Source organism: Cyanobium sp. Copco_Reservoir_LC18 (assembly GCF_009834675.1).
GTDB lineage: Bacteria > Cyanobacteriota > Cyanobacteriia > PCC-6307 > Cyanobiaceae > Cyanobium > Cyanobium minutissimum.
This window is the reverse complement of the sequence record NZ_ASAC01000015.1, coordinates 1-113574: the sequence shown is the minus strand read 5'-3', so window position 1 is coordinate 113574 and position 113574 is coordinate 1. Positions and strand designations below refer to the sequence as shown.

The following is a 113574-nucleotide window of genomic DNA, read 5'->3' as shown; positions in this document are numbered from 1 at the left end:
GATCAGGGCATCGGTCTCGGCGACGGGCACCTCACCGCGCCGGCAGGAGCGCCGCAGGGGGTTGTGGCAACGCCGCTTCCACAGCTCCACCCGGTTGGGGAACAGGCCGCCGTAGCCCAGCTGCTCACTCAGCCAGACCATCGCCTCGCCGCCGTTGAGGTCGAGCGCCTCCATGCAGAGCAGCATCAGATCGAGACGCTCCAGACCCCTGCGGGGCAGGGGGCGGGAGGAGCGGTCCTGGATCGCCGCTTCCGAAGTGTCCTTGGCCATGACTGCGATGATGCCAGCGGCGCCGTCCATCCGTCACGTCGCCGGTACCGGTCCCTTCACCAGCACGACCCTGCAGCACGATGGCCAGCAGCCCTTCTTCGATCGATCTGCGCACCTGGGTCCGGGACATTCCCGACTTTCCGAAGCCGGGCATCCTCTTCCGTGATCTCACGCCCCTGATGCGGGATCCCGAGGGCTGGGGCGAAGCCATCCGCCTGCTGGGCCTGCTCTGTGAGCGGGTGCGGCCGGATCTGATCGTGGGCATCGAATCCCGTGGCTTCATCGTCGGCACGGCCCTGGCCACGATCACCGGCGTGGGCTTCGTCCCGGTGCGCAAGCCGGGCAAGCTTCCCGGAGCGGTGATCGGCGTGGATTACAGCCTGGAGTACGGCACCGACCGCCTGGAGATCCACAGCGATGCCCTCGAGGGCGGCCAAAGGGTGCTGATCGTCGACGACCTGCTCGCCACCGGCGGCACCGCCGCGGCCTGCAGTGAGCTGGTGCAGGCCGCGGGGGGGCAACTCTGCGGCTTCGGCTTCCTGGCGGAACTGGCGGCACTGGAGGGGCGCAGCCGGCTGCCCCAGGAGCATCCGATCGAGTCCCTGATCATCTACAGCTGAGCCTCAGCTCTGCTGGTCCTGCCAGGCCAGGACGCTGTCGAACTGCTCGAGGCTGATCAGGCCGAACCGCCAGAGCACGGCGGGCAGCGGCGCCTGCTCCAGCTGGGACTGGCGGATGCCCAGCTGGAGCGCGTTTTCACTCAGGCCGAGCTGATGGCGCAGGAAGCGCACCATGGCCGGAGAGGGCAGGGGCTGGGGAGAGCTGCTGATCACCATCCCCCCATGCTGCAAGCGGCCGGCGCAGCCGACAAGGTCCCTGGGTCATGGCCCGCAGGGCCAGGGCCCGGGTGCCATCGACGCGGGCCAGGCAGGCCAGGGCCAGCCGGCGCAGGGGCAGCAGCCAGCGGTGGCGGTTGGAGAAGGTCCGCACCAGCAGGTCGGTGGCCAGCAGGGTGAGCAGCAGATCGGGCCAGCGGCGGCGCCCGTAGGCGGCTCCGATGCGGCGGGGCGACAGCGTGCCCCGGGCCGCCCGTTCGGCCAGCCGCTGCAGCACCGCCACATCCCGCCAGCAGAGATTCAACCCCTGGCCCCCCACCGGATGGCAGCGGTGGGCACTCTCCCCCACCAGCACCGTGCGGCCCCGATGCAGACGCCGGGCCAGCTGCAGGGCCACCGGAAAGGCGCGGGGAGGGGTCAGCAGGGCATCGGGCTGCAGCCGGTCCGGCAGGGCCCCCGCCAGCCGGTCGAGGAAGGCCGGGGCGTCGAGGGCCTCCAGCTGGCGGCAGCGGGCCGCCGGCGCGCTCCAGACCAGCTGGAAGCGGCGCCCGCCGAGGGGGAGCACGGCGAAGGGGCCTTCCGGACGCAGCAGTTCCCAGGCTTCGTCGTCGGCACAGCCGCGCATCTCCACCTGCACCGTCAGGCAGGCCTGGCGGTAGGGATGGCTCCACTGGTGGATGCCCGCGGCCTGGCGGGTGGGCGAGTCGGGGCCATCGGCGGCCACCAGCAGGTCGGCATCGTCCGGGTCGTTCGCGGCGGCGGACGGCGTTGCGCCGCCGAGCTCCAGCCGGACGGCGGGATGCTGGCCGAGGCGCCGCAGCAGCAGCGCCATCAGGGGCCGGTGGGATCCGATCCAGCCCACCGCGTCGGCCTGGCCCAGGTCGGTGGGCGCGAAGCGCACATCACGCCCCGCCGCCACGTCGCGCAGGTGCAGGCGGCGGAAGGGCACCAGGGTGGGCCGCAGGTCACCCCAGAGCCCCAGGCGCTGCAGCAGCTCCCGGCTGGAGTGGGTGAAGGCGTAGGCCCGCTCCCGGGCCTGCAGCGCCTCCGGGGCCAGGGGGTCGTGGAGGCTGACCCGCCAGCCGGCCTGGGCCAGGGCCAGGGCCGCCAGGGCGCCGGTGGGGCCGGCGCCCCGGATCCGGGCATGGAGCGAAGCGGGCATGGCCACAGAAAAGCCGCAGCAGAAAGTCTGCTGCGGCGAAGGGGTCCACCGTGAACGGCGGACCGGAGAGAGGCTGTCCCCCGAAGGGGAGCTGGGATCAGCCGATGCCGAGCAGACCGCGGGTGAAGGCCTCGCCGCCGAGGGCGAACTCGGTGGCCAGCAGGGCGATGAAGCCGAGCATGGCCATGCGGCCGTTGAGCTTCTCGGCGCGCTCGTGGAAGCCCCAGCCGCTCTCGGCGCTCACCACTTCCATGCGGGGTTCGGTGGCGAAGGCGTTGAGGCGGCCGCCGTCCTCGGTGGTGACGGTGGCGCCGCGGATGGCGGAGCGGTCGAGGGCGGTGGGGGTGGCGGCGGTCATGGGAGAACTCCTTGAGAAGTGTTGCGAGAATTGTAACGCATTGTTTCGAAAACGTCCAGCGTCCTCACCCCAGCCGCCGCAGGCAGAGCTCCTCGAAGGCCGGCCGCAGCAGATAGGGGTAGTCGCCCACCCACTGCTTCAGCTGGGGCAGCCAGCCATCGGAGAGGGCGCCGATGCGGGAGAAATCCTTGCGCTCACTGAGCACCAGGCAGCGGATCACCATGCCGCGCCGGATCTTGTCGTGCTTCTTCTCCAGGGGGAAGCGGATCTGGCCCAGGTAGCCGTCCTCATCCTCCAGTTCCAGACAGAGCCAGGTGCGGCGGTTCTCCACCAGCTCCAGACGCCCCTGGCGGTTGGCCTGCTCCCGTCGGTTCTCCACCACCTCCCGCCGAAACTGGTCGGCCACCACCCCCTCGAAGATGGCGGCCGCCGGGTAGCGCCGCAGCACCGCATTGCGGCGTCCCGCCTCCAGGATCGGCCCCCACAGCACATAGAGAAGGAACACGAAGCCCACCACCAGGAACACGGGCCCGGCCTGGCTGCGGAACAGCAGGGTCTGGCTGATCAGCAGGGCGATCACCCCGCCGATCACCGAGATCAGCACCCGCTGCAGCAGCTTGCGCGGGTCGCCGCTGCAGGCGGTGAACTGCGGGCCGGTGGCCACCGCCGGAATCAGGCGCAGCAGTTCGCCGGGTTTGAGGGGGATCAGCATCGGTCCACGGGGCGGTGGCTCACAGCAGCCTCTCGAGGCCGTACACCAGGCCGCCCAGGCGGCGCACCTTGCGCACCGTGAGCAGCACGCCGGGCATGTAGGCGCTGCGGTCGATCGTGTCGTGGCGCAGGGTGTAGGTCTCGCCGGGCGATCCGAACATCACCTCCTGGTGGGCCACCAGACCGGGCAGCCGCACGGAGTGAAGCCGCAGGCCGCTCTCCCGCAGGCCCCCCCGGCAGCCCGCCAGGCTCTCGTGCTCCGCCACCTGCTGGGGGTTGAAGGTCTTGCCCAGCTCCTCCATCAGCTCGGCGGTCTTGAGGCAGGTGCCGCTGGGGGCATCGGCCTTGCGGTTGTGGTGCAGCTCGGTGAGCTCGGCGTAGTCGTAGAAGCGGGCCGCCGCCGCCGCCGCCTGCTGCAGCAGCACCATGCCCACGCAGAAGTTGGGCACCACCGCCCCCCCCATCGAGGCCTTCTCGGCGAAGGCCGCCAGATCCGCCAGCTGGTCGGGGCGCAGGCCGGTGGTGCCGATCACCGGATGGACGCCGTAGGCGAAGGCGCCGCGGCAATGCTCATAGACGACGCCGGGGTGGGTGAAGTCCACCAGCACCGCGCCGCCGCCCGGTCCGGACTGCCGCACCGCCTGGCCCGCCTGGCAGAGACTGCCCTCGAAGTCGGCGCTGATCGCCACCTCCAGTTCCCCCAGCCCCAGGGCCAGCCCGACGTCCTCCCCTTCCCGGCCCGGGGTGGTGTCGATCGCCCCCACCAGGGTGCAGTCGGGGGCCGCCACCACTGCCTTGATCACCTCGGCGCCCATGCGGCCCAGGGCCCCGGCCACCACCACCGGGATCGGCGCCGGCTCTTCTGGGGACGGGGGGATCGCGCTCATCGGGCTGTTACCACTCCAGGGGAGCCTATGTGGCCCGGCCCACCGCGAGGGCTGCAGCCTGTAACGCTGCGCTGCAACCGATCGCGTCCCCGCCGTGAGCTCCGTAGGCTGCTTCACATTGCTCAACGCATCCGCCGCATGTTCACGCAGGTCCGTTCCGCCAGCCGCCGGGTCAGCCCTGCCCCCACCGATGGCGCCAACGACCGGGTGGTGATGAAGGCCGTCTACGTGGTGCTCGAACCCCAGTACCAGAACGCCCTCACCACCGCCGCCACCGGCCTCAACGACCAGAACGGTCCCCTGGCGGTGGAGCTGAGCGGCTATCTGATCGAGGAGCTGCGCGACCCGGCCAACTACGCCGACTTCTGCGCCGACGTGGCGGCGGCCGATGTGTTCATCGCCTCGCTGATCTTCATCGAGGACCTGGCCCAGAAGGTGGTGGACGCCGTGGCCCCGCACCGCGACCGGCTCAAGGCGGTGGTGGTGTTCCCGTCGATGCCGGAGGTGATGCGCCTCAACAAGCTGGGCACCTTCTCGATGGCCCAGCTGGGCCAGAGCAAGAGCGCCATCGCCCAGTTCATGCGCAAGCGCAAGGAAGCCAATGGGGCCGGCTTCCAGGACGCCATGCTCAAGCTGCTGAACACCCTGCCGACGGTGCTCAAGTACCTGCCGGTGGAGAAGGCGCAGGATGCCCGCTCCTTCATGCTCAGCTTCCAGTACTGGCTGGGGGGGACGCCGGACAACCTGCGCAACTTCCTGCTGATGCTGGCCGACCGCTATGTGTTCGGCAAAGCGGAGCTGGGCCGTCCCCAGCTGACGGTGGCCGACCCGGTGGTGTTCCCGGACCTGGGCATCTGGCACCCGCTGGCCCCGGGGATGTTCGAGGACCTCAAGGAGTACCTCAACTGGAGCGCCAGCCGCGCCGACCTCAGCGAGCGGGCCCGCCGGGGCCCGGTGATCGGCCTGGTGCTGCAGCGCAGCCACATCGTCACCGGCGATGAGGCCCACTACGTGGCCGTGATCCAGGAGCTCGAGTACCGCGGCGCCACGGTGATTCCCGTGTTCTGCGGCGGCCTCGACTTCTCCCGGCCCGTCTCCTCCTTCTTCTACGACCCCCTCAACCCGGACCAGCCGCTGGTGGATGGGGTGGTGAGCCTCACCGGCTTCGCCCTGGTGGGCGGTCCGGCCCGCCAGGACCATCCCAAGGCCATCGAGACCCTCAAGCGGCTCAACCGGCCCTACATGGTGGCCCTGCCCCTGGTCTTCCAGACCACCCAGGAATGGGAGGAAAGCGACCTGGGGCTGCACCCGGTGCAGGTGGCGCTGCAGATCGCCATTCCCGAGCTCGACGGCGCCATCGAGCCGATCGTGCTGTCGGGGCGCGACGACGCCACCGGCAAGGCCCACACCCTGCAGGACCGGGTGGATGCGATCGCCGAGCGGGCCATCCGCTGGGCATCCCTGCGGATCAAGCCCCGGGCCGAGAAGAAGCTGGCGATCACCGTGTTCAGCTTCCCCCCCGACAAGGGCAACGTGGGCACCGCGGCCTACCTCGATGTGTTCGGCTCGATCTTCCGGGTGCTGGAGGAGATGAAGGCCAAGGGCTACACGGTGGACGCCATGCCCCGCACCCCCAAGGAGCTGATGGAGGCGGTGCTCAGCGACCCGGAGGCCCTCGAAGGGGCCCCCGAGCTGGCGATCGCCCACCGCATGAGCGTCGAGGAGTACGAGCGGCTCACCCCCTATTCCGAGCGTCTTGAAGAGAACTGGGGCAAGCCCCCCGGCAACCTCAATTCCGACGGCACCAACCTGCTCATCTACGGCCGCCACTTCGGCAACGTGTTCGTGGGGGTGCAGCCCACCTTCGGCTACGAGGGCGATCCGATGCGCCTGCTCTATTCCCGCAGCGCCAGCCCCCACCACGGCTTCGCCGCCTATTACACCTATCTGGAGAAGGTGTGGGGCGCCGACGCCGTGCTGCACTTCGGCACCCACGGCTCCCTGGAGTTCATGCCCGGCAAGCAGATGGGCATGAGCGAAACCTGCTACCCCGATTCCCTGATCGGCGCCCTGCCCAACCTCTACTACTACGCCGCCAACAACCCGTCGGAGGCCACCATCGCCAAGCGGCGGGGCTACGCCTCCACGATCAGCTACCTCACCCCGCCGGCGGAGAACGCCGGCCTCTACAAGGGCCTCAAGGAGCTGGGCGAGCTGGTGGGCTCCTACCAGCAGCTGCGGGAGAGCTCCCGGGGTGTGCAGATCGTCAACGCCATCATCGAGACGGCCCGCCAGTGCAACCTCGACAAGGACGTGGTCCTGCCCGAGGCCGACGCCGCGGAGCTGGATGGTGACGCCCGTGACGGCGTCGTCGGGGCGGTGTACCGCCAGCTGATGGAGATCGAAAGCCGGCTGCTGCCCTGCGGCCTGCACACCATCGGCAAGCCCCCCACCGCCGAGGAGGCGATCGCCACCCTGGTGAGCATCGCCGCCCTGGAGCGGGAGGAGGACGGCCTGCGCTCCCTGCCGGGGCTGCTGGCCGAGAGCCGGGGCCGCACCATCGCCGAGGTGTACCGGGGCAACGATGAAGGGGTCCTGGCGGATGTGGAGCTCAACCGGGTGATCACCGAAACCTGCCGCGCCGCCGTCGGTGCCATGGTCAAGGAGGTCACCGGCGCCGATGGCCGTGTCACCCTGCGCCGCAACTTCGGCTGGTTCTTCGAACTGCTGGAGCGCTTCGGCTACCGGCTGCCCTCCCCCTGGCTGAGCGCCTGCCGCCAGGCCGGCTTCCCGGATGTGGATGTCCCCGAACTCGACCGCACCTTCGCCTATCTGCGTTTCTGCCTGGAGCAGATCTGCGCCGACATGGAGATGGAGAGCCTGCTGCGGGCCCTCGATGGGGAGTACGTCCTGCCGGGACCCGGTGGTGACCCGATCCGCAATCCCGGTGTGCTGCCCAGCGGCAAGAACATCCACGCCCTCGATCCCCAGGCCATCCCCACCCGGGCGGCCATCGCCGCCGCCAAGGTGGTCGTCGACCGGCTGATCGAACGCCAGAGGGCCGAGCAGGGCGCCTGGCCGGAAACGATCGCCTGCGTCCTCTGGGGCACCGACAACATCAAGACCTACGGCGAATCCCTGGCCCAGATCCTCTGGTTCATCGGTGTGCGCCCCATGGCCGATTCCCTCGGCCGGGTGAACAAGCTGGAGCTCATCTCCCTCGAGGAGCTGGGCCGGCCCCGGATCGATGTGGTGGTGAACTGCTCCGGGGTGTTCCGCGATTTGTTCATCAACCAGATGGCCCTGATCGACCAGGGGGTGAAGATGGCCGCCGAGGCCGACGAGCCCCTGGAGATGAACTTCGTGCGCAAGCACAGCCAGGAGCAGGCCGCCGCCCAGGGCATCTCCCTGCGGGAGGCTGCCACCCGGGTGTTCTCCAATGCCAGCGGCAGCTACTCCTCGAACGTCAACCTGGCGGTGGAGAACAGCACCTGGGAGGAGGAGGGTGAACTGCAGGAGATGTACCTCTCCCGCAAGACCTTCGCCTTCAATGCCGACAACCCCGGCGAGATGAACCAGAACCGGGAGGTGTTCGAATCGGCGATGAAGACCGCCGACGTCACCTTCCAGAACCTGGATTCGGCCGAGATCTCCCTCACCGACGTCAGCCACTACTTCGACTCCGATCCCACCAAGCTGATCGCCGGCCTTCGGGACGACGGCAAGACCCCCACCAGCTACATCGCCGACACCACCACGGCCAATGCCCAGGTGCGCTCCCTGAGCGAAACCATCCGCCTCGATTCGCGCACCAAGCTGCTCAACCCCAAGTGGTACGAGGGCATGCTGGATTCCGGCTACGAGGGGGTGCGGGAAGTGGCCAAGCGGCTCAACTTCACCCTGGGCTGGAGCGCCACCAGCGGGGCCGTCGACAACTTCGTCTATGAGGAGGCCAACGAGACCTTCATCAACGATCCGGAGATGCGCAAACGGCTGATGGACCTCAACCCCCATAGCTTCCGCCGCATCGTCGGCACCCTGCTGGAGGTGAACGGCCGCGGCTACTGGGAAACCTCCGACGAGAACATCGCCCAGCTCCAGGAGATCTACCAGGAGATCGAGGATCGCATCGAAGGGGTGAGCCCGTAGGACTGGTCCCGTCACCCCCGTGGTCTCTGAACCGGTGGCGATCCCTGCCGAGCCCAACCCAACGGCCATCGGTTGGGAGGTCCGTGATTGTTCAGGCACTGCAGCACACTGCAGTGCTTGGGCTGCGTGATTGTTCAGTCTGGCCGAATACTGGAAAGTCTTAAGACTGTCCCGATCGACCTGGGTCGCTGGGATTTTTCCCCCTGACCAGGGCTGTCGCCCACCTGCTGGGGCGATGAAGCTTCTGCCGGACAGATTTCTGCGTAGGACTAGGGGGTGCCACGGCACGGATCATGAGCGTCAGTGTCGGCCTTCAGGCTCAGTTCTTCCTGGGCTTGTGCCCTGGCCATGGCCGAGACGATCGATCCAGCTCCATGTCCTATCTCTCAGAGAACCATGTCTAACAAATTCGATGCCGCCGCCAAAGAAGCGGAAGGCAAGATCCAGTCCGCCGTCGGCTCACTGACCGGCGATAAGGGTCAACAGATCAAAGGAGAGGCCAAGCAAGTTCAGGCCGAGGCCATGAAGGCGGAAGCCAAGCTCAAGGAGGAAGCGCAGAAAGCCGCCCAGAAACTCAAGGATTCCGTGGACTAGTTGTTGAGGGCGCTGCCCCGTTGGGACGGCCGGCCGCGGGTCGACAAATGAAAAGGGGGCCGAAGCCCCCCGGAACATCACCTGCGGTCTGAAGCGGCGCCAGGATCAGCGGCCGATCTTGGCCACTTCGGCCCGGGCCCGGGCCAGGACGGCACCGGTGAGGGGCACGTAATCCAGCGACTTGGCGATGGCCTGGCCCTTGGGCGAGAGGCCCCAGTTCAGGAACTGACGCAGCGTGCCCGCCTTGTCGCCGTTGCCACGTTGGTAGGCCAGGATCCAGGTGAAGGAGGCGATCGGGAAGGCATTGGCGCCGGCCGGGTTGCAGTCTTCACCGCCGAGGCGCGCATCCAGCTTGATGGCATTGAGGGCGGCGGCCCCGGTGACGTCGTTGGCCATCACGAACCGGCCGGCCTTGTTCTGGACGGCCGCCGGGGTGATCCGACCCTTCACGAAGGCCTGGTTGAGGTAACCGATCGAGCCGGGGGTGTTCTGGATCAGACCAGCCACACCTTCATTGCCTTTGCCACCCACACCCACGGGCCACTTGACGGCCTTGCCGGTACCCACTCTCGATTTCCACTCGGGCGAGAAGCAGGAGAGGGAGTTGGTGAACACATAGGTGGTGCCGGAGCCATCAGAGCGGTGGACCACGTTGATCGGCCCCCTGCCGCACCTCAGCTGGTCCCAGGTGCGGATCTTGCCCAGGAAGATGTCAGCCACCTGGCGCTGGGTGAGCCTGAGGTTCTTGCAGCTGGGGTTGTTGTAGGCCGGGGTGACGGTGCCGCCCATCATCGGAATCTGCAGGGCGCCGCGCTGGGCGGTCACGCCCTTGGTGAACTCCCCTTTGGACGCATTCAGTTCTTCATCGGTGGCGCCGAAATCAACACTGCCGGCGTGGAACTGGCGCACACCGGCGCCGGAGCCCACCGACTGGTAGTTCACCTGCCGCCTGGTTTCCCTGGCGAATTCGGCGGCCCAGCGCTGATAGGCCGGTGCGGGGAAGGTGGCCCCGGCACCGCTGATCGAATTGCTCTGGGCGATCACCGGAACCGCCAGGCCAGCCGTGAGCATGCCGGCAGCGGAGAGGATCAGGGCCTTCTTCGCGAAGGTCATCAGAATGGTCAATTTGTGGGCAAGTTATGAATAGCAACCCGTTCTGACCATTTGTGTTATGGAGAGGTTAACGGGTGTTCAAGGATTGAACACTCCACCGAACCTCCGGCGAAACGTCCCGTGGAACGCCCCATGGCATGCCCCGTGGAACGCCCCCGGAGCGCCCGCCCGTGGCTGTCCCGGCCGGCCCAGGGCGGCCCTGCATCGGCTGGAGCCGCGGCGGGCCGTGAAGGTCCAGAATGAGAACCGTTATCAGCCATGCCCTTGGCGGTGTGGTTGCCCCTCCCGACCCCCATGGCCCCGATCCCCGTCACCGTGATCACCGGTTTCCTCGGCGCCGGCAAGACCACCCTGCTCAACCGGATCCTCTCCGGCCAGCAGGGGATGCGCACCGCCGTGCTGGTGAACGAGTTCGGCGAGATCGGCATCGACAACGAGCTGGTGGTGGCCACCAGCGACGCCATGGTGGAGCTCAGCAACGGCTGCATCTGCTGCTCGATCAACGGCGAGCTCAGGCAGGCGGTCCATCGGGTGCTGGAGCGCCCCGACCCGATCGACTTCATCGTGGTGGAGACCACCGGCCTGGCCGATCCCCTGCCCGTGGCCATGACCTTCCTGTCCGGGGACTTCCGCGAGCGGCTGCGGCTCGATTCGATCATCACCCTGATTGACGCCGAACACTTCGAAGCCACCGCCTTCACCAGCCCGATCGCCCGGGCCCAGGTGGTCTACGGCGACATCCTGGTGGTCAACAAGCGCGATCGGGTGGACGAGGCGCGGCTGGCCGCCGTGGAGGCCAGCCTGCGGGCGATCAAGGCCGACGCCCGTCTGCTGCGTGCCGATCATGCCGGGGTGCCGCTGTCCATGCTGCTGAGCGTGGGCCTGTTCGAAACCGATCGGCTGGTGGCCCTGCAGGCCGCGGAGGACGCCCACGAGCAGGCCCAGGGACACGACGAGCACCATCACGAGCACCACCACCACGAGCACGGGCACACCCACCACCAAGCCCATACCCCGGAGCTGGAGGGCTTCCGTTCGGTGTCCCTGGCGGTGGAGGCGCCGTTCGATCTGCGCCGGTTCCAGCACTTCCTCGACAACCAGCTTCCCGCCACCGTCTTCCGGGCCAAGGGGGTGCTGTGGTTCCGGGAGAGCGAGCGCCGTCACCTGTTCCACCTCTGCGGCAAGCGCTTCACCATTGACGATTCCGACTGGCCCGCTGGCGGTGCGCGCCACTGCCGGGTGGTGGCGATCGGCCGGGATCTGGACCCACCCAGCCTGCGGGCCCAGCTGGAAGCCTGCGTGGTGGCGCCATGAGCGGGGTGGTTCTCGTCTCAGGACCGCCGGGCTGCGGCAAGACCAGCTGGATCCTGAGCCGTCTGCAGGAGCACCGGGGTCCCCGCGCCTATGGGCGCCTGGACGGCGTCGATCCCGAGGGGCGTCCCCTGGCCCTGGATGGGGGTCTCGATCAGGCCTTTCTCCAGGACCAGATCCCTGATCTGCGCGAGCTGGCTGGCACCACCCAGGACCCCGCAGCGGACGGTGAGGACCTGCTGGCCCTGATCGAGCTGCCCCTCTTCGGGCCCGAGATTCCCCAGACGCTCGCCCCGGGCCTGCGGCCGGATCGCCACCTCCATTTCGGCCGCGACAGCGAGCTGCCGCGTGAGGACACCCTGGTGTTCGGGGCCCTGGACTCCTGGAGCCTGGATCTGGCGACGGAGGTCTGGGATCCCGCCAGCTTGAACAGTTTCTGGTTCGAGCTGGTCAACGGGGCCTACGGGGATGTCTACCGCGCCAAGGCCCTGGTGAACCTGCCCGATGGCCGGGGCTTCCTTTTCAACTGGATGGTGAGCTGCAGCGGCACCCAGTTTCTGCCGCTGCGGAGCGTTGCACCGCCCCACGGACGGCCCATGCGCCTCTCAAGGCTGGTGGTGCAGGGCAAGGGCCTGGACACGGTCGACCTCCAGAGCACGGTCGCCGACTGCCTGCTCAGTGATGCCGTTCTGGAGCTGCAGCAGGCCCCCCGGCGACCCCAGGGGGAGCCGCTTCCCGCCACCGGCTGACGGAACCGACGCCTGCCATCCGATCCCGCCCTTCCCGCTTCCCCATGGCCCACGCCGTTCTCTCCTGCCTGCACGCCAACCTGGCCGCCGTCGAAGCCGTTCTGGACGACATCGACCGGCTCGGCGTCGACACGATCACCTGCCTCGGGGATCTGGTGGGCTACGGCCCCCAGCCCAACGAGGTGGTCGAGCTGGTCCGCTCCCGCGGCATCCCCACCTGCCAGGGCTGCTGGGACGAGGACATCATCGAGGGGCTCAATGCCTGCGAGTGCAGCTATCCCTCCCAGCTGGCGGAGCGGCGGGGCCAGCTGGCCCACCACTGGACCGCGGCGCAGCTGAGCCAGGACAACAAGGCGTTCCTGGCCAGCCTGCCGATGTCCCTGCGCCGGGACCGGCTGGTGTTCGTCCATGGCAGCCCCAACAGCCAGCACGAGTACCTGCTGCCCGACATGGAGGCCTTCGCCGCCCTCGAGCGGGTCGTCTCGGCCGGGGCCGACACGCTCTTCTGCGGCCACACCCACCGTCCCTACGTGCGCGAGTTCCGTGAGGGCTCGATCGAGCTGCGCCTGCGCCGGCCCGACGGCGAGCCCGGACCTGAAGCGGAGCGCCGAGTGGATCTTCCCGTTCGCCGCATCGTCAACGCCGGCTCGGTGGGCGAGCCGAGGCACGGGGGCACAGAGGCCACCTATGTGATCCACGACATGGACCGCGACACGGTGGAGATCCGCCGGGTCCCCTACGACGTCGAGCGCACCTGCCGGGCGATCCTGGCGGTGGGCCTGCCGCCGCCGTTCGCCTGGCGCCTGCGCCACGGGTTCGAGTATGCCGAGCGGGCCGACGATGCCAGCCACGTGTGTGAGCGCTGATGGCACGGTGGGCATTGCTGAGCGGCCTGGGCGGCGACCTGGACGTCTATGAGGCGGTGCTGGCGGACCTGCGGCGCCAGCGGGTGGAGACCCTCTTTCTGCTGGGGGACCTGATCGGCCCGGAGCGGGATTGCCGGGCGCTGCTGGAGCGTCTGCAGCATCCCCGCCGGGGGGAGCTGCGGCCGCACTGCATCTATGGCTGGTGGGAAGAGCAGCTGCTGGCGGAACGGGGCTACCGCGGTGAGCGTCGGGCCGAGGCCCTGCGGCGGGAATCTGGAGAGGACGCCGTGCAGGCCCTGCTTCGGGCCGTGGATCCCGGCTTCATGGACTGGCTGGCCGCCCTCCGGTTCGGCTTCGTCGAGCTCGACTGCGCCCTGCTCCATGGCAGCTCCGCCGACGTGGGGGACAGCCTCGGCAGCGCCACGGATCCCCTGTGCCTGCTCGATCGCCTCACCCGCATGGACGTGAACCGGCTGTTCACGGCCCGCAGTGGCGAACAGTTCAGCGTTGCGCTCTGCGGCGGGGGGATCACCGCCCAGGTGCGGGACCTGGAGGGGGAGCGGCAGCTGCGCCAGAGTGTGCCCCGTCGCCAGGTGATCGGCGTGGGCCGCGGGTTGCGGTACACCCTTTACGACCCGGGAACCGACCACCTCGATTTCCGCACGGCGCCTGGTCCGGCCCGCCCGCGCCGCAGGGGGTTCGCATGACGGCGGCGTTCGGCGGCGTGCTGGGAACGCTGGAGCTCCAGCGGGCGGCCGACGGCTGCCGGTCGTCACGGCTGTGCGGGACCGGGTCCGGGTGGTCAGTTTCGACGGGCCGGGCTTCGGCGACAGTGACCGTCCGGCGCTCGGCGAAGACGCCGCCCTGCGGCGCACCAGCCTGGAGGGGGTCCTCACCGACCTGGACGCCCGCCAGCATGGCCCCGCCCCGCTCCACCCGGGAGATGGAGTTTCTGGCCCAGACCCGCGGCGGTGAGCCATCTCCCCTGCCGACTCGGCCTGCACCAGGAGTTCGGCTCCCCGCTGGGGCGGCGGTTGCTGGCAGCTCTGGATCCGCAGCCCTGTGAGCCGTCGTCGTGCCCTGTGCGGGCTTCCGCTCCACGGGGACCGACCCAGGACATCGCCCCGCGACCGGCGATCAGACCGCCGCACCCCTCAGCCGGCGTCCCTCTCGATGCGCACCCACAGACTGCGGCGGGCATCCAGGGTCACCAGCAGCTCCAGGTGCTCGGCCGTGATCGCCCTGGCCTCCTCCATGCGGCCATCCAGAGTCAGCTGGGACAGGCGCTCCATGCACCAGTCCCGTTGGAGGGTGAGGGCGAGGACGCGTTGCAGCTGGGCTTCATCCTCGGAAGAGGGAACACTGGTCATGGCTGGCCTGCCCATGGATGCCGTCAATCTGTCGATCTCTGGCGGGTCGATGTAGGCGAAGCGCACAAAAGACGGTGCCTTTGCTGACTCTGGATGGAGACGGTGACCAATGTCACATCAGAGTGTGAGATCGGGGCGGCTCCACCGCCATGGCCTGGCTAGGGGTAGGAAGGACATCCCTGCCCTGCCTGTGAAAGAGCTCACCTCCGCGATCAATCAACACCTGGCCGCAGAGTTTCAGGCCGGCCACACCTATCTGGCCATGTCGATCTGGCTGCGGGAAAAGGATCTGGCCGGATTTTCCACCTACATGCTCGAGAAGAGCCAGGAGGAGCGCAACCATGCGGCCCGCATGATTGCCTACCTGGTCGACAGCGACGAACAGGTGGAGCTGCCCACCATCGAAGCGCCTGAACGCAGCTGGCCGTCGGTGCAGGGGCTGTTCGATCGGGTCTACGACATGGAGAAGGGGGTCACCGCTTCCATCAACCGTCTCTACGCCATGGCGGAGGATGTGGGCGAGCGCAGCGCCACCGCGATGCTCGACTGGTTCGTGGCCGAACAGCTTCAGGAGGAGGCCGAGGCCCGGTTCGTGCGCAAGCGCCTGCGGCTGGCCGGTGACAACAGTGCCGCCCTGCTGCTGCTGGACCAGCAGTTCCTGGAGGGGACGGCCCTGGCCCACGTCAAGGGCGGCCTCAGTGGCGCCACCGGTGCCTGAGCCTTGATGGCCCCATCCCACGACCGTTCTGTCCCGTTTCCGCTGAATCCGCCCGCCCGTTGTGTCCATGCCCGCTCCTGAGGGCACTGCCCCTGTGCGTGCCGAGTCCTGTCCCTCCTGCGGCGATCGCCCGGAGGATCGACCGCCGCGACGGGCGGGCTGGCGCTGGGGGGCCAGCGGCTCCTGCCATGGTCCCGGGGGAGCCGGGCGCCGGGGCTCGGGGTGGCAGGTCGCCCTGCTGGGCATGCCCAACACCGGCAAGTCGACGCTCTACAACCGCCTCACGGGCGGCCATGCGCAGATTGCCAACTGGCCCGGCCTGACGGTGGAGCTGCTGCGGGGGCCGATGCCGCCGGACCGCAACGGCACCACCTACGAGCTGGTGGATCTGCCGGGGATCCACGACCTGAGCGGCAGCAGCGAAGACGAGGCCGTGGTGCAGCGCTTCCTGCGCCACACGCCTCCCGATCTCGTGCTGGTGGTGCTCAATGCCAGCCAGATCACCAGCCAGCTGCGCCTGCTGCTGCAGCTCCAGCAGCTGGGACTGCCGGTCGTGGCGGCGCTGAACATGAGCGATGAAGCCCGCGGCTTCGGCCTTGGCATCGATCACCGGGGGTTGTCGCAGGACCTCGGCCTGCCCGTGCTGCCCGTGAGCGCCAAGCACAACCAGGGCATCGCCGCGCTCATCAAGCGGTTGCATCAGTGGGGCGAGAGCTCCAGCGCGGCTGGCTGGGCGCCGCCGGCCGGCCAGGGCGAGCTCCAGGCTGGGGAGGATCGGCTGCGGGATCTGGTGGCCCGTCACGTGACGCTGCCGGAGCGGTTGCTGAACCGCCGCACCCGTCTGGTGGATCGCGTGCTGCTCCATCCCCTGGTTGGCCTGGTGCTGTTCCTGGGCCTCGTCCTGGCGGTGTTCGAGGTGTTGTACGCGGTCACCGCTCCGCTGCAGGAGCTGCTGGGAACGGGGCTCGACTGGATCCAGGCCAGCGGGCTGGAGCCCGTTCTGCGGGGGTTGGGAACGCCTGACTGGTTGCGGCGCTTCCTGCTGGACGGCCTCTGGCTGGGGGTGAGCACGGTGGCCACCTTCCTGCCCCTGATCTTCGTGTTCTACGTCCTGATGGCCATCATCGAGGACTCGGGCTATCTGCCGCGTGCCGCCTTTCTGATGGATGGCTTCATGCGCTGGCTGGGGCTCGATGGCCGTGCCTTCGTGCTGCAGGTCATGGGGTTCGGCTGCAACGTGCCCTCGATCATGGGAACACGGGTGATCCGGGATCGGGGCATGCGCCTGCTGGCGATGCTGTGCATCCCCTTCGCCCTCTGCCAGGCCAGGCTGACCGTGTTCCTGTTCATGGCCGGCGTGTTCTTCCCCCGACCCTGGTGGGCGCCTGGGCTGGTGCTGTTCGGGTTCTATGGGATGAGTTTCCTGGCCGCCGTGATCACGGGCCTGGTGTTCCAGCGGGCCTTTCCGAGTGGGGAAGCCTTCGTGCTGGAGCTGCCCCCCTACCGGGCCCCCAGCCTCACCACCATCCTGCGCCGGGGCTGGACCTCGATGCTGAACTTTCTGGTCACCACCCGCGTGTTCATCATCGTGGGTGCCGCTGCCATCTGGCTGCTCACCAACCTTCCACCGGGAGCGGCGGAGGGATCGGGCCGCACCCTCGCCGGAGGCATCGGCGCGCTCTTCCAGCCGTTGCTGGGTCCGATCGGCATGAATCCGGAGCTCACCGTCTCCCTGTTCTTTGGCTTCATCGCCAAGGAGATTCTGCTGGGAGCGATGGCCGTGATCTACGGGACCACCGAATCCGGCCTGGGCGGTGCGATCCAGAGCGCCATCACACCGTTGCAGTCCCTGAGTTTCATGACCTTCGTGCTGCTCTACACCCCCTGCCTGGGCACCGTGGCGGCCCAGATCCAGGAAGCCCGGAGTCGCCGTTTCGCCCTGCTGTCCCTGGGATGGTCCCTGGTGCTGGCCTGGGTGCTCGCCTTCCTCGTCTATCAGGGCGGGGGGTTGATCCTTTCCCTGCACTGATCAGTGTGGAGCGATCACATGGACGTCCATTTCAGCGGCATGTTCGGGGCGGAGCATGAATTCCAGAAGCCCGCTGGCCAGATGCAGGAGGCCACCGGGCTTGCCGCGCCGCAGCACCTCCACTTCCACCCCCGGCCGCACACCCATCGACAGCAGCCGACGCTGGAGTCCGGGATGGGTCGGCAGGGAGGCGATCGAAACTCTGGTGCCCGCAGGAACCTGACTGAGGGGCATACCCAACCTGCCGTCGGCTTCCACCCTAGGACCGCCCACGACGGCACCCCGGCCCCAGCGAGACGGCAAGGGTCTGCTCCATCCACCTCTTGCTTCGCACCACACCCTGCCTCCTGCTGAAGGGCCGACTCCGTTCAAGTTCCTGGTGCTGGAGCTGCCGTGCGAGTCCGATCCGGGCCTGGGTCAACTGGGGAGGGTCCGCCAGGATCGCTGTGATCGGGTCGCTGCGGCGGATGCGGTTCAGCACCCCATGGATCTCCGGGGGCTGTTCCTCTCAGGCCACCCACGCCATCCCAGATCGCCTGTGGGGAGGGGACCGTCATCGTCCTGCCGAGTTCACGCCCCTTCTTCACCACGCCCCGCGCCCACCATGGCCACCCTCAAGGGCGGGCCTCCACGGCTTCGGCGAGCTGCCGCAGCGTCGGATGACTTTGGTGGGAAGCGGAATGAATGCTCCCATCCTCGACCATGGCGATGAAGCGGGCCAGTTCCCTGGCATTCCCCCGGTAGAACTGGGGCTGGTCCCGCTTGAAGTTCTCCAGGGCCGTTTCGGCGTTGTAGTCGCGCTTGAGTCGGTTCAGCTCGCTGACCAGCTGCTGACGGTCGTTGTTGTAAACGATGAAGTTCTGCGGCAATCGCCCGCTGCAGCCCGGCTGCGGTGTCTCCAGGTAATGGGCGTGGCACCAGCGGGCATAGGGCGTCAGAATGATGCCGCCACAGGCCTGCACCTCACAGATCGGCAGTCCGAACGATTCGCAGTGGGCCACGAAATAGAGGCTGCAGCTCCTGTAGATCGTTCGGATCTCCTGCATGGAATAGCTGCCATGGAGCACCTTGAAGGGGATGCCGGCTTCGAGGCATGCCTGGATCTGGATGGCCCGCTCGGCCAGATGCTCGGGACGCTCGAAATCAATCAGCGCACAGATCTCCCTGGTTTCAATGGCCAGGGAAGGGTCGATCATATTGATTCCTACCGGCGAATACCTTTCCGCCCCTGGCAACACAGGAAATTCAGACACTTCCGTGATGCAGAGATGGTGGTCATAGCGGTTGGTTCCCCAGTGCTTGCCCTTGGGAACGCGTCTGCTCGCCACAGCGTCGTGGATCCACTTCACCCAGTCGGCTCGGCTGCCCAGGTAGACCAGATCATAGAGAACGATGGGCAGGTGAGGGAGATCACGGCGCAGGCGATTGTCATCAAAGAAGAGTTCGAAATAGGCACCGGGCATGTGACCTACGATGACGACAACGTCCACGGTTCCGAGGCTGCGCAGAAGCCGTTGGTAGTTCAGCCATGCAGCGCTTCTCTGGGCCGAAAGAAACAGCCGTCCTCTCCAGTTCGCCCCTTGTCCCGCCTCCGTTCTGTGCCTGCGTGGAAGGGATTCCAGGCCGTTGTACAGGAGCAGGCTGTCCACGCCGATCTCCCTGAACATGCGCTCCAGTCCTTCCGCCAGGGGCCGGTAGAAGCTGTTGGCTCGGTTGGCCAGGATGGCGACTCTCACGGGGTGGTGTCCCCGGCTGCGGTTCGGAGGATTCTGAGGCCCTGCAGGTTCATTCAGCCGGCTCGAATCGACCCCGGACTTTAGGTGCATGGTCCCCAATCCCTGCGATCTCACACACCGGTCGCCTCCAGGTGCGCCACCCCAAGGCCGCAGCCCGGGCAGGGCCGCATCGGATAGGTGTTGAAGGGGAAGCGGGGGGGCTGGAAGGGCTCGATGCCCCGACGCCGGTCGAAGCGCACCATGCCGACACGGCCGCTGTGGGCCACCACCAGTGCCGTGCGCCCCAGGCGGCGCTGGCTGCGGGCCCAGCTGCCGGTGTTGTAGTAGGTGATGTGGCAGGGGCCCTGCTCCTCACCGCGGGTGTCCGGCAGGGCCAGGGGGGTGGCTTCGGGGATGTGGGTGTGGCCGTTGATCAGCCCGTCGAGGGGCTCCGGACCGTGCCGCTCCCGCTGCAGGTGCCGGACGATGCCGCGCTTGATCAGCCGGTCGTGGCCGGTGCGGCTCTTGAGGGCACTCTCGAGCACGAAGGCCAGGGAGAAGCCACCGGAGGAGTTGAGGCCCCGGCTCACCGGAATGGGCCATTCCCGGTGGCTGGCCAGCAGATCCACCGCGTTCTGCAGGATCGCCTCGGCGTTCCAGCCGGCCGGCTGGGCTCCGGCGGCCGGCCGGGTGAAGGGGGACAGCAGGCCGTTGATGCCGGCGCTGTAGTGCTCCTGGAGGCGGGCCAGCCCCTCGGCGGCGCCGGCGTGGAAGCGGATCAGCCGGTCGTACTCGTCGCCGTGGCGCACCAGCAGCCGCTGCCCCGCCGGCGTGCGGTAGACGGCCTGGCGCCGGATGGCGTAGCCGGGCCGCTCCAGGCCGGCATGGCAGCGCAGGTAGGCGTCGTGGTTGCCGGGGATGTAGACGATCGCCACCCCCGCCCGGTGCAGGGCCTCGAGCTTCTCGATCACCCGGCGATGGGAGCCCCGCAGCAGCCTCGCCTCCTTCAGGAACTCGCTGGCCGGGGATGCGCCGCGGCTGTCGCTCAGCAGGGTGTCGATCCGATCGGTGAGAAAGGAGGCATCCACATTGGCGTTGAAGCGGATCGCCTGCAGATCGATGATGTCGCCGACCAGAAACAGGGTTCTGGGGCGGATGCACTCCAGGAAGGCCGCCAGATGGCCGGCCTCGCACTGATTGGAGCCCAGATGCAGGTCGGAGATGAACAGGGCGTCGCAGCTGAGCACAACGGTCGGCAGGGAGGTGGACGGGGGCCCTCGATCAGGGCGAGCCTTGCTTCGACGCCGGCACCGCCTGGGGCCCCAGCAGCGGCCCGCCCGCCAGGCGCCGGATCGCCACCACCCCGGGGCGGGGGGCCCGGCCGGGGACACCGGAGGGCCAGTTGGAGCCCAGGGGCACCCAGCGCAGCTGCTCGAAGGGCCGGCCGGAGCGATCCACCAGCCGGTGGGCCTGGGCCTCACGGGCCTCCGCCGAGGGGCGGGTGCCGTGGTCCTCGCCCGGGTGCTGCACCGCCAGGAACAGGGTGGATTCGCCGGCGTCGAAACAGGGGCCACAGAACTCGCATTCCATCGGTCCGGTGGCGAAGCAGAAGGCCTCACCGGCGTGGGGGCCACGGCTGGGCAGCACCCAGCAGCTGTTGTTGCCGAACAGATCCAGGTCGGCTGATCTGGTCGAGCGGTCGGTCACCATCCAGAGGGTCCCCTGCCGGTCGATGGCGAGGTTGTCGGGGTTGGCGAAGCCCATCCCCCCTTGCCACGGGGCCCCGCCGGTGGCCACCAGTCGCCAGCGGAAGGAGCCGGCCCGGTCCGGACTGTCGTCGGCCAGGCCCATGATCCAGCCGTAGGGCCAGGTGGCCTGCCCCTGGGGCCCCTGGAAGATGGCCGGATCGGCCCGGCCGTCGTCGCTGCCCCCACCGGCGGTGAAGGCGATCAGCAGGTCGCCGCTGAGCGGATCGATCACCGTGTCCTCGGGGCGGGCCGCGGGGGTGGCGCCGATGGCGCAGGCGGCCAGGTGGGCATCGATCAGGATCGCCCCCATCCGCTCCTCCCCCTCCCCGGGGTAGAGGTCGGCCAGGGTGGCGAAGCGGCGCCGGTAGGCCGCCACGGCTGCGTCGCTGGTGAAGGCTTCGGCCCCGGGCCGGAGGCGGTCGGAGTGGGGCAGCAGCACCGCCTGCTCCACCCCGAAGCGGGCAAAGTGGCCCGGCCCCAGGGGCTCCACCGGGGTGCTGGGCTCCAGGGGCAGCCAGCGGCCCCGGCCCTCGCCCCCCTTGGCGTTGGGCGGATCGAAGCGGGCCACCTCAAGGCGCCCGGCGCTGAACAGCTCCGAGTTGGCCGGGTCGGCGGGATCGCGGATCAGCCCGTCGCTGACGAAGCGGTAAAGGTGGCCGCCGTGGCGGTCGCAGCCGGAATAGACGATCAGGGGCTGGCCGGCGACGGCCTTGACGGCCACCGCCTCGTGGCGGAAGCGGCCCAGCCAGCTGTGCTTCACGGCGGGGCGTTCGGGCCGGCGCGGGTCGAGCTCCACCATCCAGCCGTACTTGTTCCCCGCCAGGCCGAAGGGGTTGCCGAGGCCGTCGAGGCGCTGGCCGTCGTAGGCGAAAGGGCGGGCGGCGGGCGGGACCGGGGAGCCGTCCGCGTGGACGGCCTCGGCCACCTGGCTCTGCATGTTCTCCTCGGCGCTCAGCACGGTGCCCCAGGGGGTCTCGCCGCCGGCGCAGTTGGCGAAGCTGCCGATGATCGCGTCCCCGAGGCCGTCGTCGTAGCCCAGCCGCTGGCGACGACGGAACACGGCCGCCGCCGGCCCCGAGCTGCGCAGGCGCCGGGCGGGGTCGCGCCAGCCGCTCAGGCCGGTGATGCGGCGATCGAAGCGGCCGGGTACCCGCCGCCAGGGGCCGCCCGGCTCCCGCACCAGTTCGATCACCCCGACCCCCAGGTCGGCCATCGCCGCCGCCGCCAGCTGGCGGATGGGCTCCAGCAGCGGGTCGTCCGACGGCAGGCTGGTGGCATCCACCCGGCCGCCCCGGGCGGCCAGGGCGTCGATCACGGCGTCGAACGGCAGCTCCCCGCCCACCGCCTCGGCGTAGCCCTGCCGCCAGGCCCGGGCGCTGATGTACTCGAAGTTCACCGTCAGCAGGGCCCGGTCCGCCGCCAGGGGCAGGAAGGAGAGGTGGTCGTTGTTGAAGCCGAAGCGGCCGTCGGCCAGCGGATCCCCCCAGACCGCGATCAGATCGGCCCGGAAGCCCTCCGGCAGCACCAGCCGGTCCTCCAGTTCGATGCGGGCGTAACGGCGGCGCTGCTCCGCCGCATCGAGCCCATCGCTGGGCACCGGCAGGGGGGTGGGGACGGTGGGGAAGGGGAGGGGCGGCGCCGGGGAGGCCCCGGCTTCGGCGGCCGCCGCCTTCCCCGGGGCGGCCTTGGGCAGCACGGCGCCGGCGAAGGAGCAGGCCCCGATCCCGAGCAGGGAGAGCAGGTCGCGTCGGTTCATCGATCCGGGGGGCAGGGGGCGCTGCGGCGTGGTGCCAGCAGGGCCAGGTGGTTGTCCTGCAGGGGGCTGAAGTTGTCGTCCGCGGCCAGCAGCAGGCTGGGGCGGCCATCGGCCCGGTCGGGCCCCGGGGTCAGGGCCTCCCAGTTGTCGGGCGGCAGGCCGGCCGCGATCAGATCCCACTGGTGGATGGGCTCGATCACTGCCTTGGGATCGGCCCGTTCGTCCGGCAGCGGGTAGTGGGCCAGGAGCACCTGCCATCGGGCGGGGGCCTGGAAGCGCCGCAGCAGGGCCAGCAGGGCCGGCGACGGGCCGGAGCCATCGACCACCAGCAGGTCGGTCAGACCCCAGCCCTCGCCGGCGGGGATGGCCAGCCGGGCCAGGGCCCTGGGCTTCGGCCCGGTGGGTTCCAGCGCCCAGCCCAGCAGCCGCACCTGGGCGGGGGGGTCCTGGCTCAGGGGCGACTCCGCCGCCATCAGCAGCACGTCCGTGCGCCCCGGGCGGCGCAGCAGGGCCAGGGATTCCGGCCCCTGGTTGGCGCCCAGTCCCTGCCCCGGGGCCGGCTGCCAGTCGGCGGGCAGGGGGAAGGCGCCCTGCAGCACGCCGCTGCTCCGATCGAAGGCCAGCAGCTGGGCCGGCCGGGCGGCGCTGCGGCGCCCTTCGCTGGCCACCCAGAGCCGCTCGCCGGCCACCACCATGCCTTCGGCGTCGATCTCCGCCGGCAGCGGGGCCTGGGGCGCTCCCTTCAGCTCCAGCTGGAACAGGGGCCGCAGCGGCACCCGGCCCAGCTGCCGCACGCCGCTCCAGCCGTCCACCCGGCCCCGGGGGGCATCGCTGAGCAGCAGCAGTACATCGCGGTGGTTGTCGTAGCCGGCGGCGGAGTAACCGCCCAGCTGAGCTCCATCCGCTCCGCGGCGCGGCAGGCGGGCGCCCGCCACCAGCTCCCAGCCAGCCTCGGCGGGGCAGGGCAGCAGGGGCGGCGGCAGGGGGGCTGGCGGGGAGGCGGCGATCAGGGGCACAACCATGGTGGGAATTCTCCCGTCGGCGGAGGAGGCCGGCGGCATCCCGGGACACCAGGGGGCGGGCCGGGTAGGGTCAGGGCAGCGAAGGGGGATGGGTGATGCGATCCCCAGCGGGAGCCCAGCCGCCGGCCGGTGGTCTGGCGGAAGACACGGGCCGGCGCCTGGCGGTGCTGATCGACGCCGACAACGCCCGGGCGGCGGTGATCGAGGCGGTGCTGGAGGAGGTGGCCCGCTTCGGTGAGGCGATCGTGCGGCGCATCTACGGGGATTTCACCTCCAGCCAGAGCGCTTCCTGGAAGGCGCTGCTGAACAAGTTCTCGATCAAGCCGATGCAGCAGTTCGCCTACACCGTGGGCAAGAACGCCACCGACAGCACGATGATCATCGATGCGATGGATCTGCTCTACACCCGCCGTTTCGACGGCTTCTGCCTGGTGACCAGCGACAGTGATTTCACCGGACTGGCGGTGCGTCTGCGGGAGGAGGGCCTGCTGGTGTACGGCTTCGGGGAGGAAAAGACGCCGGCGGCGTTCCGCAACGCCTGCCACAAGTTCCTGTTCACCGAGGTGCTGCGCACCGCTTCCCGGCAGGGGGAGACCAGTGACGAAGCGGGCGAGGCCCGGCGGGCCCGGGATGCCGGACCCCCCGCCAGCGCCCATCCGCTCATCCCGGCCGACTTCCTGATGGAGGCCCTGGACCGCTCGGTGGATGAATCGGGATGGACCCAGCTGGGCACCTTCGGCAGCTACCTGCAGAAGATCCAGCCCGATTTCGATACGCGCCTCTATGGCTTCCGCAAGCTTTCCGACCTGGTGCGCGGCTGCCCCTCCCTGTTCGTGATGGAGGAGCGGGAGGCCCCCAGCGGCAACCGCACGATCGTCTATGTGCGCGCCCGCGAGGACGACTGAGGCCGGCAGACTGGTCCGCGTCCGCTGCGGCCCCATCTCTGCCATGACCGTCCTGCGCCTGGCGGCCTTCAGCGACGGGGAACGGGGCGGCAACCCGGCCGGCGTGGTGATCGGCGAGCGTCTGCCCGCGGAGAGCGAGATGCAGGCCATCGCCGCCGAGGTGGGCTACTCGGAAACGGCCTTTGCCGCCCCCCAGGGGAACGGCTGGCGGGTGCGCTACTTCTCTCCGGTGGCCGAGGTGCCCTTCTGCGGCCACGCCACCATCGCCCTCGGCGCGGCCCTCGCCGAACGGTGCGGGGACGGGGTGTTCCCGCTGATGCTCAACCAGGCCGAGATCACGGTGGAGGGCCGGCGGCAGGGGGAGCGCTGGAGCGCCGCCCTGCAGTCGCCCCCCACCCGCAGCGCTCCGGTGACGCCGGAGCTGCTGACGGCCGCCCTGGAGCTGTTCGGCTACGACCCCGGCGACCTGGATCCGGCCCTGTCCCCCGCCGTCGTCCACGGCGGTGCCGACCACCTGCTGCTGGCCCTGCGCCGCCGCGGGGATCTGGCCGCCATGCGCTACGCCATGGAGGACGGGGCCCGGCTGATGGCGGAGGCGGGCCTGCTGACGCTGCTGCTGGTGTGGGCCGAGGGGCCCCGGCGGTTCCACAGCCGCAACGCCTTCGCCGTCGGTGGCGTCTACGAGGATCCGGCCACCGGTGCCGCCACCGCGGCCCTGGCCGGCCACCTGGGGCGCCTGGGCTGGCCCCACGGCGGGTCGATCACGGTGGTGCAGGGGGAGGACATGGGCTGCCGCTCCCTGCTGGAGGCCGAGATTCCCGCGGTGCCGGGGGCTTCGGTGCGGGTGGCGGGGCAGGTGCGCCGCCTGGGGCCCTGATTCAGGAGGCCTTCTCCAGGCGCTTCACGATCCAGCCCATCAGCACCAGGGAACCCAGCAGCGCCACCAGCAGGGCGATCGTCATGGAAACGGGGGCAGGTCCGTCGCATTATGACCACAGGCACCCCAGCCCTGGCCCGAGCCGTGCACAGCCATCCCGAGCTGGTCTTCGTCTACGGCACGCTCAAGCGCGGCCACGGCAACCACCACTGGCTCCTGGATGCGCCCTTCCTCGGGGAGGCGGTGCTGCCGGATGTGGTGCTCCACGACCTGGGCCCCTTCCCGATGGCCGTGCCCGGTGAGGGGGTCGTGCGGGGTGAGGTGTACCGCGTCGATGCCGCCGGCCTGGCCCGGCTGGATCGGCTGGAGGGCTACCCCCGCCTCTACGACCGCCGGCCCCTGCCCCTGGCCGATGGCCGCCAGGCCTGGGTCTACCTGGGGCGGCCCCACCAGGTGCGCCACGTGTCCCCGATCGCCGACGGCTGCTGGCGGGGACCGGCACCGGGAGCGGCCGTGCGCCGCAGCCAGATGGGCCTGGCCGTGGTGCTGGCCCTGGGCGGGGCTGCGCTGCTGGCGGCCGCGGTCCCCTCCGTCGCCCTGGCCATCGACACCCTCTCCCAGTGCAACGCCTGGCGCGGCAGCCGCGGCAGCGCACGGGTGCTGCTGGGCAACGGCCTCGGCGCCGCCCACTACCTCACCAAGAAAGTGCGGTGGCAGGAGAGCCCGGCCGAGGCTCCCGTGGCGCTCTACAGCGACAGTGATCTGCAGCGGCTGTGCGGGCGTTAGCCGCCGGCCACCAGCCAGCGCCCCCCCGTGCCCAGGGCCACCACCAGTCCGCCCAGGGCCAGGGACGGGCCGCTCCAGAGGGCCAGCTGCAGCAGGCGCCGCAGCATCAGCAGGGATCCGCCCACCCCCACCAGCACCGCCAGGCTCTGGCAGAAGGCGATCACGTGGGCATCGGCGCTCCAGGCGGGCAGACGGGCGGCCAGGGCCGGCCAGAGGGTTTCGGTGCTCACCGGCAGCAGGCGGCCCCCCTCCGCCATGCCCATGGGCAGATGCTGGGCCAGCAGCAGGGCCCAGAGCAGGGGCAGCAGGGCGTAGAGCAGCAGCCAGCTGGGGCTGGCCGGCCGCAGCCGGGCCACCAGGGGCCGCAGCAGCAGCCACAGCCCCGCCGGCAGGGCCAGGGCGAGGGCGGCGAAGGCCAGGCGCCCCAGCAGCGGGCCCTGCGCCAGGCCATCCGGAGCCAGGGGCAGCCAGCCCAGCAGCCGCTCGGCGTGCCGCAGGCAGACCCCGCCGGCCAGCACCAGGATCAGTCCCGCCTCCCCCGCCGGGGGCGCCATGTCGCGCTGCAGGTCGGCGGCGGGGGGACGCAGGCGCAGCTGCACCGAACGGTGCGGGCAGGCCTGGGCGCAGGTGAGACAGAGCACGCAGTTGCGGTTGTCGGCGAGGTGGGCCGGATGGGTGCCCAGGGGGCAGCCGGCGGTGGCCATCCCCTCCCCTTCCGCCGGGCCCCCCTTGAAGCAGGCATAGCTGCTGCAGCTGCCGCTGCAGGTGCCCGCCTCCGCCCGCAGCTCGCTGATGGCCAGCTTGGCGAACAGGCCGTTCATGCCCCCCACCGGGCAGAGGTGCCGGCACCAGAAGCGCTTCTCGAAGCGCAGGGAGCCGACCACGGCACCGGCGGTGATCAGCAGCAGCAGGGCGCTGCTCTGGCGGGCGCTGTTGCGCAGGTCACCCAGTTCCTCCCACAGCAGGATCGCCGCGAAGCCGGCCGCCAGCAGGGGGGCCGCCCAGCGGTCGCTGTCCCCCCGCGGCCAGCGGGCCGGCCGCCAGCCCAGTCCCGTCGCCAGCCGCTGGACGATCTCCCCCCAGACCATGAACGGGCAGAAGGAGCACCACAGGCGGCCCACCAGGGGATAGGCCAGCAGGATCAGGGGCCACCACCAGGCCCAGAAGAGGTTCAGGTCGCCGTTGTGGGCGCGGTCCTGGGGCCCCCACCAGAGCCAGAGGTTCACCAGCACGAACACCCAGCTCACCACCCCGTAGAGCAGGGCGTTCCAGAGCATGGGCGAGCGCATGAGCTCCCGGAGCTGGGGCTTCCAGCGCCACAGATCGAAGCGGGCCCGCTGGGGACGCCGCAGCGTCCAGAACACGTCCTCGGGCAGCTCCTCCGGATGGGCGCCGCTGCACTGGCGCAGGGCCCGCTCGATCAGCTCCAGCAGCTCCCGCACATTGCCGGGGAAGTCGTAGGTCTGGAGGCGCTTCACCAGCCCCTCCCCCACGGCCGGCGGCCGGCTCCAGCCCAGGCTGAGGGCCTTCTGCCGCACCCCGTAACGCAGCCATTCGCCCAGGTCCTGGCGCCGCACCCGCAGCGGTGGCACCCGGATGGGGCAGCCGAGGGTGTCGAAATCGGGGGCGCTGGTCTCGGCGGTGAGGAACACCCGGCCGGCGAAGTTGTGTTCGCTGTGGTCGGGGCCCGGTGAGCGCCAGCGACCGCTGCGGGCCAGCTCCAGCAGGGCGGGCCGCAGGGCGGGGTCGGCGCGGTCGATCTGATCCAGCAGCAGCCCGCCGGTACCGATGCAGTCGATCAGGGCCACACCGCCGGCGGGCGCGCCGAAGAGTTCGGCGCCGTCGGCCCGCAGCTGGGCGCAGTTGACGCGCACCAGCAGCTGCTTGCGGTCCGAGGAGCCGAAGTGGATCAGGGCGGCGAGGTTGTCCTTCTCCAGGCCGGGCTCACCGCTGATCAGCACCGCCCGGCGGCTGGTGTCGGCGGAGGCGGCGCGGATGGCGTCCCGCAGCTTCTGGGCATAGCGGCTGCTGCCGACCACGCCGCGGCGGGCCCGGCCCAGCAGGTAGGGGGCCAGCCGCAGCAGGCAGGCCCTCGGATCGGGGGTGGCCTCCGGCGGGCTGGACGTCATCGCTGACCTCGTGCTGGTTCGATTCTGGTCGGAGAAGATGGCCACGCCGGCGCGCCCACTTCGGACCCCTCCCCACGCTGATGGTTTTCGCATGAACGGGCCGGGTTCGGCCGAGTTTCCGTGGCGCGGTCACCGGCTGCAGCTGCTGGGCCAGCGGGCCGTGTGGGATCCCCAGCAGGGGCTGCTGCTGGTGGCGGATCTGCACCTCGGCAAGGCGGAGAGCTTCCAGAGCCAGGGCATCCCGCTGCCCAGCGACGGCGACGGGGCCACCCTCAACGCCCTGCTGGCGGTGGCCCATGGCCTGAGGCCCACCCAGGTGGTGGTGCTGGGGGACCTGATCCACAGCCGGCTGGGCCTGACGGCCGAGCTGCGCCAGAAGCTGCGGGCCCTGCCGGACCTGCTGGGCTGCCCGCTGCGGCTGATCGGCGGCAACCACGAGCGGGGCTGCTGGCTCGAGGGGCTGGAGCAGGAGCCGTCCCTGGCCCTCGGCCCCCTGTGGCTGAGCCACGCCCCGGAGCCCCGCCCCGACCACCTCAACCTCTGCGGCCATCGCCATCCCGTCGCCCTGGTGGGTGGCGGTGCCGACCGGCTGCGGTTGCCGTGCTTCGCCTACGACCCCGTGGCCGAGCAGCTGGTCCTGCCCGCCTTCGGTGCCCTCACCGGCGGCCATCCCTGCCCGGACGGCGAGCGGCTGTGGCTGCTGGCCGACGGGGCCGTGGTCCCCTGGGCCGCCCCGTCCCGCCGCTCCGGCGTCAGCCCTCGGCGGCGGCCAGGGCCCGCACCACGTCGCCGCGGGTGAGCACCCCCACCAGGGCCTCCTGGTCGTCGAGCACGAACAGCCGCTGGGTACCCCGGTCGTGCAGCAGACGGGCCGCCGCCGGCAGGCTGGTGGTGGCGGGGCAGCTGTGGGGCTTGGAGCCCATCACATCCCCCACCGTGCTGCCCAGCACCTGGTGCACCTGCCTGTCCCAGTCGAGGGGATTGCGCAGGTAGATGACCGCATCCAGCAGCATCACGTAGGGGCCGGCATCGAAGCCGCTCTCGCGCACCATCAGGTCCTGCTCGCTCAGTTCCCCCACCAGGGCGCCGAGCTCATCGAGCACCGGCAGGCCGCTGACGTGGTGGTCGCTCATCAGCTGCACCGCCTCCTGCAGGGGCGTGGTGGTGGTGACACTCAGCACGGGGCTGGACATCACCTCGGCCACGCTGCGCTCGACGACCATGCGGATCTCCTCGGTGATGGCATTCTGCTGCTGAACGGGACCCTGCCCTGCGACGCCTCGCCGACCTGCTGACCCTGGCCCGGGCCGTGCTGGGGCTGCCGCTGCTGCTGGCCCTGGCCGGAGGCCGGCCCGCTTTGGCCTGGGGTCTGCTGCTGCTGGGCGGCCTGAGCGACTGGGCCGACGGCGCCCTGGCCCGCCGGGCCGGCGGCGGGTCGGTGTGGGGGGCGCGGCTCGATCCCCTCACGGACAAGATCCTGATCAGCGCGCCGCTGCTCTGGCTGGCCCATACGGGCGGCCTGCCCCTGTGGGCGGTGTGGCTGCTGATGGCGCGGGAGCTGCTGATCTCCGGCTGGCGGGCCGGCCAGGGCAGCGGCGGCCCCGCCTCGCTGGGGGGCAAGGCCAAGACGATCCTGCAGTTCGTCTCGCTGCTGCTGCTGCTCTGGCCGCCGGCCTGGGGCCTGGGCCAGGGGGCGGTGGCGGTGGCCACTCTGCGGGCCGCCGGCTGGTGGCTGTTCTGGCCGTCGCTGCTGCTGGCCCTCAGCTCGGCCCTGGGGTATCTGCGGGCGGCTCAGCGGGGCTGACCTGCCGGCGGCCCTTCACCCCAGAAGGGACCCGTCGCCGCTGAAATCGGGCGTGGTGGGCATCCGCAGGGCGTAGTCGTTGGCGTAGCTGTCGGCCAGGGTGGCCTCCAGGTCGAAGGCGGGCTCCCAGGCCAGCTCCCGCCGCACCCGGTGGGTGTCGGTGAGGAAGTGGGCCAGGCGCAGGGGGAAGGCCTTGCGGGCCTTCTTGTCGAGGCCGGCGGGATCGAAGCTGCGGATCTCCACCGCCTCCGGATCGGTGCCGCAGGCGCGGGCGGCGGCGGCCACCAGGCCCCGGAAGCTGATGCCCTGGGAGCCGGTGCAGTTGTAGATGCGGTTGGTGGCGGCCTCCACCTCGATGCAGCGGGCCATGGCGGCGGCCAGGTCGGCCACATGGCCCAGCTGGGTGATGGTGCTGCCGTCGCCGGGCAGGGGCACCGGCCGGCCGTGCACGATCCGATCGAAGAACCAGCTCTCCACCGGGTTGTAGTTGCCGGGACCGACGATGTAGGTGGGGCGGAAGCTGGTGAAGGGGATGCCCTCCTGGCGCAGCCAGGCTTCGGTGTCCAGCTTGCCGGCGTGGCGGCTCTGGGGATCGGTGGGCGCGTCCTCGTCGAGGGGCCAGAGCTCGCTGTCGGCGTAGACCCCGGCCGAGCTGACGTACACCAGCCGGTGGGAGGGGGGCCCGGTGCGCTCGATCACCTGGCGGGTGTCCTCCAGGGTGCGGCCGGAGCTGTCGACGATCACATCGAAGGGGCGGTCCTGGAGGGCCGCCAGGCCCTCGGCGCTGCTGCGGTCCCCCTGCAGGTGCTCCACCCCCGCCGGCACCGGCTGGCGGCCACGGGTGAACAGGCTGAGCTCATGGCCCGCCTCCAGCAGCCGGTTGACCAGGGGGCGGCCCACGAAACGGGTGCCGCCCATCACCAGGATCCTCATCGCCATGCCGCGTCGGTGAGCGCCATTCAAGCGGCCGGGCCGGATCAGGGGCCGCAGGGGAGGGGCTGGCCCAGGCGCTCGAACGGCAGCGGCAGCAGCTCCAGCAGCACCGTTCCGGGTGGCCCAGTGGTGCCTTCGGCCACCGGCAGCGGCACGGGCCGGTAGGTGCGGCCGTCGAAGCGCAGCTCCTTGAGGCCGTCGGGGGCGCCGTGGAGGCTGGCGGGCAGGGTGAGATCCAGCCAGCCGCGGTGGCGGTTGCTGATCACCGTCAGGGGCGACTGGAACAGGCCGTTCTCCGCCACCAGCTCCAGGCTGCCTTCGTTGTCCCGGAAGATCAGCAGGCTGCAGCCGCCGCTGGAGCAGGCGTAGGAGCCCACCACCACCGCCACGGTCTCCAGGCGGCCGTCACCGTCGAGGTCGACCCGGTTGTGGAGATAGCGCAGGGGCCCGACATCGGCGCAGACCGGCCGGGTGGCCGTGGCACGGGCCTGCTCCCACTCGGTCTGGTCGGGATCGCCGGCCGCCGCGGGGGGGGAGGCCAGCGGGCCGCCGAACAGGCGGGCCCGCAGGGCCGCCTCCAGCCGGGGATCGGGGCGGTTGATCGGCGGAATCACCGAGCCGGGCGGTGCCAGGGGCGGCGGGCGGTCGCGGGGATCGGGGCCGTCGGGCCCCAGCAGCGGGCGCGGCGGTGGGGCCGGTGGGGCCAGCGGCGGGGGCGCCAGGGGCTGGGCCAGGGCCGGGCCAGCGCCGCCGATGGGCAGCAGCAGGGCGACGAGTCGCAGCTGGGTGACCAGCCGCCGGGGTCCCGTCCTCTCAGCCCGCATCGGCCCCGTCGAGTGCGTCGAGATGCCGCTCGACCCGATCCGCCAGCGCCAGGCAGCGGTCCATCTCCTCCCACAGCAGTTCCCGGCGCCGGCTGTCCACCGCGTAGGACCGGTGATGGAGATCGCGGCCCTGGTAGCGGAGCGCATCCCGGAGGCGGCGCCAGTCGTCCGGGGAGAGGTCGGGAGGGGAGGGGGCCATCAGGTCCGCATCATCCAGGCAGCGTCATGGCACAGGATGGGTCCGGCAGCGGCATTGTCCTCCCTTTCCATGCAAGTCATCCCCGCCATCGATCTGCTCGACGGGCATTGCGTGCGATTGCATCAGGGCGATTACGGCCGGGTCACCCGCTTCAGCGACGATCCGGTGGCCCAGGCCCGCGAGTGGCAGCGCCAGGGGGCCACCCGTCTGCACCTGGTGGATCTCGATGGAGCCAGGAGTGGCGAACCCTCCAACGACGCCGCCGTGCAGGCCATTGCGGCGGCCCTGGAGATTCCGGTGCAGCTGGGGGGAGGGGTGCGCTCGGTGGAGCGGGCCGAACAGCTCCTGGGCTGGGGTGTGGACCGGGTGATCCTGGGCACGGTCGCCGTGGAGAACCCCGCGCTGGTGCGGGACCTGGCGGGCCGCCACCCGGGCCGGATCGTGGTGGGGATCGATGCCAACGAGGGCAAGGTGGCCACCCGCGGCTGGATCGAGCAGAGCACGGTGGAGGCGACGGCCCTGGCCGCCAGCCTGGAGGGCACCGGCGTGGCGGCGATCATCAGCACCGACATCGCCACCGACGGCACCCTGGAGGGCCCCAACCTGGCGGCCCTGCGGGCCATGGCCCAGGCCACCTCCCTGCCGGTGATCGCCTCAGGCGGGGTGGGCAGCCTCACCGACCTGCTCAGCCTGCTGAGTCTCGAACCCCTCGGCGTGGAGGGGGTGATCGTGGGACGGGCGCTCTACGACGGACGGGTGGAGCTGGCCGAGGCGTTGCAGGCCCTCGGCGACGGTCGGCTCCAGGATCCGCTGCGGCTGCCGATTGCCTGAGGCCGGCCGGCCGCCGCTGTGGCGTTCATGCCGATGATCGGGCAACTGCCCTATAACAGAGCCAATGTGTTCTGCGGCAACGTTTGCCTGTCCCCACGACCACCGCATCCTCCGCGGCCCCCGGCCGCCGTGGCGAGGCCGGTGATCGCCATGCGGTGGCCACGGCGCCGTCCCATGTGGAGGAGGTTTACCAGCGCTGCCGGGATCTGGGCATGCGGCTGAGCCGCCAGCGCCGCATGGTGCTGGATCTTCTCTGGGATGAGAAGAGCCATCTTTCCGCCCGCGACATCTTCGACAAGCTCAACAACCAGGGCCGCCCCATCGGCCACACCTCCGTCTATCAGAACCTCGAGGCGCTGCAATCCGCCGGTGTGATCGAGTGCATCGAGCGGGCCAGTGGCCGTCTCTATGGCTATCGCGCTGATCCCCACAGCCATCTGATCTGCACCCAGTCCGGCCAGATCCACGACCTGGATGTTCTTCTGCCCGCCCATCTCCTCCAGCAGATCGAGGAGCAGACGGGCTTCGCCATCGAGTCGTACACCCTGCATCTCTCCGGCCGGCCCCGGCCCTCCTGAAGGGATGGCACTGGAGAAAGCCCGGCGCCTTGGTTAAGGTCGGGCCATTCCTTCTCTGGCAACGTGGGACGACGTCCGGCACGGCCCCTGCCCCAGCTGCTGCTGTTCGCCGACCCCCTGGAGCGCGCCGGCCTCACCAGCTGGCTGGAGGCTGACGGTTCCGGCGCGGATTCCGATGGATGGGCAGGCTGCCGGGTGGTCGGCCCCGATGAGCTCCAGGGGGCACCCCAGCTCGTGCTCTGGTACCTCGGCAGCCTGCCCGAACCCCAGGCCCTCGACGCCGAGAGCCGCCGGCTGCTGGAGCGCTGGCAACCGGCGCCCCTGCTGCTGCTGCTGCCCGCGACCCACCCCTACGGCAGCGATGTGCTGCTGCAGCTGCCGGCCCAGGGGCTGATCGAGCAGGCCGATGCCGAGAGCCTGCGGCAGGCGGTCACCACCCTGCTGGCCGGCGGCCGGGTGCTGGCCATCGCCGCGTCGCAACGGGGCGAGGACCCCGGGCCCTCCGTGCCGATGGGCCTGGGCCAGTGGCTGCTGCTGAGCGGCCTGCAGCAGATCGATGCCGAACTCCGCCTCTGCCTGCGCCTCCTGGATCCACCGCCGGTCGACCTGCTGCCGCTGCTGCTGCTGCAGGGCCGGGTGCGGGAGCTGCGGCTGGCCCGGCGGCTGCTGCTCTGGCTCTGGGGGCCCGTCAGCCTGGCCTGGGGCCAGCCGCCCCTCGACGGCGCCGCCGGGCTTCCCTCCCCGTCCGCCGCCACCAGCGTGGCCGGCGCCCCGCTCAGCGGCCCGGCCGGCGTGGCGATCACCCTGCGCCAACGCACCGCCGAAGGGCTCTGGGAGGCCCTGCGCGGCCGGCTCACGGAGGCCGCTGCCGCCGGCCCCAGCAACAACAGCGGCCAGCTGCTGGCCCTCGACGGCCTCCATGCCTCCCGCCGCAGCGACCTGCTGCTGGGGCTGCTGGAGCAGTTCGACCGGCTGCGCCAGCGCCTGCTGCAGGACGATCCCCGCGGCGAGCAGCTGGAGAGGCTCTGGAGGGAACTCCAGCCCGAGCTGCGCCAGCAGGCCCTGCGCACCATGGCCGGGTCCTATGTGCAGCTGCCCATGGAGGGCCGGCTCTGCCCGGTGGCCGAGACCCTGCTGCAGCGCAGCAGCCTCGACACCGACGACCTGGAGCTGCCCGATCCCGCCGCCATGCTCAGTCCGCTGCTGCAGGCCCGTCCGCTGCTGGTGGACGGCCGCCTGGTGGCCCCGGATGAGCCCCAGGCGGTTCTGTATCTGGAGCTGCTGCTCAGCAACTGGCTGGTGCGCAGTGCCGAGCTGATCAGCGCCGAGGTGCTGGCGGCCTGCGCCGAGTGGCCCGAACTGCGCCGCTACCTGCTGCGCCCCGAGCTGCTCGCCACCCGCAACCTGGAACGGCTGCGCAACCAGCTCAACGCCCAGCAGCGCTGGACCAGCTGGTTCGAGCGGCCCATCCACCTCTATGAGAGCCGGCGCCCCCTGTTCCGCCTGGGCGACGGTGCCATCGACTGCGTGGATCTCACCGAGCCCCGCGATGCCGAGCTGCGCCAGCTGGGCTGGGTGCAGCAGGCGGTCACCCTGGCCCTGGAGGCCCGCGATGCCCTGGGTCCCCAGCTCCGCAGCCTGCTCCAACGTCTCGGCGACCTCCTGGTGGTGCTGCTGACCCAGGTGCTCGGCCGGGCGATCGGCCTGGTGGGGCGCGGCATTGTCCAGGGGATGGGCCGCAGCCTCAACCGCAGCTGAGGCGGCCGGGTACCACGGCACAATGTGCCCACCTGCCCGCTTCCCCTTGCTCCGTTCGCGATCCCGGCCCCTCGCCGGCCTCTGGGCTCTGCTGCTGACCGTGGTGCTGGGGCTGCTCTGGGCCCCGGGCCAGGCGGCGGCCAGCCTCGAGAACGACCGCTACGACGGCAACATCTTCGCCCTCTACGCCGGCAATGGCTCCCTGGTGCCGCCCCGCAGCAGCCTGGCCCAGTCCCTCGACGAGCACCGGGTGGCGGTGCTCGTCTATTACCTCGACGACAGCAGCGTCAGCAAGCACTTCTCGCCGGTGGTGTCGGAGCTGCAGCGGGTCTGGGGCAATGCCGTCGACCTGATCCCCCTGGTGACCGATCCGCTCCAGAACAGACCCGACGCCGGCGTGGCCGATCCGGCCCACTACTGGGACGGCCTGATCCCCCAGGTGGTGGTGATCGACGGCACCGGCCGCGTCGTCTTCGATCGCCACGGCCAGGTGAGCGTGGATGCCATCAACACGGCCGTGAGCGAAGCCACCGGCATTCCGATGGCGCCGGGTTCGGGGAAGAGCGCCACCTTGAGCTTCAACGAACTCAACAGCGAAGTGGTGGCGTCCCGCTGATGCCGGCCACCCGCACCGAAACCGACAGCCTCGGCCCGGTGGAGGTGCCGGCCGAGCACTACTGGGGCGCCCAGACCCAGCGCTCCCTGCGCAACTTCCCCTTCGGCGCGCCGATGCCGCTGGCGGTGGTGCACGCCTTCGGCCAGCTCAAGGCCGCCTGCGCCGAGGTGAACGCGGCCCGTGGGGTGCTGAGCCCGCAGCTGGCGGGCCTGATCGTGGCCGCCGCCGAGGAGGTGAGCCAGGGCCGGCTCGATGGCGAGTTTCCGCTGCGGGTCTGGCAGACCGGGTCGGGCACCCAGACCAACATGAACGTCAACGAGGTGATCGCCAACCGGGCGATCGCCGCCACCGGTGGCGTGCTGGGCAGCAAACGGCCGGTGCACCCGAACGACCACGTCAACCTCAGCCAGTCGAGCAACGACACCTTCCCCGCCGCCATGCACATGGCGGTGGCGATCGAACTGCAGCAGCGGCTGATCCCGAGCCTGGAGGCGCTGATCGGCGCCCTGCGCCACAAGGCGGAGACCTACGCCGGCCTGATCAAGATCGGCCGCACCCACCTGCAGGATGCGGTGCCCCTGAGCCTGGGCCAGGAATTCGGCGGCTACGCCTCCCAGCTGGAGCTGGGGCTGGTGGGCCTGCGGGCCACCCTGCCCCAGGTGCTGCAGCTGGCCATCGGCGGCACGGCCGTGGGCACCGGACTCAATGCCCCGGCGGGCTTTGGTGAGGCGGTGGCCACCCGGCTGGCGGAGCGCACCGGCCTGCCCTTCACCAGTGCCCCCGACAAGTTCCAGGCCCTGGCGGGCCAGGAGGGGCTGGCGGCGGCCCACGGCGCCCTCACCGTGCTGGCGGGCAGCCTGATGAAGATCGCCAATGACATCCGCTGGCTGGCGAGCGGTCCCCGCTGCGGCCTGGGCGAACTGGTGCTGCCGGAGAATGAACCGGGCTCCAGCATCATGCCCGGCAAGGTGAATCCCACCCAGTGCGAGAGCCTCACCATGGTGGCCGTGCAGGTGATGGGCAACAACACCGCCGTCCAGATGGCGGCCAGCCAGGGGAACTTCGAGCTGAATGTGTTCAAGCCCCTGATCGCCCAAAACCTGCTGGAGAGCATCGACCTGCTGGCGGGCAGCTGCGGCACCTTCCGGGAGCTCTGCATCGAGGGCCTGCGCGCCGATGTGGCCCACATCGAAGCCCAGCGGGACCGCAGCCTGATGCTGGTGACGGCCCTGACACCGGCGATCGGCTACGACCGGGCCTGCGCCATCGCCCGCCACGCCCATGAGCACCGGCTCAGCCTGCGGGAGGCGGCCCTGGTGCTGGGCGAGATCAGCGGGGAGGAGTTCGACCGCCTCGTGAGGCCGGAGCAGATGGTCTGAGGCTGGTGGCCCGGGGCCGCTGGGCCGGAAGGCCCTGGTTGATTTTTCGTCGATCGCCCGTAAGATCCGCGCTATCACCCACGGTGAGGACTCTGAAGATTGTCTTCGCGACCTTCTTCAGCTCCAGGATCACCCTCAGATCGGTCTTCTTGTGGGAGATCGGTTTCTGATTCTCCCCGTCTTGCCCTGGACGACAGAGAAGGGAACCCCACGCCTGCGATGCCCCAGCGCCCCTGCCCCGAAGATGCTCCCCCCCCAGGTCGGGGCTTCCGGCGCCAGCGCCCCCATTCAGCCCAGCCCCTTACTGCCAGGCCCCGCTCCCCCCGGTCGAGCATCACCGGGGCTTCCGGGTTCACGCTCATGGAGCTGATGATCGTGGCGGCCATCGTGGGCATCCTCAGCGCCGTCGCCTTGCCCCAGTACCTCCGCGCCCGCGCGGTGGCCGAGGCCTCCAGCAGCATCCTGGAGACGGTCGCCTTCGCCGAACAGTGCGCCGTGGCCCACAAGTCCGGGCTGCACACGATCGTGGATCCCCCCGGGGGCCCTGCCCGCAACTGCAACGGCACCTCGGCCCGGCAGATCAACAGCCGCTCCTGGAGCGGCGACGCCAGTGGTGTGCTGTGCCTGGGCCAGCAGGTCCAGGAGACCCATCGCCAGGCCATTCTGCGGGTGGCCGTCAACGGCACCATCACCTGCTCCTTCCTCCCCTGAGCCCCTGCAGCTGAGCAGCCTCGGGGGCCGGCTCAGAGCAGATTGGCGGCCAGTTCGGCCAGCTCGGAGCGTTCGCCCCGCATCAGCGTGATGTGGCCGGAGAGCAGCTGGCCCTTGAAGCGCTCCACCAGCCAGGTGAGCCCGTTGCTCTCCGCATCCACGTAGGGATTGTCGATCTGATATGGGTCGCCGGTGAGCACGATCTTGGTGCCCTCCCCCACCCGGGTCACGATCGTCTTCACCTCATGGGGGGTGAGGTTCTGCGCCTCGTCCACCACCATGAACTGGCGGGGGATGGAGCGGCCGCGGATGTAGCTGATCGCCTCCACTTCCAGCAGGCCCATGCCCTTGAGGTCGCTCCAGTTGCTGCGCGGCGGGCGGTGGCCGCCGCGGGCGGGCTGGCCCTCGTCGCCGCCCAGCAGGAAGTCGAGGTTGTCGACGATCGGTTGCATCCAGGGGGCCATCTTCTCCTCCAGATCCCCGGGCAGGAAGCCCATCTCCTTGCCCAGGGAGATCACCGGGCGGGTCACCAGCAGCCGCTCGTAGAGCCGCTCATCGGCGACCTGGTGCAGCCCCGCCGCCAGGGCCAGCAAGGTCTTGCCGGTGCCCGCCTTGCCCACCAGGGTCACCAGGGCCACCGCCGGATCGAGCAGCAGATCGAGGGCGAAGGACTGCTCCCGGTTGCGGGGCTGGATGCGCCCCATCTTGGCCTTGGCGGACTTCTGCAGCGGCTGCAGGGTGCCGGTGCGGCCGTTGTAGCGGGCCAGCAGGGTGTGGGCGGGCTGGGCCAGATCGATGAGGGTCACCCCCTCGTTCGCCTGCAGCGGCGGGACGGCCACCGTCTGCTCCGGGATGGCATCCGCCGGCAGGCCATCACCGCTCTTGACGCGGTCCATCAGATCGGCGTCGACCCAGCGCTCGCAGAAGCCCGGGTAGAGGTCGGCCATGTCCACCTTGTCGGTGGTGTAGTCCTGGGCGATCAGGCCCACCGCATCGGCCTTGATGCGCAGGTTGGTGTCCTTGGTGACGAGCACCACCGGCGGCTGGCTGCCCACCACCTCCTGGAGGCGCTGCTCCAGGGCCACGGCCAGGATGTTGTTGTCGCCGTTGCCCGCCTTCAGCTCGGGGGGCAGCTGGTTCAGGGTCTCGCTGCGGCAGAACACCACCTTGACCGTGCCGCCACTGACGTCGTCGATGGGTACCCCCTCGGCCAGGTTGCCCTTCTCCCGCAGCTGGTCGAGCAACCGCGACACCTGACGGGCGTTGCGGCCCTTCTCGGAGGGGTCCCGCTTGAAGCGGTCGATCTCCTCGACCACCTCGATCGGGATCACCACCTGGTTGTCCTCGAACCGGTTCAGGGCCTGGGGGTCATGCAGCAACACGTTGGTGTCGAGCACGAAGGTCTTGCGCATGCCAGGGCCCTGCCGGTTCCATGGGGCCGAAGCTAGGTCCGCGGGCGCATCTACGCTCCGGCCGGACATTCCCCGACGTATCGGCTTGCCGCTCCCCGTTTCCTTTCTGCTGGTCCTGCTGCTGCTCCTCGGCCTGGGCCTGGTGCTGCTCGAACTCCGCCACCGCCTCCGGCCCGCCTCCCCCCTGCAGCTGCTGCCGGGATCCTTCCAGGTGCGGCGCCGGGCCCAGGGCCTGGAGATCACCGGCGAGGTGCGCATCCGCAATCCCCACCCCCGCATGGAGGTGATGGTGCCCGAGATCACGGTGGTGCCCACCCTGCTGGGCCGCAGTGACGTCAGCCAGGTGCGCCACGAGCTGCAGATCACGCCCCTGCACCCCGACGAGGAGGCGCGCCCCGACGGTTACTGGGCCGCCTACATCGTCAAGGGCCGCAAGAGCACCGCCGCCCACATCCGCCTCAACCTGACGGCGCCCGGTGGCCTGGATCTGGAGAGCGTGCTCGACACCCTCTGGATGGACATCCACTGGGTCAACTACGGGCCCTTCGGCCGGCTGCAGCGGCGCCAGGGGATCCTGCTGGCGCTGCAGAGGCCGGACCCGGGCGACCCATCCGCCCCGGGCTGGCGCGAGGGGGAGCGCTGCCGGGTGCTGCCGGTGCGCACCCATTTGCTCGGGGTGCTCGACGATCCGCTGGCGGTGCTGCAGCGCTACACCGATGGGCTGCTGCAGCCGGGTGATGTGCTCACCATCGGTGAGACCCCCCTGGCGGTGATCCAGGGGCGCTACCACCACCCCTCGACGGTGGAGCCCTCCTGCCTGGCTCGCCTGCTCTGCCGGGTGTTCCACCCCACCAGCTCCCTGGCCACGGCCTGCGGCCTCCAGACCCTGATCGATGTCTCCGGCCCGGCGCGGGTGCTCGGGGCCTGGGTGGTGGGCACCGCCCTCAAGCTGGTGGGCAGCAAGGGCTGGTTCTATCGCCTGGCCGGCGAGCAGGCCCGCCTGATCGACGACATCACCGGCACCACGCCCCCCTACGACCAGACGATCGTGCTCGGTCCGGATCAGCCGGCGGCCTGGTGTGAGCGGATGGCGGCGGCCCTGGGGGTGGCGGTGGCGGTGGTGGATGTCAACGACCTGGGGCGGGTGAAGGTGCTGGCCGCCAGCGGCGGCACCGATGAAGCCCTGCTGATGCGCGCCCTGCGCCCCAATCCCGCCGGCAACGCCAACGAGCGCACACCTCTGGTGCTGGTGCGGCCCACGTAGAATTTCAGGACGACGTCGCCAGTCGCCGCCGCGTCGGTCCCGTTTCGCCCACGCTCCCTCTCCACCGTCGTCTGCCGTGCCAGTGCCTGCCGTGCCAGTGCCTGCCCAGGGCAGAACCTCCCCCACCTGGACGGTGGAGCCCCTGCAGGGATGGCACCTGCCCCTGCTCGACGATCCCTCCTTCCTGCCGCTGCAGCCGCTGCTGCAGCGCTCCCTGCTGCTGGCCCTGCCGGAGCAGCTGCTGACGGCGCTCACCAGCCGCCGGCCGCTTTCCGCCCAGGTGCTGGTGGCCCTGCAGCGCCAGGGGCTCACCCGCCAGCAGGCCCTGGGACTGATCGTCTGCCGCCGCCTCAACCGCAGCGGCACCTGCTGGCAGGTGCAGCACCTGCGCCTGGCCCTGGCCGCCACGGAGGGGGCGACCCTGGCCGGGGATCTGCTGCGCCAGGCCATCGGCCGGGTGAAGGGTGCCGCCAGCTGGATCGCCACCGCCTCCAGCCTCGACACCTCCCGGCTGGCCACCCTGAGGGAGCAGGGGTTCCAGCCCCAGCGCACCGATCGGCTCTGGCGCTGGCAGCTGCCCGCCGCCGGCGCCGCCCCCGTGCCGCCGGCCGACCTGCAGCTGCGCCCCCTCAACCGTCGCACCGCCCCGCTGCTGTGGCACCTGGAGCAGGCCACCTGCCCGGCCCACCTGCGCCAGCTCCAGGACCGCCGCATCGAGGACCTGCTCGACCAGAGCCGCGGCCAGGGCTGGATGCTGGTGGATGGCGTCCGCAACGAGGCCGTGGCCGGCGTGCGCCTGCTCGATGAACATCCCGGCGGCGGCCAGGCGGTGGAGCTGAGCATCCACCCGGGCTGGGGCCACCTGCTCGGGCCGGCGGCCGAGTCGCTGCTGCACCGCATCGGCCGGGGCGGCGGTGGCCTCTGGCTGCGCTGCGAGGTGGGCGATGGCGACCGCGAGCTGTGGCTGCAGGCCCTCGGGGCCGAGGCCCACGGTGAGGAGGTGCTCATGGCCCGCAGCGTCTGGCGGCGACAGGAGGGCCAGCCGGCCAAGCGGGCGGCCCGCCGCATCGAGGCGGTGCTGGAGCAGCTGCAGCCGCGGCGGCGCCCCATGCCCACCCCCACCGGCCCCCTCGGCAGCCTGCCCAGCGAGCCCCTGGTGCTGCGCTGAATGGCGCCGCCCAGGCCGCGGTCGGCGCTGGCCCTGGATGTGGGCCGCCGCCGCATCGGCCTGGCCGGCTGTGATCCCCTGGGGCTCACCGTCACCCCCCTGCCCGCCCTGGCGCGGGGCGACTTCGAGGCCGACCTGGGGCGGCTGCTGGAGCTGCTGCGCCAGCGGCGGGTGGAGGCGCTGGTGGTGGGCCTGCCCCTGGATGCCAGCCAGCGGCCCACCCCCCAGGGGGTCCATTGCCGCCGCTACGGCCAGCGGCTGGCCCGGGCCCTGGCCGCCCTGGGCCAGCCCCTGCCCCTGGCCTGGGTGGATGAGCACGCCAGCAGCTGGGCGGCCGGCGAGCGCTTCAGGCTGCACGGCGACCGCAGCGGCCGGCTCGACAGCGCGGCGGCGGCGCTGCTGCTGGAGCAGTGGCTGCGGGAGGGGCCCGAGGCCCTGGATCCCGCCCTGGTCAGCGCCGATCCGGTCGACCCGGCGGCCATCGCCGTGGGCACTCGGGCCGGTGCTGATTCATTCTGAGGAGAACCGCTTCCCCTTGATGGCCTCCGACCCCCCTGCGATGACGGGCTCCGGCGATGTGCCCACCGTGCAGGTGCGGGACGGCAGCGGCCGCCAGCTGCTGTGCTTCCTGGAGCAGCTGATCCCCCTCGACGGCCACGACTACGCCCTGCTGACGCCGGTGGACACCCCGGTGTGCCTGTTCCGGCTGCGGGAAGATGACGACCCCGAACTGATCGAGACCCTCGATGCCACCGAGCCCGTGCTGTCGGTGGCGGATGTGGTGCTGCAGGAGCACGACCTCACCCTGGTGCGTTCCGCCGTCACCCTCACCGTCAGCGGTGAGCTGGAGGAGCCTGACCCGGACGACCTCGAGGACGAGGAGGGGGATGATGACAGCGAGACCTACGAGCTGCTGGTGAGCTTCATGGCCGGCGATGAGGAGTACGGCCTCTACATCCCCCTGGATCCCTTCTTCGTGGTGGCCCGCATGGACGGTGCCGATGCGGTGATGGTGGAGGGGGAGGAGTTTGAGCGGGTCCAGCCGCGCATCGAGGCCGAACTCGACGAACGGGAGAGCGACGACTGATGCTGCGCGACCTGCTCACGCCCGACTGGCTGCTGGGGACCTCCCTGGCCCACCTGCCGCTGCAGAAGCTGGTCGACCGTGGCATCCGCGCCCTGGTCCTCGACGTCGACCGCACCCTGCTGCCCCGCCGCCAGGCCACGATGCCCGTGCAGGCGGAGGTGTGGCTGCGCCACGCCCGTGAGCGGATGCCCCTGCACCTGCTCAGCAACAATCCCTCCCGCCGCCGCATCGGCGCGGTGGCCGACACCATGGGGCTCCCCTACACCACCTCGGCGGGCAAGCCGCGGCGCGCCGCCCTGCGCAAGGTGCTGCAGGACCTCGCCCTGCCCCCGGCCCAGGTGGCCCTGGTGGGCGACCGACTGTTCACCGACGTGCTGGTGGGGAACCGTATGGGCCTGTTCACGGTGCTGGTGAAGCCGATCGATCCCGACGGTGAACCCTGCCGCCAGGACCGGCTCCAGAACCTTGAGCTGCGCATGGCCCGCTGGGTGGGCTCGGTTCCAGGCTGATGGCGCCCTCCGGCACGCCGCCGACCTCCGGCCCTGGACTGCGGCGGGTGATCAAGGTGGGCACCAGCCTGCTGCGGGGCAGCCCCGAGCGTTCCACCGCGGCGGTGATCGCCGATCTGGCCGCCAGCTTCGGCCGTCAGCAGCGCCGGGGCGACCAGCTGGCCCTGGTGACCAGCGGGGCCGTGGGACTGGGCTGCGAGGCGCTCCGCTTCAGCCGGCGTCCCACCGAGGTGGTGGCCCTGCAGGCGGCTGCCGCCGTCGGCCAGGGCCGGCTGATGGGGCTGTACCAGGAGGCCTTCGCCGTGCGGGGGATGGCGGTGGCCCAGGTGCTGCTCACCCGCAGCGATCTGGCCTCCCGGCGCCGCTACCAGAACGCCTGCCGCACCCTGGAGCAGCTGCTGGCGTGGGGGGTGCTGCCGGTGGTGAACGAGAACGACACCCTGGCCACCGACGAGCTGCGCTTCGGCGACAACGACACCCTCTCGGCCCTGGTGGCGGTGGCGATCGGCGCCGATGAGCTGGTGCTGCTCACCGATGTGGATCGGCTCTATTCCGGCAACCCCCGCACCGATGCCGATGCCAGTCCGATCGAGGAGGTGCGCGACCTGGCCGAACTGGAGCGCCTCAGCCACGTGGCCGAGGGGGGCGGGCAGTGGGGCACCGGCGGCATGACCACCAAGCTGGCGGCGGCCCGCATCGCCACCTCCAGCGGCATCCGGGTGCGGCTGGCCGATGGACGCGATCCGGCGGTGCTCGAGGCCCTGTTCGCCGGCGAGAAGGTGGGCACCGTGTTCCAGCCCAGCGCCACCCCCCTGGCCGACCGCAAGAGCTGGCTGGCCCATGCCCTGCTGGTCAAGGGCAGCGTGCGGGTAGATGCGGGCGCCGAGCGGGCCCTGCTGCAGCAGGGGGCCTCCCTGCTGGCGGTGGGCATCCGCGAGGTGGAGGGTCACTTCTCCCGGCGTGAGGCGGTGCGGGTGCTGGCCAGCGATGGCCGCGAACTGGGGCGGGGCCTGAGCACCCTGAGCAGTGAGGAACTGCGCCGGATCAAGGGTCTGAGCAGCGAGGAGGTGCGCCGCCGGCTGGGGCCGGTGGGGGATGCGGTGGTGCACCGCGACCAGCTGGTGCTCACCTGCCAGCCGGTCTGAACGCCCCGGCCACGATCGCGGCGGCTTCGGCGATCACCCCATCCTGCGCAGCGGCGGCCGGATCGGCCTGGGTGTGGAAGACCGCCAGCACGATCGGCGCCCGGTCCGGCGGCCAGAGCACGGCCACGTCATTGGCGGTGCCGTAGGCCCCGCAGGTGCCGGTCTTGTCGCCCACCCGCCAGCCCGACGGCACGCCGGCCCGGACCCGCCGGTCGCCGGTGGTGGTGCCGATCAGCCAGTCCTGCAGCCGTTGCCGCTGCGGCGGGCCCAGGGCCGTCCCGAGCACCAGGGCCTGGAGGCTGGTGCCCATGCCGGCGGGGGTGTCGGTGTCGCGGGGGTCGCCGGGGATGGCGGAGTTGAGGGCGGTTTCCCAGCGATCGAGCCGGAAGGTCCGGTTGCCGATGGAGCGGGCGAAGGCGGTCAGGCCGGCGGGGCCGCCCAGACGCGCCATCAGCTGGTTGGCGGCCGTGTTGTCGCTGGTCTGGACCGTGGCGGCGGCCATCTCCGCCACGGTCAGGCCGCCTTCGAGGTGCTGCTCGGCGACCGGCGAGTGGCTCACCAGATCCTGGCGGCCGAAACGGATCCGCTGCTCCAGGAAGCCGGGCTGCCGCTGGCTCCTGTGCAGAACGGCCCCCGCGAGGATCGCCTTGAAGGTGCTGCAGAGGGGAAAGCGTTCGCCGGCCCGGTGGCCGATCCGGGCGCCGCTGGCGGTGTCGATGGCGAACACCCCCAGCCGGCCGCCGGAGCGGGCCTCCAGGGCCGCCAGCGCGGCCTCCGCTGCGGCGGGGGACCCGGCGGGCGCCGCGGCGACGACGCCCGCCATCGCCGACACCAGGCCCGCGGCCAGGGCTGGGGCAATCACAAGGCTGCGGCGGAGGTGCATCGGCCCCATCATCGCCGCGGCCGATCCAGGACGGCCGCCAGCTTCTCCAGCAGCTCGGCCGCCTCCCGCTCGCCGGAGAGGCCGTCCACCACGATCGGCGGCCGGCGTTCGCTCCAGAGGATCACCCGGGGCTCCGGACCCGGCAGCCGCAGCACGGCGGTGATCATCCGCAACGGCAGCTGGCGGCTGGGCTGGCCGGGGCGGCGGAGGTGGATCTGGTCGTCCGCCACGGAAAGCTCCTGGGGACTCCACTGCCTGTAGCGGCCGATGCCGGCGGCACCGAGGGCGGCGACCACCAGCAGGGCCTGGATCACGGTCCACTCCGGCAGGCCCAGGGACAGCAGGCCCGGGAGGGACAGATCCAGCACCAGGGTGGTGGGTGCGCCCAGGCCCAGGCGCGGCCCGAACATCCAGACCAGAAAGCCCCCGTACTTCACCATCACGGTGTTGAGCACGGCGACGAACAGCAGGTCGCTGCCCTGCGCGACGAAGGAGCGGCACCACTGGGCGGCGCCCACCGTGCGTCGGCTGCGGACCAGGCGTGTGGCGGAAGCCCCCGGCTCCAGCCTCCAGACATCCTCCGGCTGCGCTCCGTCCGAGCGGGCCTCCGGGAGCTGCCGGCCGTCGGGGGCGCCGGCCAGACGCAGGGGCACCCCCAGATCGGCGGCCAGGGCGTGGCCCCGCTGCCAGGCGCTGGAGAAGCCGGCGGCACGGGCCAGCAGGTGCTCCCCAACGGGATCGGCCACAGCCAGAACCAGATCCCAGCCCAGGGACCGCTCCCCCAGCGGCGGCAGCCGGACGCTGGCCTGGCGGATCAGCACCGCGGTGACGGCGGAGCGCCCCAGCTCCAGGCGTTCGCAGCCCTCCGGCGTGTCCAGGAACAGACGCAGGCGGTCGCCCCAGCTCTGCAGCAACACCCGCCGCTGCACCGGCGCGCCGTAGCCCAGCCGGGCCATCAGCCACTCCATCGGCAGCAGGAACAGCAGCAGGCCGATCACGTACCCCACGGTCCCCTGGAGGCTGGTCAGCAGGCAGAGGCCGGAGAACAGCAGGAAGGCGAGCAGGCTGACGAGCGGGTTGGCGGGGGCTTCCCCCTCGATCAGCTCCCGCCAGATCATGCGCTCCAGGGCCAGGGCGAGCGCCTGCAGGACGCGGCGGAGCCGCACCAGCGGGGTGAGCAGCAGGCCCAGTCCGTTGCGCCGGGCGCCGCGGACCGTGGCGCGGAACGCGATCAATCCGCCAGCAGGGGCAGGCCGGCCGGTGGGACCGCCAGCAGCCGGCGGCGCTCCCCGGCCACCTGCTGCCTGAAGCGCCGCCACTGGGGCGAGACGATCACATCCCGGCTGATGGCTTCGGCCAGGCGCTGGCCGGCCAGCACATCACTGGGGTAGTGCATGGCGCAATAGGCACGCACGTAGCCCCCCTGAAGACCCACCGGCAGCAGCCGCTCCCGGCGCTCCGGCAGCAGGTCGGCCAGCAGCAGGGCCGCGGTGGCGAACCAGGTGGCGTGGCCGCTGGGGAACGACCAGGAGCTCTCCAGGGGCAGGCAGGGCTTCAGATCCGGGTGGCTCAGGAAGGGGCGCGGCCGGGCCACCGCATCCTTGAGCACATCCTTGATCCCATCGGCCCGCCCGAGGAAGGCCGGCAGGCCCGCGTAGAGGAGGGGGGCGGTGCGGGCCAGGTCAGCGCCCACGGCGGCATCGAAGAGGCTGAGACGGCGGTTGAGGAAGCGCCAGCTGTGCAGGATCCCCGCCGGGGTGCGGCTGCGCTGGTTCCAGCGAAGAATGGCCAGGTCGTCGAGCTCCAGGCGGCTGCCGGGGGCCGGTGGCTGGCCGAGCACGGCGCGGTACGCGGCCGGCGGCAGCACCAGCCCCGCCGCCGGATTCGCCGTCGGATCCGCCGGCTGGGCGAGCGCCGGACCGCCGAGCGCCAGGGTGGCCGGCAGCAGGGCGGTCTGCAGCAGCAGCAGGCCGGACAGCCAGGGCCCCGGACGCAGGGTGTGCATGGCTGCGGTGCCGTCGGCGGGGTGGCAGCACCGTAGGGGTGCCTCCGACGTCAGAACCGTTCGTCGCCGATGGCGGGCAGCACCAGCTCGCGCACGAAGGACGCCGGGGAGAGCTGCAGCAGGGCGGAGACGATCCGGATCACGTCGTGCAGCGGGATCTGCCGGCCCTCACCGCGGCCGGCGGCCGCCTCGGGCGACACCTCCAGGCCGTCGTCGGTGTTGAGATACCCCAGCTGCAGGCAGGTCACCGCCAGTTGCCGGTCCCGGAAGCTCTCCCGCAGGGCATCGGCGATGCCGCTGAGAGCGAACTTGCAGGCGCCGAAGGTCACCTCCGGCTGGCCGCTCTGGCGCAGGCCGGAGGTGGAGCCCGTGAGGATCAGCTGGGGCCTCCGGGAACCGAGCAGCCGGGGGATCAGCCGCCGCAGCAGCAGCAGGGTGCCGGTGATGTTGATGGCCACCATCTCAAGGATGCTGTCGTCGGGATCCTCCAGGAAGCTGTAGGCCTCGCTGAAGGCGTTCGCTTCCCAGACGCCCAGGTTGTAGATCAGCACATCCAGCTGGGCGGGCGCCTGCTGCTCGATCCAGCGGGCCGCCGGCAGCGGCTCCGCCAGATCGGCCTCGATCCAGGCGAGCTCGACGCCCGCCGGCAGCTTCAGGCCATCGGGCCGTCGCCGCGAGACGCCGATCACCGTGTCGCCGGGCCTGCCCAGACCCTCGACAAAGGCACGGCCCAGCCCGCGGCTGGCGCCCACCACCATCAGTTTCATGGATCCGCGCCGGCAGGGTTGGTCGTTGTGCGGCCCATGCTGGATCCCGTATCGCAAGCTGGGAACCCTCCGCACGCCCATGACGCGGTCCGCTCGCTCGCCGTTGGCTCTGTGTCGGTGGGGCACCGCCCTGGCCGTGCTGCTGCTGCTGGCCGATGGCCAGCGGACTGCCGCCGCCGGTCGCCCGGCCCGGCACCCGGCGCCGAGTCGGCAGGAGTGGCTCGCCCAGCCGCTGGGCGAGCGCTACACCCAGACCCCGGCCCAGGTGTGGGAGTGGATCGATGAGGCCAACGCCCTGGAGGCCAAGGGGGCGAACGGCAAGGCGGCGGCGCTGTGGGAAAAGGTGCTGGCCTGGCGGGAGAAAGCGCAGGGGCCCGACCATGCCGATCTGGCCACCAGCCTGAGCAACCTCGGGCTGCTCTATGTCAAGGAGCGCGCCTTCACCAGGGCCGAGCCGCTGCTGGTCCGGGCCCTGGCGATCCGAACCCGGACCCTGGGAGCGGACCATCCCCTCACCGCCCTCAGCCTCAACAACCTCGCCTGGCTGTACTACAACCAGAACAACAACGCCAGGGCCGAGGTCCTCTACCTTCGCGCCCTGCAGGTCGCCGAGAAGGCGCTGGGGCCGGAGCATCCAGGTCTTGCCCTGGGCCTGATCAACCTCGGTCTTCTGTACAACGGCCAGGGGGCCTATGCCAAGGCCGAAGCCGTGTATCGGCGGGCCCTGGCCATCAGGGAGAAGGCGCTCGGACCCGATCACGCCGACACCGCCACCAGCCTCAACAACCTGGCGACGGTGTACATCAACCAGGGCCGCTTCGGGGAGGCGGAGCCCCTGCTGCGCCGCACCCTGGCCATCAAGCAGCAGGCCCTGGGTGAGGACCATCCCGACACCGCCACCAGCCTCAACAACCTGGCGGCGCTCCAGGAGAACCAGGGTGCCTTCGCCAGGGCCGAACCCCTGTATCAGCGCGCCCTGGCCATCCAGGAGAGGGCGCTGGGCCCGGAGCACCCCGCCACGGCCACCAGCCTGAACAACCTCGGGCTGCTGTACCGGAGCCAGGGCGCCTACACCAAGGCGGAGCCCCTGCTGCGCCGTGCCCTGGCGATCCGGGAGAAGGCGCTCGGTTCGGGCCATGCCGATACCGCCGCCAGCCTCAACAACCTCGCCATGCTCTACAGCGACCAGGGGTCCTACGCCAAGGCGGAGCCCCTGCTGCGCCGCGCTCTGGCGATCCAGGAGAAGGCCCTGGGGCCCGCCCACCCCGTCACCGCCACGGGCCTCAACAACCTGGCGGTGCTGCTGGACCAGCAGGGTGCCGCCGAACGGGCCGAGCCGCTGCACCGGCGCGCCCTGGCGATCCGGGAGAAGGCCCTGGGGCCAAACCATCCCGATACCGCCGGCAGCCTCAACAACCTGGCGGATCTCTATCGGCTTCAGGGCGCCCACGCCAGGGCGGAACCCCTGTTTGTGCGTGCCCTGGGGATCTACGAGACCGCGCTCGGGCCCGACCACCCCACGACCGCCCTCAGCCTCAACAACCTGGCCAAGGGGTACCTGGGCCAGGGGGCCGAGGCCAGGGCCGAACCCCTGCTGCGCCGTGGCATCGCCAGCCAGTCCCTGTTCCAGCAACGGGAAGCCCCCCTGCTGCCCCAGGCCCGGCGCCAGGAGCAGATCAGGGCCCTCGGCAACGCCTGGGAGATCCCCTTTTCCCTGGTGGCCACAACGCCCGCCGGCGCCTCCCTGGCCCTGTTCACCCGGCTGAACCGCCACGGCCTGCTGCAGGACATCGAACGGCGCCAGGCCCAGCTGGGCCGGGGCTCGCCGGCCCATCTGGGCCTGGTGGGCCAGCTCACGGCCCTCACGGCTCGCCTGGCCGATGTCAACCTCAGCGAAGCGCAGCGACGGACGCTGCAGCAGGAGCGGGATCGGCTGGAGCAGGAGCTCTACCGCCAGTTGCCCGCCCTGACTCCGCGCCTCGTGGACGCCGCCCAGGTGGCCGCCGCCCTGCCGGCCGATGGGGTGCTGATCGAATTCCAGCGCTTCCGCCCCTACGACGCCCGTCAACCGGAGGCCCGGAGCTGGGGGGAAGCCCGCTACCTGGCGATGCTGCTGTTCCCCGATGGGGCGATCCGGGCGGTGGATCTCGGCCCGGCGGCGGCCACCGATCCCCTGATCCAGCAGGCCCTCGCCGAGAGCCTGGCCCGCAACCGCCCCGCCGGACCGTTCTGGGCCCGGGTGAGCCAGAAGGTGCTGGGGCCCCTGATGCCGCAGCTGGTGGGGCGGCGGCAGTGGTTCGTCTCCCCCGATGGTGAACTGAGCCGCATTCCATTCACCGCGCTGCCGGCTCCAACCGGAGGCCCGTACGGGGCAACGTCCGAATCGGCTCCCACCCTGGGCCAGCAGGTGCAGCTGCGGGTCCTCACCAGCGGCCGCGACCTGCTCAGCCTGCGCAGCCCCGGGCCTGGGGGCCAGCGTGCCCTGGTGCTCGCCGCCCCCGATTTCGGCGGCCCGGGCCCGTGGCAGCCGCTGCCGGCGACGGCCGCCGAGGGGAGCTGGATCGCCGAACGCCTCGGTGCGGCCCTGTATCAGGGAGCCGCCGCGACCACCGCCGTGCTGCACGAGGCGCAGGGCCCCAGGGTGCTGCACATCGCCAGCCACGGGTTCTTCACCGCGGGCAGCGGTGACCCGCTGCTGAACAGCGGCATCGTGCTGGCGGGTGCGAATCAGCGCCGCTCCTCCAGCCAGGCCACCCGCGCTGCCGTGGCCGGGGACGACGGCTATCTGACCGCCAGGGAGGCGGCCCAGCTGCAGCTGGATGGCACCGAGCTGGTGGTGCTCTCCGCCTGTGACACCGCCTCCGGCACCCTGCAGACCGGCGAGGGGGTCTACGGCCTGCAGCGGGCCCTCACCGTGGCCGGCGCCCGCTCCACCCTGCTGTCCCTGTGGAAGGTGGACGATGACGCCACGGCGGCGTTCATGCAGCGCTACGTCGCCCTGCTCAAGCAGGGGATGGGTCGCATGGAGGCGCTGGCGGCGGTGCAGCAGGAGTTCCGCAGCAACCCGCCCGAACCGGACTGGGCCGACCACAAGTTCTGGGCCGCCTGGCAGCTCACCGGCGACGGGGGGCCGATTCCGGGGTTGTGAACCATCGCCGGCACACCAGGCAGACTGATCGGGCCGGCGGTGTTGTTGTTTCCACCCATGCGACACCAACCGGGGTCTGCGGCACTGGGCGCCCTGCTGGTTGCCGGCTCACTGCTCGTGCCGGTGGCCCCCGGGGCCGCCGCCCCTGACCTGGATGCCATGGTGGCGGCCGTCGCCAGCCAGCTGCGCCGGAGCTGGAACGCGGATCCCGGCACCGCGTCGCTGGCCTGGCCGGCCATTGAGGTGCTTCCCGCCGGCCAGACGCCGGCGTCGGCTTGCCCCGGGGCCGGCAGCGCGGCCGGGGCCGCCCAGAGCCCTGCGCTGCTCTGTGCCGCCAGCGGCAGGCTGCTGCTGGACCGCTCCCGGCTGGAGAAGGCAGCCAGCCGCCATGGGGAGTGGGGCGTGGCCTACTGGGTCGGGATCGGCCTGGGCAACGCGATCCTGGGCCATCGGGGACCCTCGCGCCTGGCCCCTGCCGCCGCCAACCTTCAGGCCAACTGCCTGGCGGGTGTGCTGATCGGTGGCACCGGGCTGCAACCGGCGCCCCAGGATCCCCCCAGGCCCGATGCGGTCGCTGCCCCGGCCAACGGGGCCTACGCCACCGCCTTGGCCGAGCAGATGGGAACCCGCAGCCAGCGCTCCTATGCCCTGCTCACCGGCCTCGGCATGACGGAACTGGCGGGTTGCTCCGATCCGGCGATGGCCCAGCTCGCCGGGGACCGGGTGCCCGATCCGGCCCTGCTGGGCGCGCTGGCCACCGGGAGCGACCGGGCCGCGTTCAACACCATGGGGGTGATGGGGCGTCGTTGCCGGCCACTGCCCAACGCCCCCTGCCCCAGGCGACTGCCCGGTTTCACCGGGAAGAAATGAGGCACCACCCCGACCCGTGAGCAGCGACCCCCCGACCAGGCCCCAGGGCGAGAGTGAGACCCCGCCCCGCAAGGGAATGCCGGGGGCCCGATCCGGGGCGCGATCGCTGCGGCTGCCGGCCTGGCTGCGCTCCCCCTCGCTGCATGAATGGGTGCGCACTTCGGGCATCCTCATCGCCGCCTCCTGGGGCATCTACACCTTCGTCTGGAAGGAGATCTATGTGCCGTCCCAGGCGCCGGCCAGCATCAGCCTGGCGATCAGCCTGACCCCGATTGCCGCGGAGGGCGGCGGCGGCCCCTCGTCACCATCGCTGCAGCGGGAACTGAAGGTCAGCGCCACCAACGCCAGCACGCGCCGGCTCTACCTGCTCAGCAGCTTCTGGGAGCTGTTCCCGATCCGCCGCCAGGCGCTGGATCGCTCCACGTTTCCGAGTCGCGCCAGCGGCCCCTTCGATGCGATTCACGTAGAGAGGGGGGCGGTGCTCCAGCCCTATCCCACCGAAGCGGCCGGCAAGCTGTTCGTCGACGACCACATCAATCCCGGCGAAACGATTCACCGCTCGGTGATTGTCTCCCTGCCTGCCGGCGCCTATGCCGCCCAGGTGGATGTGCTGGTTCCCGTGCTGACGCGTGAGCCACCCAAGGGCAACACCCTGCTGGGAGGACGGGTGCTGGAGTGGGGCTATGACAGGACAGACGTGGTCATTCCCCTGCTGTGCGTGGAAGGCGACCCCTCCGATTGCCTGCGCCTGGATGACCCCGACAAGCAGGACCGGCTGATGGATCGAAAGCTGAAGGCCTTTGATTCCAACTACTTTCTCAACGAGCAGAGTGTGCAGGTGGGATTGGCCGGAGGTTCCTAGGGGAGGCGACGGGCGCCACCCATCGGCCCACGCTTGCCATCCGGCCCCAGAAGCCAGAAGCGGATCGCATCGCCACTCACCTCGAACTCCTCCACGACCTTCAGTCCGGCGATGCCGGGATCCGAGGGGAACAGCACGCGCCAGGTGCGACGGGAGCCTTCACAGGTGGCCTCCCAGGCGCCGGCGACGGTGGCCCCAGCGTCCGAGATGATCCACACCAGGTGGTGGCGCCCGTCCGCCAGCTTCGTGACCACGGCCCGGCCGGGCTTGCTGGGGGCCACGTAGTCCCAGGTGCCGAGCGCCGCCTCACAGGGGGGTGATGCCGGGGCGGCCCAGGAGGGGGTGGAGCCCATGGCCAGCGCAAGCCCAACGTGCAGCAGTCGGCGTCGCATGGGCGGCTCCGGAGAGGGCTGGCGTGCACGGGGACTGTAGGGGCCCCCATCCGTGCGGCCGCCCGCTGCGCACAGCATCATCCGGGCCCCTCGGGCTAGAAGGGGGCAACGGCGGAGCACAAGGGGTGGATCTCGAGCGCCTTCAGAAGCTGTTCACGGCCCCGCTGCTGCCGCTGGGTCGCCAGAGCTTCTCCCTGCTCTGGGTCGTGGAGGTGCTGCTGCTGCTGCTGGCCGTGAGCCTGGCGGCGCGCTGGCTGAAGCGGCTGCTGGCCGGACGGGTGCTGCGCTGGTTCTCCCTGCCGGAGGGGCGGCGTGAGGCGGTGGCCACCCTCTTCTCGATGGGGCTGGCGGCGCTGGGCTACGTGGTGGTGGCCCAGGGGATGGGGCTCGACATCGGTGCCCTCGCCGTGATCTTCGGGGCCCTGGGGGTGGGCATCGGCTTCGGCCTGCAGGAGCTCACCCGCAACCTCACCAGTGGCCTCACCCTGCTGATGGAAGGGAAGCTGAAGGTGGGCGACCAGATCGAGTTCGGAGACACCAGCGGCTTCATCCGTGAGATCTCGATCCGCTCCACCGTGATCCGCACCTTCCAGGGCGCCGAGATCGTGGTGCCCAATTCGGCCATCACCAATGCGCCGGTGAAGAACCTCAGCTATCTGAGCTCCGATGGCCGGGTGGATGTGGAGGTGACGGTGGCCCACGGCAGCGACCCCCTGGCCGTGACCGAGGTGCTGCTGGAGGCGGCCCTGGCCGAGCCCTCGGTGCTGGCCGATCCGCCGCCGAAGGTGCTGCTGCACGGGCTCCAGGGCCAGGGGATGGCGTTCGAGCTCTGGGCCTGGACCTCGGCGATCCACGCCAGCCTCAGCCTGCGCAGTTCGCTGAACTACGCGATCGAGCAGGGTCTGCGGGAGCGCCGCATCGAACTGGCCGGGTCGCGCCAGCAGATCCAGCTGCTCTCCTCCCGGCGCGCCGAGGAAGGGGACGCCGCTGCCCCGGACTGGCGCCCCCTGCGGACGTCCCTGCCCGACCATCCCTGCTACAGCGGCATGGATGACCGTCGCCTGCGGGAGCTGGTGGGCAGCGGCGCCCGCCGCTCGGTGAGCGCCGGCACGGTGCTGGTGCGCCAGGGGGATGAGGGACGCTCCTTCCACCTGGTGCTGAGCGGCGCGGTGGATGCGATCCACGAAACCGACCGGGTGAGCCGCAAGCTGTTCACCTTCACCGCCGGGGAGTTCTTCGGCGAACTGCCGCTGCTGCTGCAGGTCCCCTACCCCACCACGATGGTGGCGGCCGAGGACACGACGCTGTTCGTGGTGCCCAGCGGCAGCTTCCGCGCCCTGCTGGCCTCGCGTCCCGAATTCGCCGACAACGTGGCCCGGGAGGTGGCCCGCCGCAGCGACGTGCTGCGCAGCTACGAGGACTGCCTGCGCCAGCGCGGCCTGCTCGAGGACGCCGACATGGGCCACCCCCTGCAGTGGTTCCGCGAGCGGCTGAAACGGGTGCTGGCGGGACGCCCCGCCGTGATGGCCTCGGTGGAAACGGAGGCCAGCTGAGGCAGGGGCTTCAGGGCGGCCTTACCCGGAGGTCTTCAGTAGTTGCTGCTCACCCGGATGGCGATCGTCCGGGTGCTGGGATCCAGCAGGGCGAGCATGAAGTCGTTGACGTCCTGGTTCAGGGTCGGCCGAATCGTCTTGGGAGCCCGCAGGATGTCGTTGCCTGCGGTCTGGATCTGATAGAGCCCGGTGGGCGGTGGTGAAGGCAGCGACTGGCTGAAACGCGCGAGCAACTGCTCTTCGCTGGGGTTGTACACCGAGCCCGCCGGCGGAAGGGGCTGGCCTGACTCCCGGGCCTGCCGGGCACGGGCTTCCATCGCGGTGCGGGTCCCGGCCAGGCGGCGCAGCACGGCCTCCGGGATCGGCAGGGGCTGCCACAGGCCGGAGCGCTCGGCGGTGCGGGCATAGCGATCGAAGTCGGCCCCGCTGAGGGCGAACACCATCGTGATCCTGAGGCCCTCGCGCCCGAACCATCCCGACTGCGAGGGGGAGGCCTGATAGGTGATGGCCCGGGCGGCCCCGGGGATGGCGAACTCGCGCCGCAGGGCCCCCTCATCGGACTGCCGCAGCGTGCAGCCCGTCAGGGCAACGCCAGCCAGCCCAGCGGCCAGGGCCGGAACCGGACGCATGAAGGCCGCAGCCGCTACCCGCGGCCACTTCGCCATGACGTCCCCGAACCGGCCGGGATGGAACTTGCAGGTGAAGGCGGCCATCACGGCCAAGGAGGCAGCATCTGGGAAGGTCGAACTCCGTCTCATGACGGGGTTTTTGGACCGTCAAACACCAGGCTATGAGGCCCAACGGTGATCCAAGGCCACCGGCAATGCCTTGAGCCCGCGCAGCTCGAGGTTGTCCTGATACTCCAGGGGCTCATCGGTGAGTTGAAGTCCTGAACATCGCCGCAGCAGGGCGGTGAAGGCGACGGTGGCCTCCATCCGGGCCAGGGCCGCCCCCAGGCAGACATGGGGGCCATGGCCGAAGGCCAGGTGCACGTCGGATCTGCGGCGCACGTCGAGCCGGTCGGGGTCGGGGAAGCGGGCCGGGTCGCGATTGGCGGCCGCGAACATCAGGTAGACCAGCTGCCCCTTGCGGATCGAGCGATCGCCGATCGTCAGATCCTCCCCGGCCTCGCGGTACATGAACTGGACGGTGCCGTCGTAGCGGAGGAACTCCTCGATCGCATTGGGAATCAGGGACGGCTCGTCCAGCAGCAGCTGCAGCTGGTCGGGGTGGCGCAGCAGGGCCAGCAGGCCGTTGCCGATCAGGTGGGTGGTGGTCTCGTGGCCGGCGGCCAGGAGCAGGTTGGCGTTGGCGATCAGCTCCGTCTCGCTGAGCCGATCGCCGTCGACCTCGGCCTGCACGAGCAGGCTCAGCAGGTCGTCGCCGGGGGAGGCGCGGCGCTTCTCGAATTCGGCGCGGAAGAAGGTGGTCAGCTCGTGGGTGCTCTGCAGGGCCCGCTGGTACTGCTCGGCGCTCACGGCGGAGGGATCGGTGCCGAAGATCGCTGAGAAGTCGTCCGACCAGCGCTTCAGCTGCTCCAGCTCGCCGGATTCCAGACCGAGCAGCCGGGCGATGACCCGGGCCGGCAGCGGGAAGGCGAGGTCGGCGATCACATCGAAGCGGCCCTGCTCCGGCAGCTGATCCAGCAGCTCATCAACCATGGCTTCGACGGCCGGCCGCAGGGCATCCACGGCCCGGGGCGTGAACACCTTGGCGACCAGGGCGCGGAGCCGGTGGTGGCGTTCCGGGTTGGTGATGTTCATCTGGGCCCCGATGACCTCGAACAGGGGCTGCAGTTCGGGCCTCCCGGCCCGCTCGCCCATGCCGCCGGCGCGATCGGAGCGCAGCCGGGGGTCGTGGGTCGCCGCCACCACATCGTCGTAGCGCGTCAGCACCCAGGCCCCGAACGGTTCATGCCAGTGGACCGGGTCGGTGCGTCGCAAGGCGGCGTAGGTCGGGTAGGGATCGACCAGCATCGCCGGGCTGAACAGGGCTGCCGTCATGGTTGGCGAAGACTCACGGATGACGGTATCGAGATCTCCTTGATGCTGGCGGCTCAGCCTGGAATCACGCCGAGCTGCTGAAGCATCCCGTAGGTATCGACGATGATCCAGTCTTCCTCGATCCTGCCGTTCGCGATCCGGTAGATCGCCTGGCCGGTCACGCAGACGCGCTGGTTGGTCGGTGGAATTCCGTTGAAGTCCCCTTGGTGGGTTCCTTCGGCCGACCAGCGCAGTGAGACGCGGTCGGCTTCTCCGAACAGATCGTGGATCTGCATGTGAAGGTCGGGAAACGCTGCGACAAGGGCTCCGATGTAGGCCTTGGCGGACTCTGGCCCGTTCGCCAGATTAGGGGCCGAAGGGTCGTTCATGGTGAAGTTGGCCGAGCAAAGCTCGTCGATCACGGCGAAGTTGCGCCCATTCCATGCTTCCGTGATGAGTCGACGGACGAGATGCTTGTTTGCTTCTGACATGTGGCTGTATTCCTTGGGTAAGTGGACAAGCGGTTCTCCGCTTGGCGGATGAACGGTCAACCGCTCATGCGCTAGTCAGTTCGATCTGCATGATGGGCATCACCGATCAATATCGAGAGTATCCAGGTTCTTCGTGAAGACCACGCGGTCTTCACCTTCCCCGTCATAGCCCACAGCAACGGGCACGCCGTCGACCTTGACATCGGATGCAAGGGGCGAGAATCCCATGCGGCCGTGGCAAACACATGCTCTTAGGTCTGGTCGGGATCGGTCTGCGGCACGAATCCGATGAGGAGCGCGGCGACCTGACCATGCATCAACGACCGAAATGATCGGTTGATGGTCGTCCGGCTCTCCATGGCGGATGACAACCTCGTTCATGGTTGCCCCCTCAGCACACAGTACGCGCGACGGCCGAGTGAAGCCGCCCGAGCAGGCGTGCATGGCTTGGGTAGTGCATGCCTTGGTTGCTCAGCTGGAGCGAGGAGTCAGGCGTCACTTCTCGCCATTCGGTCCCCGCCTGAAGAACAATCGAGCGAGTAGAAAGGTTCCGACGCAACAGTTCGCCACCAGCACAAGGTAGAAGAGGAGGAGGATAAGGAACCAGGCAGGGTGGTCTGAGAAATGGATTGTGCTACTGGCGGGACCAAAGTTTCTACCCGGGCTGCTGATCTGCCCCGTCGTAATGAAGCGGTAGAGGCCAAAGACAAGTCCTCCACACGCTGCTGTGAACACGGGGACAAGAACAATCCTGCCGATCCATATCGCCCATATCTTGTACGTAGGCATTGGGGCACATCTTGGGTGCTTTATCGGATTCATGGCACCTGATGATTCTACGATGTCTCGATGGTGCTGGTGCATACATAAGCCCGGGATCTCGCGTTATGTTGTGTTTGCAGTTCTGCGGATCCTGGCGGTTGCCCAACAGCATCAGCCCTTGTGGAACCTAACGTTTGCTTCTGCTGCGAGCGCTCCCATAAAATGCGGTTGTGGGGCCACTGCAGTCCTTCCATAAAGTGGAGCAGTGGCCCCACAACCGCTACCGCACCTGCGCTCGTCGGCAGCAAGCGTCGTTATGCGTTTGACGCGAGTGCCGGTTTGACGTTTCGCGACTGGCGGCTGCTTACGCGGCGACCGGTGTGAGGAATCCGACGATGGTCCCCTCGGGGGCTTGGACGTACGCGACGGTCTGTCCCCACGGCATGACTCGGGGTGGCGTGAGGGCGAAAGCACCGGCATCCAGCGCGCGCTGGAACGCGGCGGGCACGTCCGCAGCCCAGAACGCGAGCTCCGCGCCTCGGACCTGCGCGCTCTTAAGCGTGTCGTAGCCGTCGGCGAGCATGAGCGCGCCCGCGGCGTGTGAGGCGATGGCGACCGACTGATCCGCGCCAAGCAGCGCGAACCCGAGGTCGCGGTCGTAGAGACTCGGTTCGATGCCTGTGGCACGCACGTAGAAATCCACGGCGCGCGCCACGTCATCCGTGTACACGACGGCGGTGGCGAACTTCGTTGTTGACATAGCCTGATGCTACTCCGGTGTTTTGAGATACGCATAACGCTGCCCCTGAGTGGCAGGCAAGGAGCTTGGGGTTGCGAAACTGAGAGTGGATGGCGGCCTGTCCACTCGAAGGGCTTGTTAGACCGATTTTGGCCGCAACTGACCAAACAAAAGAAAAACATGAATAAGCCGATCAGATACAGCTTTGGAAAGGCAAATCTCAGCCCCAAGCCCGTGGCAGATGTCGTTTCTCACATTCCAACCCCGCGGGTCAGATAAAAGCACTCTCAAGTACAGGCATATGTCACTTCCGAATACATCATGCATCTGCTCTGAACGCAAAAGCTCATCGACACTTCTCAAGTAAAATCCTCCTCCTCGAGCCTCTTTCAGCACAGTACCACCCAATTGTTCTACAATGCTCCGTAGGACAACCTCAATGCGCGGCGTCAGAATATGATTTGCAGCTAGATAATCTCCATCAAGATACTTGGCGATCCCCTCGATTAGCAGTCCATGCTGAGAAGATGGGAATACCGTTGAATCATAGAGGTATTCTACAATGAGCTGTGGATTAAGATTATGCTCTTCGACGGCACGCTTAAGGACTGTATCAAGCGAAACTGAGTAGATATTCATATCCTGTGAAACCTGGCCTATGAGCAATCCGTCGTAGTCTGTTTCAACCGGACCTATGGTGGAAACAACCCTGCCCTCTCTGTCGCAGACTTGTCGAGGAAACATGAATGCGAGAGGATACTTCTGAATTCCCTCGTCTAAGCGATGTTTGCTTTCGCGAATCGAAGGAAGGTACTGTATAGCTATTCTTGAGAAAACATGAGTGTACTCCCCGCGTACCATTTCTTGTGCGAACTGGAGCAACTCTTCCTTGGGCAGCTCGGCTGTGAATTCATGTGTGAGCATGCTGTCAATTAGGTCTGGACCCAGCTCTCTTAGCTCAATCAGAACTTGAGCGAGCGCATCGGTTATATTGAACTCCCTATAAATCGAATATGCTTGTTTGAGGATTTCGTGTGCCGCCAATGGAGGCGAATTTCTCGCAGTTGCCTGGCATAATCCGCCAAAGGCTTTGATTACCCTCTCCATCTCATTGGTCATGCCTTTTGTTCGATAGTATCTACTAAGTCTTCTTGCAGCACACTCGCATGGCCAAAGGCTACCATTCGACAGAAGACGAGAGAATCGAGCCTCAAGATGTGCCACTATCTGACTTTCTTCTTCTGAAGTCCTCTGGACTTTCTTGTTTTCAACAATAAGATCAAAGCAGAAACCCCAAAGCCCGGGCTTGTTGTCCTCTGAGATCTTTTCTTCAAGGCTAAGCGCTGCGTTCTTAGCTCTCTCAATCAGCTGTTGATTTCTCAGGCTTATTCCAAGAATGAATGCGCGACGAAGCTTTTTAATCGAATCTATGGGTTGTAAACTCATGCCGTTCTCAACGAGAGTAAGCAGAGCATCAGCGGAAGTAAGGGCAAATGTATGACTAGGCTTCACTCCTGTGCACTTAAGGCAAAGATCCCATACCAAATCCGAATATCTTGCCTTCATTGCCACATTTGATGACTGACTAGATCTAGAACTCCAATAGCCAATCGTTGCCGCATCAACATTTGAAAGGCTGGGATACTCTATGGAGGTTCCATCGGGATTAGTCCGTATCATTTGAGGGCAGAAGTAAGTTCCCCAGTGCGATCCATCAGCATCAGATGTCTCCATAAAAGCAAAAGCCATCAGTTCATATAGAAATTCCTTGCATGGTGGTTCACTTGACCCTTCAGCCCGAAGTCGTCTAAGGCGTTCTTCGACGGTGCGCTCATCTAGCTTGAGCTCCAGTTCAAGCTCATCCAATAAGTTCTTGACATTTTGGAATTCAGGGTTCATGACTTAAGGGTCGGTCTAACGCTGCCCCTGAGTGGCAGGCAAAGATCTTGCGGTGGCGAAGCAGAGGGTTTTCCGTGGCCTGTCCACTCGAGGGGCTGTTTGGCCGGCCCTCTTCGCTCAAGAAAGCAGCTCCTCTAGTTCATCTCTGGTTTGCTCAGTATCACGCAGGATTTTGGAAAGCAACCCAGGTCCCAATGTTTCACCAGAATGAACAGGGACTACAGTAGTTCGGCCGTCGGGATGTCTCAGAAATTATGGCTTCCCTTTATTCGCAGAACCTCAAAGCCAACCTTCCGAAGTGCCAAGATGAGCGCCTTGCCTGTAACGGCAGAATATGTTGACACGTCTAGACTGTGACTCGCTGAACACCAACGAAGTCCAGTTGTTCGACCTTTCCGTCGTGAACCTCCAGGCAGAGTTCAATAGCTTCTCTGATCCGGCCCATCAACTCATCAAGAGACGGTGCCTGTGTGTGGCATCCGGCTAGAGCGGGCACGTTCGCAACATAAAAGCCCTCAGAGTCTCTCTCAACCACCACATCGAACTGCTTTGCCATGGGAGTCAGCTGCGTCCGGTCACGATAGCCCCGCCACAGCTTGTCGGCAGCTCTTCACTGGGACCGGCCAACATGTTCTTAGGCGGTTTCCGTGAACCACGCCCAAAAGTCCAGCCCTTTCCGTGAACCACCCATCCGTCTGAGCCTCAAGCGCTGAGAGCTCCTCCGGCACCAGCCTTGAGACTGCGTCACGCGAAACCTTAGCCATGGTTCACGGACCCGTGAACCGCTCAAGTCTCCAGCAACATCTTCGACAGATTCGGCAGGCCCGCCCCCTGGTGGTAGCGGTCACGCTGCAGGTCGGTGCAGTGCTCCAGCAGGATCCGCTTCACCCGGTCGGGATAGCCGATGAATTCGGTGCGCACCGACAGGAACGCGGCCAGCAGTCCGCTGATGTGGGGCGCCGCCATGCTGGTGCCGGAGAGGGCCACGTAGAGCTCATCGAGGCTCTTGCCCTTGTCGCGGCTGGGGGTGCGTTTGGGGTCGCTGCTGCTGCGGCACGACAGGATCTTCTCCCCCGGGCCCACCACGTCGGGCTTGAGGCGGCCATCGGCGGTGGGGCCCCGCGAGGAGAAGTAGGAGGTGCCGTAGCGGTGGGGCAGGGTTGGGTGCACCGAGCCCACGGCGATCGCCTCATCGAGGTTGGCCGGATCGCCGATCGAGAGATCAAAGGAGCGGGTGGCGCTGAAGCCGTCCACCACGATGTCGCCGCTGCCCTCGTTGCCCGCCGCCAGCACCACCAGCACCCCCTGGCGCACCAGCCGCAGCAGTGAGGCGCACAGCGGTGAATCGCCGCAGCCGAAGCTGGCCGGGTCGAACGGTCCGCCCAGGCTCAGGTTCACCCCCTGGATCGCCAGGCGCCGGCCGTCCTGGTTCTGCTTCCAGATGTGGTCGATCGCCTTGATGATCCAGGCGTCGTAGCCGCCGCCGTTGTCGGCCAGCACCTTGTAGCTCACGATCCGGGCCCTCGGGGCCATGGCCAGCAGGTCGGGGCCGCCCTCGCCGCCCACCGTCAGCAGCCCGCCGGCGATGATCCCGGCCACGTGGGTGCCGTGGCCGTTGGCGTCGTTGCCGCTGCCCTGCTGTACCGGCCCCCGCGCGGTGCAGTCCCATTCGGCGGCAATCGTTCCTTCCGGCGCGAAGCTGGCGTTGTGGAAATGGGGGTGCTGCCGGTCGATGCCGGTGTCGAGCACAGCCCAGGTGATGCCCTGGCCGCAGGCGTTGTAGCCCAGCTGGGCGGTGCGGGCCTGCACGGTGTGGATCGAATCGTGCATCAGGGCCTTCTTGCGGCTGTTGCTGAACATCCGGTACACCGCCGGTGAGGTGGCGCCGTACTGGCGGCTCATCGCCCCCGCCAGCGTTTCCACCTCGGCCCGGGTCAGGTTCACCGCCACGTAGCGATCCAGCTGGTCCTCCAGGAACACCGTCTCGGCGGTGATCGGGCCCTGCAGCACATTCGCCTGGATCCACGCCAGCACCGCGTCACGGGCCTTCTGCAGCGAATCGCCCCCCTCCGGCGTTGCCGTCGAGCGGTCCGCCAGTTCGATCAGCACCGGCACCCGCGCCGTGGCCTCCACATCCAGGGCATCGGCCAGGCTGCGGGCCACCGTCATCGGGCTCACCGGCTGGAAGCGGGAGCGATCCAGCGCCGCCATCACCGTCTCCTGGGTCGACTGGCGCGACAGATAGCGGCTGGCGGAATGGGCCTTGCTGGGCGGCCACACCACCCCCTCGATCCGTTCATCGATGATCGTCGGCTTGCCGGAGGCGCTGTACTCGTCGGCCAGGCTCTGGTCGAGGCAGACGATGTCGCCGTCCTGGGCGATGTTCACCCAGCGCTTCACACCGGCCGGGATCGGCAGCTTCCTGCCGTGCCACTTCTGCAGCACGTCGGTCACCTGGGGCAGCCCCAGCGGCGAGCCGATCGTGACGTACAGATCCACCTCCACGGTGGCGCCCAGTTCCATCAGCGCCTGGTAGGTGACCATGCTCCCCTGGCTGTGCCCCACCACCACGAAGGGGCCGCCGCCGGTGCTGACCCGCTCCTTCACCGTCTGCACCATGCGCTGGCGCTTGGTGGCGTTGAACAGGAAGTCGTTCACGTCCGCCAGGAACGCCTGGGTGAACATCGCCGTCACCGGGCTCCACAGCCCCTTGGCCTCCACCGACAGCGTCGCCGGGCCCCCCATCGGCACCCCCCGCTGGGCCGCCGTCCGGGCGGATGCCTCCAGCTGCGCCGTCAGGCTGTCCACGAAGGCCTGCGATTCCGCCGGGGTGTCGCTCTCCTGGATCGAGGCGGCCAGCAGCCCCTGCGCCTCCGGCTGCAGCGTGGCCCGGTCCTCGCCGAGGGCCCTGGTGGAGACGCCCGCCGTCTCCGGGTAGCGCTCCCGGTCGACCCAGTAGGCCATGCGGGTGCGCTCCCCCTGGTCGGCGCCGAACAGGGCCCGGTCCCACTCCGAGCGCAGCACCCGCTCGGGGGGCATGTTGGAGATCCCGTGGCAGTAGATCACCGTGCGGGCCTGCCCCCGCGCGGCCGGGGTGGTGGCGCCGCCGGCGGCGGCGGCTCTCTTCGGGGCGGTCATGGGGGCGCACAAGACGGGATCCATCCCCCGCCCTAGCCAGCCCCGCCGCCGCCGGACCACGGCCCGCCGCCGGTGTCATCGTTCTTGAGGCCGCCCCCGTCCATGACCCTGCTCCTCACCGTGCTGGCCCTGGTCGTGCTGGCGGATCTGCTGGTGCTGGTGGTGCTGCTGCCCTCGCTGCTGATCCGCCTGCTGCTGGTCCCCCTGTGTCCGGAGGTGGTCTGGTGCGGCCCGGGCCGGCAGAGGACGCTGGCCCTCACCATCGACGACGGCCCCAGCCCCGGATCGGAGGCCCTGCTGGCCCTGCTGCGGGAACTCGAGGTGCCGGCCACCTTCTTCCTGATCGGCTCCCACCTGGAGCGCGACCCCCGTTTCCCGCGAAGGGCCCTGCAGCAGGGCCACGACCTGGGCAACCACCTCTGGCGCGACGCGTCCGCCGCCGCCCTGCCTCCAGCGGAGTTCCAGCAGCAGCTGGCCGACACCGAACGGGTGATCGCCCGGGCCGCTGCCCCCGCCAGACTGCGCTGGCGCTGGTTTCGCCCCGGGCGGGGCTGGTTTCACCGGGCCATGCTCGACGCCCTCGCGGCCCGGCGCTACCGCCTGGTGCTGGGTTCGCTGTTTCCCTGGGACACCCTGCGGCCGCCCCTCTGGTTCGTGCGCCTGTTCGTGCGCCTCAACGCCCACCCCGGCGGGATCCTGGTGCTGCACGACACCCCGGACCTGAGCGGCCGCACCCTGGAGAGCCTGCGCTGCCTCATCCCCGACCTGCGCCGCCGCGGCTACACCTTCGTGCCGCTGGCGGAGCTGCTGGATCCGGCCGCATGATCCCGCGCCCCCCGGTGGGCGTGGGGCCTACGATCCGGGCCGTCCGCCCCCTGGGGAATGCGCTTCAGCAGCCTGCTCACCCGGATCGGCGCCGTGCAGGACGGCAGCCCGCGGCACCTGGCAGGGGATCCGGAGATCACCGGCGCCGAAGCCCTGGATCGCGCCGGCCCCGGCCAGCTGGCCTTCCTCGAGCCCGGCAACGCCCTGGCGGCCGCCCTCTCCGCCAGCGGCGCCGCCGCCCTGCTGCTGCCCCTCGACGCCGAAATCCAGCAGCTGGCCAGTGAGCGCGGCCTGGCCTGGGTGGCCCTCCAGGATCCCCGCCTCGGCTTCGCCCAGGCCCTCGCCGCCCTGCATCCGCCCACCCCGAAACCCCCGGGAATTCACCCCAGCGCCGTGGTTGACGCGGGCGCGACCGTGGCCGCCGATGCCCATGTGGGGGCCCATGGGGTGATCGGCGCCGGCAGCGTCGTGGCCGCCGGCTGCGTGCTCCATCCCGGTGTCGTGCTCTATGAGGATGTGCAGCTCGGTGAGGGCTGCGAGATCCACGCCAACGCCGTGCTCCACCCCGGCAGCCGCCTCGGGGCGGGGTGCGTCATCCAGTCGCAGGCGGTGATCGGCGCCGAGGGCTTCGGCTTCGTTCCCACCGCTTCCGGGTGGGTGAAGATGCCCCAGACGGGCCGGGTGGTGCTCGAAGACGGCGTCGAAGTGGGCTGCGGCTCCACCATCGATCGCCCGTCGGTCGGCGAGACCCGCATCGGTGCCGGCACCAAGATCGACAACCTCGTCCATGTCGGCCATGGGGTGGTGACGGGCAGGGGCTGCGCCCTGGCGGCCCAGGTGGGCATCGCCGGTGGCGCCGTGCTCGGCAACGGCGTCATCCTGGCCGGCCAGGTGGGCGTCGCCAACCGGGCCGTGATCGGCGACCGGGCCATCGCCTCCTCCAAGTCCGGCATCCACGGCGAGATCGCCGCCGGTGAGGTGGTCAGCGGCTACCCCGCCATCCCCAACCGGCTCTGGCTGCGCTGCTCCGCCGTCTTCAACAAACTGCCCGAGATGGCCCGCACCCTGCGGCAGCTGCAGAAGTAGCCTCGCCTGCTGCCCGGGCCCCCTTCGCGATGACCAGCTACAGGATCACCCTGCTCGCGGGGGACGGCATCGGTCCGGAGATCACCGCGGTGGCCCGCACCCTGCTGGAGGCGGTGAGCGCCCGGCACGGCTTCCGCCTCACGTTCGACCCCCAGCCCGTCGGCGGCGCCGCCATCGACGCCACTGGCCAGCCCCTGCCGGAGAGCACCCTGGCCGCCTGCCGGGCCTCCGATGCGGTGCTGCTCGCCGCCATCGGCGCCCCCCGCTTCGACGCCCTGCCCCGGGAGCAGCGCCCCGAGAGCGGCCTGCTGGCCCTGCGCTCCGGCCTGGGGCTGTTCGCCAACCTGCGGCCCGTGAAGATCATTCCGGCCCTGGCCGGCGCCAGCAGCCTGCGCCCCGAGGTGATCGAGGGGGTGGATCTGCTGGTGGTGCGCGAACTCATCGGCGGCATCTACTTCGGCACCCCCAAGGGGCGCATCGAGGTGGACGGCGGCGTGCGCGCCTTCAACACCATGGTGTACGCCGACCACGAAGTCGACCGGATCGCCCGGGTGGGCTTCCGTCTGGCGGCGGCCCGCCGCGGCCGGCTCTGCTCGGTCGACAAGGCCAACGTGCTCGATGTGAGCCAGCTGTGGCGCGACCGGGTGGAGGCGATCCACGCCGAGTTCCCCGCCGTCGAACTCAGCCACATCTACGTCGACAACGCCGCCATGCAGCTGGTGCGCGAGCCGCGCCAGTTCGACGTGCTCCTCACCAGCAACCTCTTCGGTGACATCCTCTCGGACGAGGCCGCCATGCTCACCGGCTCGATCGGCATGCTCCCTTCGGCCTCCCTCGGCGCAGACGGCCCGGGCCTGTTCGAGCCGGTGCACGGCTCCGCCCCCGACATCGCCGGCCAGGACAAGGCCAACCCCATCGCCATGGTGCTGTCGGCCGCCATGCTGCTGCGGGTGGGCCTGCAGCAGGAGGCCGCCGCCGCCGACCTCGAGACCGCCGTCGACCGGGTGCTGGCCGCCGGCTACCGCACCGGCGACCTGCTGATGAGCGAAGGTTGCACCCGGGTGGGCTGCCAGGCCATGGGCGAGCAGCTGCTGGCGGCCCTGCCCGGCTGATCGCCCCCTTCCGGTAACGGCTGCGGGGGGAGCGGACCGGCGACCTGCCAAACTCACACCCTCTCAACCCCCCTGCGTCGATGTCGAAGCGTCACCCGGTCGTGGCTGTCACCGGTTCCTCGGGAGCGGGAACCAGCACCGTCAAACGGGCCTTCGAGCACATCTTCTCCCGCGAGGGCATCATCCCGGCGGTGGTGGAAGGCGACAGCTTCCACCGCTTCGAGCGGGGCCCCATGAAGCAGGCGATGGCCGAGGCCCAGGCCCGCGGCGAGAACTTCTCCCACTTCGGCCCCGAGGCCAACATCTTCGACAAGCTTGAGGAGCTGTTCCGCACCTACGGCGAGACCGGCAGCGGCAACCGCCGCTACTACCTCCACTCGGTGGAAGAGGCGGCCGAGCACAACGCCCGCCTCGGCACCAGTCTGGAGCCCGGCCAGTTCACCCCCTGGGAGCCCATCCCCAGCGCCACCGACCTCCTCTTCTATGAAGGCCTCCACGGGGGCGTGGTGGGTGACGGCTACGACGTCGCCTCCCTGGTGGATCTGCTGATCGGCGTGGTGCCGATCGCCAACCTGGAGTGGATCCAGAAGATCTCCCGCGACAACGCCGAGCGCGGTTACTCGGCCGAAGCGATCGTCGACACGATCCTGCGCCGCATGCCCGACTACATCAATCACATCTGCCCCCAGTTCAGCCGCACCGACATCAACTTCCAGCGGGTGCCCACGGTGGACACCTCCAACCCGTTCATCTGCCGCAACATCCCCAGCCCGGACGAGAGCTTCGTCATCATCCACTTCCGCAAGGGTGCCCGTGAGAAGTGGGGCATCGACTTCTCCTACCTGCTGCGCATGATCCACGATTCCTTCATGTCCAGCCCCACCAGCATCGTGGTGAACGGCGGCAAGATGGGCTTCGCCATGGAGATCATCCTCACGCCGATCATCCACAAGATGATCGAGGAGAAGAAGAACCTCCACTGAGCAGCTCGGCTGAAGATCACTCTCTCGATCTTCCTTTCGGCCCTAAGATCCCTCGAAAGGAATCGGTGAATCCCATCACCGCCCAGCCCCCCACCATCCACCCGTCCGGCCCCGGAGGCTCCCCCTCCGGAAGCCCCTCCTTCGTGATCAGGGGCGGGGAGTCCTCGGCCTCCCCGTCCGTCGGCGCCCTGCGCCTCGATCGCATCAACAGCGCCGAACTGCTGCGCTGCTCGCGCCGGGTCTACTTCCGCTTTCTCGAGGCCTGCCCCACCGCCCCCGAGCCGCTGGGGGTGGTGCTGCTCGGCGCCGGCCCCCAGGGGCGGGTGGTGTTCGAACTGCCCATCCTCCTGCCGGACGAACAGTTCGTGCCGATGGAGCTGCTGCGCCCCCGATCGGCCCGGGGCCGCAGTGCCCGCGGGGGATCCAGCCGCCCGCTGCCATGAGTTCCGACGCCCTGCTCGCCCCCACCGAAACGCTGCCGCTGCTGGCCCCCCTGGTGGCCCTGGTCGGCGCCTGCATCGGCAGCTTCCTCAACGTGGTGGTCTGGCGGCTGCCGCGGGAGGAGTCGCTGCTGTTCCCCGGCAGCCACTGCCCGCGCTGTGGCGCTTCCCTGGCCTGGTACGAGAACGTGCCGCTGCTCAGCTGGCTGCTGCTGGGCGGCCGCTGCCGCCACTGCCGGGCGCCGATCGCCGTGCGCTACCCGCTGGTGGAGCTGCTCACCGCCGGCCTCTGGGTGGCCATGCTCTTCGCCCGCCCGGCGGCGATGGGCCCCGACCCCAGCCCCTGGCTGCTGCTGGCGGCCGGCTGGCTGCTGGCCAGCTGGCTGCTGCCCCTGGCCCTGATCGACCTGGACAGCCTCTGGCTTCCGGAGCCGCTCTGCCGCTGGGGGGTCCTGCTCGGCCTGGCGGTCACCGCCGCCGTCGGTTTTCCGCAGGGGGCCGCGGTGGGCCGGGGGCTGCTGTTCTCCCACCTGCTGGCGGTGGCCGCCGGCCTGCTGGGCTTCGAGGCCCTCAGCGCCCTGGCCGAGAAGGCCATGGGCCGGCCGGCCCTGGGCCTGGGGGACGCCAAGCTGGCCGCCCTGATGGGGGCCTGGCTCGGACCCCTGGGCCTGGGGCTGGCGGTCAGCCTCTCGGTGCTCGGCGGTGCCGTGATCGGCGGCATCGCTCGCCTCACGGGCCGTCTCGGCCGCCAGCAGCCCTTCCCCTTCGGCCCCTTCCTCGCCGCCGCCGCCCTGGCGGTCTGGATCGGCGGCCACGGCCCCTGGCTGCGCCTCTGGGGCCTGGGTCTTTAATGGCCACTGGTCTCCGTTCCCCGTCGCCGCCGTCGCCCCATGTCCCTGTTCGACTGGTTCGCCGATCGCCGCAAGAACGCCCCCGCCGTCCGGGCCAGCAAGGGGCCTGAGGCTGACGAGGGGGATGGCCTCTGGAGCAAGTGCGCGGAATGCGGCCTGGTGGTCTACCGCAAGGACCTGATCGCCAACGCCAGTGTCTGCAAGGGCTGCGGCCATCACCACCGCATCGACAGCGCCGAGCGCATCCGCCTGATCGCCGATGAGGGCAGCTTCGAGCCCATCGATGCCGATCTGGCCCCCACCGATCCCCTCGCCTTCAAGGACCGCCGCAGCTACGCCGACCGGCTTCGCGACAGCCAGCGGGCCACGGGCCTGCGGGATGCGGTGGTCACCGGCCTCTGCCGCCTGGAGGGCATGCCCCTGGCCCTGGGGGTGATGGACTTCCGCTTCATGGGCGGCTCGATGGGCTCGGTGGTGGGGGAGAAGCTCACCCGCCTGGTGGAGCTGGCCACCGCCCGCCGCTATCCGCTGCTGATCGTCTGCGCCTCCGGCGGCGCCCGCATGCAGGAAGGGATGCTGAGCCTGGTGCAGATGGCCAAGGTGTCCGGCGCCCTGCAGCGCCACCGCAGCGCCGAACTGCTCTACCTGCCCCTGCTCACCCATCCCACCACCGGTGGGGTCACCGCCAGTTTCGCCATGCTCGGCGACCTGATCCTGGCCGAGCCCAAGGCGATGATCGCCTTTGCCGGCCGTCGGGTGATCGAGCAGACCCTGGGCGAGAAGCTGCCCGAGGGCTTCCAGACCGCCGAATACCTCCAGGACCACGGCTTCGTCGACACGATCGTGCCCCGACCCCAGCTGCGCGGCACCCTCTCCACCCTGCTGCGGCTGCACGGCAGCCTGCGGCCCGCCGTCTCCGTGGTGCCATGAACGGTGCCTCAAGAGGTGGCCCCACCCCTGTTGTCGCCGCCCTGCTGGCGCTGCTGCTGCTGGTGGGCTGCTGGCTGGCGGGTCCCGCCGCCGCCATGGCCGGCCCGGTCGACTGGCAGGAGGTGGAGGCCGGCCCGGAGGGCCGCCAGTGGTGGGATGCCGGCAGCCTGCGCTTCGATCGCGAGGGCAGGCTCTCGGTGCTGAGCCGTTTCCAGCCCGCCGCCGCCGCCGATGCCCCCGAGGACGCCCGGCCCCCCGTCGGCCAGCTGTATGTGATGCAGCTCGACTGCGACGAGGAGCTCTATCGCGACACGGCCGTCAATGGCCTGCCCCGCTGGGGCGCCACCTGGCAGCCGGCCGCCGGCGACAACCTCACCATCCGGGTGCTGCACGCCGCCTGCGATGCCGCCCGCCGGCCACGGGAGAGCGATGCGACGGCCTGAGGCGCCCCTGCGGGTCGCCGTCGCCGGCCTCGGCTTCGGCGAGAAGGTGATCCTGCCCGCCCTGCGGGACGGCCCGCTCACCGAGCCGGTCGCCCTCTGGCACCCCCGCCCGGAGCGGGCCGCCGCCGCGGGCCAGGCGGCCCAGCTGCCCGCCTTCCACGATTTCGCCGCCCTGCTGGCCGATCCTGCCGTGGAGGCGGTGGTGATCGCCACACCGCCGGAGCCCCGGTTCGCCCTGGCCCGCGCGGCCCTGGAGGCGGGCAAGCACCTGTTCCTGGAGAAGCCGGTGGCCCTGAACGCCGGCCAGGTGGAGGAGCTGCAGCGCCTCGCCATCGCCCGGGGCCTGGTGGTGGCGGTCGACTTCGAGTACCGGGCCGTGCCCCACGTGCAGCAGCTGGCGGCCCTGCTGGAGGCCGGGGTGCTGGGGGATCCCTGGCTGGTCAGGTTCGACTGGCTGATGTCCAGCCGCGCCGATCCGGGCCGCCCCTGGAGCTGGTATTCCCAGGCGGCCGCCGGCGGCGGCGTGCTCGGTGCCCTGGGCACCCACGCCTTCGACACCCTCCACTGGCTGATCGGCCCCAGCCGGGGCCTCACCGCCCGCCTCAGCACCGCCATCGCCGAGCGCCCCATCCCCGGCTCCGGGGCCATGGGGGTGGTGGACGCCGAGGACAGCGCCCTGATCCAGCTCGACCTCGAGGACCGCCGCGGCCGCCCCGTGCCCGCCCAGCTCGCCCTCTCCTCGGTGGCCCGGGCGGGGCGGGGCTACTGGATCGAGCTCTACGGCAGTGAGGCCACCCTGGTGCTGGGTTCCAGCAACCAGGCCGACTACGTCCACGGCATGCAGCTGTGGATGGCCCGCCCCGGTGAGGCCCTGCGACCCGTGGCGGCCGATCCGGCCCTGGCCTACGGCCGCACCTGGGAGGACGGTCGGATCGCTCCGGTGCGCCGGCTGCTGGGCTGGTGGTCGCAGGCGGTGCGGCAGCGGCGGCCGATGCTGCCGGGCCTGTCGGAGGCGGTGGCCAGCCAGCGCTGCTGCGACTGGGCCCGCCAGGGAGCAGGAACCCTGGAGGGCATCCCCTAGACTCCGCGGCAGACCCGGCGGGACGACCCCGCCAGCCGTCCTTCGACCACGGTTCTCCGCAACCGTACCCACCCAAAAACCGCGAGATTTCCCATGGCGCTCGTACCGCTTCGGCTGCTGCTGGATCACGCCGCAGAAAACGGCTACGGCATTCCTGCCTTCAACGTCAACAACCTGGAGCAGGTGCAGTCGATCATGGAGGCTGCCTACGAGACCGACAGCCCGGTGATCCTGCAGGCCTCCCGCGGCGCCCGTCAGTACGCCGGCGAAAGCTTCCTGCGCCACCTGATCCTGGCCGCGGTCGAAACCTATCCCGACATCCCGGTGGTGATGCACCAGGACCACGGCAACAGCCCCGCCACCTGCTATGGCGCCGCCGCCAACGGTTTCACCTCGGTGATGATGGACGGCTCCCTCGAGGCCGACGCCAAGACCCCCGCCAGCTACGAGTACAACGTGGCCGTCACCAAGGAAGTTGTGGATGTGGCCCACGCCATCGGCGTGAGCGTGGAAGGCGAACTGGGCTGCCTCGGTTCCCTGGAGACCGGCAAGGGTGAGGCCGAGGACGGCCACGGTTTCGAAGGCGCCCTCGACCACTCCCAGCTGCTCACCGACCCCGCCGAGGCGGCCGACTTCGTCGCCAAGACCAAGGTCGACGCCCTGGCCATCGCCATCGGCACCAGCCACGGCGCCTACAAGTTCACCCGCAAGCCCACCGGTGAGGTGCTGGCCATCTCCCGGATCGCCGAGATCCACAAGGCCATCCCCAACACCCACCTGGTGATGCACGGCTCCAGCTCCGTTCCCCAGGAATGGCTGGATATGATCAACAAGTACGGCGGCGCCATCCCCGAGACCTACGGCGTCCCCGTCGAGGAGATCCAGGAAGGCATCCGCAACGGCGTGCGCAAGATCAACATCGACACCGACAACCGCCTGGCCTTCACCGCCGCCGTGCGGGAAGCCGCCGCCAAGGATCCCGCCAACTTCGATCCCCGCCACTTCAACAAGCCCGCCCGGGCCTACATGAAGAAGGTCTGCCTGGACCGTTACCAGCAGTTCTGGTGTGCCGGCAACGCCAGCAAGATCAAGCAGCGCGACATCAACTACTACGCCACCCTCTACGCCAAGGGTGCCCTCGATCCCAAGACCGCCGTGGCCGCCTGATCGGCGTTCCCTCCAGCGATCCGGTAACGATCCATCGGGGCCCCACGGGGTCCCTTTTTCATGGCCGGCGATGCCCTGGGTGGCCCGCCAGCCGGGGCACTCAGGGCAGGGGAAGGGGCAGCGGTGTGCCATCGGGCAGGGGCGGCTTGCCGGCGGCCGCCTCCTTGTCGGTGGGGGCCGCGTCCACCAGCCGCTCCAGGGCCCGCTGCAGGCTTCGCTCCATCACGAAGCGGCGGCCGTCGGTGACCACCACCCGCACCAGGGTGGGCAGGTCGTTGCTCTTCGACTGCAGGTAGATCGGCTCCACGTACAGCAGGCCCTCGCCCACCGGCAGCACCAGCAGGTTGCCGCGGAACAGCCGTGAACCGAGCCGGTTCCAGAGGCCGAACTGGAAGCTGATCGTCGGGTCCTGATCGATCAGGGCGGTCACCTGCTGGGGGCCGAGCAGCAGCCGCTGCTGGGGGAAGCGCACCAGCATCAGCTCCCCGTAGTGGGGCGGATCGTTGCGGGCCGCCAGCCAGCCCACCAGATTGGAGCGCTTCAGCGGGGTGAAGGGCAGCAGCAGCACGAACTCGGACCGCTGCTCGCCCGGCAGCTGCAGGGTGAGGTGGTACGGCGACACCGGCACGCTGTTCTCGCCGTAGATCTCGGTGGGCACCGACCAGACGTCGTCGCCGTTGTAGAAGGTGCGCACGTCGGTGACGTGGTAGCGCAGCAGCCGCTCCGACTGGATGTCGAACTGGCTCTTGGGCACCCGGATGTGGGCGAGCAGTCCCTTCGGCATCGCCGAGAGCGGCCGGAACAGTTCCGGGAAGGCGCGGATCCAGGTGCGCAGCACCGGATCGCGGGCATCGTTCACGTACAGCCAGAGCCGGCCATCGTGGGCATCCACCACCGCCTTCACCGGGTTGCGGAAGTAGCGCAGCCCCTGGGGATTGGGATCGCTGTAGGGGTAGGAGCGGCTGGTGGTGAAGCCGTCCAGCAGCCAGTACTGGTACTGCTCCGACCGGTACCCCTCACTGCCGGACACCCGGGCGGTGACCAGGTAGGGCTGGCTCTCGAAACGCAGGAACGGCGCCAGGGCTGTCAGACGCCGGTTCACCTGTCGCCGCAGCAGCAGCAGGGAGCGGTCGGTGAAGGAGCCGGTGAACAGCAGCCGCGGCTCCCGCAGGTAGATCGCCGCCCCCAGCCGGTTGAGCGGTGAGGCCAGGGAGATGCCCCGGGTGCCGGTGTAGTGGGTGTACACGTTCAGTTCCCCCTCCGGATAGGAGAACTCCTTCACCTTGGTGGGGGCGATCGCGTAGGGGGAGGGCCCGGAGGCGAAGTACAGGCTCGGGCTGCCCACCGGCAAGGCTGCCTGGGCCTCCTTGTCGGTGATGCCCAGCTCGGGGATGCCCTGCACCCGGCCGCTGCTGCCCAGGTCCTTGACGAAGAACAGGGGCAGGCCGTCGGCCCCGAAGGCGTTCACCGGCGAAACGGTGAAGCCGTGGCCGTTGGTGAACACCAGATGGCGGTTCAGCCAGGTGCGCGAGCCGGGCGGCAGGGCGCTGCTGTCCAGCTCCCGGGCCGCGATCAGCACCTGCTGGGAGCCGTCCCGGGCCGACTTGCCCTGCAGCGGATAGCGATCGACGTCCGCCGAAGGGAAGGTGTAGTACAGGCGCAGCTGCTGCAGCTGGCGGTTGGCGGCCAGCAGGGGCTGGCTGTCCCAGAGGCGGATGTTGTCGAGGGTGCCGGGGGCGCTGGCCAGATCCGCCTTGGTCAGGCCCTGGTTGGGCTCCAGCCGGATGGAGCGCACATTCTCGAGGCCGAAGGCGCGGCGGGTGGCCCGGATGCTCCGCTCCAGGTAAGGAGCCTCCACCGCCAGCTCCCGCGGCTGCACCCAGAAGCGCTGGGCCAGGGGCGTGATCACCCATTCGCTGATCGGCACCAGCAGGGCCGTGCCCGCCAGGGGCAGCAGGGCGCCGCGGCGCACCCAGCCCCGGGGCAGGGGCACCAGCAGGGCGCAGGCCGTGAGCAGCAGCAGCACCGCGAACAGCAGCCGCAGGGGCAGGCGCACGTGCAGATCCACGTAGCCGGCCCCCGAGGCCACGCCGCTGCCCTGCACCATCAGGTCGAAGGGCGCCAGGGCGTTGCTGAGGGCCAGCACGACGGCCAGGGCCGCCACCTGGGGCTGCAGCACCCGCTGCTGGGCCTTGCTGAGCCCGTCGAAGCGCAGATCGCTGAGGCTGCGGCCCCTGCCGATGGTCAGCAGCAGACAGGCCGCCAGCCCCACCAGCCCCTGGGCCAGCAGCACGCTCAGCAGCAGCCGCAGGGCCGGCAGGCGCAGCACCGTGAAGGAGAGGTCGAGCCCGGTGAGCGGATCCCCTTCGCCGAAGGGGGTGGCCAGCAGGGCGGGCAGCCAGAGGCTCCAGCCCCGGGCCACCGCCGTGGCCGATCCCGCCAGGGCGGCCGCCAGGGTGATGCGCAGGGTGGTGAGGGGCCAGAGCAGCAGGGGCAGCAGCAGGCCCCCCGCCAGGCCCGCCACCAGTAGGGGCGGCAGGTCGCGGAGCACGGAGAAGCCGGTGATCACATCGCCGTTGAAGGGGTCGGCGATCAGTCCCCGGGCCTGCACCATCAGGTAGCTGAGGCCCCCGGCCAGCAGCAGCACCAGGCCGATCAGCACCGCCACCAGGGCGCCGTTGCCCAGCCGCAGCAGGGGCTCCCTCGGCCGGGGCGCCTCGGCCGCCTGCTCCCGCAGCCGCCAGCAGCGCTGGAGCTGGGCCAGCTGCAGCGCCGAACCGAGACCGAAGACCGCCGTGAAGGCGGAGAGCTGCAGCATCCAGCGCCGCAGCAGGATCTGCTGGAAGTCGAACTGCGCGAACCAGAGCCATTCGATGGCCAGCCGGGCCCCCGCCCAGAGGACCAGCAGCAGAGCGAAGGCGATGGCCAGGCCGACGGCGGGGTGGGGCCTCCGGGGGGACGGCAGAGGGGTGGGAACGGGCACAACCGGAGCGTAGGCAGAACCCTGCGGGCGACAAGCTGTCAATACCCGATGCTGGAGGTCGGTTTTATCGGCGGCCTCCGGACACCGCTGTTAGCGTGTCCCCCAGTGACCGGGATTCCCTTGACCGCCACCCTCTCCCGCTCCACCTTCACCGGCCTGCGCTGCAAGGAATGCGGTCATCCCTACGAGGCCGGAGCCCGCCACGTCTGCGAGGACGTCTGCTTCGGGCCCCTCGAGGTGGTCTACGACTACGACGCCATCCGCAGCCGCGTCAGCCGCGCCACCATCGAGGCCGGCCCCACCTCGATCTGGCGCTACCGGGAGTTCCTGCCCGTCGAAGGGGACCCCATCGATGTGGGCACCGGCTTCACCCCCCTGCTGAAGGCGGATCGCCTCGCCCGCCGCCTCGGCCTCTCCTCCCTCTACATCAAGAACGACGGCGTCAACATGCCGACGCTGTCCTTCAAGGACCGCGTCGTTTCGGTGGCCCTCACCCGGGCCCGGGAACTGGGCTTCACCACGGTCAGCTGCGCCTCCACCGGCAACCTGGCCAACTCCACCGCCGCCATCGCCGCCCATGCCGGCCTGGAGTGCTGCGTCTTCATCCCCAGTGATCTGGAGCTGGGCAAGGTGCTCGGCACCCTCGTCTACAACCCCACCCTGATGGCGGTGAAGGGCAACTACGACCAGGTCAACCGGCTCTGCTCGGAGGTGGCCAACACCTACGGCTGGGGCTTCGTCAACATCAACCTGCGCCCCTATTACTCCGAGGGCTCCAAGACCCTCGGCTACGAGGTGATCGAGCAGCTCGGCTGGCAGCTGCCCGACCACATCGTGGCGCCCCTGGCCTCCGGTTCCCTGTTCACCAAGATCCGCAAGGGCTTCGACGAATTCATCAAGGTGGGCCTCGTCGACGAGAAGCCGGTGCGCTTCAGCGGCGCCCAGGCGGAGGGCTGCTCCCCCATCGCCCAGGCCTTCGCCGCCGGCCGCGACTTCATCACCCCGGTGAAGCCCAACACGATCGCCAAGTCGATCGCCATCGGCAACCCGGCCGACGGCCCCTACGCCATCGACATCGCCAACCGCACCGGTGGCAGCATCGCCGCCGTCACCGATGAGGAGATCATCGACGGCATCAAGCTGCTGGCCGAGATGGAGGGGGTGTTCACCGAAACCGCCGGCGGCACCACCATCGCCGTGCTCAAGAAGCTGGTGGAGCAGGGCAAGATCGACCCCTCGGAAACCACCGTCGCCTACATCACCGGCAACGGCCTCAAGACCACCGAAGCCATCGCCTCCTCCATCGGCGCTCCCTACACCATCGAGCCCCAGCTGGCCAGCTTCCACGAAGCCTGGGAGCGCTCCCAGGCCTCCCACGGCGGCGCCGCCCCCCGGGCCTGATCGCCCCCGTCCTTCCCGTCCCTGCCCCTTCGACCGCTTCCATGGCCATCCAGGTTCTGATCCCCACCCCCCTGCAGAAGTTCACCAACGACGAGGCCAGCGTCAGCCTGGAGGCCAGCAGCATCGACGGCCTGCTCCAGGCCCTCGAAGGCCGCTACCCCGGCATCCAGGCACGCCTGTGCGATGAGAACGGCAAACTGCGCCGCTTCCTCAATCTCTACGTGAACAGTGAGGACATCCGTTTCCTCGACAACCAGGCCACGGCCCTCAGTGACGGCGATGAGGTGAGCATCGTGCCGGCGGTCGCCGGCGGCTGAATGCGGCTCCCGGCGGGGATGGCGACGGTGATGGAAAGAAATCCATAAGATCTGTCAACGATTGCAACCTGAACCCATGGGGCAGCTCCAAGCGTCCAGGCCCCCCAGCCCCGCCGCCACCGCCGGCCGCCACGACTGGCGTGCCGACACCCTGCTGTTCGATTACCGCCAGGCCGCCAATCCGATCCGTCCCGGGCTCACCGAGCCGATTCCCGAGGGCCGCTGGGGCCCCGAGCTCCACGCCACGGGGCCGACGGCGATCCTTCCCCTCGACCTGAGCGCCCGTCTCGGCTGCCCCTCCCCCGCCACCAGCCCGGCCCTGAGCGCCAACTTCGTGCGCATCCTGGGCGGTGAATCCATCGGGGTGGCCGCCAACGCCACCAGCTCACTCTTCTACGTGTACCGGGGATCCGGCCGCTGCCACTGTCCCTCCGCTGCCGGGGACCAACCCCTGGATCTGGCCTGGGGCCGTGGGGATCTGTTCGTGCTGCCGGCCGGACTGGAACCTCGGCTGGACGCCGCCGAAGAGAGCGTTCTCTACTGGATCCACGACGCCCCCCTGCTCACCTTCCTCGGGGTGCGGGCCGAATCCGCCCGTTTCGCCCCCAGCCACTACCCGGCCGCCTGGCTGGATCAGGAGCTGGCGGCCCTGGCGGCGGATCCCAGCAGCGCCCGCAGCAACCGCCTGAGCCTGCTGATGGCCAACACGGCCCTGCCGGCCAGCCGCACCGTGACCCACACCCTCTGGGCCATGTACGGACTGGTGCCAGCCGGCGCGGTTCAGCCCCCCCATCGGCATCAGTCGGTGGCCCTCGACCTGGTGATCGACTGCCAGCCGGGCTGCGCCACCCTCTCCGGCCCCGACCTCAACCCCGACGGCACGATCCGAAACCCCCTGCGGATGGAATGGGAGCCGGGCGCGGCCTTCGTGACGCCGCCGGGCCACTGGCATTCCCATGTCAATGAAAGCGGCCAGCCCGCCCGGCTGCTGCCGATTCAGGACGCCGGCCTACACACCTACCTGCGCAGCCTCGACATCCGGTTTGCCTCCGGTCTGGCCGGCGAGGGCTGAACCGCCCCTGGCCTCATGGGCCTCCACCAGGGCGCGGAAGCTGTCACCGTCGATGGTCTCCAGCTCGATCAGCCTGTTGACCAGCTCATCGATCAGTTCGCGCCGGGGGGAGAGCACCGCCACGGCCTTCTCCAGGGCTTCAAAGGCCAGCCGGCGCACCTGTTCGTCGATGCGGTTGCCGGTGCGCACGGAGGTGTGGGGGGCCGAGCGGATCCAGTCGCGGCCGAGGAACACCTCCTCCCCGTCCTCCTCCAGGGCCAGGGGGCCCAGGCTGGAGAAGCCGTAGCGCAGCACCATGTCGCGGCAGATGCGCCGCACCAGCTGCAGATCGCTGCTGGCCCCCTGGGTCACTTCGCTGGGGCCGAACACCACCAGTTCGGCGGCCCGGCCTCCAAGGGCCACCACCAGCCGCGCCCGCAGGTAGGCCTTGCTGATCAGCCCGGAATCGAGGATGTCCTCATCGGGCATGGTGCGGGCGAAGCCCCCCACCCCGCCGGCCCGGGGCAGCAGCGTCACCTTGTCGAGCCGGTCGGCGTGGGGCAGCAGCGTGGTCAGCAGGGCGTGGCCGATCTCGTGGTAGGCGATCAGCCGCTTCTTGGCGCTGTCCTGCAGCGGGGCGGCCGCCAGCCCCATGGTGATCCTCTCGAGGGCATCGCCGATGGCCTGGTCATCCACCTGACTCTTCTGGCGACGGGCGGTGAGGATGGCCGCCTCGTTGAGCAGGTTGGCCAGGTCGGCGCCGGAGAAGCCGGGGGTGCGCCGGGCCCAGTCGGCCAGGGACACCTCCTCGGCCAGGGGCCTGGTGCGGGCGTGAACCGAGAGGATCTCCTCCCGGCCGGCGCGGTCGGGGAGGTCGACGCTGATGCGGCGATCGAAGCGTCCGGGCCGCAGCAGGGCCGCGTCGAGCACGTCGAGACGGTTGGTGGCGGCCAGCAGGATCACACCCGAGTTGTCCTCGAAGCCATCCATTTCGGTGAGCAGCTGGTTGAGGGTCTGCTCCCGCTCGTCGTTGCCGCCGCCGATGCCGGCCCCCCGCTGGCGACCCACCGCGTCGATCTCATCGATGAAGATGATGCAGGGCGCCTTGGCCTTCGCCTGGCGGAAGAGGTCCCGCACCCGGCTGGCCCCCACTCCGACGAACATCTCGACGAATTCGGTGGCGGCCATCGAGAAGAAGGGAACGCCGGCCTCACCGGCGATGGCGCGGGCCAGCAGCGTCTTGCCGGTGCCGGGGGGGCCGACCAGCAGCACCCCCTTGGGAATGCGGGCGCCGATGGAGGTGAACCGTTCGGGGGTCTTCAGGAAGGTCACCACCTCCTGGAGCTCCTCCTTGGCCTCGGCGATGCCGGCCACATCCTCGAACCGCACCGTGATCGCCCCTTCCTCCTGCAGTCGGGGCTGGCTGCGGCCGAAGCCCATCGCCTTGTTAGCCACCTGGGCGGAGCGGCGCACCAGCAGCACCAGGCCGCCGATCAGCAGGGCCACCAGCAGGCCGTTGGTGACCAGGCCGGCCATGGCGTCGTCGCGCCGCTCGTCCCGCACCGTGAGCGGCACCCGGGCCTGCTCGGCGGTGCGCAGCAGCTGCTGGTTGTCGCTGAACACCGCCACCTGGCGGCTGCGGCCGTCCGCGAACGTGGCGGTCACCACCCGCTGGGCAGGAGCGAGTTCCAGGCTTTTGATCTTCCCGGCTTCGATGTCCCGCAGCAGCTGGCTGTAGGAGGGCGCCGCGGCCCCCTGGCCGCCGAGGCTGAACCCCGGACTCACCGGCGGAGCGGGCCTGGATGGCGCCGGGGTGGCAGGAGCCGCGGGGGGGGCTGACGCGCCGGACTCGGCACCGGGACTGGCCTGAGCGGCGGCGGTCGTGGCCGGCTCCGGAGGAGAACTGCTGCTCACAGGCCTGGCGTCCTTTTCAGGAGTTGCATAGCGGAAACCGACTGTAGCGATTTGACGAAAGGCGAGTCGGCGAAGCAGGATCGTCGTTTGGCAGTGAGTTGAAGGGATGGCCGTTCCCAAGAAGAAAACCTCCAAGGGCAAGCGCAACCAGCGCCACGCCCACTGGAAGGCGAAGGCCGGTGTGGCGGCCCAGAAGGCCATGTCCCTGGGCAAGGCTGTCCTGAGCGGCCGCGCCCAGGGCTTCGTCTACCCGATCGCCGAAGACGCTGAAGCCGGCGAGGACAGCTGAACCCCCAGGGGGTGGGCACGTCGGCGTCCGTCCAGGAGCACCCCACCCTCCAGGGCCAGCCCTGATTCCCCGGACCGGCTCCTGCTCGGATCGATGTTTCTGTCCCCGTCGTGGGGCCCCAGCAGGGGGTCCTGGTAAAGAGCCGGCGGCAGGGAGTGGAGGGTGGCCCGCACCAGAGCGTCGAGCTGGCGGCCGTTGAGCCATCCGCCACCGGCTTGCCGTTGGCGGGCTTCCGCCTGGAAACGCCAGCGGCGGGGCAGCCTCCAGGTGTCCGGACGCAGCAGCCAGAGCCCATCGCAGGCCCTCCAGAGCCCGTCGTAGGCCTCGAGATACCCGTCCCAGCGGGGCAGCCAGCGGCGCTCCGGCTCGCTCAGCGCCTCCAGTCCCGCACCGCTGCGCAGCCGCTCCTCCAGGCCCCGGGGGCCGAGGGCCCGGCAGCCCATCAGCCAGCCTTCGATCACCAGCGCATCGGCGGGCCCCTGCCGCCAGCCGCTCCGCTCGCCGTCCCCACCGGCCAGGGTCTTGTCGAACCGGGGCAGCCCCAGGGGGGCCCCGTCCCGCCAGCTGGCCAGGGCGTCCATCAGCAGCGGCAGGTCGTGGCTGCCGGGCGGGACCCGGCTCACCCCGAAGGGGTTGCCCTGCAGCCGGGCGCGCCGTTCGGGGGCCGGCAGGTAGAGGTCATCGATCGATACCACCGTCAGCCGCAGGCCCCCGAGGGCCGCGAGCTGTTCCAGGGCCCGGCCGAGGCTGGTCTTGCCGGCCCCCACCGGCCCGTTCAGGGCCAGCACGGGCCGCCGCGCCGCGGCTCCGCCCCGCAGTCCGCTCTCCAGCCGCCGCAGCATCGGCAGGGCCAGGTGCCGCAGCAGGCTGGGGTGCACCGGGCCCAGGTCCCCCGCCCGGGCCAACCGTCCGTCCCAGGCATCCGGTGCTGGCTCCGAGGCCATGGTGGGCTCTGTTGGCACCACCCGCTCAGGTCCCCACCTTGAAGGCCTCGAGCACGATGGCGTAGGTGGCCCCCATGCGCAGGTTGTCCACCAGCACCCAGGCCAGGGAGGGTTCGGCCCCCACCAGGCGGGTCCGCAGCCGCACCAGGGTCTCGATCGTCAGCAGCAGGCCGAGGACCACCGCCGGGCGGCCCCCCGGGGTGGTGAACAGCAGCAGGCTGGTGAGGTTCTGGCCGGCGAAGAAACCCAGCAGCAGCGCCAGGGCGGCCAGGCTGCCGGCCCGCCAGCTGCGCCGCGCCACGCCGACCACCCGGTTGCCCAGCCGGCTCGTCAGCCCCTGGAATCGGGTGCGCTGCACGGGGAGGCGGGTCATGGCGTATCCAGCAGGCGCTCCAGCCACGACAGCGTCACCTGGCCTCCGGGGCAAGGTGGACCCCTGTGGACACTGACCGTGCCTCCAGGGGTCTCCAGGCTGTCGATGACGGCCCGGGCGGCGCTGAAGCGGCTGGCCGGCTCCTCCCGTGTCGCCTCACTCAGGCAGACCAGACAGGGCAGCCCGGCGCCGCTGGCCGCCGCCAGTCCTGCCGGGGAGTCCTCCAGCACCAGGACGCCGCCCTGCGTCGCGCCCCCGGTCACCTCCAGCTGCCGCAGCGCCATCCGGTAGGCCTCCGGATCCGGCTTCTTGCGGGCCACGTCATCGCCGCAGACCCAGAACGCGAAGGCCCGGGCCAGGGCCGGCGGGGCGCCCTCCAGCAGGGCCTGCACCGCGCTGCGGCCGCTGGTGGTGACGATCGCCTGCCGCAGGCCCGCCGCCGCCGCGTCCGCCACCAGCCGGGCGACCCCCGGCCTCAGTGCCAGGCCGCCCTGCTGCACCAGCTCGGCGTAAAACGCCTGCTTGCGGCGCTGCAGTTCCTCCACCCGCCCCCGTTCCGGCGTGCGGCCCTCCACCTGCTCCAGGAAGGCGGTGATCCGCTCGTGGCCGCCGCCCACCCCCAGCAGCCGCCCGTAGGTGGGCCGATCCCAGCGCCAGGGCAGTCCGGCGGCCTCGAAACTGCGGTTGAAGGCCACCCGGTGGCCCTCGAACTCCGTTTCGGCCAGGGTGCCGTCCACGTCCCAGAGCAGGGCCGACAGGGCCGGGGCCATGGGGCGCCGTGCTGGTGTCAGGAGCCAGGCTAAGGGGTGCGCCCCGCAGCCCCGCCTTCCACAATGCGGAGGCCTCGCCTGCCCCTCGTTGCTCCCTGCCGTCGACGAGCGACGCTGGCTGCTGCCCTCCCCCCTCGGCGGCGACGGACCCGCCGAGGCGGCCGGGGCTGCGGACCCGGACCTTCCCGCTGAACTCCTGGCCCTGCTGCGGCGGCGCGGCCTGGTGACGGCGGAGGCGGTGCGTCGCCTGCTCGACCCCGAGGCGGCCCCCGACCCGGAGTCCCATTTCCCCGGCCTGCCGGTGGCGCTCGAGCGGCTGGTGCGCAGCTGCCAGGGGGCGGAAACGGTGGCGATCTGCGGCGATTACGACGCCGACGGCATGACCAGCACCGCCCTGCTGGTGGGCGTCCTGCAGCGGCTCGGCGCCCGCCCCCAGGCGGCCATCCCCAGCCGCATGGCCGAGGGCTACGGACTCAACGCCGCCATGGTGGAGCGGCTGGCGGCCGAGGGGGTGCGGCTGCTGATCACGGTGGACAACGGCGTGGCCGCCATCGAGGCCCTGGAGCGCGCCGCGGCCCTGGAGGTGGAGGTGATCCTCACCGACCACCACACCCTGCCCCTCCAGCTGCCGCCCCACCTGGCCCTGCTGCACCCGGCCGTCACCCCGGAGGGCTCCCCCTACCGGGGGCTGGCGGGGGTTGGGCTGGCCCACGTCCTGGCCACCGCCCTCTGCCGGCGACTGCGCCACCGCCACGGGCTGGAGATCGCCCTCAACCTGTTCTGCATCGGCACCATCGCCGACATGGCCCCCCTGGAGGGGGTGAACCGCCGCTGGCTGCTCGATGGCCTCCCCCTGCTGGGCCGCAGCCCCCTGCCAGGCCTGCAGGCCCTGCAGCAGCTGGCGGGCCTGGAGAAGCACCGGGTCGATGCGGAGGCGGTGGGCTTCCAGCTGGCCCCGCGCATCAACGCCGTCGGCCGCCTAGGGGACCCCCAGCTGGTGGTGGACCTGCTGACGACCGAGGATCCCGAGCGGGCCCTGGAACTGGCCCGCTCCTGCGAAGCCCTCAACCGCCAGCGGCGCGAGCTCTGCAGTGCGATCGAGGCGGAGGCCCTGGCCCTGCTGGAGGCCGATGGACCCCGTCGGCCCGCCTTCCTGCTGCTGGCCCAGGGCCACTGGCACCACGGCGTGATCGGCATCGTCGCCTCGCGGCTGGTGGAGCGCTTCGGCCGTCCCGTGGCCCTGCTGGCCGGCGAAGGGGGAGGCCGGCTGCGGGCGTCGGTGCGGGCGCCGAAGGGGTTCGCCGTCGATGCCGCCCTGACGGCCTGCGCCGACCTGCTGGAGCGTCACGGCGGCCATCCCGCCGCCGGCGGTTTCACGGTGCGGGCCGAGAACGTCGCGGCCCTGCAGGAACGGCTCGACGCCCTCGCCGGTCGCTGGCTCGAGGCGGCGGGCGAAGGTCGCCCGGTGGAGCCCGAGGCCCTGCTGCGGCTGGAGCGCATCGACCGGGAGTTCTGGCGCCAGCTCCAGCGGCTGGCCCCCTTCGGCATCGGCCATCCCACGCCCCTGTTCTGGAGCAGCCGCTGCCAGGTGGTGGAGCGGAAGCTGCTGCGCGGCGGGCACCTGCAGCTGCAGCTGGCCCAGGGGGAGGCGCGGCTGCGGGCGATCGGCTGGCGCTGGCAGGGGCCCGACCAGTGGACGGGACCGGTGGATGTGGCCTACCGCCTGCGCCGCGATGACTGGCAGGGGGTGGAACGGTTCCAGCTGGAGCTGGAGGCGATCCGCTGCAGCGGCGGTGACAGCGTGGTGCTGCAGCGCCGCGACCGCACCTACTGGTGCCGGCGCCAGGGGGACAGCCTGGTGATCCGCAACGCCGCCGGCGAGGAGCTGCGCGCCGCCATCCCGCCGGGCGCTGCCGACGTCGCCGACCCGGAGGGGCCTGCCCATCCCTACGTTCAGGGGTTGATGCGGGAGGCGGCCATGGCCCTGGGGATGGTCGAAGGATGAGCCGTTCGCGCCTCGGCCCGGTGCGCTCCCTGCTGCTGCTGGCCCTGCTGGGGGCGGCGGTGGGGCTGGCCTGCTGGCCGCTCAACCGCATCGACCTGATCCAGGATCGGCTGCTCTCCACCCTGCCGGCCTTCAGCGGCGGCGGCTGGAGCGCCAGCGGCTGGCTGCTGGCCCTGGCCCCGATCCCCCTGGTGCCGCTGCTGCTCTGGTTCCAGCGGGGACCCTGGCGCCGCGGGGCCGGCTCCGGCATTCCCCAGGTGATCCTCTGCCTGGAGGATCCCCACCGGGGCGCCCGGCTGCTCGCCGCCGCCCCGACCGGGGAACGGCTGGGCCTCTGGACCGTCGCCAGCCTGGCCCTGCTGCCCCTGGGCCGTGAGGGCCCGGTGGTGGAGGTGGGTGCGGCCGTGGGCCAGGCCCTGCTGCGGCGGTGGCCTTCCCTGATGCACCGAGCCAGCCGGGGCCACCTGCTGGCTGGAGCGGCGGGCGCCGGCCTGGCCGGCGGCTTCAACACCCCCTTGATGGGGATGGTCTTCGTGGTCGAGGAACTGACCGGCAGCTTCCAGCAGCGGTTGGTATGGCCTGCGCTCGTGCTCACCAGTGCGGCGGCCCTGGTGAGCGGCCTCGGCGGCCAGCCGATGTTTGCCCTGGGGATCAACCCCACCCCGGTGGCCGAGGCCGCCCAGCTGCTCTGGGCGATCCCGATCGGACTCGGAGGCGGTGCCCTCGGTGGTGCCTTCGCCTGGCTGCTGGTGCGGGCCACGGGGCTGATCACCCCGATCGCCCGCCGTCGGCCCCTGCGGCTCGGGCTGGCGGCCGGGGTGGCCCTGGCCCTGCTGGCCGTGGCCACGGGCGGAGCCAGCGGCGGCGACGGTGAGACCCTGATGCGCCTGATCCTCGATCAGGACGCGGACAGCACCATCGATGCCAGCTGGCTTGTCCTGCTGGTGTCGCGCCTGATCGGGCCGGTGCTGGCGCTCTCGGCGGGAATCCCCGGCGGCCTGATCGACCCGGCCTTCGCCATCGGGGGGGTGTTCGGCTCAGGGCTGGTGAGGGCCATGGCAGGAGACCCCCACCTGGGCCTGGCCCTGGGGATGGCGGCGGGGCTGGCGGGAGCCACCCAGCTGCCGGTGATGACGATCGCCTTCGCCATCCGCATGGCGGGCGACCAGCAGCTCATGCCGGGCCTGGTGGCCTCTGCCGTGATCGCGGCCTACATCGGCAAGGCGATCCAGGGCCGACCCGTGTACCACGCCCTGGCCGACCTTCTGGTACCGGAAGGCTCAGAGGGCGCCGCGGCGGTAGTAAAGGATGAAGATCACCGCCGGGCCGGCCAGGGTGATCAGGGCCAGGGCGCCGAAATTGGAGATGAGGTGGAAGTCGATACCCATGGTGCGGCTGCCGGGGAGGGGGACAATCGGCCAGGAGTGTAGGTCGCCCGTCGGCCGCTTCGGGCCCCGCGTGGGCCGCCGTGATGGGTTGACACGGCGCGCCGCGGGCGCGGACTGGGAAGACGGCGTCGGGTGTGAGTGAATGGAGCGACCCTGTGGCGTCCCCGTGCCCCGAACCGAGCACTGGCAGTGCATCAGCGGTTGCGGTTCCTGCTGCCGCCTCGACCCGGCCCTGCGGGGCGATGCGATCGAGGCCCTCGATCCCGACCAGCAGACCCTTTACTTCTCGATGGTGGGGGAGGACGGCTGGTGCCGCCATTTCGACACCGGCTCACGCCGCTGCCGGATCTACGCGGAACGGCCCGACTTCTGCCGGGTGGATCAGCTCGTCGCCCTGTTCGGCCAGCCCGGCGATGACCCCGGGGCCCTGGCCATCGCCTCCTGCCGGCAGCAGATCCGCGCCGAGCTGGGTGGCCGCCACCCGGTGATGCGCCGTTTCCTGCGGACGATCCGCCAGGCCCCATGAGCAGCGCCCCCGAATCCCCGGCCCCCTCCAGCTGGATCACGGTGTTCCTGAGCACCGCCACCACCGTCTTCCTGGCCGAGCTGGGCGACAAGACCCAGCTGGCGGCCCTGCTCCTGTCGGCCCAGTCGGGCCGGCCGGTGGTTGTCTTCGTGGGCGCCTCGCTGGCCCTGATCTGCTCCAGCCTGGTGGGGGTGCTGCTGGGGCGCTGGCTGTCCACCGTCATGCCCCCCCACCAGCTGGAGCGGGCGGCCGGGATCCTGATGGTGGCCCTGGGCCTGTGGCTGGGCCGCCAGGCGGTGCTGCACCTGGCGCCGCTCCACCTCCTCAACGCCTGAGTCCGCCACCCCCCGCGCCATGCCCTTCGCCCTGCTCGCCTCCACCTTCGCCACCGTCTTCCTGGCCGAACTCGGCGACAAGACCCAGCTGGCCATCGTCAGCATCAGCGGCACCTCCAGCCGGCCCGGGGCGGTGTTCGCCGGCAGCGCCTTCGCCCTGGTGCTGGCCAGCCTGGTGGGGGCGGCGGCGGGCGGTTCCCTCTCCAGCGTGATCCCCACTGATGGCCTGCAGCTGGCGGCCTCCGCCGGCTTCCTGATCATCGGCACCCGCCTGATCCTGCGTTCCGGCGCGGACGGCGGCGAGGCCCCCGCCGCGGCAGCCGATGCCCCTGGAGAGAACCCAGAGCCCCCCGCTCCTTAGAGTCCCCGGGTGGCGCTCACCGTGACGGCGGGCGCTCCCGGGCCATCCCCCGTCCATGGAGGCCGACGACCCCCCTGGCGCTCCGGACCACCCTGGCCACCGCGCTGCTCCGGCAGTGCCATCCTCCGCGTATCTCCCACCCGATGAAGTTCACGGTCGCCGATCTGCTCGACCACCTCTCCACGACCGATGCGGTGGCCCTGGCCAAGCTGGAGAAGTCGCTGGGCCTGACCACCAAGACCTGCAAGCAGCAGTTGCGCATCGGCCTGGATGCCCTGCTGCGGCTGGGCCTGGTGGAGGAGGACGGGGACGGGCTCCGCGCCCGCGAGACCCCCGAGCTGATCCCGGCGCGGTTGCGCTGCTCGAGCAAGGGCTTCTGCTTCGCCCTGCGGGAGGACGGCGGCGAGGACATCTACATCCGAGACCACCAGCTCAACCACGCCTGGAACGGCGATCGGGTGCTGGTGAAGATCACCCGCGAGGGCGGGCGTCGCCGCTCGCCGGAAGGGGGTGTGCAGTGCATCCTCGAGCGCCAGACCCCCAGCCTGCTGGCCCAGGTCGAGCGGCAGGACGGCCAGCTCGTCGCCGTCCCCCTCGATGACCGGCTGCTCACCTCGGTCGCCCTGCCCGAGGAGGACGCGGTCCATCTGGACCCCGCCGAGGAGGCGGTGGTGGAGGTGAAGATCGACCGCTTCCCGGTGGCCCAGTTCGGTCCGGCCGGCCATGTGGCCCGCAGCCTGCCGGTGCACGGCGGGGAAGCGGCCGACACCGAGCTGCTGCTGGCCAAGCACCGCCTGCAGGAGCGGCCGGCCTGCCCCCGCACCACCCTGAAGCAGCCCGTCGCCAAGGGCCGGGCCGACCTGACGGCCCTGCCCACCCTGATCCTGGAGGCCTGGGAGGGTGGCGAGGCCCCTGCGCTCCCCGCCGTCTCCCTGGAGGAGCGGGGGGGGGGCTGGCGGCTGTGGGTGCACAGCCCCGCCGTGGCCGAGCGCATCGGCATGGGCAACAGCCTCGACACCTGGCTGCGGGAGCAGGGCGAGGCGATCTGCCTGGGCCGCCGCTGGCTGCCCCTGCTGCCTGCGGCCCTCGCCAAGGCCTGCGGTTTCCGCCCCGGCGAGAGCCAGGCGGCGGTGTCGGTGGCCCTGGAGCTGGACGCCGAGGGCGCCCTTGAGCACTTCCGCTTCAGCCTGAGCCAGATCACCCCCGACGCCCGGGTGGACCGGGCCGCGATGCAGGCCCTGGCCGAGCGCAAGCCCAAGGCCCGCACCGTTCCCGCCGCCCTCAAGGCCCTCAAGGAACACCTGCCCCTGCTGGAGCAGCTGGTCCAGCTGAGCGGCCTGCTGCGTCAGCGGCGACTCGCGGCCGGCTCGATCGATCTCGACCTGCCGATGCCCGCCCTCGACAGCCTCGGCGACCTGCGGGTGCCTGCCCCGGATGCGGCCCTGCAGGGCTGGCTGGTGGAGCTGGCGGCCGAGGATCCGGTGGCGATCCTGCGGGAGGCGGTGCTGGTGGCCCACCGGGCCCTGGGACGGCACCTGCTGGCCCTGGAACTGCCCGCCCTGTTCGCCCTCAATCCGGCGGCGGAGGCCACCGACATCAACGACGTCGCCAAGGCGGCCCTGGCCCTCGACATCCCCATGGAGCTCAGTGCCGACGGCAACGCCAGTGCCGCCGAACTCGCCGCCGTCTTCGCCGCCACCGACCGGGGCCGCCCCCTGCAGCAGCAGCTGCGCGATGCGCTGCGGCCGGTGCAGCTGGCGGCCGAGGCCGGTCCCCATGCGGTGGCCGGCGAGGAGACCGCCGTGGCCCCCTGGTGCTGCCCGACCCTCCACTACGCCGATCTCTGGAACCAGCAGTTGCTGGTCAGCCTGCTGGTGGACGGCAAGGACCGGCCGAGCGTGCGCCACAAGATCAGCACCGACCTGGCCAGCGACGCCTGCCACGGCAGCACCGACTGGCCCCTGCTGACCCCCGGCCAGCTGGCCCCCTACCAGCAGGGCCTGGAGCAGGGCCTGGCCCAGCGCCTCAACGGCCGTTGCCGCTTCCTGCAGGAGCTGCAGGCCGATGCGCTGGCCCTGGCCCAGGCCCGCCACACCGAGCCCCTCGTCGGCCAGACCCTGCCCGGGGTGATCAGCGGCGTGCAGAGCTACGGCTTCTTCGTCGAGGTGCCCCCCTCCCAGGTGGAGGGTCTGGTGCACGTCAGCTCCCTCAAGGACGACTGGTACGAGTACCGCTCCCGCCAGAACCGCCTGGTGGGCCGCAAATTCCGCCGCACCTACATGGTCGGCGACGGGGTCGACGTGGAGATCCAGAAGGTGGACGCCCTGCGCCACCAGATCGACCTGGCGGTGCTCCAGCCCGAGGACTTCGAGCAGGTGGAGGAGGGCGCCGGCGATGACGGCCCCGAGGCCGCGGGCGACGGGGCCGGGCCCTCGGCGGACGAGGGCTGAGCCGCCGATGGCGCCGTCCTCGCTTCCCGTGGTGCTGGCGGTGTCCGGTGCTTCCGCCCAGCCCCTGGCGGAACGGGCCCTGCAGCTGCTGCTTCAGGACGACCTGCCGGTCGAGATGGTCACCAGCCGGGGCGCGATCGGGGTCTGGCAGGCGGAGATGGGTCTGCGGGTGCCGTCGGAGCCCGACGCCCAGGAGCGCTTCTGGCGCGAACGCACCGGCTGCAGCTCCGGCAGCCTGCACTGCCATCGCTGGAACGACCAGGCCGCCGCCATCGCCAGCGGCAGCCACCTCACCCGTGGCATGGTCATCCTGCCGGCCAGCATGGGCACCGTCGGCCGGATCGCCTCCGGCGTGGCCCTGGATCTGATCGAACGGGCCGCCGACGTGCATCTGAAGGAGGGACGGCCCCTGGTGATCGCGCCGCGGGAGCTGCCCTGGAACCTGGTCCCCCTGCGCAACCTCACCCGCCTCGCCGAAGCCGGGGCCCGCATCGCCCCGCCGGTTCCGGCCTGGTATCACCAGCCCACCACGATCGGTGAGATGGTGGACTTCCTGGTGATCCGCGTCTTCGACACCCTCGGCCTCCAGCTGGGCTCCCTGCAGCGCTGGCAGGGGCCCGTGGGCCGTCCCGCCCCGGACGAAGTCTCCACCCCCTGACGCACCGGACCGTGCTGCATCGCCTGCTGCTGCTCCCCCTGCTCTCGCCGCTGCTGGTGACCCTGCTGGTGGCGGCCCTCAACCCGAGCCCCTCCCTGGCCCTGCGGCTGCTCACCTGGCAGACCCCCAGCCTGCCGATCGGCCTGTGGATGGCGGTGGCGGCCGGCGGCGGCGCGGCCCTCAGTGCAGGCGCCACCGCCCTCGCCCTGCGCCAGGGGGGGCGGCCGCCGCTGCGGCGCACGGTCCGCCGCCCGGACCGGCTGGAGGACGACACCTGGAGCGCCCCCTGGGGCGACCGATCCGAGGGGCGCACCGCCGCCGCTCCTGCCGCGCCATCGGCCGCCGGCCCCAGCCGCGCCCCTGGGGAGCCGGCCCCGACGGTGTCGGTGCCCTACCGGGTGCTGCACCGCCCCGAGGCCGCCGACCCCCGCCCGTTCCGTCCCGAGCCGGCGGTGGCGTCGCGCCCGCCGGCCCCGGTCCCGGCCAGCGGGGCCGACGACTGGGGGCACGACGACGGCGAGGAATGGTGAGTGCTGTCGCCGCGACCACCTGAGCTCCCGGGACGCTGCCTAAAGTTCCCGCACCTTCGCGCCCAGGGACCGCAGCGGTGACCGAGACCCCCAGCAACACCCCCGAGCCCGTCGCCACCCCACCGGAAGCCAAGACGGTGGCACCGGAAGCGAAAACGCCAGCCCCCAAGGCCAAGCCCCCCGCCCCGGAGGAGAAGCCGTTCGAGGTCTTCGTGCCCGAGCTGCTGCTGCCGGCCCTCACCCAGGAGATCGAGGCCTACGGAGGCCCGGCTCCGGAGCTGGCGTTCGAGCAGGGCGCCATGCCCGTGGTCGGGGCCGACTGCTGGATGGTCAAGGGTCGGCTGCCGGGCGAGCGCCGCTTCTGGCTCTGCTTCACCCGGCCCGACATCAGCTCCGCCAAGACCATCGCCCTCACCGAGGGGGCCGGCAGCCCCAGCCTGCTGGAGTCGTTCCTGATCGACGAGAAGAAGATGACCCTGTCGCTGCTGGTGTCGCGGGTGGTGCAGCGGCTCAACGGCCAGAAGTGGCTGGGCCCCAACTGAGGCGCCGGCCCGTTCCCCCGCTTCACATCCGCGGCTTCACATCCGGACCGATGGCGGGGATCGATGCCTACGATGGCGGCCGAGCTCTCTGAACGTCCAGCGCGATGGTGCCTCCCGCCACCCAAGCCCCCACCGCCCCCCGGGTGGGCACCCCGGATGCCCCGGCCATCAAGGACCCGGTGAAGGACACGATCCTCACGCCGCGCTTCTACACCACGGATTTCGACGCCATGGCGGCGATGGATCTACGGCCCAACGAAGTGGAGCTGGAGGCCATCTGCGAGGAGTTCCGCAAGGACTACAACCGCCACCACTTCGTCCGTGACGGCCAGTTCGAAGGCGCCGCCGACAAGCTGGACCACGAGACCCGTCGGGTGTTCGTCGAGTTCCTCGAGCAGAGCTGCACCTCCGAATTTTCCGGCTTCCTGCTCTACAAGGAGCTCAGCCGCCGCATCAAGGAGCGCAACCCGCTGCTGGCGGAATGTTTCGCCCACATGGCCCGCGATGAGGCCCGCCACGCCGGCTTCCTCAACAAGGCCATGGCCGATTTCGGCCTCCAGCTCGACCTGGGCTTCCTCACCGCCACCAAGGCCTACACCCACTTCCAGCCCAAGTTCATCTTCTACGCCACCTACCTCTCCGAGAAGATCGGCTACTGGCGCTACATCGCCATCTACCGCCACCTGGAGCAGCACCCCGAGAGCAAGATCTTCCCGATCTTCAACTTCTTCGAGAACTGGTGCCAGGACGAGAACCGCCATGGCGACTTCTTCGACGCCCTGATGAAGGCCCAGCCCGACACCGTGCGCGGCTTCACCGCCCGCCTCTGGTGCCGCTTCTTCCTGCTGGCCGTGTTCGCCACCATGTACGTGCGTGACGTGGCCCGCAAGGAGTTCTATGAGGCCCTCGGGCTCGATGCCCGCACCTACGACAAGTACGTGATCGCCAAGACCAACGAAACCTCCGCCCGGGTGTTCCCTGTGGTGCTCAACGTCGAGCATCCTGAGTTCTACGAGCGGCTGGAGAAGCTGGTGCAGAACAATGCCGCCCTCGATCGGGCCGACCGTTCCGGTGCCCCGGCGCCGGTGCGTGCCCTGCGCAAGCTGCCCCACTGGATCGGCAACGGTGTCCAGATGGCCCGCCTGTTCCTGATGGCGCCGATCCGCAGCGAACGCTTCCAGCCCGCCGTGCGCTGAGCCGACCCGCCAGAATCGGCCCAGTTCCTCCCTTCGCCGCTTGGTCGTCTCCCCTCCCACCGGCGCACCGGCCGCCTCTCCGCTCACCCTCTCCCCGGCGGCCCTCGGCGATCCGGCCTGGCGTTCCGTCCTTGAGCCCCTTCTGGCCGCGGGGCGCTCAGCCGGGGCCGACCTGGTGGAGGTGTTCCTGGAGCGCTCCGACCACCTCGGCCTGCTGGCCGAGCAGGATGCCATCACCAGTGTCAGCCCGGCCTTCGGGGCCGGGGCGGGCCTGCGGGTGTTCCTGGGGGACCGCGACGGTTTCGTCTCCACCAACGACCTGAGCGCCGCCGGTCTGCGGGCCGCCCTGGAGCAGGCCCTGGGCATGCTGGGACTGGTGCTCCCGGTTCAGACCGGCAGGGGTTTCGAGGGCCTGCCTGAACTGCGGGACTTCGCCGCCACCAAGGAGGGCTGGCTGGGGGCCTGTCCGTCCCTGGCGGAGGCCACCGGCCGTCTGCTGGAGGGCACCGACCGCCTCCAGGCCCATGGCCGGCATCTTCAGGTGCGTCGGGGCAGCTATGCCCGCGACTGGCAGGAGGTGCTGGTGGCCGCCAGCGATGGCACCTTCTCCCGGGACGTGCGGCTGCACCAGTCGGTGGGGCTCAACGTGCTGGCCGCCGACGGCGACCACCGGGCCAGCCTGGGCCGCCGCTACGGCACTTCCGACAGCCCCGACGACCTGCGCCGATGGGATGTGGAGGCCGCCGCCGTGGATGTCTGCAGCAGCGCCGGCACCATGCTCTATGCCGATTACGTCGAGGCCGGCCAGTTCCCCGTCGTGCTGGCCAACCGCTTCGGCGGCGTGATCTTCCATGAGGCCTGTGGCCACCTGCTGGAGACCACCCAGGTGGAGCGGGCCACCACCCCCTTCGCCGACATGGTGGGCCAGCCCATCGCCCATCCCTCCCTCACCGCCATCGACGAGGGCCTCACCGCCGGGGCCTTCGGTTCGCTGGCCATGGACGACGAGGGCATGGAACCCCAGCGCACCGTGCTGATCGAGAACGGCATCCTGCAGCGCTTCCTCAGCGACAGGGCCGGAGAGCGCCGCACCGGCCATCCCCGCACCGGCAGCGGCCGGCGCCAGAGCCACGCCTTCGCCGCCGCCAGCCGCATGCGCAACACCTACATCGCCGCCGGCCCCCACAGCCCGGAGGATCTGATCGCCTCCGTCGACAGGGGGCTCTACTGCAAGTCGATGGGCGGCGGCAGCGTCGGCCCCACCGGCCAGTTCAACTTCGCCGTCGAGGAGGGCTACCTGATCGAGAACGGAACCCTCACCAGGCCGGTGAAGGGGGCCACCCTGATCGGCGACGCCAAGCAGGTCATGCCCCGGATCTCGATGTGCGCCAACGACCTGGAGCTGGCCGCCGGCTTCTGCGGTTCGGTCAGCGGCAGCATCTTCGTCACCGTGGGCCAGCCCCACATCAAGGTCGACACCATCACCGTGGGGGGACGCTGAGCATGGCCAGCACCGAATCAGCGGCCGCCGGCCTCGATGCCGAGGTGCTGCGCCAGCGCCTTGAGCAGCTGGCCCAGCGGGAGGGCGTCCACCGCTGGGATCTGGGCGCCTCCTGCAGCACCGACACCTCCGTCCAGGTGGATCGCGGTGAAGCCAAGCAGATGAAGGGCGCCCAGCGCAGCGCCATCACCCTGAGGGTCTGGAACGACGATGGTCTGGTGGGCATCACCAGCACCTCCGACCTCTCCGACGCCGGCCTGGCCCGGGCCCTGGCCGGGGCCCGTGACGCCAGCGCCTACGGCAACGTCGACGAGGTCCCCGACTTCTCCCCCCTGGCCACCGCGCCGCTGCCGGTGCTGGAGCAACCGCTCCGCCCGCCGGTGAGCATCCTCCGCCTGCTGGACACCCTCAAGGAGGCGGAGCGCGACCTGCTCGGCCGCCACCCGGCCATCGGCACGGTCCCCTACAACGGCCTGGCCCAGCGCAGCAGCGACCGGCTCTACATCAACAGTGCCGGCGCCTGCCGCCAGCAGCGCCTCACCACCGCCTCGCTGTATCTGTACGCCCGGGCCGAGGAGGCGGGCCGCAAGCCCCGCAGCAGCGGCGCCGTGCGGCTGGCCTACGGCGCTTCCGACCTCGATGTGGCCGGCTGCGTGCAGGAGGCGGCGGAGCGCACCATCGCCCACCTCGATTACGCCCCCATCGCCACCGGCCGCTACACCTGCGTCTTCAGTCCCGAGGCCTTCCTCGACCTGATCGGCGCCTTCAGCAGCCTGTTCAACGCCCGCGCCGTGCTCGATGGCGTCAGCCTCAGCCGGCGTGAGTCCCTGGGCGAGCAGCTGGCCGTCCCCTTCTTCTCCCTGCACGACAACGGCCTGCATCCGGCCAACGTGGGTGCCGCCGCCTTCGACGGCGAAGGCACCCCCACCGCTCGCCTGTCCCTGGTGGAGGGCGGCGTGCTGCGCCACTTCCTCCATTCGGAGGCCACGGCCCGGGCCTTCGGGGTCGCCCCCACCGGCCATGCGGGCCTGGGAGCCAAGGTGTCGGTGGGCCCCGACTGGTTCGAGATCGGCCCCACCCCCGGCAGTGACGGCGGCGCCCAGGGCCTCGACCGCTTCGCCTCCGGCGCCGGCGGTGGCGATGGCCTGGTGGTGATCGATTCGCTCTCGGCCCTCCATGCCGGTGTCAAGGCCAGCCAGGGCTCCTTCTCCCTGCCCTTCGACGGCTGGTTGGTGCAGGGCGGCACCGCGCGCTCCATCGAGGCCGCCACCGTGGCCGGCGACATCCGCACCCTGCTCAAGGCCATCGTCGGTTTCGAGGGTCCGGCCAAGGTGACTCCCGACGGCCTCTGCCCCCACGTGTGGGTGGAGGGCCTCTCGATCACGGGCGACGCTTGAGGGTCCTGTTCTGGGGTACCCCGGCCTACGCCGTGGTCAGTCTCGAGGCCCTGCGGCACGCCGGCCACACGATCGTCGGTGTGGTGAGCCAGCCCGACCGGCGCCGGGGCCGGGGCAAGGCCCTGGTGCCCTCCCCTGTGAAGCAACGGGCCCTGGAGCTGGCTCTGCCGGTGTTCACCCCCGAGCGCATCCGCCGCGACCTGGCCTGCCAGCAGGAGCTGGCCGCCCTGGGGGCGGAGGTGTCGGTGGTGGTGGCCTTCGGCCAGATCCTGCCGCCGGCGGTGCTCTCCCAGCCCCCGCTGGGCTGCTGGAACGGCCACGGTTCCCTGCTGCCCCGCTGGCGGGGGGCGGCGCCGATCCAGTGGGCCCTGCTGGAGGGGGACGCCGAGACGGGCGTCGGCATCATGGCGATGGAGGAGGGCCTCGACACCGGCCCGGTGCTGCTGGAGCGGCGCCTTGCCATTCCCCTGCTCCAGAACGCCGGCCAGCTGTCGGAGCGGCTGGCGTGCCTCACCGGGGAGCTGCTGGTGGAGGCCCTGCCCCTGATCGAGGCGGCGGGGGCCGGGCCGGAGCCGGACCGGCTCGCCCGCCTCGGGGTGCGTCCCCAGGCCGGTGAAGGGGTCAGCCATGCCCGCCAGCTCACCAAGGAGGACACGCGCGTGGACTGGAGCGATTCCGCCCTGGCCATCCATCGCCGGGTGATGGGGCTCCACCCCAATGCCTCCTGCCCCTGGGGGAGTGAGCGGCTCAAGCTGCTGGCCACCGAACCCCTGGTGGCCCGGCTGGCCGACCAGCTCACTCCGGTGGCGGCCGGCCTGGCGGCCCGCTGGGGCAGCTCCGCCCGGGAAGGGACGGCGGCAGATGGTTGCTCAGCGGGAGGCTCGCCAGCGGATGGCCCCGGCACCGTGCTCGCGGTGGTGGAGGGGGAGGGACTGGTGCTGGCCACCGGTGGCTGCCCGGTGCTGCTGCGCCAGGCCCAGCTGCCGGGACGACGTCCCAGCGAGGGACAGGCCCTGATCCAGCAACTGGGGCTGGTGGCGGGCGATCGGATCGGTGCGGGTACCCCCTGATCCATTGATTCGGCAAGGGGTCTTGACGTTTTGTTCCCTTACCGTCGTCTCAGTGTTGGACCGCCGACGCAGGCAGTAGACCGAAACCAGTGAATGGGTGGGGATGCCATGGTCAGCGATCTTTCCTTCGTCAACAGCACCGGCTCCGGCTGCCGGATCTTCCGGGACACGCTGGGCTGCTACGTGGCCAGCCATGAGCGCAGCCCGGGTGAGCGGGTGATGAGCCCCACCCTGGCCGGTGCCTATGCGGCCTGCCAGGGATGGGAGCACCGTGTCCGGGGGAAGGAGATGGCCGGGGCCGGATGAGCGCCCCAGGCGGACGGCGTCCGCCGCGCGTTCAGCTGCCGGAGGCGAGCTCCTCCGGCTGGCGCCGGTGCAGTTCGTGCAGCCCCTCCAGCTGGTTGTGGACCGCCACCAGCTGGTCACGGATGTGGCGGCTGTTCTCGATGCGCTCCAGGGCCAGCAGCATGCCTTCGATCTGGGCCTTGCAGTCGATCAGCACGCGGCACTGGGTGGATCCGGGTTCGTAGGGCATGTCGGAAGGAGGCAGATCCTCACTTCACCCTAGGGAGGCGGCGGAGGCTGTCACAACCACTGCCATTCCCCCGCTGGGCCCTGGCTCAGCGGGATCCGGCGCGGCGCCGGCCGCGCTCGTGGCCCTGTCCTTGCCCGTGGCGGGGGCCCTGGCTGCGGCGGCCCCGGCCGCCACTGAGATCCAGGGGCGGCGCGGAGAGCACGGTGGGCTCGAAGCCCGCCACCTCCTGGCGGGGCAGGGGGGAGCCGACCAGGCGTTCGATGGCCCGCAGCAGCTCATGCTCTTCGGCCGCCACCAGGGAGATGGCATGGCCGTTCTGGCCCGCCCGGCCGGTGCGGCCGATGCGGTGCACATAGTCCTCGGCCACGTTGGGCAGGTCGAGGTTCACCACATGGGGCAGCTGGTGGATGTCGATGCCGCGGGCGGCGATGTCGGTGGCCACCAGCACCCGCACCGCGCCGCTCTTGAACTCCGCCAGCGCCCGGGTGCGGGCCCCCTGGCTCTTGTTGCCGTGGATCGCCGCCGCCCCCAGCCCCTCCTTCTCGAGCCGCTCCGCGAGCCGGTTGGCGCCGTGCTTGGTGCGGGAGAAGACCAGCACCTGGCGCCAGTCGTTGCTGCGGATCAGATGGCTGAGCAGATCCCCCTTGCGGTCCATGTCGCAGGGGTGGATCACCTGCTCCACCAGGGGGGCGGCCTGGTTCTCGGGGGTGGCCTGGAGCTGGACGGGGTTGTGCAGCAGGCCGGTGGCCAGCCGCCGGATCTCGGTGGAGAAGGTGGCCGAGAACAGCAGGTTCTGGCGCTTGGGCGGCAGCAGGGAGAGGATCCGGCGGATGTCGCGGATGAAGCCCATGTCGAGCATCCGGTCGGCCTCGTCGAGCACCAGGATCTCGACCCGGTCGAGCCGCAGGGCGTTCTGCTGGTGCAGGTCCATCAGCCGGCCGGGGGTGGCCACCAGCACGTCGGCCCCGCGGCGCAGCCGCTGCATCTGGGGGTTGGCGCTCACCCCGCCGAAGACGACGTCGGAGCGCAGATCCAGGTAGCGGCCGTAGGCGGTGACGCTGTCCGCCACCTGGGCCGCCAGTTCACGGGTGGGTGTCAGCACCAGGGCGCGCACCACACCCGAGCGGGCGTGGGGGCCGTGGCGCAGCCGCTCCAGCATCGGCAGGGTGAACCCGGCCGTCTTGCCGGTGCCCGTCTGGGCCGCCGCCATCACATCGTGCCCGGCGAGCACGGCGGGAATGCACTGCCGCTGAATCGGGGAGGGGCTGCTGTAGCCCTTGGCGGCCACGGCCTTGAGGATCGGCTCCGACAGGCCCAGCACGGCGAAATCGGTCGCCAGCCCCGCCACCGGTGGGTTCAGACCCGTGGCGGTGTGGCTGGGGGTGAGGGGATCGGCGGCCACCGAAGCAGCGTCTGGGTTGGCCACCGGAGCGGAGGTGGGGGAGGAGCCGTTGCCGCTGCGGCGGCTCCGGGTGACCTGGGCCTGGGGCCTGGAGATAGGGGCGGTGATCGGGCGCGAACACGGAGTGGCCCCCAGCCTAGGACCGGCCGGCGGCGCCATCGCCTCCGCGGGGCGTGCGGTGAGTGCAGCGCTCGCAGGGGCCCTCCGGCAGCACCGCACAGCGCAGCAGGGGGCTGCGGGCGTTGAAGCGGCAGTGGGGGTCACCGATCACCCAGCGCCCGTCCCACCAGAGGGCATCGGCGGGCCGTCGCTGGGGCTTCACCTGCAGCGTCACCGTCGCCAGCTCGTAGCGCCCCTGCCGCAGGCGGTAGCGGTGGCGGCGCTGCAGCACCAGGAAGCTGCCCGCGTCGACGGTCAGCCAGCGACCCGGGTGGGGCACGTTGCCGAGGTCGTCGATCTCGATCGTGGTGATCAGCCGGTCCGAGTCGATCTGGCGCAGTTCGATCCGCATCGCTCCGCAGGCCTCAGGCGTCGCCGCTGCCCGGCCCGGGCAGGGACGACGGCTCCGTGCGCAGCGAGAAGCCCCAGGCGAACAGGCCCGCCACCAGCAGCAGCAGGGCCCATTCCGGCACCTCCACGGCCGGCAGCACCAGGCGCAGCAGCAGTTTCAGGCCCACCAGGCCCACGGCCAGGTAGCCGGCGGTTTCCAGGTGCGGGAAGATCTCCAGCCAGCGCAGGAACAGCTCGGCCGTGAGCCGCAGGGCGAGGATGCCGATCACCCCGCCGGCCATCACCAGCGGCACCCGGTCGGTCACCGCCACCGCCGCCGAGACGCTGTCGAGGGAGAAGGCCAGGTCGGTGAGGGCCAGAGTGGCCACGATGGAGCCCAGGGTGGCGCCGTGGTGGGGGTGGCCCTGGCCGGGATGGGAACCGGGGGCGGCGGCATCGGCTGCCGCCGGGTCCTGGTCGGCCCCGTCCTCGTCGGCGCCGTCGTCCTTGCCGAGCAGGTGGCGGCCGCAGAGCCAGAGCAGGTAGGCCGAGGCCACCAGCTGCAGGGGCCAGAAGGCCAGCACCTGGCTGGCCAGGGCGATCAGGGCCAGCCGGAAGACCAGGGCCAGCACCAGGCCCAGGTTCAGGGCCATGCGCTGCCGCGCCGGATCATGCAGCCTCCGGGAGATGGCGGCCAGGGCGATGGCGTTGTCGGCGGAGAGCACCGCCTCCAGCCCCACCAGCAGGAGCAGCAGCAGCAGCACCTCGCCCCACTGGTCCGCCTCCTGCAGCAGGGGCTGCAGCAGGGGCGTGAGGCTCTCCACCGATTCCACTTCCATTCCTGGCGTTCGCTCGGCCGTGGAGGCTGCAAAGAAGCACTCTAGAAAGACCATCGGTGCCCTCCGCCCCCATGCACGTCCAGGTCCGACTGCTGCACTGCGACGGCGGCCGCCGCGTCGTGCTGGTCTCGGCCCGTGACGGGGAGCGCTTCCTGGGCAGCGCCCTGGGGGAGGCCGGCGATGCCGAAGAAGCCGAAGACCGCGCCAGGGCCCGCCTCCTGGCCCATCTCCAGGGCCCCGGCCCAGCCCCTGAAGCCGTCGGCCGGGCCCCTGCCGCAGCGGTCCGGGCTCCCGCCGCCCCGACCCCACCCGCGGCGCCGGACACGCCGGCTCCCCCTTCGGCGCCCGCGCCACCGGCGCCCGCGCCGCCGGTGCCCGCGGCAGCGGCGCCCGTGCCCGCCCCCCCGAGTCCCGCCGAGGACCCCCAGGACTGGAGTGCCGAACTCACCCATCTGGATCTGCAGCTGCGCCGTCTCGGCTGGGACCGGGACCGGGAGGCCGCCTATCTGCAGCGCTGCTTCGGCCACCCCAGCCGCGACCGGATCACCGTCTACGCCGACCTGATCGCCTACCTGCAGGCGATCGAAACCCTTGAGCCCGGCTGCGACCCCGCCACGGCGGCGGTCCCGCTGCGGCGGGCCGACCTGCTCGAGCAGTGCAACCTGCTGCTGCAGCAGCTGGGCTGGGACGGGAGCATGGGCCGGAGCTTCCTCGAGAAGCAGATGGGTGTCAGCAGCCGCCAGCAGCTGAAGGACGCCGACCTGCTGCGCTTCAACATGCTGCTGGAGGAGGAGACGCTGCGGGTCACCGCCGAGGGGCCGTTGGCCCCGGGCCAGGGGGGCTGATCCCGATCGGCGGCACGGGCCGGGTGCCGGGATGCCACCCCGGGGCCGGCCGCCTCGTCGAGATCCACTGGCCCGCCTGGATCCGAGCCCGTTTCATCTGGCGACAAAGGCCTGCGGGGCTCCGCCGATGGCCGCCGGCTGCGTGCGACGCTGAATCCCCTGTCTTGCCTCGGGAATTCACCGGTGACCATCAGGATCGGCATCAACGGGTTCGGACGCATCGGTCGCCTCGTCTTCCGCATCGCCTGCGGGCGCGAGGACATCGAGGTGGTGGGCATCAACGACCTGATCGATGTCGATTACATCGCCTACATGCTCCGCTACGACTCCACCCATGGCCGCTTCATCGGCGAGGTGGCCGTCGACGATGGCGCCCTGGTGGTGAACGGCCGTCGCATCCGCATCAGTTCGGAGCGCGATCCCGCCGCCCTGCGCTGGGGTGATGTCGGTGCCGACGTGGTGCTTGAATCCACCGGCCTGTTCCTGAGCGATGAGCGGGCCCGGGCCCACATCAAGGCGGGGGCCTCCAAGGTGGTGATGTCGGCCCCCTCCAAGGACGACACGCCGATGTTCGTGATGGGGGTGAACCACACCAGCTATGCGGGCCAGGACATCGTCTCCAATGCCTCCTGCACCACCAACTGCCTGGCGCCGATGGCCAAGGTGCTGCACGACAGCTTCGGCATCCGCGATGGTCTGATGACCACCGTCCACGCCACCACCGCCACCCAGAAGACGGTCGACGGGCCGTCGGTCAAGGACTGGCGCGGCGGCCGTGGCGCCGGCCAGAACATCATCCCCTCCTCCACCGGCGCGGCCAAGGCGGTGGGCAAGGTGATCCCGGCCCTGAGCGGCAAGCTCACCGGCATGGCCTTCCGGGTTCCCACCCCCAACGTGTCGGTGGTGGACCTGACGGTGAATCTCGAGCGGGGCGCCAGCTACGACGCCATCAAGGCCGCCATGCGGGAAGCCGCCGCCGGCCCGATGGCCGGCATCCTGGGCTACACGGAGGACGCCGTGGTCTCGACCGATTTCCTCGGCCAGACCTGCACGTCGATCTTCGATGCCTCCGCCGGCATCGCCCTCACCGACACCTTCGTGAAGGTGGTGTCCTGGTACGACAACGAGTGGGGCTACTCCAGCAAGTGCCTCGACCTGATCGCCCACATCTCCGGCTGATCAGCCCGTGGCGCGCACGCGGCAATGGCTGCGCACCAGGGTGGCGCCCAGTTCGATCTGGCGCTGGTTGGCATAGGCCTCGCGCTCCAGGGCCTTCTCCCAGTCGGAGGCTCCGGCGTAGAGGGGATCGTCGAGGTGGAGCTTCAGTTCCGCCGGCACCTCCTGGCTCAGCCCCAGGGTCCGGGGGACGGAGCGCAGGCCACCCGCCGCGCAGCTCTGGGCCACATGGATCGCCTCGTGGTTCAGCACCTGGGCGAAATCCACGGTGCCCTTGTCGACCACGGCGGGCTTGATCCGCAGGGTGCGGGCGGCGTGGTCCCACTCCCCGGCGGCGCCCGTCTTTCTCGGTTCCGCCAGCTGCACCTGGACCCCGGCCTGCTCGAGCACGCTGAGCAGATCGGCGATGGCGCGGCGCTTCTCGCCGTGGTCCGGCGGAGCGTCGATCAGGGCCTGCAGCTCATCCACCGAGAGTTCGGGTTCCCCGGCCCGGCGGCGGTAGAGAAAGCGGATGCCACCACCGGCCAGCGGTTCGGCCCTGGGGATCCACTGCCGGTCGGCCTCCTTGAGGTCCTCCAGCAGGCCCCCCTCGATCAGGGCCATCGGCCGCAGACTCGGATCGGGGGCCGGATCGAAGCGCTCCAGCAGGCGGGTGGTGATCGCGGGGGCCTGCTCGGGCAGGCTCCCCATCGGCTCGAGCAGGCCGGAGAGGGCCGCTCCCCCCAGCACCAGCACGGCCACCCCGCCGGCCAGCCCCCAGGCGCGGCCATGGCGGGGCTTCGGCTCCAGCAGGTCGCCGCAGCGCCCGCAGCGGGGCAGCCCCGTGTAGGGAGGCTCCATCCGCAGGGGGCGACCGCGGCAGGTGGGACAACGGAAGCGGGCCATCGCTCGGCAGACCGACCCCCAGCATGACCGCAAAGGGGCCGGGACGTCGCGGCGGTGTGCGGTGGTTGCGAGGATCGCCACCGGTTTGATCCCATCCACGCGATGCCCCTCCACGCCCTCGTGCGCCAGCTGCAGGCCGCCCCCCTCACTGCCGAGGTGAAGGCGCGCTGCGGGCGGGCCGAGCGCCTGCGGCTGAGCGGGGCGGGTCGGGCGGCCCGGGCCCTGGTGGCCAGCGCCCTGGCGGGCTCCAGCGAGGCGCCCCTGCTGGTGGTCGTGCCGACCCTGGAGGAGGCGGGCCGCTGGGCTTCCCTGCTGGAGCTGATGGGCTGGCCCCTGTGTCAGCTCTATCCCACCAGCGAGGGCTCCCCCTACGAGCCCTTCGACCCCACCAGCGAGATCACCTGGGGCCAGCTGCAGGTGCTGGCCGAGCTGGTGGGCGACGCGGAGGGGGCTTCGGGTGCCGGCGGTGGCCGCTTCGCCGTGGTGGCCACCGAGCGGGCCCTGCAGCCCCACCTGCCGCCGCCGGCCCAGCTGGCGGCCCGCTGCCTCACCCTGCGCCGGGGCGACCGGCTGGATCTGGAGCAGCTGGCCCACACCCTGGCCGGCCTGGGCTACGAGAAGGTGCCCACGATCGAGCAGGAGGGCACCTGGAGCCGGCGGGGCGACATCGTCGATGTGTTTCCAGTCAGTGCCGAGCTGCCGGTGCGGCTGGAGCTCTTCGGTGAAGACCTGGAGAAGCTGCGGGAGTTCGACCCCGCCACCCAGCGCTCCCTCGATGTGATCGAGCGGGTGCGCCTCACCCCCACCAGCTACGCCCCCCTGATCGCCGAGGCCCTGCGGGAGCGGATGCCGGACGGGCTGGAGCGGCTCCTGGACCCCGCCGCCCTCGACCAGCTGCTGGAGGGGGGCACGCCGGAGGGGATGCGGCGGCTGATGGGTCTGGCCTGGGAGACACCGGCCTCCCTGCTCGACTACCTGCCCGCCGGCACCCTGGTGGCGATCGATGAGCGGCGCCAGTGCCTGGCCCACGGCCAGCAGTGGTTCGACCATGCCGCCGAGCACCACGGCGAGGTGGTGAAGGCCGCCGAAGGCGAGCCGCCCCTGCCGCTGCCGGGTCTGCTGCACCGGCCGATCGCGGCGGCCCTGGCGGAGGCGGAGGCCTTCACGGGCTTCGATCTGGCGGAGCTGCACGAGAGCGACCGCCACCCGAACGTGCTCGATCTGGCCAGCCGGCCGGTGCCGGCCCATCCCAACCAGTTCGGGCGCCTGGCGGAGCAGATCAAGGGGCATCTGCGGGACAAGGTCCGGCCCTGGATCGTCTCCGCCCAGCCGTCACGGGCCGTGGCCCTGCTGGAGGAGCACGACTGCGTCACCCGCTTCGTGCCCAACGCCCGCGACTTTCCGGCCATCGATCGGCTGGTGGAGCAGGGCACCCCGGTGGCGCTCAAGCTGCGCGGCACCGCCGAACTGGAGGGGTTCCAGCTGCCGGCCTGGCGGCTGGTGCTGTTCACCGACCGGGAGATCTTCGGCCAGCACAGCCTGGCGGCCGGGGGCTACGTGCGCCGGCGCCGCAAGGCGGCCAGCCGCACGGTGGATCCCAACAAGATGCTCCCCGGCGACTTCGTGGTGCATCGCAACCACGGCATCGGCCGCTTCCTGAAGCTGGAGAAGCTGGCCATCGGCGGCGAGGTCCGCGACTACCTGGTGGTCCAGTACGCCGACGGGTTGCTGCGGGTGGCCGCCGACCAGCTGGGCAGCCTGGGGCGCTACCGGGCCAGCAGCGACAGCCCGCCGGAACTCAACCGCATGGGCGGCACGGCCTGGACCAAGGCCAAGGAGCGGGCCCGCAAGGCGGTGGCCAAGGTGGCGATGGACCTGGTGAAGCTCTACGCCGAGCGCCACCAGGCGCCGGGCTTCGCCTTCCCCCCCGATGGCCCCTGGCAGGGCGAACTGGAGGACTCCTTCCCCTACGACCCCACCCCCGACCAGCTCAAGGCGATCGCGGAGGTGAAGCGCGACATGGAGCGGGAGCAGCCGATGGATCGGCTGGTGTGCGGCGATGTGGGTTTCGGCAAGACGGAGGTGGCGATCCGGGCCATCTTCAAGGCGGTCACCGCCGGCAAGCAGTGCGCCCTGCTGGCCCCCACCACCGTGCTGGCCCAGCAGCACTGGCGCACCCTGAGTGAGCGCTTCGCCCCCTACCCGCTCAAGGTGGCCCTGCTCAACCGCTTCCGCACAGCCGCCGAGCGCAAGACGATCCTGGAGGATCTGGCCAAGGGCAACACCGATGTGGTGGTGGGCACCCACCAGCTGCTGGGCAAGGGCACCACCTTCCGCCAGCTGGGCCTGCTGGTGGTGGATGAGGAGCAGCGCTTCGGTGTGAACCAGAAGGAGAAGATCAAGGCGCTGCGCAAGGACGTCGACGTGCTGACGCTCTCCGCCACGCCGATCCCGCGCACCCTTTACATGAGCCTCTCCGGGGTAAGGGAGATGAGCCTGATCACCACGCCGCCGCCGCTGCGCCGCCCGATCAAGACCCACCTGGCCAGCCTCGACGAGGAGGCGGTGCGCAGCGCCATCCGCCAGGAGCTCGACCGCGGCGGCCAGGTGTTCTACGTGGTGCCGCGGGTGGAGGGCATCGAGGAGGTGGCCGGCCAGCTGCGGGCGATGCTGCCGGGCCTGCGGCTGCAGGTGGCCCACGGCCAGATGCCGGAGGGGGAGCTGGAGAGCGCCATGGTGGCCTTCAACGCCGGCGAGGCCGACGTGATGCTCTGCACCACGATCATCGAATCGGGCCTCGACATCCCCCGGGTGAACACGATCCTGGTGGAGGATGCCCACAGGTTCGGTCTGGCCCAGCTGTACCAGCTGCGGGGCCGGGTGGGCCGCAGCGGCATCCAGGCCCACGCCTGGCTGTTCTATCCGGGCGATGCCTCCCTCAGTGACGCGGCCCGCCAGCGGCTGCGGGCGATCCAGGAGTTCGCCCAGCTGGGCTCGGGCTACCAGCTGGCCATGCGCGACATGGAGATCCGTGGGGTGGGCAACCTGCTGGGGGTGGAGCAGAGCGGCCAGATGGAGGCGATCGGCTTCGATCTCTACATGGAGATGCTGCAGGACTGCCTGGCCGAGATCCAGGGCCAGGACATCCCGGCGGTGGACGAGACCCAGATCGACCTGCCGGTGACGGCCTTCATCCCGGCCGACTGGATCACCGAAGCCGACGAGAAGATGGCGGCGTATCGCGCCGCCGCCGAGTGCGGCGGCAAGGCGGCCCTGGTGGAGCTGGCCGCCGGCTGGGCCGACCGCTACGGCCCGATTCCGGCGCCGGTGCAGAGCCTGCTGCAGCTGATGGAACTCAAGCTGCTGGCCCGCCGCTGCGGCTTCTCCCGCATCAAGCCGGAGAAACCCAACATCGCCCTGGAGACGCCGATGGAGGAGCCCGCCTTCCGCCGCCTGCGCCAGGCCCTGCCCCAGCACCTGCACGGCCGGCTGGTGTATCAGGGGGGCGCCGGCAGCACCGCCAAGGTGCTGGCCCGGGGACTGGGGGCCCTCTCCCCCGCCCAGCAGGTGGAGCAGCTGATGGCCTGGCTCACCGCCATGGTTGGCCAGATCCCCGAAGCGGACGGGCGCACCGAGGAGCAGCGGGCTGACGAGCAGGCAGCGAAGAACGCGGCGGTGCTGGTGGTGTGAAAGCACTGGGAATCGGAAGCGTCCTTCGCTGACCGCGGCACAACGGGGATTTGCAGACTTAGGTGTAGCGGCAGATACACGTGCTCCGTCAAATTGGATACAGTTTCGGGGCATTGCGACAGCTTGTAACAAAGAGCCAGTCGACTCCCCTCAGGCATCGTTAAGGTTTTGAATGCCAAGTAGTCTGGCTTTCTCCAGGGATCTGAAGACATAGCACCACCTATCGATGTCAGCCCTCAGATTTGAAATTGGTCAACTGCTGGCAGCTTTGACAACGCGATTGCAAGAAAGGTCTGCCGATGGCGTGTAACTTACCACGGTTTGCAAAGCTATGCCCTTGCTTGAAGGACCCCATGAGATGGAACTGCTGGATGGCCAGTGGACGATGGGTGATTCTTTGACGTTCTGGTTATTTAAGAAGCTGGAGAAGTCAGTGTGGCCAGTGGCCTCCAAGGCCAACCTGAAAAAGGGTGACACTCATGCCTTTTGCCACCACAGGCTTCAGGATGGATTACCTCTGCTGCCGTTGGCCATTCTTCACGATGTCATCAGCCATCATCAAGGGCGATTGATTCGTCTTGATAGTCTAAGCCGTGTCGACAAGGAGTGGTCCATAGCGCCACAGAATTTCAATCCTAAGTTCATTGACGTGGATCGACTTATGCTCTCCTCTTCGATCCATTTCGAGAACGTATTTCCTGCTTGGCAGCTTCTGAAAATGGTGTTTTGGGCAAAGTTGATAAGCACAATCAGTCTCCAGAGGTGTCGAAAGCACACCATCAGCAAAGGCCGCAAGGACCAAAGGAGCGCGGCGCGGGGAGTCTATTGTTTAATCGTTAGTCTGCTGCATCATGAATACAATGGAAGAGCAAGCAAAGGGCCATCGAAGAATGGATCTGCCAGACTCTTTCTTGCATCCCAAAACTACAACTCTTCTGTTCTCCCCCAAGGTGGCCAGAGCTATAGGCCTTCAAATGGCGTCACATATTCCTTGTTAACGGCCACATGAGAGCCATGCTGGGTTCAAGTACTGCAACAGCTCAAGAACGCTTAAGCGTTGCCGTTTCATTTGAGTACAGCATCAATCTGCCACAAATGCTTGAGGATCTTCAGATCTCCGTTCTGCTCTCTACTTATCAAGCTGGGCAAGTCGTCTCCATTGGTAGTCATCAATGCAAGCTGCAGGTTGGTTTGTCGCATTTCGATCAAGCGATGGGGCTCTGCCGCACACCTTCTGGCATTGCCGTAGGTAGTCGAGATGCCATCTGGACCCTTCCAGCTAACCGTGCGATTGCCCCACGTATTGAACCAGCAGACACGCGGGATATTGCGTTTCTTGCACGCCAAGCTCACTACACAGGGGTAGTGATGGGTCATGATCTCGGCTGGGCTGGAGAGCGAATCTGGCTGGTCAACACCTTGTTTAATGGTCTGGTAACGATTGAGGATAATTGGAGTTTTGTTCCGCAGTGGAAACCTCCTTTCATCTCAGCTTGGGCACCTGGCGACCGCTGTCACTTGAACGGTATGTCATTTTCAGAAGGCAGCTCATCTCCCACTTGGGTCACTGCATTGGGTGAAACTGATGCAGTGAACGGCTGGCGAGAATCCAAGGCAACAGGTGGTTGCCTCATTCATGTGTCTTCAGGTGAGATTGTAACTCGGGGGCTGTCGATGCCTCATTCACCAAGAGATTACAAAGGAAGTCTCTATTTGCTTGATTCAGGAAAGGGCAACCTAGTTAATATCGATCAACAAAGCGGAGCATCATCAACAGTCACCACCCTTCCAGGCTTCACACGTGGACTCGACTTTTATGAAGGCTATGCCTTTGTAGGTCTGTCTCAAGTCAGAGAGACTGCCGTATTTGGAGATTTGCCTCTCCAGCAGATCAACTCTGAGAATCTGCGGTGTGGCTTGGCAGTCGTTAATCTGAGAAGTGGATCTGTCGATGGCATGTTTTGGTTTCACTCTGGCATTGAAGAAATTTTTTCGGTGCTGGTCTTACCAGGCTGGAAAAATCCCGCTCTCATCGGCCCGGACACACGATCTGACGCCAGCCAGACCATCTGGGTAGTACCGCCAGTGCTCACAATCTAATCATTCCTCCATGTCCACACCTCGCTCGCTTACCGCCATTACTCCTGGCATACCTGCTTCTCGTTCAGGAAGTGGATCACAAGGGCAATTCACAGCAATCGGGAATAATCTTCTTTTCATCGCAGATGATGGGATCAGCGGACAAGAACTTTGGCGATCCGACGGAACAAGCTCCGGTACATTTCGCGTTGCAGATATTCTGCCCGGAATCGGCAGCTCTAATGCGTCTGGATTTGCATCAAACGGGAACTCGGTCTTCTTCTATGCCGATGACCTTGAGTCCTCTCGTTCAGATAATGGTCAACTCTGGAAGACTGATGGCACAATCACTGGAACTGTTCGAGTTACAGATCTCACCTTTGGGTTTAATGGGTTTGCTAGCTACGGGCTGCAACCCAGTTACATAACATCACTTGGCCTAAAGGTATTCTTCCAGGCAGGATATTTCGCTGGCAGCAGTCTCTGGGTGTCGGATGGCAGTGCCGAAGGCACCATGCCCGTAAAAGCAGAGTTTAATCGAATAGCTCCTCGTGGACTAACGGCCGTTGGCGACACCTTGTTCTTTGCAGGTGTTGACTTTCTCTTTGGTAATTACGTTAATGTTGAACTCTGGAGATCTGACGGAACGGACTCTGGAACCTTCCGCTTGGCCGATATTAAACCTGGAAGTCGAACGGACCAGAGTTCAGATCCAAGGCGTCTAACAGCAGTCGGAGACACACTTTTCTTTACCGCTGAAGATGGAGTATCAGGTTTTGAAGTCTGGAAGTCCGACGGCACACAGGCAGGAACAACTCGCGTCGCCGATATTAACCCCGGTATTGCAAGCTCTGTTGCTGGACTGACTTCAGTAGCCTATGGGTTTCCTGTTATCGGAAGTACGATTTACTTCACCGCCACTGACGGATTCACAGGCTATGAACTCTGGAAATCTGACGGCACACAATCGGGGACAATACGTGTTGCCGATATATATCCAGGAACCAATAGTTCGTTTCCATCTAATCTTACTGTTGTTGGGAACTCCCTCTATTTCACCGCCTCTGATCTGCTCGGGACTGCAATATGGAAGTCGGACGGTTCTAGCGCTGGGACAGTGTTGGTGTCACGAGTTGGTTCCACAGTTGCTAACTTCTATGGTTCAGATCCTCGCTACCTTACGGCTGCTGGAAATTCAATCTTCTTTACCGCAATTGGCAGTAGTGTATCGGGCAGAGAGCTTTGGAAAAGTGACGGAACACCTTCTGGTACTGTTTTAGTCGCTGACATCTTGCCTGGTGTTGAAGGCTCAGATCCGCGAGACCTGAAGGTTGTTGGAAACAATCTGTACTTCTCTGCCAAGAGCCCTGGTGGTATTGGACGACAGTTATGGGTGCTTAACCTCGAAAGCCCCCCCTTGGCGATTGTTAGGCCCCCAACTCCAAGTAGTCCGAGAATTGATCATGCATTCTTGGAAGTGCTGGCCAAGGATCTGGTTTACCAGAGCTGGAATGAGACACCACAAAACTGGGAAAGTCAGATTCTGAATTCACCGTATAATCCTAACCGCTATAACTATAAACTCTCAAAAAGATTTGGAAGCGAAAGTCTGGGCTTCTTTGGTATTGGGCTAGTCGCCGATGACGCACCACCAATACTGGTTTTGCGTGGAACTGGCGACCTTCTGGACGTTCTTTCGGACGCTAATCCTTCAGGTGTTGGCTTCGACCAGTTTCTTTCCATCCGTGATGAAATCAACGATTGGCTTGGCACCGTCGATGTAGTTTTCGATCCCTATATTACAGGTCACAGTCTCGGTGGTTCCTTAGCACAATGGTTTGCTGCTGACTACACCGCCAGCCTGTCTGGACGCTTGTCCGAGGTCGTCACATTCAACTCAACGGGAATTGAAAAGGCTGTACGTCCACTTGGCAGCATCAATCCATACGGCAGTAGCACGTTCTCAAGTGATAAGACAGGCGCTGTCACTCACTATGTCACATCAGCTGACCTAGTCAGCCTGGCTGGAGATGACTACATTCCAGGTGATTTCTATATTTCAGACTATGTATCGAATATCAACGTCTTGGGAGTCCATCTGAATCCCGTTTTAGCGAAGAGGTTGCCTGTTTCCGGACTTTTCAATCCTACGATTGAACAGCCGAAGCTTCGTTCATTCGACGATCTGATCTCACCCTCATTTGGCTACAGTAATGACTCAGACCACTGGCAATTCCGGCTAACTGCCGCCTCGATTGGAGTCCTAGCTGTTAAAGCTGCTGGGCTTCTTGGTCCAGGAGCTCCAGTAGCTGCTTTTGTTGGTAAAGCGATCATCAACTTCGCTGCTTCTATTGGCACTCGATCCGGGCTGGAGACTTGGAGGCGGAATCTCCTTTCAGGTTCAAGTCTTGGAATTACTTCGGACACGTTTGTGTCGCTCTTTAAGGAGGCGCTATCCTATGCAAAGCAAGATGAAGCCTATCGGTCGGAAGCGGTTCAGGCGGCTATTTACGCAGTCCAAACTGGCGGCCCAGCGGCATTAGAAGCACTTCAGAGTTGGGGTGCAGGTGCTTGGGCTGCGGTCGGATCGTGGAGAAAACAGGCATGGCAGCAAGCCAGCAACTGGACAGCATCAACCTGGGACGCTACTACCAACTACACAGATGAGATCTGGGATCGGCTGACCAATCGGCTTCAGTCGCTCGCGCTTGATGCGGTGATCTTTGTTGGACGCAATACGATTAACTTCTTCCTTCAAGACACTTCGCCTCAATTGCAGCCATTCAGGGTGATGGGCATGGAGGCCACAACCCCGACAGCTACGGATGAGTCTGATAACTCCATCATGTCATTTGGAGCAGCTGCGTCGCCATCTACCCGAACGATCTCAGTTCCGATATCACTGTCTCGAGCCAACACGACGAGCATACAGCTTCGCTACGAGACGGTTGATGGCTCCGCGTTGTCTGGACAAGATTATGTGGCTTCCAGTGGCGTTTTGAACTTCGCTCCTGGAGAGGTCGAGAAGTTTATCAGCATAGATCTTCTCCCTGGCGATCAGCCACAACAAAGGAAGACTCTAGCGATTCGACTGTTTGATCCACAGAATGTCGAACTTCTCCTCGATGACCGTATCACGATTACAGTCATCCCCAACACGACGCCTAGTGTAGGTTCTCCTATTCCTGATCAGCAGGCCACAATTGGCCAACCTTTTTTCTTCGCTGTACCCCAAGGGACATTTGTCGATCCTGACATCAGCAATAGTGATTTCTTGAAACTTTCTGCCACTCTGGCTGATGGCACTCCATTGCCAGGCTGGCTGGTCTTTGATTATAAACGACTGAGTTTCTCTGGCATTCCTGATCCCACCGATCTCGACAGATTGACAATCAGGGTTACCGCTGAGGATCGCGCTGGATCTTCAACGAGTACAACGTTCTCGTTGCTGACTGGTTTGGATTCCCAGATCGTCCAATCTACAGGTGATGCTGTCGCTAGCCAATTTATTGGCGATGGCGTCGGGCGTACTTATCGCGGAAGCACGGCTGGTGATATCTATGACATCACTGCGGGCGGTGCCAACGTCATCTTGGGTACACCTGATCAGCTCAGTAATGACAGGGTCCTCGGATTTGATCAGAACGACATCATCTTACTCAAGAACGTAGAGATTCTGCCTGGAAACTTCTCGGCTACGCTCCTAGGCAACTCTGTTCGCCTGACATTTCAGCTGCCTCCGACTAATACCGAATCTGGGTCACAAAATGGGTCATCGATAGACATCGTGCTACAGGGTGCCTACGACCCATCCACTTTTGGCTTTTCTGCTGTCAATGGCTCAACCAAGATTGTTTACGCAGCAGAAGAGCCTGTTATTACTCTCGCGCTTTCGACCTCTTCGGCCCCAGAGGATACAGGCGACGGTTTGGAGTTTACATTCAGTCGAACAGGCCTTGTCACATCTGCATTGGACGTTAATTACACCGTCAGCGGTACAGCTTCGTTAGGGTCAGATTATACAGGCATCCCCTTGGCAGGAAATTTCAAGACAGTTACCTTTGCTGCTGGCTCTGCTACCGCAACCTTCACTATTGAGCCTACTGCCGATGCTCTAATCGAAGCCGATGAAACCATTCAGATATCCCTTTCCGGAGGCACTGGTTATACCGTCGGGACACCAAGGGCTGTTGTGGGGTCGATCATCGACTCTGACTTCACCCCCGGAGCACGCACGATCAACGGCGTGAATCTGGGCAGCACCCAGCTCGGTTTTGCCATCCGGCAGGGCTCTGGTGCACCGATCCAGGTGTCGATCTCCGGTCAGCTGGCATCGGCGAGCAACCCAGGAGCCGGCTGGACACCGCTGGCTGCGGCGGCCACTGCAGGCGGTTATGACCTGTACTGGAGAAATTCGGTATCAGGGCAGTATGCCCGCTGGAACCTGAACAGCAGCGGCGCCTTTATCGGTGGAGAGGCCCTCACGCTGAATCAGTTCCTGCAGGCGGAGACAAGCCTGAACGCGGATCTCGATGGTGATGGCAGCACCGGGCTGCTCTATACGGCAGGAGCGCGCACGATCAACGGTGTGAACCTCGGCAGCACCCAGCTCGGCTTTGCCATCCGGCAGGGCTCTGGTGCACCGATCCAGGTGTCGATCTCTGGTCAGTTCACGTCGGCCAGCAACCCAGGCGCCGGCTGGACACCGCTGGCTGCGGCGGCCACTGCAGGCGGTTATGACCTGTACTGGCGCAATTCGGTATCGGGTCAGCTGGCCCGCTGGAACCTGGACAGCACCGGGGCGTTTGTCGGCGGTGGCGTGCTCAGCCCGAATCAGTTCCTGCAGGCAGAGACAAGCCTGAACGCGGATCTCGATGGTGATGGCAGCACCGGCCTGCTCTATACGGCAGGAGCGCGCACGATCAATGGTGTGAACCTGGGCAGC

Annotated in this window: 108 protein-coding genes and 1 pseudogene (1 of these 109 only partly in view); 65 read left to right on the top strand and 44 right to left on the bottom strand. The window is 69.4% G+C overall.

The genetic code is table 11. The features are described 5' to 3' along the window. Positions 1 to 270: the beginning of a DUF3038 domain-containing protein gene (locus L107_RS09670; protein WP_159818307.1), read on the bottom strand. The gene continues 285 nt to the left of window position 1, outside the view; 270 of the gene's 555 nt are visible here — the first part of the coding sequence; the start codon lies at positions 268 to 270; its stop codon lies beyond the left edge, outside the window. 80 nt (positions 271 to 350) lie between these two features. On the opposite strand from L107_RS09670, the gene L107_RS09665 reads away from it, so the two are divergent. Continuing rightward, positions 351 to 890: an adenine phosphoribosyltransferase gene (locus tag L107_RS09665; protein ID WP_159818305.1), complete on the top strand. Its 540-nt coding sequence runs from the start codon at positions 351 to 353 to the stop codon at positions 888 to 890. A gap of 3 nt (positions 891 to 893) precedes the next feature. Here L107_RS09665 and L107_RS09660 read toward each other — a convergent pair whose 3' ends face one another. The 5 genes from L107_RS09660 to dapB all read right to left on the bottom strand — a co-directional run bounded on the left by L107_RS09660 (position 894) and on the right by dapB (position 4224). After that, positions 894 to 1106: a DUF2949 domain-containing protein gene (locus L107_RS09660; protein WP_094587206.1), complete on the bottom strand. Its 213-nt coding sequence runs from the start codon at positions 1104 to 1106 to the stop codon at positions 894 to 896. Then, positions 1027 to 2268: an FAD-dependent monooxygenase gene (locus L107_RS09655; RefSeq protein WP_159818303.1), complete on the bottom strand. Its 1242-nt coding sequence runs from the start codon at positions 2266 to 2268 to the stop codon at positions 1027 to 1029. Before L107_RS09655 ends, L107_RS09660 begins: the two co-directional genes overlap by 80 nt. Before the next feature lie 97 nt (positions 2269 to 2365). After that, positions 2366 to 2626 carry a hypothetical protein gene (locus L107_RS09650; protein ID WP_015108434.1) on the bottom strand — a complete coding sequence of 87 codons (261 nt, stop codon included), beginning with the start codon at positions 2624 to 2626 and terminating at the stop codon, positions 2366 to 2368. 64 nt (positions 2627 to 2690) lie between these two features. Next, a complete protein-coding gene (locus L107_RS09645) occupies positions 2691 to 3338 on the bottom strand; it encodes a hypothetical protein (protein WP_159818301.1) in 648 nt (215 codons plus the stop codon). 19 nt (positions 3339 to 3357) lie between these two features. Further along, on the bottom strand, positions 3358 to 4224 hold the full coding sequence (gene dapB / locus L107_RS09640; RefSeq protein WP_159818299.1) for a 4-hydroxy-tetrahydrodipicolinate reductase: 867 nt from the start codon (positions 4222 to 4224) through the stop codon (positions 3358 to 3360). A 138-nt stretch (positions 4225 to 4362) separates the two neighbouring features. On the opposite strand from dapB, the gene L107_RS09635 reads away from it, so the two are divergent. Both L107_RS09635 and L107_RS09630 read left to right on the top strand, forming a co-directional pair. Then, positions 4363 to 8373, top strand: a complete 4011-nt coding sequence (locus tag L107_RS09635; RefSeq protein ID WP_159818297.1) for a magnesium chelatase subunit H — start codon at positions 4363 to 4365, stop codon at positions 8371 to 8373. Between the two features lie 348 nt (positions 8374 to 8721). Then, the gene (locus L107_RS09630) at positions 8722 to 8967 is read left to right on the top strand and encodes a CsbD family protein (RefSeq protein ID WP_236550617.1); all 246 of its coding nucleotides are present in this window, start codon (positions 8722 to 8724) and stop codon (positions 8965 to 8967) included. Between the two features lie 105 nt (positions 8968 to 9072). Here L107_RS09630 and pstS read toward each other — a convergent pair whose 3' ends face one another. After that, entirely contained in the window at positions 9073 to 10080 is a 1008-nt protein-coding gene (pstS, locus tag L107_RS09625) for a phosphate ABC transporter substrate-binding protein PstS (RefSeq protein ID WP_159818295.1), read from the bottom strand. 294 nt (positions 10081 to 10374) lie between these two features. Between pstS and L107_RS09620 the strand changes: the two genes are divergently transcribed. The 5 genes from L107_RS09620 to L107_RS09600 all read left to right on the top strand — a co-directional run bounded on the left by L107_RS09620 (position 10375) and on the right by L107_RS09600 (position 13981). After that, on the top strand, positions 10375 to 11394 hold the full coding sequence (locus L107_RS09620; protein ID WP_370515474.1) for a GTP-binding protein: 1020 nt from the start codon (positions 10375 to 10377) through the stop codon (positions 11392 to 11394). Further along, positions 11391 to 12140, top strand: coding sequence for a GTP-binding protein (locus L107_RS09615; protein WP_159818291.1), 750 nt, complete (start codon positions 11391 to 11393; stop codon positions 12138 to 12140). The genes L107_RS09620 and L107_RS09615 overlap by 4 nt, the downstream gene beginning before the upstream one ends. A gap of 44 nt (positions 12141 to 12184) precedes the next feature. Next, positions 12185 to 13006, top strand: a complete 822-nt coding sequence (locus L107_RS09610) for a metallophosphoesterase (RefSeq protein WP_159818289.1) — start codon at positions 12185 to 12187, stop codon at positions 13004 to 13006. Further along, positions 13006 to 13713 (top strand): phosphoesterase, encoded by a 708-nt coding sequence (locus L107_RS09605; RefSeq protein ID WP_159818287.1) that lies wholly within the window; start codon positions 13006 to 13008, stop codon positions 13711 to 13713. The genes L107_RS09610 and L107_RS09605 overlap by 1 nt, the downstream gene beginning before the upstream one ends. Positions 13714 to 13786: 73 nt before the next feature. Next, positions 13787 to 13981, top strand: coding sequence for a hypothetical protein (locus tag L107_RS09600; protein WP_159818285.1), 195 nt, complete (start codon positions 13787 to 13789; stop codon positions 13979 to 13981). Positions 13982 to 14160: 179 nt separating this feature from the next. Here L107_RS09600 and L107_RS09595 read toward each other — a convergent pair whose 3' ends face one another. Then, on the bottom strand, positions 14161 to 14376 hold the full coding sequence (locus tag L107_RS09595) for a hypothetical protein (protein ID WP_159818283.1): 216 nt from the start codon (positions 14374 to 14376) through the stop codon (positions 14161 to 14163). Positions 14377 to 14566: 190 nt separating this feature from the next. On the opposite strand from L107_RS09595, the gene L107_RS09590 reads away from it, so the two are divergent. Together L107_RS09590 and feoB are read left to right on the top strand one after the other, a co-directional pair. Further along, positions 14567 to 15094, top strand: a complete 528-nt coding sequence (locus L107_RS09590; RefSeq protein WP_106220172.1) for a ferritin — start codon at positions 14567 to 14569, stop codon at positions 15092 to 15094. Positions 15095 to 15188: 94 nt separating this feature from the next. Next, on the top strand, positions 15189 to 17123 hold the full coding sequence (gene feoB, locus L107_RS09585) for a ferrous iron transport protein B (protein ID WP_236550616.1): 1935 nt from the start codon (positions 15189 to 15191) through the stop codon (positions 17121 to 17123). Here feoB and L107_RS09580 read toward each other — a convergent pair whose 3' ends face one another. The 5 genes from L107_RS09580 to L107_RS09560 all read right to left on the bottom strand — a co-directional run bounded on the left by L107_RS09580 (position 17124) and on the right by L107_RS09560 (position 23364). Then, positions 17124 to 17381, bottom strand: a complete 258-nt coding sequence (locus L107_RS09580; RefSeq protein ID WP_236550615.1) for a FeoA family protein — start codon at positions 17379 to 17381, stop codon at positions 17124 to 17126. It lies immediately after the preceding gene. A gap of 356 nt (positions 17382 to 17737) precedes the next feature. Further along, positions 17738 to 18859, bottom strand: coding sequence for a hypothetical protein (locus tag L107_RS09575; protein ID WP_159818279.1), 1122 nt, complete (start codon positions 18857 to 18859; stop codon positions 17738 to 17740). 110 nt (positions 18860 to 18969) lie between these two features. Continuing rightward, positions 18970 to 20085, bottom strand: coding sequence for a UDP-2,3-diacylglucosamine diphosphatase (locus L107_RS16365; protein WP_201295858.1), 1116 nt, complete (start codon positions 20083 to 20085; stop codon positions 18970 to 18972). A 34-nt stretch (positions 20086 to 20119) separates the two neighbouring features. Then, positions 20120 to 22342: a PhoX family phosphatase gene (locus L107_RS09565; RefSeq protein ID WP_159818277.1), complete on the bottom strand. Its 2223-nt coding sequence runs from the start codon at positions 22340 to 22342 to the stop codon at positions 20120 to 20122. After that, on the bottom strand, positions 22339 to 23364 hold the full coding sequence (locus tag L107_RS09560; RefSeq protein WP_159818275.1) for an esterase-like activity of phytase family protein: 1026 nt from the start codon (positions 23362 to 23364) through the stop codon (positions 22339 to 22341). Before L107_RS09560 ends, L107_RS09565 begins: the two co-directional genes overlap by 4 nt. A gap of 95 nt (positions 23365 to 23459) precedes the next feature. On the opposite strand from L107_RS09560, the gene L107_RS09555 reads away from it, so the two are divergent. The 3 genes from L107_RS09555 to L107_RS09545 all read left to right on the top strand — a co-directional run bounded on the left by L107_RS09555 (position 23460) and on the right by L107_RS09545 (position 25932). After that, positions 23460 to 24269 (top strand): NYN domain-containing protein, encoded by an 810-nt coding sequence (locus tag L107_RS09555; protein ID WP_159818273.1) that lies wholly within the window; start codon positions 23460 to 23462, stop codon positions 24267 to 24269. Between the two features lie 43 nt (positions 24270 to 24312). Beyond that, on the top strand, positions 24313 to 25146 hold the full coding sequence (locus tag L107_RS09550) for a PhzF family phenazine biosynthesis protein (protein ID WP_159818271.1): 834 nt from the start codon (positions 24313 to 24315) through the stop codon (positions 25144 to 25146). 144 nt (positions 25147 to 25290) lie between these two features. Continuing rightward, positions 25291 to 25932, top strand: coding sequence for a gamma-glutamylcyclotransferase (locus L107_RS09545; RefSeq protein WP_236550614.1), 642 nt, complete (start codon positions 25291 to 25293; stop codon positions 25930 to 25932). Here L107_RS09545 and L107_RS09540 read toward each other — a convergent pair. Next, positions 25929 to 28061, bottom strand: a complete 2133-nt coding sequence (locus tag L107_RS09540; protein ID WP_159818267.1) for a 4Fe-4S binding protein — start codon at positions 28059 to 28061, stop codon at positions 25929 to 25931. The genes L107_RS09545 and L107_RS09540 overlap by 4 nt on opposite strands. 91 nt (positions 28062 to 28152) lie before the next feature. On the opposite strand from L107_RS09540, the gene pdeM reads away from it, so the two are divergent. Next, the gene (gene pdeM / locus L107_RS09535; protein ID WP_159818265.1) at positions 28153 to 28860 is read left to right on the top strand and encodes a ligase-associated DNA damage response endonuclease PdeM; all 708 of its coding nucleotides are present in this window, start codon (positions 28153 to 28155) and stop codon (positions 28858 to 28860) included. Here the strand turns inward: pdeM and L107_RS09530 are convergent. After that, positions 28814 to 29284 carry a CBS domain-containing protein gene (locus L107_RS09530; protein WP_159818263.1) on the bottom strand — a complete coding sequence of 157 codons (471 nt, stop codon included), beginning with the start codon at positions 29282 to 29284 and terminating at the stop codon, positions 28814 to 28816. The genes pdeM and L107_RS09530 overlap by 47 nt on opposite strands. Positions 29285 to 29331: 47 nt before the next feature. Here L107_RS09530 and L107_RS09525 point away from each other — a divergent pair, with 47 nt between their 5' ends. Continuing rightward, positions 29332 to 29865, top strand: coding sequence for a CDP-alcohol phosphatidyltransferase family protein (locus L107_RS09525; protein ID WP_159818335.1), 534 nt, complete (start codon positions 29332 to 29334; stop codon positions 29863 to 29865). A 15-nt stretch (positions 29866 to 29880) separates the two neighbouring features. Here the strand turns inward: L107_RS09525 and L107_RS09520 are convergent, their stop codons facing one another. Genes L107_RS09520 through L107_RS09510 form a run of 3 tightly spaced genes read right to left on the bottom strand, consistent with a single transcriptional unit; the run spans position 29881 to position 31821 of the window. Then, positions 29881 to 30798, bottom strand: coding sequence for an NAD-dependent epimerase/dehydratase family protein (locus L107_RS09520; protein ID WP_159818333.1), 918 nt, complete (start codon positions 30796 to 30798; stop codon positions 29881 to 29883). Positions 30799 to 30842: 44 nt separating this feature from the next. Then, entirely contained in the window at positions 30843 to 31622 is a 780-nt protein-coding gene (locus L107_RS09515; RefSeq protein WP_159818261.1) for a hypothetical protein, read from the bottom strand. Then, positions 31612 to 31821 carry a hypothetical protein gene (locus tag L107_RS09510; RefSeq protein WP_159818259.1) on the bottom strand — a complete coding sequence of 70 codons (210 nt, stop codon included), beginning with the start codon at positions 31819 to 31821 and terminating at the stop codon, positions 31612 to 31614. Before L107_RS09510 ends, L107_RS09515 begins: the two co-directional genes overlap by 11 nt. A gap of 69 nt (positions 31822 to 31890) precedes the next feature. On the opposite strand from L107_RS09510, the gene hisA reads away from it, so the two are divergent. The 6 genes from hisA (at position 31891) to L107_RS16915 (ending at position 37694) form a co-directional block, all read left to right on the top strand. Next, the gene (hisA, locus tag L107_RS09505) at positions 31891 to 32652 is read left to right on the top strand and encodes a 1-(5-phosphoribosyl)-5-[(5-phosphoribosylamino)methylideneamino]imidazole-4-carboxamide isomerase (RefSeq protein ID WP_159818257.1); all 762 of its coding nucleotides are present in this window, start codon (positions 31891 to 31893) and stop codon (positions 32650 to 32652) included. A 212-nt stretch (positions 32653 to 32864) separates the two neighbouring features. Then, positions 32865 to 33230, top strand: a complete 366-nt coding sequence (locus tag L107_RS09500; protein WP_236550618.1) for a Fur family transcriptional regulator — start codon at positions 32865 to 32867, stop codon at positions 33228 to 33230. A gap of 63 nt (positions 33231 to 33293) precedes the next feature. After that, positions 33294 to 34988 (top strand): DUF3685 domain-containing protein, encoded by a 1695-nt coding sequence (locus L107_RS09495; RefSeq protein ID WP_236550613.1) that lies wholly within the window; start codon positions 33294 to 33296, stop codon positions 34986 to 34988. Positions 34989 to 35010: 22 nt separating this feature from the next. Next, positions 35011 to 35604 carry a thylakoid membrane photosystem I accumulation factor gene (locus L107_RS09490; protein WP_159818256.1) on the top strand — a complete coding sequence of 198 codons (594 nt, stop codon included), beginning with the start codon at positions 35011 to 35013 and terminating at the stop codon, positions 35602 to 35604. Then, positions 35601 to 36983: a class II fumarate hydratase gene (gene fumC / locus L107_RS09485; protein WP_201295861.1), complete on the top strand. Its 1383-nt coding sequence runs from the start codon at positions 35601 to 35603 to the stop codon at positions 36981 to 36983. The genes L107_RS09490 and fumC overlap by 4 nt, the downstream gene beginning before the upstream one ends. A gap of 360 nt (positions 36984 to 37343) precedes the next feature. Next, on the top strand, positions 37344 to 37694 hold the full coding sequence (locus L107_RS16915) for a type IV pilin protein (protein ID WP_304523552.1): 351 nt from the start codon (positions 37344 to 37346) through the stop codon (positions 37692 to 37694). Between the two features lie 32 nt (positions 37695 to 37726). Here L107_RS16915 and L107_RS09475 read toward each other — a convergent pair whose 3' ends face one another. Continuing rightward, positions 37727 to 39106: a PhoH family protein gene (locus L107_RS09475; protein ID WP_159818252.1), complete on the bottom strand. Its 1380-nt coding sequence runs from the start codon at positions 39104 to 39106 to the stop codon at positions 37727 to 37729. An 85-nt stretch (positions 39107 to 39191) separates the two neighbouring features. Between L107_RS09475 and L107_RS09470 the strand changes: the two genes are divergently transcribed. The 6 genes from L107_RS09470 (at position 39192) to proB (ending at position 44279) form a co-directional block, all read left to right on the top strand. Then, the gene (locus L107_RS09470; RefSeq protein WP_159818250.1) at positions 39192 to 40370 is read left to right on the top strand and encodes a F420-0:Gamma-glutamyl ligase; all 1179 of its coding nucleotides are present in this window, start codon (positions 39192 to 39194) and stop codon (positions 40368 to 40370) included. Positions 40371 to 40461: 91 nt separating this feature from the next. Next, on the top strand, positions 40462 to 41538 hold the full coding sequence (locus tag L107_RS09465) for a hypothetical protein (RefSeq protein ID WP_236550612.1): 1077 nt from the start codon (positions 40462 to 40464) through the stop codon (positions 41536 to 41538). Next, entirely contained in the window at positions 41539 to 42057 is a 519-nt protein-coding gene (gene ruvX, locus L107_RS09460; RefSeq protein ID WP_159818248.1) for a Holliday junction resolvase RuvX, read from the top strand. It abuts the gene before it with no gap. A 19-nt stretch (positions 42058 to 42076) separates the two neighbouring features. Beyond that, complete coding sequence (locus L107_RS09455; RefSeq protein WP_043325387.1) at positions 42077 to 42625, top strand: DUF3727 domain-containing protein; 549 nt, start codon at positions 42077 to 42079, stop codon at positions 42623 to 42625. Next, a complete protein-coding gene (locus tag L107_RS09450; protein WP_159818246.1) occupies positions 42625 to 43134 on the top strand; it encodes a YqeG family HAD IIIA-type phosphatase in 510 nt (169 codons plus the stop codon). Before L107_RS09455 ends, L107_RS09450 begins: the two co-directional genes overlap by 1 nt. Beyond that, the gene (gene proB, locus L107_RS09445) at positions 43134 to 44279 is read left to right on the top strand and encodes a glutamate 5-kinase (protein ID WP_159818244.1); all 1146 of its coding nucleotides are present in this window, start codon (positions 43134 to 43136) and stop codon (positions 44277 to 44279) included. Before L107_RS09450 ends, proB begins: the two co-directional genes overlap by 1 nt. Here proB and bla read toward each other — a convergent pair. From bla to L107_RS09425, 4 genes are read right to left on the bottom strand one after another with little or no spacing between them, the layout of a single operon-like run. Next, positions 44260 to 45162, bottom strand: coding sequence for a class A beta-lactamase (bla, locus tag L107_RS09440; protein ID WP_370515471.1), 903 nt, complete (start codon positions 45160 to 45162; stop codon positions 44260 to 44262). The genes proB and bla overlap by 20 nt on opposite strands. A gap of 8 nt (positions 45163 to 45170) precedes the next feature. Then, positions 45171 to 46397, bottom strand: coding sequence for a hypothetical protein (locus tag L107_RS09435; protein ID WP_159818240.1), 1227 nt, complete (start codon positions 46395 to 46397; stop codon positions 45171 to 45173). Then, the gene (locus L107_RS09430) at positions 46394 to 47167 is read right to left on the bottom strand and encodes a phosphatase PAP2 family protein (RefSeq protein WP_159818238.1); all 774 of its coding nucleotides are present in this window, start codon (positions 47165 to 47167) and stop codon (positions 46394 to 46396) included. Before L107_RS09430 ends, L107_RS09435 begins: the two co-directional genes overlap by 4 nt. Before the next feature lie 50 nt (positions 47168 to 47217). Continuing rightward, a complete protein-coding gene (locus L107_RS09425) occupies positions 47218 to 47934 on the bottom strand; it encodes an SDR family oxidoreductase (protein ID WP_159818236.1) in 717 nt (238 codons plus the stop codon). Positions 47935 to 48037: 103 nt separating this feature from the next. Between L107_RS09425 and L107_RS09420 the strand changes: the two genes are divergently transcribed. The 3 genes from L107_RS09420 to L107_RS09410 are packed head-to-tail and all read left to right on the top strand — an operon-like array spanning position 48038 to position 52814. Continuing rightward, positions 48038 to 51082: a CHAT domain-containing tetratricopeptide repeat protein gene (locus L107_RS09420; protein ID WP_159818235.1), complete on the top strand. Its 3045-nt coding sequence runs from the start codon at positions 48038 to 48040 to the stop codon at positions 51080 to 51082. Positions 51083 to 51139: 57 nt separating this feature from the next. Continuing rightward, positions 51140 to 51952, top strand: a complete 813-nt coding sequence (locus L107_RS09415; protein ID WP_159818233.1) for a hypothetical protein — start codon at positions 51140 to 51142, stop codon at positions 51950 to 51952. Positions 51953 to 51968: 16 nt separating this feature from the next. Beyond that, positions 51969 to 52814 (top strand): hypothetical protein, encoded by an 846-nt coding sequence (locus tag L107_RS09410; protein WP_159818231.1) that lies wholly within the window; start codon positions 51969 to 51971, stop codon positions 52812 to 52814. On the opposite strand, the gene L107_RS09405 is transcribed toward L107_RS09410, so the two are convergent. Beyond that, positions 52811 to 53206, bottom strand: coding sequence for a hypothetical protein (locus L107_RS09405; protein ID WP_159818229.1), 396 nt, complete (start codon positions 53204 to 53206; stop codon positions 52811 to 52813). The genes L107_RS09410 and L107_RS09405 overlap by 4 nt on opposite strands. A gap of 125 nt (positions 53207 to 53331) precedes the next feature. Between L107_RS09405 and L107_RS09400 the strand changes: the two genes are divergently transcribed. Beyond that, on the top strand, positions 53332 to 54759 hold the full coding sequence (locus L107_RS09400; RefSeq protein WP_159818227.1) for a mechanosensitive ion channel domain-containing protein: 1428 nt from the start codon (positions 53332 to 53334) through the stop codon (positions 54757 to 54759). A 35-nt stretch (positions 54760 to 54794) separates the two neighbouring features. Here L107_RS09400 and L107_RS09395 read toward each other — a convergent pair whose 3' ends face one another. From L107_RS09395 to L107_RS09355, 9 genes are all read right to left on the bottom strand, one after another. Further along, a complete protein-coding gene (locus L107_RS09395; protein ID WP_159818225.1) occupies positions 54795 to 55388 on the bottom strand; it encodes a hypothetical protein in 594 nt (197 codons plus the stop codon). A gap of 159 nt (positions 55389 to 55547) precedes the next feature. Then, the gene (locus L107_RS09390) at positions 55548 to 56762 is read right to left on the bottom strand and encodes a cytochrome P450 (RefSeq protein WP_159818223.1); all 1215 of its coding nucleotides are present in this window, start codon (positions 56760 to 56762) and stop codon (positions 55548 to 55550) included. 53 nt (positions 56763 to 56815) lie between these two features. After that, positions 56816 to 57292, bottom strand: a complete 477-nt coding sequence (locus L107_RS09385) for an ester cyclase (RefSeq protein ID WP_159818221.1) — start codon at positions 57290 to 57292, stop codon at positions 56816 to 56818. Positions 57293 to 57331: 39 nt separating this feature from the next. Then, the gene (locus L107_RS09380) at positions 57332 to 57613 is read right to left on the bottom strand and encodes a hypothetical protein (protein ID WP_159818219.1); all 282 of its coding nucleotides are present in this window, start codon (positions 57611 to 57613) and stop codon (positions 57332 to 57334) included. 745 nt (positions 57614 to 58358) lie between these two features. Further along, positions 58359 to 58754 (bottom strand): VOC family protein, encoded by a 396-nt coding sequence (locus L107_RS09375; protein ID WP_159818217.1) that lies wholly within the window; start codon positions 58752 to 58754, stop codon positions 58359 to 58361. A 117-nt stretch (positions 58755 to 58871) separates the two neighbouring features. Beyond that, positions 58872 to 60632, bottom strand: coding sequence for a DUF4209 domain-containing protein (locus L107_RS09370; protein ID WP_159818215.1), 1761 nt, complete (start codon positions 60630 to 60632; stop codon positions 58872 to 58874). 117 nt (positions 60633 to 60749) lie between these two features. Then, the gene (locus L107_RS17035) at positions 60750 to 60881 is read right to left on the bottom strand and encodes a type II toxin-antitoxin system HicA family toxin (protein WP_370515476.1); all 132 of its coding nucleotides are present in this window, start codon (positions 60879 to 60881) and stop codon (positions 60750 to 60752) included. A 97-nt stretch (positions 60882 to 60978) separates the two neighbouring features. Beyond that, positions 60979 to 61188, bottom strand: a complete 210-nt coding sequence (locus L107_RS09360) for a type II toxin-antitoxin system HicB family antitoxin (protein WP_159818213.1) — start codon at positions 61186 to 61188, stop codon at positions 60979 to 60981. A 230-nt stretch (positions 61189 to 61418) separates the two neighbouring features. Further along, on the bottom strand, positions 61419 to 63770 hold the full coding sequence (locus tag L107_RS09355; protein ID WP_159818211.1) for a S8 family peptidase: 2352 nt from the start codon (positions 63768 to 63770) through the stop codon (positions 61419 to 61421). 102 nt (positions 63771 to 63872) lie between these two features. Here L107_RS09355 and L107_RS09350 point away from each other — a divergent pair, with 102 nt between their 5' ends. The 10 genes from L107_RS09350 to fba all read left to right on the top strand — a co-directional run bounded on the left by L107_RS09350 (position 63873) and on the right by fba (position 72688). After that, positions 63873 to 64595 carry a polysaccharide deacetylase family protein gene (locus L107_RS09350; protein WP_159818209.1) on the top strand — a complete coding sequence of 241 codons (723 nt, stop codon included), beginning with the start codon at positions 63873 to 63875 and terminating at the stop codon, positions 64593 to 64595. 57 nt (positions 64596 to 64652) lie between these two features. Next, positions 64653 to 65681 (top strand): UDP-3-O-(3-hydroxymyristoyl)glucosamine N-acyltransferase, encoded by a 1029-nt coding sequence (lpxD, locus tag L107_RS09345; RefSeq protein ID WP_159818207.1) that lies wholly within the window; start codon positions 64653 to 64655, stop codon positions 65679 to 65681. Positions 65682 to 65710: 29 nt separating this feature from the next. Next, complete coding sequence (leuB, locus tag L107_RS09340; RefSeq protein WP_159818205.1) at positions 65711 to 66793, top strand: 3-isopropylmalate dehydrogenase; 1083 nt, start codon at positions 65711 to 65713, stop codon at positions 66791 to 66793. 80 nt (positions 66794 to 66873) lie between these two features. Continuing rightward, the gene (locus L107_RS09335) at positions 66874 to 67776 is read left to right on the top strand and encodes a phosphoribulokinase (RefSeq protein WP_159818203.1); all 903 of its coding nucleotides are present in this window, start codon (positions 66874 to 66876) and stop codon (positions 67774 to 67776) included. A 65-nt stretch (positions 67777 to 67841) separates the two neighbouring features. Further along, positions 67842 to 68219 (top strand): hypothetical protein, encoded by a 378-nt coding sequence (locus L107_RS09330; RefSeq protein ID WP_236550610.1) that lies wholly within the window; start codon positions 67842 to 67844, stop codon positions 68217 to 68219. Beyond that, positions 68216 to 69067, top strand: a complete 852-nt coding sequence (locus tag L107_RS09325; protein ID WP_159818201.1) for an A24 family peptidase — start codon at positions 68216 to 68218, stop codon at positions 69065 to 69067. The genes L107_RS09330 and L107_RS09325 overlap by 4 nt, the downstream gene beginning before the upstream one ends. 39 nt (positions 69068 to 69106) lie before the next feature. Then, positions 69107 to 69997 (top strand): acetyl-CoA carboxylase, carboxyltransferase subunit beta, encoded by an 891-nt coding sequence (gene accD, locus L107_RS09320; protein WP_106220131.1) that lies wholly within the window; start codon positions 69107 to 69109, stop codon positions 69995 to 69997. Then, entirely contained in the window at positions 69994 to 70440 is a 447-nt protein-coding gene (locus tag L107_RS09315; RefSeq protein ID WP_201295857.1) for a hypothetical protein, read from the top strand. The genes accD and L107_RS09315 overlap by 4 nt, the downstream gene beginning before the upstream one ends. After that, positions 70427 to 71521, top strand: a complete 1095-nt coding sequence (locus L107_RS09310; RefSeq protein WP_159818199.1) for a Gfo/Idh/MocA family protein — start codon at positions 70427 to 70429, stop codon at positions 71519 to 71521. The genes L107_RS09315 and L107_RS09310 overlap by 14 nt, the downstream gene beginning before the upstream one ends. A 93-nt stretch (positions 71522 to 71614) precedes the next feature. After that, a complete protein-coding gene (gene fba, locus L107_RS09305) occupies positions 71615 to 72688 on the top strand; it encodes a class II fructose-bisphosphate aldolase (protein WP_015108367.1) in 1074 nt (357 codons plus the stop codon). A gap of 100 nt (positions 72689 to 72788) precedes the next feature. Here the strand turns inward: fba and L107_RS09300 are convergent, their stop codons facing one another. Continuing rightward, entirely contained in the window at positions 72789 to 75671 is a 2883-nt protein-coding gene (locus L107_RS09300; RefSeq protein ID WP_159818197.1) for a UPF0182 family protein, read from the bottom strand. Between the two features lie 120 nt (positions 75672 to 75791). Between L107_RS09300 and thrC the strand changes: the two genes are divergently transcribed. The 3 genes from thrC to L107_RS09285 all read left to right on the top strand — a co-directional run bounded on the left by thrC (position 75792) and on the right by L107_RS09285 (position 78461). After that, entirely contained in the window at positions 75792 to 77072 is a 1281-nt protein-coding gene (thrC, locus tag L107_RS09295; RefSeq protein WP_159818195.1) for a threonine synthase, read from the top strand. A gap of 41 nt (positions 77073 to 77113) precedes the next feature. Next, a complete protein-coding gene (locus L107_RS09290) occupies positions 77114 to 77389 on the top strand; it encodes a MoaD/ThiS family protein (RefSeq protein WP_159818193.1) in 276 nt (91 codons plus the stop codon). Between the two features lie 76 nt (positions 77390 to 77465). Beyond that, positions 77466 to 78461, top strand: coding sequence for a cupin domain-containing protein (locus tag L107_RS09285; protein WP_159818191.1), 996 nt, complete (start codon positions 77466 to 77468; stop codon positions 78459 to 78461). Here L107_RS09285 and ftsH read toward each other — a convergent pair. Then, positions 78399 to 80225: an ATP-dependent zinc metalloprotease FtsH gene (gene ftsH, locus L107_RS09280; protein WP_236550609.1), complete on the bottom strand. Its 1827-nt coding sequence runs from the start codon at positions 80223 to 80225 to the stop codon at positions 78399 to 78401. The two genes, L107_RS09285 and ftsH, sit on opposite strands and share 63 nt — an antisense overlap. A gap of 235 nt (positions 80226 to 80460) precedes the next feature. Here ftsH and rpmF point away from each other — a divergent pair, with 235 nt between their 5' ends. Beyond that, positions 80461 to 80643: a 50S ribosomal protein L32 gene (rpmF, locus tag L107_RS09275; RefSeq protein ID WP_015108361.1), complete on the top strand. Its 183-nt coding sequence runs from the start codon at positions 80461 to 80463 to the stop codon at positions 80641 to 80643. Here rpmF and L107_RS09270 read toward each other — a convergent pair. From L107_RS09270 to L107_RS09260, 3 genes are read right to left on the bottom strand one after another with little or no spacing between them, the layout of a single operon-like run. Next, positions 80601 to 81587: a phosphoribulokinase gene (locus L107_RS09270; RefSeq protein WP_159818187.1), complete on the bottom strand. Its 987-nt coding sequence runs from the start codon at positions 81585 to 81587 to the stop codon at positions 80601 to 80603. The two genes, rpmF and L107_RS09270, sit on opposite strands and share 43 nt — an antisense overlap. Before the next feature lie 25 nt (positions 81588 to 81612). Then, a complete protein-coding gene (locus L107_RS09265; RefSeq protein WP_159818185.1) occupies positions 81613 to 81960 on the bottom strand; it encodes a DUF565 domain-containing protein in 348 nt (115 codons plus the stop codon). After that, positions 81957 to 82730, bottom strand: coding sequence for an HAD-IA family hydrolase (locus L107_RS09260; RefSeq protein ID WP_159818183.1), 774 nt, complete (start codon positions 82728 to 82730; stop codon positions 81957 to 81959). The genes L107_RS09265 and L107_RS09260 overlap by 4 nt, the downstream gene beginning before the upstream one ends. 88 nt (positions 82731 to 82818) lie before the next feature. On the opposite strand from L107_RS09260, the gene recJ reads away from it, so the two are divergent. Both recJ and L107_RS09250 read left to right on the top strand, forming a co-directional pair. Further along, positions 82819 to 84735 (top strand): single-stranded-DNA-specific exonuclease RecJ, encoded by a 1917-nt coding sequence (gene recJ, locus L107_RS09255; protein ID WP_159818181.1) that lies wholly within the window; start codon positions 82819 to 82821, stop codon positions 84733 to 84735. Then, positions 84732 to 86165, top strand: coding sequence for a chloride channel protein (locus L107_RS09250; protein WP_370515467.1), 1434 nt, complete (start codon positions 84732 to 84734; stop codon positions 86163 to 86165). The genes recJ and L107_RS09250 overlap by 4 nt, the downstream gene beginning before the upstream one ends. On the opposite strand, the pseudogene L107_RS17030 reads toward L107_RS09250, so the two are convergent. After that, a pseudogene (locus tag L107_RS17030) lies at positions 86064 to 86318 on the bottom strand (hypothetical protein); the annotation flags it as partial. The gene L107_RS09250 and the pseudogene L107_RS17030 sit on opposite strands and share 102 nt — an antisense overlap. On the opposite strand from L107_RS17030, the gene L107_RS09240 reads away from it, so the two are divergent. The 12 genes from L107_RS09240 (at position 86266) to L107_RS09185 (ending at position 96995) form a co-directional block, all read left to right on the top strand. Continuing rightward, on the top strand, positions 86266 to 86649 hold the full coding sequence (locus tag L107_RS09240) for a YkgJ family cysteine cluster protein (RefSeq protein WP_159818179.1): 384 nt from the start codon (positions 86266 to 86268) through the stop codon (positions 86647 to 86649). The pseudogene L107_RS17030 and the gene L107_RS09240 sit on opposite strands and share 53 nt — an antisense overlap. Beyond that, on the top strand, positions 86646 to 86984 hold the full coding sequence (locus L107_RS09235; RefSeq protein ID WP_159818177.1) for a TMEM165/GDT1 family protein: 339 nt from the start codon (positions 86646 to 86648) through the stop codon (positions 86982 to 86984). The genes L107_RS09240 and L107_RS09235 overlap by 4 nt, the downstream gene beginning before the upstream one ends. A gap of 19 nt (positions 86985 to 87003) precedes the next feature. Further along, on the top strand, positions 87004 to 87345 hold the full coding sequence (locus tag L107_RS09230; protein ID WP_159818175.1) for a TMEM165/GDT1 family protein: 342 nt from the start codon (positions 87004 to 87006) through the stop codon (positions 87343 to 87345). A gap of 143 nt (positions 87346 to 87488) precedes the next feature. Continuing rightward, a complete protein-coding gene (locus tag L107_RS09225) occupies positions 87489 to 89795 on the top strand; it encodes an RNB domain-containing ribonuclease (protein ID WP_159818173.1) in 2307 nt (768 codons plus the stop codon). Between the two features lie 7 nt (positions 89796 to 89802). Beyond that, entirely contained in the window at positions 89803 to 90453 is a 651-nt protein-coding gene (locus L107_RS09220) for a flavin prenyltransferase UbiX (protein WP_159818171.1), read from the top strand. An 11-nt stretch (positions 90454 to 90464) separates the two neighbouring features. Further along, positions 90465 to 90983: a hypothetical protein gene (locus L107_RS09215; protein WP_159818169.1), complete on the top strand. Its 519-nt coding sequence runs from the start codon at positions 90465 to 90467 to the stop codon at positions 90981 to 90983. A 77-nt stretch (positions 90984 to 91060) separates the two neighbouring features. Next, a complete protein-coding gene (locus L107_RS09210) occupies positions 91061 to 91525 on the top strand; it encodes a DUF2996 domain-containing protein (protein WP_370515465.1) in 465 nt (154 codons plus the stop codon). A 104-nt stretch (positions 91526 to 91629) separates the two neighbouring features. Then, complete coding sequence (gene acsF, locus L107_RS09205) at positions 91630 to 92721, top strand: magnesium-protoporphyrin IX monomethyl ester (oxidative) cyclase (protein ID WP_159818167.1); 1092 nt, start codon at positions 91630 to 91632, stop codon at positions 92719 to 92721. A gap of 142 nt (positions 92722 to 92863) precedes the next feature. Further along, a complete protein-coding gene (locus L107_RS09200) occupies positions 92864 to 94222 on the top strand; it encodes a TldD/PmbA family protein (protein WP_159818321.1) in 1359 nt (452 codons plus the stop codon). Between the two features lie 2 nt (positions 94223 to 94224). After that, positions 94225 to 95619: a TldD/PmbA family protein gene (locus L107_RS09195; protein ID WP_159818165.1), complete on the top strand. Its 1395-nt coding sequence runs from the start codon at positions 94225 to 94227 to the stop codon at positions 95617 to 95619. Further along, positions 95616 to 96689, top strand: coding sequence for a methionyl-tRNA formyltransferase (fmt, locus tag L107_RS09190; RefSeq protein WP_159818163.1), 1074 nt, complete (start codon positions 95616 to 95618; stop codon positions 96687 to 96689). The genes L107_RS09195 and fmt overlap by 4 nt, the downstream gene beginning before the upstream one ends. 108 nt (positions 96690 to 96797) lie before the next feature. Next, entirely contained in the window at positions 96798 to 96995 is a 198-nt protein-coding gene (locus L107_RS09185; RefSeq protein WP_159818161.1) for a hypothetical protein, read from the top strand. A 31-nt stretch (positions 96996 to 97026) separates the two neighbouring features. Here the strand turns inward: L107_RS09185 and L107_RS09180 are convergent, their stop codons facing one another. The 4 genes from L107_RS09180 to L107_RS09165 form a co-directional block, all read right to left on the bottom strand. Beyond that, on the bottom strand, positions 97027 to 97224 hold the full coding sequence (locus L107_RS09180; RefSeq protein ID WP_106220108.1) for a hypothetical protein: 198 nt from the start codon (positions 97222 to 97224) through the stop codon (positions 97027 to 97029). A gap of 85 nt (positions 97225 to 97309) precedes the next feature. Then, positions 97310 to 98572 (bottom strand): DEAD/DEAH box helicase, encoded by a 1263-nt coding sequence (locus L107_RS09175; protein ID WP_159818319.1) that lies wholly within the window; start codon positions 98570 to 98572, stop codon positions 97310 to 97312. 190 nt (positions 98573 to 98762) lie between these two features. After that, positions 98763 to 99137: a DUF6464 family protein gene (locus tag L107_RS09170; protein ID WP_159818159.1), complete on the bottom strand. Its 375-nt coding sequence runs from the start codon at positions 99135 to 99137 to the stop codon at positions 98763 to 98765. A 13-nt stretch (positions 99138 to 99150) separates the two neighbouring features. Then, a complete protein-coding gene (locus L107_RS09165) occupies positions 99151 to 99954 on the bottom strand; it encodes a TerC family protein (protein WP_159818157.1) in 804 nt (267 codons plus the stop codon). 71 nt (positions 99955 to 100025) lie between these two features. Here L107_RS09165 and L107_RS09160 point away from each other — a divergent pair, with 71 nt between their 5' ends. Together L107_RS09160 and gap are read left to right on the top strand one after the other, a co-directional pair. After that, positions 100026 to 100799, top strand: coding sequence for a hypothetical protein (locus tag L107_RS09160; RefSeq protein ID WP_159818155.1), 774 nt, complete (start codon positions 100026 to 100028; stop codon positions 100797 to 100799). A gap of 183 nt (positions 100800 to 100982) precedes the next feature. After that, positions 100983 to 101978, top strand: coding sequence for a type I glyceraldehyde-3-phosphate dehydrogenase (gene gap / locus L107_RS09155; RefSeq protein ID WP_159818153.1), 996 nt, complete (start codon positions 100983 to 100985; stop codon positions 101976 to 101978). On the opposite strand, the gene L107_RS09150 is transcribed toward gap, so the two are convergent. After that, positions 101979 to 102860 carry a hypothetical protein gene (locus tag L107_RS09150; protein WP_159818151.1) on the bottom strand — a complete coding sequence of 294 codons (882 nt, stop codon included), beginning with the start codon at positions 102858 to 102860 and terminating at the stop codon, positions 101979 to 101981. It abuts the gene before it with no gap. A gap of 102 nt (positions 102861 to 102962) precedes the next feature. On the opposite strand from L107_RS09150, the gene mfd reads away from it, so the two are divergent. From mfd to L107_RS09130, 4 genes are all read left to right on the top strand, one after another. After that, positions 102963 to 106550, top strand: coding sequence for a transcription-repair coupling factor (mfd, locus tag L107_RS09145; RefSeq protein ID WP_159818149.1), 3588 nt, complete (start codon positions 102963 to 102965; stop codon positions 106548 to 106550). 358 nt (positions 106551 to 106908) lie between these two features. Next, positions 106909 to 107559 carry a hypothetical protein gene (locus L107_RS09140; RefSeq protein WP_159818147.1) on the top strand — a complete coding sequence of 217 codons (651 nt, stop codon included), beginning with the start codon at positions 106909 to 106911 and terminating at the stop codon, positions 107557 to 107559. After that, a complete protein-coding gene (locus L107_RS09135) occupies positions 107556 to 108650 on the top strand; it encodes a TIGR03032 family protein (protein ID WP_159818145.1) in 1095 nt (364 codons plus the stop codon). The genes L107_RS09140 and L107_RS09135 overlap by 4 nt, the downstream gene beginning before the upstream one ends. Before the next feature lie 10 nt (positions 108651 to 108660). After that, positions 108661 to 113574: ELWxxDGT repeat protein (locus tag L107_RS09130; RefSeq protein ID WP_201295855.1), on the top strand; the 4914-nt coding region annotated here is incomplete at its 3' end.

Coding starts and splice junctions, on each gene's coding strand:
- L107_RS09415 (WP_159818233.1), top strand. CDS start 51,140: ATGCGACACCAACCGGGGTCTGCGGCACTGGGCGCCCTGCTGGTTGCC.
- L107_RS09220 (WP_159818171.1), top strand. CDS start 89,803: ATGGCGCCGTCCTCGCTTCCCGTGGTGCTGGCGGTGTCCGGTGCTTCC.
- lpxD (WP_159818207.1), top strand. CDS start 64,653: ATGCGCTTCAGCAGCCTGCTCACCCGGATCGGCGCCGTGCAGGACGGC.
- L107_RS09450 (WP_159818246.1), top strand. CDS start 42,625: ATGCTGCGCGACCTGCTCACGCCCGACTGGCTGCTGGGGACCTCCCTG.
- L107_RS09660 (WP_094587206.1), bottom strand. CDS start 1,106: ATGGTGATCAGCAGCTCTCCCCAGCCCCTGCCCTCTCCGGCCATGGTG.
- ruvX (WP_159818248.1), top strand. CDS start 41,539: ATGGCGCCGCCCAGGCCGCGGTCGGCGCTGGCCCTGGATGTGGGCCGC.
- L107_RS09375 (WP_159818217.1), bottom strand. CDS start 58,754: ATGTCAACAACGAAGTTCGCCACCGCCGTCGTGTACACGGATGACGTG.
- L107_RS09160 (WP_159818155.1), top strand. CDS start 100,026: ATGCACGTCCAGGTCCGACTGCTGCACTGCGACGGCGGCCGCCGCGTC.
- L107_RS09490 (WP_159818256.1), top strand. CDS start 35,011: ATGTGCCCACCTGCCCGCTTCCCCTTGCTCCGTTCGCGATCCCGGCCC.
- L107_RS09285 (WP_159818191.1), top strand. CDS start 77,466: ATGGGGCAGCTCCAAGCGTCCAGGCCCCCCAGCCCCGCCGCCACCGCC.
- L107_RS09500 (WP_236550618.1), top strand. CDS start 32,865: ATGCGGCTGAGCCGCCAGCGCCGCATGGTGCTGGATCTTCTCTGGGAT.
- L107_RS09185 (WP_159818161.1), top strand. CDS start 96,798: ATGGTCAGCGATCTTTCCTTCGTCAACAGCACCGGCTCCGGCTGCCGG.
- L107_RS09260 (WP_159818183.1), bottom strand. CDS start 82,730: ATGGCCCCGGCCCTGTCGGCCCTGCTCTGGGACGTGGACGGCACCCTG.
- mfd (WP_159818149.1), top strand. CDS start 102,963: ATGCCCCTCCACGCCCTCGTGCGCCAGCTGCAGGCCGCCCCCCTCACT.
- L107_RS09605 (WP_159818287.1), top strand. CDS start 13,006: ATGGCACGGTGGGCATTGCTGAGCGGCCTGGGCGGCGACCTGGACGTC.
- L107_RS09265 (WP_159818185.1), bottom strand. CDS start 81,960: ATGACCCGCCTCCCCGTGCAGCGCACCCGATTCCAGGGGCTGACGAGC.
- L107_RS09475 (WP_159818252.1), bottom strand. CDS start 39,106: ATGCGCAAGACCTTCGTGCTCGACACCAACGTGTTGCTGCATGACCCC.
- L107_RS09170 (WP_159818159.1), bottom strand. CDS start 99,137: ATGCGGATCGAACTGCGCCAGATCGACTCGGACCGGCTGATCACCACG.
- L107_RS09615 (WP_159818291.1), top strand. CDS start 11,391: ATGAGCGGGGTGGTTCTCGTCTCAGGACCGCCGGGCTGCGGCAAGACC.
- L107_RS09225 (WP_159818173.1), top strand. CDS start 87,489: ATGAAGTTCACGGTCGCCGATCTGCTCGACCACCTCTCCACGACCGAT.
- hisA (WP_159818257.1), top strand. CDS start 31,891: ATGCAAGTCATCCCCGCCATCGATCTGCTCGACGGGCATTGCGTGCGA.
- L107_RS09650 (WP_015108434.1), bottom strand. CDS start 2,626: ATGACCGCCGCCACCCCCACCGCCCTCGACCGCTCCGCCATCCGCGGC.
- L107_RS09355 (WP_159818211.1), bottom strand. CDS start 63,770: ATGACCGCCCCGAAGAGAGCCGCCGCCGCCGGCGGCGCCACCACCCCG.
- L107_RS09520 (WP_159818333.1), bottom strand. CDS start 30,798: ATGAGGATCCTGGTGATGGGCGGCACCCGTTTCGTGGGCCGCCCCCTG.
- L107_RS09135 (WP_159818145.1), top strand. CDS start 107,556: ATGAGAGCCATGCTGGGTTCAAGTACTGCAACAGCTCAAGAACGCTTA.
- L107_RS09515 (WP_159818261.1), bottom strand. CDS start 31,622: ATGCGGGCTGAGAGGACGGGACCCCGGCGGCTGGTCACCCAGCTGCGA.
- L107_RS09380 (WP_159818219.1), bottom strand. CDS start 57,613: ATGAACGAGGTTGTCATCCGCCATGGAGAGCCGGACGACCATCAACCG.
- L107_RS09290 (WP_159818193.1), top strand. CDS start 77,114: ATGGCCATCCAGGTTCTGATCCCCACCCCCCTGCAGAAGTTCACCAAC.
- L107_RS09560 (WP_159818275.1), bottom strand. CDS start 23,364: ATGGTTGTGCCCCTGATCGCCGCCTCCCCGCCAGCCCCCCTGCCGCCG.
- L107_RS09630 (WP_236550617.1), top strand. CDS start 8,722: ATGGCCGAGACGATCGATCCAGCTCCATGTCCTATCTCTCAGAGAACC.
- L107_RS09315 (WP_201295857.1), top strand. CDS start 69,994: ATGAACGGTGCCTCAAGAGGTGGCCCCACCCCTGTTGTCGCCGCCCTG.
- L107_RS09325 (WP_159818201.1), top strand. CDS start 68,216: ATGAGTTCCGACGCCCTGCTCGCCCCCACCGAAACGCTGCCGCTGCTG.
- L107_RS09565 (WP_159818277.1), bottom strand. CDS start 22,342: ATGAACCGACGCGACCTGCTCTCCCTGCTCGGGATCGGGGCCTGCTCC.
- L107_RS09140 (WP_159818147.1), top strand. CDS start 106,909: ATGGAACTGCTGGATGGCCAGTGGACGATGGGTGATTCTTTGACGTTC.
- L107_RS16915 (WP_304523552.1), top strand. CDS start 37,344: ATGGAGCTGATGATCGTGGCGGCCATCGTGGGCATCCTCAGCGCCGTC.
- L107_RS09310 (WP_159818199.1), top strand. CDS start 70,427: ATGCGACGGCCTGAGGCGCCCCTGCGGGTCGCCGTCGCCGGCCTCGGC.
- L107_RS09370 (WP_159818215.1), bottom strand. CDS start 60,632: ATGAACCCTGAATTCCAAAATGTCAAGAACTTATTGGATGAGCTTGAA.
- L107_RS09550 (WP_159818271.1), top strand. CDS start 24,313: ATGACCGTCCTGCGCCTGGCGGCCTTCAGCGACGGGGAACGGGGCGGC.
- L107_RS09195 (WP_159818165.1), top strand. CDS start 94,225: ATGGCCAGCACCGAATCAGCGGCCGCCGGCCTCGATGCCGAGGTGCTG.
- L107_RS09390 (WP_159818223.1), bottom strand. CDS start 56,762: ATGACGGCAGCCCTGTTCAGCCCGGCGATGCTGGTCGATCCCTACCCG.
- L107_RS09240 (WP_159818179.1), top strand. CDS start 86,266: ATGGAGCGACCCTGTGGCGTCCCCGTGCCCCGAACCGAGCACTGGCAG.
- L107_RS09620 (WP_370515474.1), top strand. CDS start 10,375: ATGGCCCCGATCCCCGTCACCGTGATCACCGGTTTCCTCGGCGCCGGC.
- fba (WP_015108367.1), top strand. CDS start 71,615: ATGGCGCTCGTACCGCTTCGGCTGCTGCTGGATCACGCCGCAGAAAAC.
- L107_RS09250 (WP_370515467.1), top strand. CDS start 84,732: ATGAGCCGTTCGCGCCTCGGCCCGGTGCGCTCCCTGCTGCTGCTGGCC.
- L107_RS09270 (WP_159818187.1), bottom strand. CDS start 81,587: ATGGCCTCGGAGCCAGCACCGGATGCCTGGGACGGACGGTTGGCCCGG.
- L107_RS09455 (WP_043325387.1), top strand. CDS start 42,077: ATGGCCTCCGACCCCCCTGCGATGACGGGCTCCGGCGATGTGCCCACC.
- L107_RS09360 (WP_159818213.1), bottom strand. CDS start 61,188: ATGGCAAAGCAGTTCGATGTGGTGGTTGAGAGAGACTCTGAGGGCTTT.
- L107_RS09150 (WP_159818151.1), bottom strand. CDS start 102,860: ATGGCCCGCTTCCGTTGTCCCACCTGCCGCGGTCGCCCCCTGCGGATG.
- accD (WP_106220131.1), top strand. CDS start 69,107: ATGTCCCTGTTCGACTGGTTCGCCGATCGCCGCAAGAACGCCCCCGCC.
- L107_RS09165 (WP_159818157.1), bottom strand. CDS start 99,954: ATGGAAGTGGAATCGGTGGAGAGCCTCACGCCCCTGCTGCAGCCCCTG.
- L107_RS09425 (WP_159818236.1), bottom strand. CDS start 47,934: ATGAAACTGATGGTGGTGGGCGCCAGCCGCGGGCTGGGCCGTGCCTTT.
- L107_RS09405 (WP_159818229.1), bottom strand. CDS start 53,206: ATGCGACGCCGACTGCTGCACGTTGGGCTTGCGCTGGCCATGGGCTCC.
- L107_RS09635 (WP_159818297.1), top strand. CDS start 4,363: ATGTTCACGCAGGTCCGTTCCGCCAGCCGCCGGGTCAGCCCTGCCCCC.
- L107_RS09655 (WP_159818303.1), bottom strand. CDS start 2,268: ATGCCCGCTTCGCTCCATGCCCGGATCCGGGGCGCCGGCCCCACCGGC.
- L107_RS09350 (WP_159818209.1), top strand. CDS start 63,873: ATGACCCTGCTCCTCACCGTGCTGGCCCTGGTCGTGCTGGCGGATCTG.
- pstS (WP_159818295.1), bottom strand. CDS start 10,080: ATGACCTTCGCGAAGAAGGCCCTGATCCTCTCCGCTGCCGGCATGCTC.
- L107_RS09610 (WP_159818289.1), top strand. CDS start 12,185: ATGGCCCACGCCGTTCTCTCCTGCCTGCACGCCAACCTGGCCGCCGTC.
- L107_RS09335 (WP_159818203.1), top strand. CDS start 66,874: ATGTCGAAGCGTCACCCGGTCGTGGCTGTCACCGGTTCCTCGGGAGCG.
- L107_RS09645 (WP_159818301.1), bottom strand. CDS start 3,338: ATGCTGATCCCCCTCAAACCCGGCGAACTGCTGCGCCTGATTCCGGCG.
- L107_RS09395 (WP_159818225.1), bottom strand. CDS start 55,388: ATGCGTCCGGTTCCGGCCCTGGCCGCTGGGCTGGCTGGCGTTGCCCTG.
- acsF (WP_159818167.1), top strand. CDS start 91,630: ATGGTGCCTCCCGCCACCCAAGCCCCCACCGCCCCCCGGGTGGGCACC.
- pdeM (WP_159818265.1), top strand. CDS start 28,153: ATGAACGGGCCGGGTTCGGCCGAGTTTCCGTGGCGCGGTCACCGGCTG.
- bla (WP_370515471.1), bottom strand. CDS start 45,162: ATGCACCTCCGCCGCAGCCTTGTGATTGCCCCAGCCCTGGCCGCGGGC.
- leuB (WP_159818205.1), top strand. CDS start 65,711: ATGACCAGCTACAGGATCACCCTGCTCGCGGGGGACGGCATCGGTCCG.
- L107_RS09510 (WP_159818259.1), bottom strand. CDS start 31,821: ATGGCCCCCTCCCCTCCCGACCTCTCCCCGGACGACTGGCGCCGCCTC.
- L107_RS09180 (WP_106220108.1), bottom strand. CDS start 97,224: ATGCCCTACGAACCCGGATCCACCCAGTGCCGCGTGCTGATCGACTGC.
- L107_RS09665 (WP_159818305.1), top strand. CDS start 351: ATGGCCAGCAGCCCTTCTTCGATCGATCTGCGCACCTGGGTCCGGGAC.
- rpmF (WP_015108361.1), top strand. CDS start 80,461: ATGGCCGTTCCCAAGAAGAAAACCTCCAAGGGCAAGCGCAACCAGCGC.
- L107_RS09230 (WP_159818175.1), top strand. CDS start 87,004: ATGCCCTTCGCCCTGCTCGCCTCCACCTTCGCCACCGTCTTCCTGGCC.
- L107_RS09540 (WP_159818267.1), bottom strand. CDS start 28,061: ATGACGTCCAGCCCGCCGGAGGCCACCCCCGATCCGAGGGCCTGCCTG.
- L107_RS09595 (WP_159818283.1), bottom strand. CDS start 14,376: ATGACCAGTGTTCCCTCTTCCGAGGATGAAGCCCAGCTGCAACGCGTC.
- dapB (WP_159818299.1), bottom strand. CDS start 4,224: ATGAGCGCGATCCCCCCGTCCCCAGAAGAGCCGGCGCCGATCCCGGTG.
- L107_RS09235 (WP_159818177.1), top strand. CDS start 86,646: ATGAGCAGCGCCCCCGAATCCCCGGCCCCCTCCAGCTGGATCACGGTG.
- L107_RS09430 (WP_159818238.1), bottom strand. CDS start 47,167: ATGCACACCCTGCGTCCGGGGCCCTGGCTGTCCGGCCTGCTGCTGCTG.
- proB (WP_159818244.1), top strand. CDS start 43,134: ATGGCGCCCTCCGGCACGCCGCCGACCTCCGGCCCTGGACTGCGGCGG.
- L107_RS09555 (WP_159818273.1), top strand. CDS start 23,460: ATGCGATCCCCAGCGGGAGCCCAGCCGCCGGCCGGTGGTCTGGCGGAA.
- L107_RS09530 (WP_159818263.1), bottom strand. CDS start 29,284: ATGGTCGTCGAGCGCAGCGTGGCCGAGGTGATGTCCAGCCCCGTGCTG.